The organism is Micromonospora sp. MP36 (assembly GCF_008119785.1).
Lineage (GTDB): Bacteria > Actinomycetota > Actinomycetes > Mycobacteriales > Micromonosporaceae > Micromonospora.
Genome location: NZ_VSFA01000005.1, coordinates 114,117 through 207,003 on the forward strand (window position 1 = coordinate 114,117; position 92,887 = coordinate 207,003).

General features: G+C 74.1%; 85 protein-coding genes and 1 riboswitch (1 of these 86 running past the window's edge). Of the genes, 61 read left to right on the forward strand and 24 right to left on the reverse strand.

Annotated elements, in window-relative coordinates; all coding sequences use genetic code 11:
• A protein-coding gene (locus FXF52_RS08115; protein WP_148795001.1) for a DUF5753 domain-containing protein crosses the window boundary here: on the reverse strand, nucleotides 1–363 show its 5' portion. The gene continues 405 nt to the left of window position 1, outside the view; only the first 363 of its 768 coding nucleotides appear in the window; the start codon lies at nucleotides 361–363; the stop codon falls past the left edge of the window.
• Between the two features lie 191 nt (nucleotides 364–554).
• Here FXF52_RS08115 and FXF52_RS08120 point away from each other — a divergent pair, with 191 nt between their 5' ends.
• The 8 genes from FXF52_RS08120 (at nucleotide 555) to FXF52_RS08155 (ending at nucleotide 9,562) form a co-directional block, all read left to right on the forward strand.
• Complete coding sequence (locus FXF52_RS08120) at nucleotides 555–737, forward strand: hypothetical protein (RefSeq protein WP_148795003.1); 183 nt, start codon at nucleotides 555–557, stop codon at nucleotides 735–737.
• Nucleotides 734–1,027 (forward strand): hypothetical protein, encoded by a 294-nt coding sequence (locus FXF52_RS08125; protein ID WP_255471806.1) that lies wholly within the window; start codon nucleotides 734–736, stop codon nucleotides 1,025–1,027. The genes FXF52_RS08120 and FXF52_RS08125 overlap by 4 nt, the downstream gene beginning before the upstream one ends.
• On the forward strand, nucleotides 1,027–1,275 hold the full coding sequence (locus FXF52_RS08130) for a flavin reductase (RefSeq protein ID WP_148795007.1): 249 nt from the start codon (nucleotides 1,027–1,029) through the stop codon (nucleotides 1,273–1,275). The genes FXF52_RS08125 and FXF52_RS08130 overlap by 1 nt, the downstream gene beginning before the upstream one ends.
• A 102-nt stretch (nucleotides 1,276–1,377) precedes the next feature.
• Complete coding sequence (locus FXF52_RS08135; RefSeq protein ID WP_148795009.1) at nucleotides 1,378–2,742, forward strand: glutamine synthetase family protein; 1,365 nt, start codon at nucleotides 1,378–1,380, stop codon at nucleotides 2,740–2,742.
• Between the two features lie 28 nt (nucleotides 2,743–2,770).
• Nucleotides 2,771–4,126, forward strand: coding sequence for an aldehyde dehydrogenase (locus FXF52_RS08140; RefSeq protein WP_148795011.1), 1,356 nt, complete (start codon nucleotides 2,771–2,773; stop codon nucleotides 4,124–4,126).
• A gap of 4 nt (nucleotides 4,127–4,130) precedes the next feature.
• A complete protein-coding gene (locus tag FXF52_RS08145; RefSeq protein WP_148795013.1) occupies nucleotides 4,131–4,898 on the forward strand; it encodes a 3-oxoacyl-ACP reductase in 768 nt (255 codons plus the stop codon).
• A 106-nt stretch (nucleotides 4,899–5,004) separates the two neighbouring features.
• Nucleotides 5,005–5,709, forward strand: coding sequence for a gamma-glutamyl-gamma-aminobutyrate hydrolase family protein (locus FXF52_RS08150; RefSeq protein WP_148795015.1), 705 nt, complete (start codon nucleotides 5,005–5,007; stop codon nucleotides 5,707–5,709).
• Nucleotides 5,710–5,911: 202 nt separating this feature from the next.
• On the forward strand, nucleotides 5,912–9,562 hold the full coding sequence (locus FXF52_RS08155) for a SpoIIE family protein phosphatase (RefSeq protein WP_148795016.1): 3,651 nt from the start codon (nucleotides 5,912–5,914) through the stop codon (nucleotides 9,560–9,562).
• Nucleotides 9,563–9,577: 15 nt separating this feature from the next.
• On the opposite strand, the gene FXF52_RS08160 is transcribed toward FXF52_RS08155, so the two are convergent.
• Nucleotides 9,578–9,892 carry an STAS domain-containing protein gene (locus tag FXF52_RS08160; protein ID WP_187413382.1) on the reverse strand — a complete coding sequence of 105 codons (315 nt, stop codon included), beginning with the start codon at nucleotides 9,890–9,892 and terminating at the stop codon, nucleotides 9,578–9,580.
• A gap of 96 nt (nucleotides 9,893–9,988) precedes the next feature.
• On the opposite strand from FXF52_RS08160, the gene map reads away from it, so the two are divergent.
• Complete coding sequence (gene map / locus FXF52_RS08165) at nucleotides 9,989–10,846, forward strand: type I methionyl aminopeptidase (RefSeq protein WP_148795018.1); 858 nt, start codon at nucleotides 9,989–9,991, stop codon at nucleotides 10,844–10,846.
• A complete protein-coding gene (locus tag FXF52_RS08170; RefSeq protein WP_148795020.1) occupies nucleotides 10,843–11,559 on the forward strand; it encodes a VIT1/CCC1 transporter family protein in 717 nt (238 codons plus the stop codon). The genes map and FXF52_RS08170 overlap by 4 nt, the downstream gene beginning before the upstream one ends.
• Nucleotides 11,560–11,610: 51 nt before the next feature.
• On the opposite strand, the gene FXF52_RS08175 is transcribed toward FXF52_RS08170, so the two are convergent.
• From FXF52_RS08175 to FXF52_RS08205, 7 genes are all read right to left on the reverse strand, one after another.
• Entirely contained in the window at nucleotides 11,611–12,348 is a 738-nt protein-coding gene (locus FXF52_RS08175) for a nucleotidyltransferase domain-containing protein (RefSeq protein WP_148795022.1), read from the reverse strand.
• 139 nt (nucleotides 12,349–12,487) lie between these two features.
• On the reverse strand, nucleotides 12,488–12,973 hold the full coding sequence (locus FXF52_RS08180; RefSeq protein ID WP_148795024.1) for a nitroreductase family deazaflavin-dependent oxidoreductase: 486 nt from the start codon (nucleotides 12,971–12,973) through the stop codon (nucleotides 12,488–12,490).
• 54 nt (nucleotides 12,974–13,027) lie between these two features.
• On the reverse strand, nucleotides 13,028–15,724 hold the full coding sequence (locus tag FXF52_RS08185; RefSeq protein WP_148795025.1) for an FtsX-like permease family protein: 2,697 nt from the start codon (nucleotides 15,722–15,724) through the stop codon (nucleotides 13,028–13,030).
• The gene (locus FXF52_RS08190) at nucleotides 15,721–16,443 is read right to left on the reverse strand and encodes an ABC transporter ATP-binding protein (protein WP_148795027.1); all 723 of its coding nucleotides are present in this window, start codon (nucleotides 16,441–16,443) and stop codon (nucleotides 15,721–15,723) included. Before FXF52_RS08190 ends, FXF52_RS08185 begins: the two co-directional genes overlap by 4 nt.
• Before the next feature lie 138 nt (nucleotides 16,444–16,581).
• Nucleotides 16,582–17,163, reverse strand: coding sequence for a PadR family transcriptional regulator (locus FXF52_RS08195; RefSeq protein WP_148795029.1), 582 nt, complete (start codon nucleotides 17,161–17,163; stop codon nucleotides 16,582–16,584).
• Between the two features lie 70 nt (nucleotides 17,164–17,233).
• On the reverse strand, nucleotides 17,234–17,683 hold the full coding sequence (locus FXF52_RS08200; protein ID WP_148795030.1) for a ferritin-like domain-containing protein: 450 nt from the start codon (nucleotides 17,681–17,683) through the stop codon (nucleotides 17,234–17,236).
• On the reverse strand, nucleotides 17,680–18,132 hold the full coding sequence (locus FXF52_RS08205) for a hypothetical protein (protein WP_187413391.1): 453 nt from the start codon (nucleotides 18,130–18,132) through the stop codon (nucleotides 17,680–17,682). The genes FXF52_RS08200 and FXF52_RS08205 overlap by 4 nt, the downstream gene beginning before the upstream one ends.
• Nucleotides 18,133–18,395: 263 nt before the next feature.
• Here FXF52_RS08205 and rimP point away from each other — a divergent pair, with 263 nt between their 5' ends.
• The 12 genes from rimP (at nucleotide 18,396) to FXF52_RS08265 (ending at nucleotide 30,116) form a co-directional block, all read left to right on the forward strand.
• Nucleotides 18,396–19,076: a ribosome maturation factor RimP gene (rimP, locus tag FXF52_RS08210; protein ID WP_148795033.1), complete on the forward strand. Its 681-nt coding sequence runs from the start codon at nucleotides 18,396–18,398 to the stop codon at nucleotides 19,074–19,076.
• Entirely contained in the window at nucleotides 19,073–20,116 is a 1,044-nt protein-coding gene (gene nusA / locus FXF52_RS08215; protein WP_148795034.1) for a transcription termination factor NusA, read from the forward strand. The genes rimP and nusA overlap by 4 nt, the downstream gene beginning before the upstream one ends.
• Nucleotides 20,117–20,132: 16 nt before the next feature.
• On the forward strand, nucleotides 20,133–20,468 hold the full coding sequence (locus FXF52_RS08220) for a YlxR family protein (RefSeq protein WP_148795036.1): 336 nt from the start codon (nucleotides 20,133–20,135) through the stop codon (nucleotides 20,466–20,468).
• Between the two features lie 93 nt (nucleotides 20,469–20,561).
• Nucleotides 20,562–23,543, forward strand: a complete 2,982-nt coding sequence (infB, locus tag FXF52_RS08225; protein WP_148795038.1) for a translation initiation factor IF-2 — start codon at nucleotides 20,562–20,564, stop codon at nucleotides 23,541–23,543.
• Nucleotides 23,544–23,623: 80 nt separating this feature from the next.
• Nucleotides 23,624–24,691, forward strand: coding sequence for a TRM11 family methyltransferase (locus FXF52_RS08230; protein ID WP_148795161.1), 1,068 nt, complete (start codon nucleotides 23,624–23,626; stop codon nucleotides 24,689–24,691).
• Nucleotides 24,692–24,817: 126 nt separating this feature from the next.
• The gene (locus FXF52_RS08235) at nucleotides 24,818–25,111 is read left to right on the forward strand and encodes a DUF503 domain-containing protein (RefSeq protein ID WP_148795040.1); all 294 of its coding nucleotides are present in this window, start codon (nucleotides 24,818–24,820) and stop codon (nucleotides 25,109–25,111) included.
• A 243-nt stretch (nucleotides 25,112–25,354) separates the two neighbouring features.
• Entirely contained in the window at nucleotides 25,355–25,840 is a 486-nt protein-coding gene (gene rbfA / locus FXF52_RS08240) for a 30S ribosome-binding factor RbfA (protein WP_148795042.1), read from the forward strand.
• Complete coding sequence (locus tag FXF52_RS08245; protein WP_148795044.1) at nucleotides 25,837–26,883, forward strand: bifunctional oligoribonuclease/PAP phosphatase NrnA; 1,047 nt, start codon at nucleotides 25,837–25,839, stop codon at nucleotides 26,881–26,883. Before rbfA ends, FXF52_RS08245 begins: the two co-directional genes overlap by 4 nt.
• A 65-nt stretch (nucleotides 26,884–26,948) precedes the next feature.
• Nucleotides 26,949–27,356 carry a hypothetical protein gene (locus FXF52_RS08250; RefSeq protein ID WP_148795046.1) on the forward strand — a complete coding sequence of 136 codons (408 nt, stop codon included), beginning with the start codon at nucleotides 26,949–26,951 and terminating at the stop codon, nucleotides 27,354–27,356.
• A complete protein-coding gene (locus tag FXF52_RS08255) occupies nucleotides 27,356–27,565 on the forward strand; it encodes a DUF6186 family protein (protein ID WP_187413392.1) in 210 nt (69 codons plus the stop codon). The genes FXF52_RS08250 and FXF52_RS08255 overlap by 1 nt, the downstream gene beginning before the upstream one ends.
• A gap of 570 nt (nucleotides 27,566–28,135) precedes the next feature.
• On the forward strand, nucleotides 28,136–28,654 hold the full coding sequence (locus tag FXF52_RS08260) for an AAA family ATPase (RefSeq protein WP_255471807.1): 519 nt from the start codon (nucleotides 28,136–28,138) through the stop codon (nucleotides 28,652–28,654).
• A 130-nt stretch (nucleotides 28,655–28,784) separates the two neighbouring features.
• On the forward strand, nucleotides 28,785–30,116 hold the full coding sequence (locus tag FXF52_RS08265) for an MATE family efflux transporter (RefSeq protein ID WP_148795048.1): 1,332 nt from the start codon (nucleotides 28,785–28,787) through the stop codon (nucleotides 30,114–30,116).
• A 13-nt stretch (nucleotides 30,117–30,129) separates the two neighbouring features.
• On the opposite strand, the gene FXF52_RS08270 is transcribed toward FXF52_RS08265, so the two are convergent.
• Together FXF52_RS08270 and FXF52_RS08275 are read right to left on the reverse strand one after the other, a co-directional pair.
• Nucleotides 30,130–31,137 (reverse strand): hypothetical protein, encoded by a 1,008-nt coding sequence (locus FXF52_RS08270; protein WP_148795050.1) that lies wholly within the window; start codon nucleotides 31,135–31,137, stop codon nucleotides 30,130–30,132.
• An 85-nt stretch (nucleotides 31,138–31,222) separates the two neighbouring features.
• The gene (locus tag FXF52_RS08275; protein ID WP_148795052.1) at nucleotides 31,223–31,522 is read right to left on the reverse strand and encodes a hypothetical protein; all 300 of its coding nucleotides are present in this window, start codon (nucleotides 31,520–31,522) and stop codon (nucleotides 31,223–31,225) included.
• A gap of 108 nt (nucleotides 31,523–31,630) precedes the next feature.
• On the opposite strand from FXF52_RS08275, the gene truB reads away from it, so the two are divergent.
• The 7 genes from truB to FXF52_RS08310 all read left to right on the forward strand — a co-directional run bounded on the left by truB (nucleotide 31,631) and on the right by FXF52_RS08310 (nucleotide 39,530).
• The gene (gene truB / locus FXF52_RS08280; protein ID WP_148795055.1) at nucleotides 31,631–32,515 is read left to right on the forward strand and encodes a tRNA pseudouridine(55) synthase TruB; all 885 of its coding nucleotides are present in this window, start codon (nucleotides 31,631–31,633) and stop codon (nucleotides 32,513–32,515) included.
• 44 nt (nucleotides 32,516–32,559) lie between these two features.
• On the forward strand, nucleotides 32,560–33,486 hold the full coding sequence (locus tag FXF52_RS08285) for a bifunctional riboflavin kinase/FAD synthetase (RefSeq protein ID WP_148795057.1): 927 nt from the start codon (nucleotides 32,560–32,562) through the stop codon (nucleotides 33,484–33,486).
• A 205-nt stretch (nucleotides 33,487–33,691) separates the two neighbouring features.
• A complete protein-coding gene (rpsO, locus tag FXF52_RS08290; RefSeq protein WP_089008806.1) occupies nucleotides 33,692–33,961 on the forward strand; it encodes a 30S ribosomal protein S15 in 270 nt (89 codons plus the stop codon).
• A gap of 221 nt (nucleotides 33,962–34,182) precedes the next feature.
• Complete coding sequence (locus FXF52_RS08295; protein ID WP_148795059.1) at nucleotides 34,183–36,540, forward strand: polyribonucleotide nucleotidyltransferase; 2,358 nt, start codon at nucleotides 34,183–34,185, stop codon at nucleotides 36,538–36,540.
• A 234-nt stretch (nucleotides 36,541–36,774) separates the two neighbouring features.
• Nucleotides 36,775–38,148, forward strand: a complete 1,374-nt coding sequence (locus tag FXF52_RS08300; RefSeq protein ID WP_187413383.1) for a pitrilysin family protein — start codon at nucleotides 36,775–36,777, stop codon at nucleotides 38,146–38,148.
• Nucleotides 38,149–38,227: 79 nt separating this feature from the next.
• A complete protein-coding gene (dapB, locus tag FXF52_RS08305; protein WP_148795063.1) occupies nucleotides 38,228–39,001 on the forward strand; it encodes a 4-hydroxy-tetrahydrodipicolinate reductase in 774 nt (257 codons plus the stop codon).
• 61 nt (nucleotides 39,002–39,062) lie between these two features.
• Nucleotides 39,063–39,530: a GNAT family N-acetyltransferase gene (locus tag FXF52_RS08310; protein ID WP_148795065.1), complete on the forward strand. Its 468-nt coding sequence runs from the start codon at nucleotides 39,063–39,065 to the stop codon at nucleotides 39,528–39,530.
• Between the two features lie 121 nt (nucleotides 39,531–39,651).
• On the opposite strand, the gene FXF52_RS08315 is transcribed toward FXF52_RS08310, so the two are convergent.
• Nucleotides 39,652–41,769 (reverse strand): glycogen debranching N-terminal domain-containing protein, encoded by a 2,118-nt coding sequence (locus FXF52_RS08315; RefSeq protein ID WP_148795067.1) that lies wholly within the window; start codon nucleotides 41,767–41,769, stop codon nucleotides 39,652–39,654.
• A gap of 148 nt (nucleotides 41,770–41,917) precedes the next feature.
• Here FXF52_RS08315 and FXF52_RS08320 point away from each other — a divergent pair, with 148 nt between their 5' ends.
• The 4 genes from FXF52_RS08320 to FXF52_RS08335 all read left to right on the forward strand — a co-directional run bounded on the left by FXF52_RS08320 (nucleotide 41,918) and on the right by FXF52_RS08335 (nucleotide 46,259).
• Nucleotides 41,918–42,910, forward strand: coding sequence for a LacI family DNA-binding transcriptional regulator (locus FXF52_RS08320; protein ID WP_148795070.1), 993 nt, complete (start codon nucleotides 41,918–41,920; stop codon nucleotides 42,908–42,910).
• Nucleotides 42,911–42,936: 26 nt separating this feature from the next.
• Nucleotides 42,937–44,184, forward strand: coding sequence for an extracellular solute-binding protein (locus FXF52_RS08325; RefSeq protein WP_148795072.1), 1,248 nt, complete (start codon nucleotides 42,937–42,939; stop codon nucleotides 44,182–44,184).
• A 67-nt stretch (nucleotides 44,185–44,251) separates the two neighbouring features.
• On the forward strand, nucleotides 44,252–45,370 hold the full coding sequence (locus FXF52_RS08330; protein ID WP_148795073.1) for a carbohydrate ABC transporter permease: 1,119 nt from the start codon (nucleotides 44,252–44,254) through the stop codon (nucleotides 45,368–45,370).
• Between the two features lies 1 nt (nucleotide 45,371).
• On the forward strand, nucleotides 45,372–46,259 hold the full coding sequence (locus tag FXF52_RS08335; protein WP_148795075.1) for a carbohydrate ABC transporter permease: 888 nt from the start codon (nucleotides 45,372–45,374) through the stop codon (nucleotides 46,257–46,259).
• Nucleotides 46,260–46,308: 49 nt separating this feature from the next.
• Here the strand turns inward: FXF52_RS08335 and FXF52_RS08340 are convergent, their stop codons facing one another.
• Entirely contained in the window at nucleotides 46,309–46,881 is a 573-nt protein-coding gene (locus FXF52_RS08340; RefSeq protein WP_148795077.1) for a GNAT family N-acetyltransferase, read from the reverse strand.
• A 35-nt stretch (nucleotides 46,882–46,916) separates the two neighbouring features.
• Between FXF52_RS08340 and FXF52_RS08345 the strand changes: the two genes are divergently transcribed.
• Nucleotides 46,917–48,227, forward strand: a complete 1,311-nt coding sequence (locus FXF52_RS08345; RefSeq protein ID WP_148795079.1) for a glycosyltransferase family 87 protein — start codon at nucleotides 46,917–46,919, stop codon at nucleotides 48,225–48,227.
• Here FXF52_RS08345 and FXF52_RS08350 read toward each other — a convergent pair.
• The gene (locus tag FXF52_RS08350; protein WP_148795080.1) at nucleotides 48,126–48,677 is read right to left on the reverse strand and encodes a GNAT family N-acetyltransferase; all 552 of its coding nucleotides are present in this window, start codon (nucleotides 48,675–48,677) and stop codon (nucleotides 48,126–48,128) included. The genes FXF52_RS08345 and FXF52_RS08350 overlap by 102 nt on opposite strands.
• A 137-nt stretch (nucleotides 48,678–48,814) precedes the next feature.
• On the opposite strand from FXF52_RS08350, the gene FXF52_RS08355 reads away from it, so the two are divergent.
• The 5 genes from FXF52_RS08355 (at nucleotide 48,815) to FXF52_RS08375 (ending at nucleotide 54,144) form a co-directional block, all read left to right on the forward strand.
• Nucleotides 48,815–50,044, forward strand: coding sequence for a winged helix-turn-helix domain-containing protein (locus tag FXF52_RS08355; protein WP_148795082.1), 1,230 nt, complete (start codon nucleotides 48,815–48,817; stop codon nucleotides 50,042–50,044).
• Nucleotides 50,034–50,597: a DUF2752 domain-containing protein gene (locus FXF52_RS08360; RefSeq protein ID WP_148795084.1), complete on the forward strand. Its 564-nt coding sequence runs from the start codon at nucleotides 50,034–50,036 to the stop codon at nucleotides 50,595–50,597. Before FXF52_RS08355 ends, FXF52_RS08360 begins: the two co-directional genes overlap by 11 nt.
• Before the next feature lie 88 nt (nucleotides 50,598–50,685).
• Nucleotides 50,686–51,423, forward strand: coding sequence for an FAD-dependent thymidylate synthase (gene thyX / locus FXF52_RS08365; protein ID WP_148795165.1), 738 nt, complete (start codon nucleotides 50,686–50,688; stop codon nucleotides 51,421–51,423).
• Nucleotides 51,424–51,476: 53 nt separating this feature from the next.
• Nucleotides 51,477–52,403 (forward strand): 4-hydroxy-tetrahydrodipicolinate synthase, encoded by a 927-nt coding sequence (dapA, locus tag FXF52_RS08370; RefSeq protein ID WP_148795086.1) that lies wholly within the window; start codon nucleotides 51,477–51,479, stop codon nucleotides 52,401–52,403.
• Nucleotides 52,404–52,455: 52 nt separating this feature from the next.
• Nucleotides 52,456–54,144 carry a ribonuclease J gene (locus FXF52_RS08375; RefSeq protein WP_148795088.1) on the forward strand — a complete coding sequence of 563 codons (1,689 nt, stop codon included), beginning with the start codon at nucleotides 52,456–52,458 and terminating at the stop codon, nucleotides 54,142–54,144.
• A gap of 126 nt (nucleotides 54,145–54,270) precedes the next feature.
• On the opposite strand, the gene FXF52_RS08380 is transcribed toward FXF52_RS08375, so the two are convergent.
• The gene (locus tag FXF52_RS08380) at nucleotides 54,271–55,929 is read right to left on the reverse strand and encodes a YbjN domain-containing protein (protein WP_148795090.1); all 1,659 of its coding nucleotides are present in this window, start codon (nucleotides 55,927–55,929) and stop codon (nucleotides 54,271–54,273) included.
• Nucleotides 55,926–56,405: a YbjN domain-containing protein gene (locus FXF52_RS08385; RefSeq protein ID WP_148795092.1), complete on the reverse strand. Its 480-nt coding sequence runs from the start codon at nucleotides 56,403–56,405 to the stop codon at nucleotides 55,926–55,928. The genes FXF52_RS08380 and FXF52_RS08385 overlap by 4 nt, the downstream gene beginning before the upstream one ends.
• Nucleotides 56,406–56,519: 114 nt before the next feature.
• Here FXF52_RS08385 and FXF52_RS08390 point away from each other — a divergent pair, with 114 nt between their 5' ends.
• The gene (locus FXF52_RS08390; protein WP_148795094.1) at nucleotides 56,520–58,976 is read left to right on the forward strand and encodes a DNA translocase FtsK 4TM domain-containing protein; all 2,457 of its coding nucleotides are present in this window, start codon (nucleotides 56,520–56,522) and stop codon (nucleotides 58,974–58,976) included.
• Nucleotides 58,969–59,346 carry a glyoxalase/bleomycin resistance/extradiol dioxygenase family protein gene (locus tag FXF52_RS08395; RefSeq protein ID WP_148795096.1) on the forward strand — a complete coding sequence of 126 codons (378 nt, stop codon included), beginning with the start codon at nucleotides 58,969–58,971 and terminating at the stop codon, nucleotides 59,344–59,346. Before FXF52_RS08390 ends, FXF52_RS08395 begins: the two co-directional genes overlap by 8 nt.
• A 160-nt stretch (nucleotides 59,347–59,506) precedes the next feature.
• Here FXF52_RS08395 and FXF52_RS08400 read toward each other — a convergent pair whose 3' ends face one another.
• A complete protein-coding gene (locus FXF52_RS08400; protein WP_148795098.1) occupies nucleotides 59,507–59,752 on the reverse strand; it encodes a hypothetical protein in 246 nt (81 codons plus the stop codon).
• A gap of 95 nt (nucleotides 59,753–59,847) precedes the next feature.
• Complete coding sequence (locus tag FXF52_RS08405) at nucleotides 59,848–60,162, reverse strand: multidrug efflux SMR transporter (protein ID WP_148795100.1); 315 nt, start codon at nucleotides 60,160–60,162, stop codon at nucleotides 59,848–59,850.
• A 51-nt stretch (nucleotides 60,163–60,213) separates the two neighbouring features.
• Nucleotides 60,214–60,278: riboswitch (guanidine-III (ykkC-III) riboswitch) on the reverse strand.
• A gap of 91 nt (nucleotides 60,279–60,369) precedes the next feature.
• Between FXF52_RS08405 and FXF52_RS08410 the strand changes: the two genes are divergently transcribed.
• From FXF52_RS08410 to FXF52_RS08440, 7 genes are all read left to right on the forward strand, one after another.
• Nucleotides 60,370–61,293 (forward strand): ornithine cyclodeaminase family protein, encoded by a 924-nt coding sequence (locus tag FXF52_RS08410; protein WP_187413385.1) that lies wholly within the window; start codon nucleotides 60,370–60,372, stop codon nucleotides 61,291–61,293.
• Between the two features lie 85 nt (nucleotides 61,294–61,378).
• Entirely contained in the window at nucleotides 61,379–62,911 is a 1,533-nt protein-coding gene (gene rimO, locus FXF52_RS08415; protein WP_370517897.1) for a 30S ribosomal protein S12 methylthiotransferase RimO, read from the forward strand.
• 77 nt (nucleotides 62,912–62,988) lie between these two features.
• Nucleotides 62,989–63,579: a CDP-diacylglycerol--glycerol-3-phosphate 3-phosphatidyltransferase gene (gene pgsA / locus FXF52_RS08420; protein ID WP_148795170.1), complete on the forward strand. Its 591-nt coding sequence runs from the start codon at nucleotides 62,989–62,991 to the stop codon at nucleotides 63,577–63,579.
• A gap of 30 nt (nucleotides 63,580–63,609) precedes the next feature.
• Complete coding sequence (locus tag FXF52_RS08425) at nucleotides 63,610–64,185, forward strand: CinA family protein (RefSeq protein ID WP_148795104.1); 576 nt, start codon at nucleotides 63,610–63,612, stop codon at nucleotides 64,183–64,185.
• A 199-nt stretch (nucleotides 64,186–64,384) separates the two neighbouring features.
• Nucleotides 64,385–64,834, forward strand: a complete 450-nt coding sequence (locus FXF52_RS08430) for a helix-turn-helix domain-containing protein (protein WP_148795106.1) — start codon at nucleotides 64,385–64,387, stop codon at nucleotides 64,832–64,834.
• A 175-nt stretch (nucleotides 64,835–65,009) separates the two neighbouring features.
• The gene (locus FXF52_RS08435; RefSeq protein WP_148795108.1) at nucleotides 65,010–65,876 is read left to right on the forward strand and encodes a PspA/IM30 family protein; all 867 of its coding nucleotides are present in this window, start codon (nucleotides 65,010–65,012) and stop codon (nucleotides 65,874–65,876) included.
• Between the two features lie 16 nt (nucleotides 65,877–65,892).
• Nucleotides 65,893–66,672, forward strand: coding sequence for a hypothetical protein (locus tag FXF52_RS08440; RefSeq protein ID WP_148795110.1), 780 nt, complete (start codon nucleotides 65,893–65,895; stop codon nucleotides 66,670–66,672).
• Nucleotides 66,673–66,743: 71 nt separating this feature from the next.
• Here FXF52_RS08440 and FXF52_RS08445 read toward each other — a convergent pair whose 3' ends face one another.
• The 3 genes from FXF52_RS08445 to FXF52_RS08455 form a co-directional block, all read right to left on the reverse strand.
• Nucleotides 66,744–70,538 (reverse strand): hypothetical protein, encoded by a 3,795-nt coding sequence (locus FXF52_RS08445; protein WP_148795112.1) that lies wholly within the window; start codon nucleotides 70,536–70,538, stop codon nucleotides 66,744–66,746.
• Between the two features lie 242 nt (nucleotides 70,539–70,780).
• Nucleotides 70,781–71,584 (reverse strand): DNA-formamidopyrimidine glycosylase family protein, encoded by an 804-nt coding sequence (locus tag FXF52_RS08450; protein WP_148795115.1) that lies wholly within the window; start codon nucleotides 71,582–71,584, stop codon nucleotides 70,781–70,783.
• Nucleotides 71,585–71,626: 42 nt separating this feature from the next.
• The gene (locus FXF52_RS08455; RefSeq protein ID WP_148795117.1) at nucleotides 71,627–72,463 is read right to left on the reverse strand and encodes an S-adenosyl-l-methionine hydroxide adenosyltransferase family protein; all 837 of its coding nucleotides are present in this window, start codon (nucleotides 72,461–72,463) and stop codon (nucleotides 71,627–71,629) included.
• A gap of 159 nt (nucleotides 72,464–72,622) precedes the next feature.
• Here FXF52_RS08455 and FXF52_RS42430 point away from each other — a divergent pair, with 159 nt between their 5' ends.
• Complete coding sequence (locus tag FXF52_RS42430; RefSeq protein ID WP_222870447.1) at nucleotides 72,623–73,699, forward strand: hypothetical protein; 1,077 nt, start codon at nucleotides 72,623–72,625, stop codon at nucleotides 73,697–73,699.
• Complete coding sequence (locus FXF52_RS42435) at nucleotides 73,656–74,594, forward strand: zinc ribbon domain-containing protein (RefSeq protein WP_222870448.1); 939 nt, start codon at nucleotides 73,656–73,658, stop codon at nucleotides 74,592–74,594. The genes FXF52_RS42430 and FXF52_RS42435 overlap by 44 nt, the downstream gene beginning before the upstream one ends.
• A gap of 9 nt (nucleotides 74,595–74,603) precedes the next feature.
• Here the strand turns inward: FXF52_RS42435 and FXF52_RS08465 are convergent, their stop codons facing one another.
• Nucleotides 74,604–75,128, reverse strand: a complete 525-nt coding sequence (locus FXF52_RS08465) for a GNAT family N-acetyltransferase (RefSeq protein ID WP_187413386.1) — start codon at nucleotides 75,126–75,128, stop codon at nucleotides 74,604–74,606.
• Between the two features lie 216 nt (nucleotides 75,129–75,344).
• Nucleotides 75,345–80,027 carry a DEAD/DEAH box helicase gene (locus tag FXF52_RS08470; RefSeq protein WP_264998376.1) on the reverse strand — a complete coding sequence of 1,561 codons (4,683 nt, stop codon included), beginning with the start codon at nucleotides 80,025–80,027 and terminating at the stop codon, nucleotides 75,345–75,347.
• A 167-nt stretch (nucleotides 80,028–80,194) separates the two neighbouring features.
• Between FXF52_RS08470 and FXF52_RS08475 the strand changes: the two genes are divergently transcribed.
• The gene (locus FXF52_RS08475) at nucleotides 80,195–80,581 is read left to right on the forward strand and encodes a hypothetical protein (protein WP_148795121.1); all 387 of its coding nucleotides are present in this window, start codon (nucleotides 80,195–80,197) and stop codon (nucleotides 80,579–80,581) included.
• 92 nt (nucleotides 80,582–80,673) lie between these two features.
• Here FXF52_RS08475 and FXF52_RS08480 read toward each other — a convergent pair whose 3' ends face one another.
• Nucleotides 80,674–81,942: an MFS transporter gene (locus FXF52_RS08480; RefSeq protein WP_148795123.1), complete on the reverse strand. Its 1,269-nt coding sequence runs from the start codon at nucleotides 81,940–81,942 to the stop codon at nucleotides 80,674–80,676.
• Nucleotides 81,943–82,051: 109 nt separating this feature from the next.
• Between FXF52_RS08480 and FXF52_RS08485 the strand changes: the two genes are divergently transcribed.
• The 10 genes from FXF52_RS08485 to FXF52_RS08530 form a co-directional block, all read left to right on the forward strand.
• A complete protein-coding gene (locus FXF52_RS08485) occupies nucleotides 82,052–82,642 on the forward strand; it encodes a CGNR zinc finger domain-containing protein (RefSeq protein WP_255471808.1) in 591 nt (196 codons plus the stop codon).
• 217 nt (nucleotides 82,643–82,859) lie between these two features.
• Nucleotides 82,860–85,694, forward strand: coding sequence for a Na+/H+ antiporter subunit A (locus FXF52_RS08490; RefSeq protein WP_148795127.1), 2,835 nt, complete (start codon nucleotides 82,860–82,862; stop codon nucleotides 85,692–85,694).
• Nucleotides 85,691–86,173 (forward strand): Na(+)/H(+) antiporter subunit C, encoded by a 483-nt coding sequence (locus tag FXF52_RS08495; RefSeq protein ID WP_148795129.1) that lies wholly within the window; start codon nucleotides 85,691–85,693, stop codon nucleotides 86,171–86,173. The genes FXF52_RS08490 and FXF52_RS08495 overlap by 4 nt, the downstream gene beginning before the upstream one ends.
• Nucleotides 86,170–87,678: a Na+/H+ antiporter subunit D gene (locus FXF52_RS08500; protein ID WP_148795131.1), complete on the forward strand. Its 1,509-nt coding sequence runs from the start codon at nucleotides 86,170–86,172 to the stop codon at nucleotides 87,676–87,678. Before FXF52_RS08495 ends, FXF52_RS08500 begins: the two co-directional genes overlap by 4 nt.
• Entirely contained in the window at nucleotides 87,675–88,325 is a 651-nt protein-coding gene (locus FXF52_RS08505; protein ID WP_148795133.1) for a Na+/H+ antiporter subunit E, read from the forward strand. Before FXF52_RS08500 ends, FXF52_RS08505 begins: the two co-directional genes overlap by 4 nt.
• The gene (locus FXF52_RS08510) at nucleotides 88,322–88,585 is read left to right on the forward strand and encodes a monovalent cation/H+ antiporter complex subunit F (protein WP_148795135.1); all 264 of its coding nucleotides are present in this window, start codon (nucleotides 88,322–88,324) and stop codon (nucleotides 88,583–88,585) included. The genes FXF52_RS08505 and FXF52_RS08510 overlap by 4 nt, the downstream gene beginning before the upstream one ends.
• Nucleotides 88,585–88,914 (forward strand): monovalent cation/H(+) antiporter subunit G, encoded by a 330-nt coding sequence (mnhG, locus tag FXF52_RS08515; RefSeq protein WP_148795137.1) that lies wholly within the window; start codon nucleotides 88,585–88,587, stop codon nucleotides 88,912–88,914. The genes FXF52_RS08510 and mnhG overlap by 1 nt, the downstream gene beginning before the upstream one ends.
• Nucleotides 88,915–89,106: 192 nt before the next feature.
• Nucleotides 89,107–90,462: a hemolysin family protein gene (locus FXF52_RS08520; RefSeq protein WP_148795139.1), complete on the forward strand. Its 1,356-nt coding sequence runs from the start codon at nucleotides 89,107–89,109 to the stop codon at nucleotides 90,460–90,462.
• 67 nt (nucleotides 90,463–90,529) lie between these two features.
• Nucleotides 90,530–91,594 carry a hemolysin family protein gene (locus FXF52_RS08525; protein ID WP_148795141.1) on the forward strand — a complete coding sequence of 355 codons (1,065 nt, stop codon included), beginning with the start codon at nucleotides 90,530–90,532 and terminating at the stop codon, nucleotides 91,592–91,594.
• A gap of 307 nt (nucleotides 91,595–91,901) precedes the next feature.
• Nucleotides 91,902–92,887 (forward strand): sporulation protein (locus tag FXF52_RS08530; RefSeq protein ID WP_148795143.1); only part of this gene is annotated, 986 nt, incomplete at its 3' end.

Here is a 92,887-nt window from a genome sequence, read left to right on the forward strand (position 1 = left end):
GACGAGCTCGTCAACCTCGCTCGGCGTCAGGGCCTCGCCCGAGAGCGTCGCCCGTGCGTATTCCTCGGTCTGGAGGAGGCCGGGTATCCACGTGTGCTCGAACCAGCGCAGCGCGACCGCCTCGCGTTCCCAGTCGACCCACTCGCGAAGCCAATGCGGCTCGCGTCGTTTCAGGACATCCGGCCAAAGGTCCCCAACGTCCCGGCCAAGGAGCGCGGCCACCTGAGCACGTCGACGAGGTTGTGGAACCCGTCCCGGCGAGATCCAACGTGCTGCCGTCTTCGGATCTACGCCCGTTTGAGCTGCCAGGCTCTCGGCTGTCTCGCCAGCTTCGGCCATGGCTGCTTGTAGTGAGTGGTTCATCCCGTCCCCAAGGAGGATGTCCTGAACGTCCTCTGAGAATAAATGAACGTCGTGTACTGGTCCCGTTGCGCTGGGCAGTGTGTCACTCACGCGGGTCCGCTCGGCCGCAGGCGAGCAGTTGGGCGGGCTCCTGCCGGGGTCGCCCCGCACCCGATCGTGGGGCGGCCCCCTCCAATCACGAGGAGGTCGATGTGCGTACCCGTTGGTTCCGGTGCCGGACCAAAGAGCTGCCGACGCTGCCGAAGCGCGAGCCGGGCACTAACCTGCCGGCGTGGATGCGGGAGCCGACCCGGGTGTTCCCCACGCTCCAGCCCGGTCGCCCGGGCCGGTTGACGCCGGGGCAGGAGTGGCGGGCGAACGGGGGCCGCTGGTGACCCGCCCCGGTGGCGTGCTCACCGCCACCGCCCATGTCGGCCGCCAGCCGACATGGGACTGCGAACGCTGCGGTGATCCCCGGCCCTGCCCGACCCTCCGGCGGATCCCCCGGGAACAGCTCGACCCGGCGGCGTGGACCCCGGCCGTGTCGGTGATCCTCCAGAGCGCGATCCGGGACCTGCGCGGACGCCCCGAGGGGCCGGAGCCGCCCGAGATCGTGCTGCGGTTCCTCTGGTTCCTGCCGCTGGTCGACGAGGAAGCCCGCGCCATCGCGCGGCGGATGCGGTGATGGGTCGCCGCGTCATCCCGCACGTTCCGACGCGCCCGCTCTGGCGGTGCCGGAACTGTGGCGCGGAGTGGCCCTGCCAGCCGGCCCGGTTGTCGCTGCTGGTCGAGTACCGGGGGAATCGCACCGGACTGCTGCTCTACCTCGGTGGGCTGATGGCCGAGGCCCGGGAACAGCTCGCCCAGCTCAACCCGGACCACGTCCCGGACCTGCACCACCGCTTCATCGCCTGGGCGCGGGTCCGCGACTGACGGCGTGACACCCCGAAGCGGCGGGACCGGTCGATCACGTCCGGAGGGAGCATTGACGGTGATCCGGTTCTGCGCGTAGACCTTTCCCATGGAGGCGCACCCATGAGGAAAGCCCCGCTCACGCTGGAACAGCTGCGCGTCGCGGTCGCCGACGGCGAGCTCGACACGGTGGTGCTGGCCCTGACCGACATGCAGGGCCGGCTCCAGGGCAAACGGTTCCACGCCCCGTACTTCCTCGACCAGGTGGTCGCGCACGGCAGCGAGGGCTGCAACTATCTGCTCGCCGTCGACGTCGACATGAACACCGTCGACGGGTACGCGATGTCCAGCTGGGAACGCGGCTACGGCGACTTCGCGCTCAAGCCCGACCTGGGCACGCTGCGCCGGATGCCGTGGCAGCCGGGCAGCGCCCTGCTCCTGGCCGACCTCGAGTGGCTGGATGGCTCCGGTCCGGTGATCGCCTCACCCCGGCAGATCCTGCGCCGGCAGCTCGACCGGCTGGCCGGGCACGGGCTGACCGCGTACGCCGGGACCGAGCTGGAGTTCGTGCTGTTCCGCGACTCGTACGAGGAGGCGTGGCGGCGCGGCTACCGCGATCTGACGCCGGCCAACCAGTACAACGTGGACTACTCGCTGCTCGGCACCGCCCGGGTGGAGCCGCTGCTGCGCCGGATCCGCACCGAGATGGCCGGGGCGGGACTGACCCCGGAGAGCGCCAAGGGCGAGTGCAACCTCGGCCAGCACGAGATCGCCTTCCGCTACGACGAGGCGCTGGCCTGCGCCGACCACCACGTCATCTACAAGAACGGGGCGAAGGAGATCGCCGCCCAGGAGGGCATGTCGATCACCTTCATGGCCAAGCCGAACGCGCGGGAGGGCAGCTCCTGCCACATCCACTTCTCGCTGCGCGACGCCGCCGGCCGCTCCGCCCTGCTCGGGGACGGGCCGGCGCACCTCAGCGAGACCGGGCGGCGGGTGCTGGCCGGCCTGCTCGCCACCATGCGCGAGTTCAGCCTCTTCTTCGCCCCGAACGTCAACTCCTACAAGCGCTACCAGCCGGGCTCCTTCGCCCCGACCGCGCTGCGCTGGGGCACCGACAACCGCACCTGCGCGCTGCGCCTGGTCGGGCACGGCCAGGGCATGCGGGTGGAGAACCGGGTGCCCGGCGCGGACGTCAACCCCTACCTGGCGATCGCCGCGCTGGTGGCCGGCGCGGTGTACGGCATCGAGCGGGAGCTGGAGCTGGGCGAGGAGTGCACCGGCAACGCGTACGACGACGGGGCCGCGGCGCGGGTGCCGGGCACCCTGCGCGACGCGCTCGCTCTCTGGGAGTCCTCCGAGGTGGCCCGGGACGCCTTCGGCACCGAGGTGGTCGCCCACTACGCCAACCAGGCCCGGGTCGAGCTGACCGCCTTCGACGCCGCCGTGACCGACTGGGAACTGGTCCGTGGCTTCGAACGTCTCTGATCCGCCGCGACGTGCAGGAGGAGGGCATGTGACCGAGGTGCGGAACCCGGCGACGGGGGAGGTGCTGCGCGAGGTGCCGGCCACCTCGGCGAACGAGACCGACGCGGCGATCGCCCGGGCGGCCCGGGCGTACGAGTCGTGGCGGGCGGTGGCGCCGGGGGACCGGGCGCGCCTGCTGCGACGGTTCGCCGCCGTGGTGGACGCGCACCTTGGGGAACTGGCCCTGCTGGAGGTCCGCAACGCGGGCCACACCATCGGCAACGCCCGCTGGGAGGCGGGCAACGTCCGGGACGTCCTCGACTACTACGCCGGCGCGCCGGAGCGGCTCACCGGGCGGCAGATCCCGGTGCCCGGCGGGCTGGACGTCACCTTCCACGAACCGCTCGGCGTGGTCGGCGTGATCGTGCCGTGGAACTTCCCGATGCCCATCGCCGGCTGGGGCTTCGCGCCCGCCCTCGCCGCCGGCAACACGGTGGTGCTCAAGCCGGCCGAGCTGACCCCGCTCACCGCGCTGCGCCTGGCCGACCTCGCGCTGGAGGCCGGGCTCCCGGAGGGCGTGTTCACCGTCCTGCCCGGGCAGGGGAGTGTGGTCGGGGAACGGTTCGTCACCCACCCGGCGGTCCGCAAGGTCTGCTTCACCGGCTCCACCGAGGTCGGCACCCGGATCATGGCCGGCTGCGCGGCCCAGGTGAAGCGGGTGACGCTGGAGCTGGGCGGGAAGTCAGCCAACCTGGTCTTCGCCGACGCCGACGTGGCGAAGGCGGCGGCCACCGCGCCGTACGCGGTCTTCGACAACGCCGGCCAGGACTGCTGCGCCCGCTCCCGGATCCTGGTCCAGCGCCCGGTGTACGACCGCTTCCTGGAACTGCTCGAACCGGCCGTGCGCGGCCTCCGGGTCGAGGACCCGGCCGCCGAGACGGCCGAGATGGGACCGCTGATCTCCGCCGGGCACCGGGAGCGAGTCGCCGGGTACGTCGACGGGGCGAAGGTGGCCTTCACCGGCTCCCGCCCCGACGGCCCCGGCTGGTGGTACGCCCCGACCGTGCTGCTCGCCGACTCGCCGGCCGACCGGCACTGGCGCGAGGAGGTGTTCGGCCCGGTGGTCTCGGTGCTCCCCTTCGACGACGAGGCGGACGCGATCCGGCTGGCCAACGACACCGAGTACGGCCTGTCCGGCTCGATCTGGACCCGGGACGTGGGCCGGGCGGTCCGGGTGGCCCGGGCCGTGGAGTCCGGCAACCTGAGCGTGAACTCGCACTCCTCGGTGCGCTACTGGACCCCGTTCGGCGGGATGAAGCGCTCCGGGCTCGGCCGGGAGCTGGGTCCGGACGCGCTGCACGCCTTCACCGACGTCAAGAACGTGTTCATCTCGACAGAGGAGTGACGCAGTGCAGGGACGGCTGGAGGACCGGGTCGCGGTGGTGACCGGAGCGGGCAGCGGCATCGGGCTGGCCACCGTACGGCGGTTCGCCGCCGAGGGGGCCCGGGTGGTCTGCGTCGACATCGACACCGAGGCGGGCAAGCGGGCCGCCGACGAGGTGGGCGGCGAGTTCGTCGCCTGCGACGTGGCCGACGAGAGCTCAGTCCGGGACCTGTTCGACGGGGTGGCCGAGCGGCACGGCCGGGTCGACGTGGCGTTCAACAACGCCGGCATCTCGCCGCCGGACGACGACTCCATCCTGGACACCGGGCTGGACGCCTGGGAGCGGGTGCTGCGGGTCAACACCACCAGCGTCTACCTGTGCTGCAAGTACGTCATCCCGCACATGCGCCGCCAGGGCAAGGGATCGATCATCAACACCGCCTCGTTCGTCGCGCTGATGGGCGCGGCGACCTCGCAGATCGCGTACACGGCGAGCAAGGGCGGGGTGCTCGCGATGACCCGGGAGCTGGGCGTGCAGTTCGCCCGGGAGGGGATCCGGGTCAACGCGCTCTGCCCCGGCCCGGTGGCCACGCCGCTGCTGCTGGAGCTGTTCGCCAAGGACCCGGAGCGGGCGGCCCGCCGCCTCGTCCACGTGCCGATGGGCCGGTTCGGCAACCCGGCGGAGATCGCCGCCGCGGTGGCCTTCCTGGCCAGCGACGACGCGTCGTTCATGACCGCCGCCCAGTTCGTGGTGGACGGCGGGATCACCGGCGCCTACGTGACACCCCTGTGAGCGCGAGGATGCGCATTCCGGGGCGGCTCGCGTGGGACGCGGCCGAGCCGGAATGCGCGCTTGAGCCGGGTTTGCGAGCCCCGCAGTCGCGAACGGTGCCGGCCCGGTGAGCCGGCCGCTGATCGGGATCACCGCGTACGTCGAGCCGGCCGGCTGGGCGGTGTGGCGGGACGTCCCGGCGGCGCTGGTGCCGCAGGCGTACGTCCGGGCGGTGACCGCCGCCGGCGGCCGGGCCGTGGTGCTGCCCCCAGACGACGGGGACGCGGACGTGCTGCGGGTCCTCGACGGGCTGCTGCTGGCCGGCGGCGCGGACGTCGGCCCGGAGCGGTACGGGCAGCCACCCGACCCGCGCACCGAGAGCCGGCCGGACCGGGACGCGGGTGAGCTGGCTCTGCTGACCGCCGCGCTCGCCGCCGACCTGCCGGTGCTCGGGGTGTGCCGGGGCATGCAGCTGCTCGCGGTCGCCCACGGTGGCGCGCTGCACCAGCACCTGCCGGACGTGGTCGGCCACGACGGGCACCGGCCGGCCCCCGGGACGTACGGCGGCCACCCGGTCCGGTTCGCCCCCGGCAGCCTGGCCGGAGCGGTGATGGCCGGGGTGGACCGCGTCAACTCGTACCACCACCAGGGGGTGGCCGACCCGGGCGGCCTGACCGCCACCGGCTGGGCCGACGACGGGGTGGTGGAGGCCGTCGAGGACCCGGGGCGACGCTTCCTGCTCGGGGTGCAGTGGCATCCGGAGAACGACCCCGATCCCCGGCCGGTGGCCGCCCTGGTCCGCGCAGCCAGCGGCGAGCGGGTGACGGAGTGACCCGGATCACCGGCCCGCGCCGGGGTGCCGCGGCGACGTGCCGCCCGGGTCGCGGTCGGTTCGCGGTTACGCCAGGATGAGGCGGAGGTGACAGCGTCCCGCGTCGGGCGTGCGTTAGGTTGCTCCGCCGCCTGGGTACAAGGCGGGGACGGCCGGCGGAGTTGCGTCGGCCGTCGTGGACATGGCCGGAGCGGGAGGCTGCATGGGCTCGGCCCAGGGGGGCGAGGACGGAGGACACTCCTCCTCGGGGACCGTCGCGGCGCAGCTTCCACCGCTGCTGACCGCGGCGTTCGCCGCCGGCGGTGAGATGGGTGCGCGGCTGGGCGCCTTCGACTGGTCCGGCACCCCGCTCGGCGCCCCCGAGACCTGGTCGCCCGCGCTCTGCCACGCGGTTAGCACCATGCTCTCGTCCCGGGCCCAGCTCGTGCTGTTCTGGGGCGAGGACCACCGCGCGTTCTACAACGACGCCTACCGGCCGACCATCGGCGACAAGCACCCGGCGGCGATCGGGCAACCCGCCCGCGAGCACTGGGGGGAGACCTGGGACGTCCTCGGGCCGCTGCTGGAGGGGGTCCGCCGCACCGGCGAGCCGTATCGCGGTGAGAACCACCCCTTCGTCCTCAACCGGCACGGCTTCCTGGAGGACGTCTACTTCGACGTCTCGTACGACCCCATCCGGGACGCCGACGGCACCGTCAACGGCGTCTTCTGCTTCGTCAACGAGACCACCGGCCGGGTGCTTGGCGAGCGCCGGCTGCGCGCCCTGGCCGAGCTGGGCAGCCGGCTGGTCGACGTGCCGGACACGGCGGAGCTGGGGCGCGCCGCCGCTCGCGTGCTCGACGCGTACCGGTCGGACCTGCCGCTCAGCGCGATCTGGCTGACCGACTCCGACGGCGTCCCGGCGCTGGCCGGCTGCGCCGGGGTCGACCCGGGCCGCCTCGCCGGCGGGCCGCCGGCACCGGGCGATGGCGCGGCCCGCTGGGTCTCCGTCGCGGACCTGCTCGGCGAGGTGCCGCCGGACGCCGCCGACCGGGCCCTGGTGCTGCCGCTCACCGCCACCAACGAGCCGGCCGGCGTGCTGCTGGTCGGGGTGGCCCGCCGGCTGCCGTTCACCGACGACTACCGCGACTTCGTCGACCTGGTCGCCGCCCAGATCTCCCGCGCGCTCGGCAACCAGCGCGCCCACGAGCAGCAGCGCGCCCGGGCCGCCGAGCTGGCCGCCCTGGACCGGGCCAAGACCAACTTCTTCGCCAATGTCAGCCACGAGTTCCGTACCCCGCTCACCCTGGTCCTCGGCCCGTTGGAGGACCTGCTCGCCGACCCGATGCTGCCCGAGGCGTACACCGAGCGGCTGAATGTCGTGCACCGCAACGGCTTGCGGCTGCTCAAGCTGGTCAACACCGTGCTCGACTTCTCCCAGCTGGAGTCCGGCCGGCTGGCCGCCCACTACCAGCCCACCGACCTCGCCGACTACACCGCCCGGCTGGCCAGCACCTTCCGCTCGGCCACCGAACGAGCCGGTCTGCGGCTGGTGGTGGACTGCCCACCGCTGCCCGCGCCGGTCTACCTCGACCGCGACATGTGGGAGAAGATTGTCCTCAACCTGGTCTCGAACGCGGTCAAGTTCACCTTCGACGGCGAGATCCGAGTCCGGTTACGCCCCGGCGACGGCGTGGCCGTGCTGACGGTGACCGACACCGGAGTCGGCATCACGCCGGAGGAACTGCCGCAGGTCTTCGAGCGGTTCCACCGGGTGCCCGGCGTGCGCGCCCGCACCCACGAGGGCACCGGGATCGGCCTCGCCCTGGTCCGCGAGCTGGCGGAGATGCACGGCGGGACGGTGTGGGCGGACAGCGTTGTGGACCAGGGCACCACGTTCACCGTGACCGTCCCGTTCGGGTACGCCCACCTGCCCGCCGACCGAGTGGCCGCGGGCGCGCCCGTGCCGCTGAGCGAGCCCGCGCAGGCCCGGCTGCACGTCGCCGAGACCGCGATCTGGACCGCCGAGCCGGCCGCGCCCGGCGCCCGGCCGGAACCGGCCCGGGTGCCCGGCGGGCCGGGGCGGATCCTGGTCGCCGACGACAACGCCGACCTGCGCGAGCACGTCAGCCGGCTGCTCTCCCCCGCGTACGAGGTGGTCGCCGTCCCGGACGGCGCGGCGGCGCTGCGGCTGGCCGTCGAGTCCCCGTTCGACCTGGTGCTGGCCGACGTGATGATGCCCCGCCTGGACGGCTTCGGGTTGGTCACCGCGCTGCGGGCCGACCCGGTGACCCGGCACGTGCCGATCGTGCTGCTCTCCGCCCGCGCCGGCTCGGCCGAGGAGGTCGCCGGGCTCTCGGTCGGCGCTGACGACTACCTGACCAAGCCGTTCTCCAGCCAGGAGTTGATCGCCCGGATCCGGGCCAACGTCGAGCTGGGCCAGCTGCGCGGGCAGATCATCCGTGGGCTGCGGGCCCTCGCCGACGCGGCCGTGGCGGTCAACACCGCCCGATCCACCGCCGAGGTGGTGCAGGTCGCCGCCCGTCACGCGCTCAGCCTCGCCGAGGCCGCCCGGGTGGTGGTCACCGCCACCGGCGGCCGGTACGAGGTCGACGGCGGCGGCGAGACGAGCGGCGAACCGTCGGTCGTCCTGCCGCTGACCGGCACCAGCGGGGTGCAGCTCGGCGAGCTGCGGGTCTGGCGCCGGGAGGGCGGCGGCACCGAGCAGGCCGCGCTTGTGGAGCTGGCCCGGCTGATCGGCGTACGGCTGGAGAACGCCCAGCTCTACGAGGCCGAGCACCGGATCGCCACCACGCTCCAGCACAGCCTGCTGCCGCGTACGCTGCCGCAACTGCCTGGCGCGGTGGTGGCCAGCCGCTACCTGCCCGGCAGCGCCGACGTCGAGGTCGGCGGGGACTGGTACGACGTGATCGGCACGCCGGACGACGAGCCGGTGCTGGTGATCGGTGACGTGGTGGGCAAGGGGGTCCGCGCCGCCGCCGCGATGGGTCAACTACGCAACGCGCTGCGGGCATACGTGCTGGAGGGCTACGACCCGGGGGAGGCGCTGACCCGGCTGAACCGCCTGGTCGGCTCCACCGAGGGCGGTTCCTTCGCCACCCTGGTCTGCCTCCGGTTCGCCCCGCGCACCGGCCGGCTGTGGTACGCGAGCGCCGGTCACCCGGCACCCCTGGTGATCCGCGGCGACGAGGTGTCGTACCTGCACGACCAGGCCCTCGGGCCGCCGGTCGGGGCGATCCCGCAGGCCGAGTACCGGACCGTCGAGGGCGAGCTGGCCCCCGGCGGCCGGCTGCTGCTCTACACCGACGGGCTGATCGAGGACCGGCGGCTCGGCATCGACGCCGGGCTCGACCGGCTCCGACTGGACGCCACCACCCGGGGGGAGCACGTGGCCGACCTGGTCGATGCGGTGGTCGAGCGGGTCGCCGAGCGTACCCGGCACGACGACGTGGCCGTGCTCGCACTGGAGGCGACCGAGCTGAACCGTTTCGTGCTGCGGCTGGCGGCGGAGCCGACCCGACTTAGCGTGCTGCGCAAGCGGCTGGAGGACTTCCTGGTCGCCCATGAGGTCGGCGAGACCGACCTCTTCGACCTCACCGTGGCGATCTCCGAGGCCGCCGCGAACGCCATCGAGCACCCGGTGTCACCCACCGAGCCGGTGATCGGCGTCGAGGTGGTCATCGAGGATCGGGTGGTGACCGCCACGGTCCGGGACAGCGGCCGGTGGCGGGAGTCCACCGGGTCGAGTTTCCGCGGCCGGGGGCTGGCGTTGATCCAGGCGCTCGGTGAACTGACCCTGACCCGGACCGAGCAGGGCACCGAGGTGACGCTGCGCCGCCCGCTGGCGGACTGAGGGGTGTGGCGCGGTTCAGGCGGGGGCCAGCCAGCCCTGGTCGCCCAGGCCGGATATCTCCAGCACCCGGCGTACCTGGCGGGACGGCAGCACGGTCAGTGTGCCGGCGAACCGCTGGGCCAGCCGGACCAGCGCGTGGATCGCGGCCGAGTCGAAGAAGGTGACGGCGCGCAGGTCGAGGGTGAGGTGGGCGACGGGCTCCCGGAGCGCGGTCCGGTACATGGTGTCGGCGGTCGCCATGTCGACCTCGCCGGTCACCACCACCCGGACGCGGTCGCCGTCGACCTCCGTGGTCGCGGAGAAAACGGGAGGTGCGCCCCCTTGATCCACGCAGCCACAATGGCACAGCCCGACCGGGCGCGGCAACAAGGCCGGGCCGGTGGCCTGTGGCCGGGGTCACCGCGGTGCCGGCGATAGGCTGTGGTCATGACCGTCCGTGCGCCGCTGACCCCAGGCACGCTCTCCCCGTGGCGAGCGGTGCCCGCCCACATCCCGCGCCCCGAGTACGTGGGCAAGAAGCGTCCCCAGGAATACCGCGGCTCGCACGTGCAGACGCCGGAGACCATCGAGAAGATGCGGGTCGCCGGCCGGCTCGCCGCCCAGGCCACCCAGCTCGCCGGCGAGCACTGCAAGCCGGGGGTGACCACCGACGAGATCGACAAGGTGGTCCACGAGTTCCTCTGCGACCACGGCGCCTACCCGTCGACGCTGGGCTACAAGGGCTTCCCGAAGTCCTGCTGCACCAGCCTCAACGAGGTTGTCTGCCACGGCATCCCGGACTCGACCGTGCTGGAGGACGGCGACATCATCAACGTCGACGTCACCGCGTTCATCGGTGGCGTGCACGGCGACACCGACGCGACGTTCTGCGTGGGCGAGGTGAGCGAGGAGGCCCGCCTGCTGGTCGAGCGGACCCACACGGCGATGATGCGCGGCATCAAGGCGGTCGCTCCGGGCCGCCAGATCAACGTGATCGGCCGGGTCATCGAGTCGTACGCCAAGCGGTTCGGCTACGGCGTGGTCCGCGACTTCACCGGCCACGGCATCGGCGAGTCCTTCCACAGCGGCCTCTACGTGCCGCACTACGACAGCCCGCGGCCCACGGACGTGATGGAGCCCGGCATGACGTTCACCATCGAGCCGATGATCACCCTCGGCACCTACCAGTACGACATGTGGGACGACGGGTGGACGGTGGTCACCCGGGACCGCAAGTGGACGGCGCAGTTCGAGCACACCATCGTCGTGACCGACGACGGCTACGAGATCCTCACCCTGCCGTGACCGACACCCCGGCGGCGCTGCGGGAGGCGCACCACGCGGACGTGTCCGGCGGCTGGCTGCGCCCGGCCGTGTTCGGCGCGATGGACGGCCTGGTCACCAACATCGCCCTGATCGCCGGTGTGGGCGGCGGTGGGGTCTCGCCGCGCAGCATCGTCCTCACCGGCGCCGCCGGCCTGGTCGCCGGCGCCATCTCGATGGGCCTGGGGGAATACACCAGCGTCCGGTCGGCCAACGAGCAGGTGGCCGCCGAGGTGGCGAAGGAACGGCGCGAGCTGGAACGACACCCGGAGGCGGAGGCCCGCGAGCTGGCCGACGCGTGGGTCGCCCGGGGGCTGCCCCGGGACCTGGCCATGCAGGTCGCCAACGCGGTCCGGCGCAACCCGGAGGAGGCGCTGCGGGTGCACGTCCGGGAGGAGCTGGGCGTCGACCCCGACGAGCAGCCGAGCCCGTGGGCGGCGGCGGTCTCGTCGTTCCTCTGCTTCTCGGTGGGCGCGCTGGTGCCGCTGCTGACCTACCTGCTCGGCTTCACCAGCCTGGGGCTGGCGCTCGCCGTCGGCGGGCTGGGGCTGTTCGTGGCCGGTGCCGTGGTCGCCCGGTTCACCCGCCGCCCCTGGTGGTCCAGCGGGCTGCGGCAGCTCCTGCTGGGCGCGCTGGCGGCCGGCGCGACGTACCTGGTCGGCGCCCTGATCGGCGTCCAGGGCGGCCTCGGCTGACCGAACGATCACAGTTACCCCCGGCGACCTGCCGGCGGCGTGCGCGGCGGGTCAGGCGGTGAGGAGGTCGTCGACGCTGCCGTCGACCGGGCGGCCCCGGGCGGCCAGTTCCTCGGCCTGGCGGGTCAGCACCGCGCCCACCTCGGTCATGTCCGCGCCGGCCAGGCCGGTACGCCGTACCGCGTCGCCGGGGTCGCGGAAGTAGGTGCGGCTGAGCAGCCCGTGCACGGTGGCCGCGGCCAGCCGCGCCTCGCCGAGCATGAGCAGCGCCTGGTCGGTCTCGTACCACTCGGCGAGCCGGAGCGCCCGGGAGTGCGCCGCGCTGCCCCGGTACCACGCCTGCCGTGCGGAGGCGCTGAACTCAGCCGGGCGGGCCCGGGCCAGCCGGGCCAGGTGCTCGTCGCGCAGCGTACGCAGCCAGCCGGTCGGGTCGTGCAGCGCGCGGGTGGTGACGTAGCGGTCGGCGGTGAGCGGCCAGAGTGGGCCGATGGTCCGGGCCTGCCCCAGGTAGTCGTCCGCCCCGGCGACGGTGAGCTCGACCAGCACTCCGTCCACCCGCCGGGTGGCCGGCGACGGCCCGCTGCCCGGCCGGTACGTGGCCACCAGCAGCCCCACCTCGCCGTCCCCGCCACCGTCCTCGTCGCCGTGCGCGAGCGGGCCGTGCACCGCGACGGCGAGGATGTCGGCCGCGAACCGCCGCAGGGCCGTCTCGCTCACCCGCTCGGCGACCCGCCACCGGGGATCGTCGAGGTATCGGTCGGCCTCCAGTTCGGCCCCGCTGGCGTCCACGGCCCACCTCCGTTCCGCGCGGCCGCCCGCCGAGGGGGCCCGCGCAGGTCGACCGCCCACCAGCGTAGCCAGGCGAGGTGGCGCCGCCTGGTCGCCACGCCTGGGGCCGGTGCGGCCGGGTGGACCTGCGACGGGCCGGTCAGGTGGCGGGAGCAGGCGGGCTGACGGGGACCAGCCGGAAGACGCGGATCTCCCGGCCGCCGGCCCGCTCCACGTACGTCCGGTACGCCGGCCACTCGGCGACCAGCCGCGCGAACAGCAACTCCCGCTCGTCGCCGTTGATCAGCTCGGCGCGAACCGGGATCCGGCGACCCTCGACGTCGACCTCGGCGGCCGGTTGGGCGAGCAGGTTCAGCGACCAGGCGGGCTGGTGCTGCTGCCCCCAGTTCGACCCGATCACCACATAGGCGTCGCCGTCCGGCACGTACAGCAGGGGATTGCTGCGCAGCCTGCCGGAGCGGCGACCGGTGGTGGTGAGGACCAGGGACGGCACCAGGCCGAGCGCGACCACCCGCCCCTTCGTCAGCCGGCCGAGCAGCCGGTCGGCGGGGACGAGCAGGCGCAGCACGGCGGCGAACCACTTCTGGTGACCGAGGCGGCGGGCGAGAGCACGCAGGGCGGACACCCGCCCAAGTCTGCCCGCCGGCCGTCCCGGACGACAGTCCACGCGCGACCCCGGTCAGTCCAGCCGGCGCTCCACCGGCAGCCGGGACCGGGTGAACAGCGCCGCCCCCAGCATGGCCACCAGCGGCACCACCACCAGCACGCCGAGGGTCAGCCCGGGCACCACCAGCGGATACGGCTGCGGGACCGGCCACGTCTGCGCGTACCGCTGGTTCAGGGAGAGCAGGATGATGGCCGCCGAGCCGAGGCCGGCGACGAGGCCGAGCACCGAGCCGAGCACCGCGATCACCCCGGCCTGGCAGAGCGACAGCACCCGGCGTACCCGGGGATCGGCCCCGACCGCGGCGAGAGTGGACAGGTCCCGGCGGGCCTCGGCGGCGGCGAGGCCGGTGGCCACCCCGGCCGCGCCCAGGGTGATCACGCCGGAGCCGATCGCCAGCAGGAGCAGCAGCGGCCGTTGGTCGGACCTGAGTTGCTCATCGGTCTGCACCGACAGCGCACCGAGCCGGGACAGCTCGGCGGAGAGCCGGTCCCGCTGCCCGGGGGTGGGTGGTGCGGTCGCGTCGACCGCGTAGCCGAACGGCTCCGCCACCAGGCCGACCGCGGCCGCCGCCGGCGGTGAGAGGACGAGCCGGTCCACCGGGATACCGCCGCGCAGCACGTACCCGGGCAGGCTGGCGCTGGCCGACGCCGCGTCGCCGGCGCCGTGGGTGACGGCGACGGTCACCCGGCCGTCCACCAGTTGCCCGGGATCGGTGACCACCACGCCACCCGCGGCGAGGGTCCGGGTGGCGGCGGCGACCTGGTCCGCCGGGGCGCCGGTGAGCGCGGGCAGCGCGCGGCCGTCGTCGACGAGCACGGGGAGTTGGATGCCGGTCGACTCGCGGATCGCCCGGACGCAGCGCGGGTCGGCCAGGGCGCGGCCGGCGGTGACGGTGGGGTCCCCCGGCTCATACGGGCAGCGCCGCTCGGGCGGCAGCACCGCCGTCGCGACGCAGTAGTCCTCGGTGCCGGCGGGTCTGGCGCAGGTCGGGGTGGCGATCGGGACGACCGTGGCGGTGGGCAGCGCGGCCCGGACCGGCTCGGCGACCGCCGCGGCCGGCGGCAGCGCGGACGCCGTGGCCCCGCCGGACGGCACCAGCAGCACGTGACCGGGCGGGATGCCGGGCTGCCACTCCGCCCGGCTCCGGGCCTCGTCGCTGGCCACGTACGCGCCGAGGGCGACGCTGCCGGCGACCGCCGCCATCACCGCGGAGATGGCCGGCGCGGCCGAGGACCGGTTGCGGCTGGCGTCGCGCAGCGCCAGCCGGGGCGCCAGTGGCAGCAGCCGTCCCGCCCGGGCGAGCAGCCCGATCAGGGCCGGGGTGCTGAAGACCAGCCCCAGCTCGCCGAGGATCAGTCCGGTCAGCACCACGGTCGGGCTGCTGCGGGTGGCGCCCAGCCCGGCGAGGGCGGCGCCGGCCGCGGTGAGCAGCACCCCGAGCACGAGCCAGCGACGCCGGTGCCGGGGCGGGTTGCGCCGTCCGGCGAGACCCGCCACCACGTCCTGTCGGGCCGCGGTCCACGCCGGGGCCAGCGCGGCCAGCAGCCCGGCCAGCACCGCCACCGCGGCGATCGCGGCCAGGGCCGCCGGGAAGACCCGGTACCCGCCGAAGCGGGCGCCCACGACGTACTGCTCGACCAGCGGCCGGCCGGCCAACGCGGCGGCCACCCCGAGCACCAGCCCGAGCGCCGCCCCGCCCGCGCCGAGCACCACCCCGTCGGCGAGCACGATGCGGCGCAGGTGCCCGGCGTCCCCGCCGGCCACCGCCACCAGGGCGAGGTCCCGGCGTCGCCGGCGTACGCCGACCGCGAAGGCCGGGCCGACCAGCAGCACCACCTCCAGCAGGCCGAGCCCGCCGATCAGTACCGCGTTCCCCGCCTGTTCCGGGTCGGGCAGCCCCGGGCCGGTGAACGCCGCCTCCCGGCCGGGCAGCGGGGTCCGGGCGGCCACCTGGATCCCGCGTTCGTTCAGCCGGTCCGCCAAGGCCCGGTCCACCGGCCCGGGCAGGTCCACCAGCCAGCTCTCGTCCGGCGGGCTGACCGGGCCGGGCGGCGTCTCCGGCCGCAGCGCGACCACCTCCCGCAGGTTGTCCGCGAACTCCGCCACCCCGACCACCGTGTAGGTCGTCGTCCCGTCAGTCGCGTGCACCGGGTCGCCGAGCCGTACGCCCAGCGCGCGCAGCGCGGCCGGGCTGACCGCGATCTCGTCCGGGTCCGCCGGTGGCCGGCCGGCGCGCAGCCTGGCCAGCGGGCGGGTGAGCGGGTCGGTGAGGTCGACCGCCCGCGCGTCGAACGCCTTCGGGCGGCCGGCGACGCGTACCACGAAGGGGACCCAGCGGCGGACCCGGCTGACCCGGCTGCCGGCGGGCAGCAGCGCGCGGATCTCCTCGGCCGTCACCGGCCGGGTCCGGGGCGCCAGGTCACCCTCGACCGGCCAGGAGTTCTGGCCCCAGGCGTCCTGGGCCAGCGGGTTCACCGCCGTCCAGCGCAGCTCGGCGTCGGCCGCGCCGAGCCGGCGGTCCAGCTCCTCGGCGGAACTCAGCTCCGCCATGTCGTAGCTGGCGGCGGCGAAGCTCAACGCCAGCACGGGCAGCGCGATCATCGCCAGCACCAGCGCCGTACGCCCCCGGGCCCGGCGGGCCTCGCGCCGGGCGATGCGCAGCGCGGTCCGCCACGACCCGAGCGTGGCGGCGATCCGGTCCCGGTTCACCGTCCGCTGCCGGCGAGCAGCTGCTCGACCCCGGCCAGCGGGGCGGTGGAGTCGACCAGCACCCCGTCCCGCAGGAACACCACCCGGTCGGCCCAGCCGGCGTGCCGCGCCTCGTGGGTGACCAGCACCCCGGCCGCGCCAGCGTCCACCCGGCGGCGCAGCAGGTGCAGCACCGCCTCCCCGGCCTGCGAGTCGAGCGCCCCGGTGGGCTCGTCGGCGAGGACCAGCCGGCGCTCGCCGACCAGCGCCCGGGCGATCGCCACCCGCTGCTGCTGGCCGCCGGACATCTGGTCCGGGAACCGGTCGGCCAGCCCCGCCACCTCCACCTCGGCCAGCGCGGCCAGGGCGAGCTTGCGGGCCCGCCGGACGCCGGCGCCGTCGAGTTCCAGCGGGAGCGCCACGTTCTCCACCGCGGTGAGGCTGCCGAGCAGGTTCAGGTCCTGGAAGACGTACCCGATCCGGCGGCGGCGCAGCCGGGCCAGGTCGCGGGCGCCCAACCCGCCGAGCGGTTCGCCCTCGACCAGCACCTCGCCGCCGGTGGGCCGGTCCAGCCCGCCGGCCAGCGCCAGCAGGGTCGACTTGCCGGAGCCCGACGGGCCCATCACCGCCACCAGCTCACCGGACCGGACGGTCAGGCTGACCCCGCGCAGCGCGTGCACGGCGGCCGGGCCGGCGCCGTGGGTCCGGTGCACGTCCCGCAGCTCCAGCACCTCGCTCACGGTGCCACCCCCGGTTCGCGACTGCGGGGCTCGCAGAATCGGCTCGCTCCCCGCGCTCACGGCGCCACCTCGGTTCGCGACTGCGGGGCTCGCAGAACCGGCTCGCTCCTCGCGCTCACCCTCGTCCCTCCCGCCGGCTCACCGGCGGGCCTCCTCGCCGGTCCGGTCCACCGCCTCCGGTCGGCCGGTCGGCCGGCTCGGGGCGGGGCGATGACGGACCAGGCTGGTCTCGCAATGGTCGAGCCAGCGGATCTCCGCCTCGGCCTGGAAGATCATCGCGTCCAGCACCAGCCGCCAGGCCAGGTCCTCCGGCTTGTCGCTGGCGTACTTCAACCGGGTCAACTCCTGCAACGCCCGCATGGTCGCGCTGCGCTGGGTCTGCACCACCGCGCGGACGTCCACGCCGGGGGTGGTGAGGGCCAGGGCCAGCTTGATCGACAGCTCGTCGCGGGGCCGGTCGGCGGGGCTGATCGGGGTGGCGAACCAGAGCGCCAGGTCCGCCCGTCCGGCGTCGGTGATCTCGTACGGCCGCTGCCCGCTCTCGCTCTCCGGCAGCGGGCGGACCAGACCGTCGCGCTCCAGCCGGGCGAGCGTCGTGTAGACCTGCCCGATGTTCAGCGGCCAGGTCGAGCCGGTCGACTCCTCGAACGCGGCGCGCAACTGGTAGCCGTACATCTGGCCGCGTTCCAGCAGCGCCAGCAGGCCGTGACGGATGGACATGGCGAGGAGTATGCATACCTGGTATGCGACCCCGCAACCGGAGCGACCCGGTCCGTGACCGTCGCCCCGCTCAGGCCGGGCGGCCGGGGAACGGGACGGTGACCGGGGTCACGCCGGCGCTGCGCCGCCAGCGGGTGGCCCGCACCGCGCAGTCGCTCAGCGCCGCCAGGGCCCGGTTCCGGTCGGCCCCGCTGGTGTGCGGCAGGGTCGCCCGCCAGTGGCCGGCCGTCCGCTCCTCGATCGCCACCGCCAGCTTGAGCGCGCTCGCCTTGTCGGTGACCGGGTACGGCAGCGCGTATCCGGCCTGGTCGGCGGGGACCTGACCGCCCCCTTCGCTCAACTGGAGGATGAGGGCGTCCCGGCGGGACCGGTGGGCCGCCTCGGCGGCCCGGGCGGCGCTGCGGGCGGCGTCGGCGAGGTGCACGCCGATCACCCCGTACGCCCAGATGGCGGCGTACTCGGCGGTGAGCGCGTCGGCGAGGGCCTGGGCCGGGCCGGTCGGTGCGGTGCGCGGGATCACTTCAACGCCTCCACGTGTGTCGCGCGGGCGGCCGCGATCGAGCCGAGCAGCGCGGCCCGCTCGGCGGGCGCGGCGGCACACGCCTTCGCCGCGTTCTCCCGCCCCTGCTGCTCCGCCTGCCGCAGCTCGGCCAGCAGTTCGTCGGGCTCCGTGGCCGCCGCAGTCGGGGTGGCGGCGGGGGAGCCGGACGGGGCCGGACGGCCGATCACCCGGCGCAGCTCCTCGGCGTGCGCCCGGTGGGCGTCCGCGATCGCGGTGAGCCGGTCGGCCAGCGCCGGGGCGGCGGCGATGGCGGCCCGGTGCCGGCCCTCCAGGGCCGCCGACTCCGCCGCCAGCGGTTCTAGGGCGTCCGGGGGCGGCGGACCGTCGTCGCCGCGGTCGAAAAGATCACACCCGGTCAGCGGTACGGCGGCGCCGCCGAGCGCCACCAGCGCCCCGGCGCGCAGCAGGCTGCGCCGGGAATGTCCCGGTGCTCCGTCGCGCTGTGTCGTTCTGCCCGTCGCCACCGGACAAGTCAACACCATCTCGGCGGTGTCGTGGGCCACGACCGTCGGTGCGCCGCCCGGTCCGCCGACCCGCCCGCGCGTTACGCTCTGCGCAGCCACCGGACGCGAATGCCCCGGTGGCGTGCCGGCATGGCGGGCCGAGTGGTCCGTCTCACAGCAGACATGACGGGCCTGGCGGCCCGTGGAGCAGCAGAGAGGTGCGCCAGATGACGCAGCGTGGCCGTGCCACCAGGCCGACGGGGCCCTCCGGGCGACCCCGCCGGGCCGACGGCCCCCGTGCCGGGGGTCGGGGCGGCGCGCCCCGCGGCGACCTGAGTGCCCGGCGGGCCCGCCTCCGCGAGGTGATCGAGCCGGTGGTCAACGCCGCCGGGTACGACCTGGAGGACCTCTCCGTCTCCCGGGCCGGCCGACGGCACGTGGTACGGGTGATCGTGGACGCCGACGGCGGGATCAACCTGGACGCCGTCGCGGATGTCTCCCGGGCGGTCTCCGCCGCGCTGGACGCCGCGGAGGAGGCCGGTGGCGACATCGTGGCCGGCGAATACCAGCTCGAGGTCAGCTCGCCCGGCGTGGACCGGCCGCTGACCCTGCCCCGGCACTGGCGGCGCAACGTCGGCCGGCTGGTCAAGGTGACCGTGCGCGGCGCGGCCGGGGTGCCCGAGCAGCGGACCGCCGGGGACCGGCAGCTCACCGGCCGGGTGGTCGAGGCGGACGACGAGCGCGTGGTGCTGGAGACGGACACCGGGCGCGTGGCGCACCCCTACGCCGAGCTCGGGCCCGGCCGGGTCCAGGTGGAGTTCAGCCGCCTCGACGAGGCGGACGAGTTCGACGAGGCTGACGAAACCGACATCGACGACGAAGATGATGTGGAGGACGAGGAGAGGTGAACATCGACCTCGCGGCGCTGCGCGCACTGGAGCGCGAGCGGGAGATCCCGTTCGACACGATCCTCGCGGCGATCGAGACCGCGTTGCTGACCGCCTACCGGCACACCGACGGCGCCGAGCCGCACGCCCGGGTGGAGATCGACCGGAAGACCGGGGCTGCCTCGGTGTACGCCCAGGAGTTGGACGCCGACGGCGGCGTGGTGCGGGAGTGGGACGACACCCCGCACGACTTCGGCCGGATCGCGGCCATGACGGCGAAGCAGGTGATCCTCCAGCGGCTGCGGGAGGCCACCGACGAGGTGCACCTCGGCGAGTACGTCGGCCGGGAGGGTGACCTGGTCACTGGCGTGGTGCAGGCGCACGAGGCGCGCGCCGAGAAGGGCATCGTCACCGTCGACCTGGGCAAGCTGGAGGGCGTCCTGCCGCAGTCCGAGCAGGTCCCGGGCGAGCGGTACGCGCACGGCGAGCGGATCCGCTGCGTCGTGGTGCACGTGGCCAAGGGAATGCGCGGCCCGCAGATCACGTTGTCCCGTTCGCACCCCGCTCTGGTGAAGAAGCTCTTCGCCCTGGAGGTGCCGGAGATCGCCGACGGCACCGTGGAGATCAGCGCGATCGCCCGTGAGGCAGGTCACCGTACGAAGATCGCGGTGCGGTCGACTGCACCCGGGGTCAACGCCAAGGGCGCCTGCATCGGCCCGATGGGCCAGCGGGTCCGCGCGGTGATGAGCGAGCTGCACGGCGAGAAGATCGACATCATCGACTGGTCGGACGACCCGGCCACCTTCGTCGGGAACGCGCTCTCCCCGGCCAAGGCCCTGCGGGTGGAGGTGGTCGACGCGGTCACCCGGACCGCCCGGGTCACCGTGCCGGACTTCCAGCTCTCCCTCGCGATCGGGCGCGAAGGGCAGAATGCCCGGCTTGCGGCCCGGTTGACCGGTTGGCGGATCGACATCCGGTCCGACGCGGAGCAGACCGGCAGCCCCGGCCGGAGCGGAGCTGATCACGTACCCGAGCCGGGCGGCGCGATCTCGAGCAGCTAGGGGTAGACTTCCTCCAGTGGCACGACGAGCGCTGCCGGAGCGCACCTGTGTGGGCTGCCGGAAGCGAGCGCCGGCCAGCGAGTTGCTGCGGATCGTCGCGGTCGGTGACGAGGCTGGTCATTACAGCCTCCGGCCCGATCCGGCCCGCAGACTGCCGGGTCGGGGAGCGAGCATGCACCCGGATCCGGCCTGCTTCGCGCAAGCGGTGCGGCGCCGCGCCTTCGGGCGGGCACTGCGCATCACCGGGGTCATCGACCACGGTGCGCTAGCGGAGCACGTTGACGCGCCATCCCCGACGACCGGTCAACCCGACCGGTCGCGGGTCGCTAGCAGGGTAGGACGACCGACATGAGCACACGATGAAGTCGCAGAAATGACCAGGCTTCAAGTGCACGAGTGAGGTCGCTGCGGGTGCTGCCCGCACGACCTCGGAGTGAGGAGTGCAGTGGCAGGAAAGGCCCGCGTACACGAGCTCGCCAAGGAGCTCGGGGTCGAAAGCAAGACCGTTCTCGCCAAGCTCAAGGAGATGGGCGAGTTCGTGAAGTCCGCGTCGAGCACCGTCGAGGCGCCCGTCGCCCGACGGCTGCGTAGCTCGTTCGTGGCCTCCGCCGGTTCCTCGGCGCCGGCCGCCCCGCCGGCGGCCGCGCCCACCCCGGCGCCGACCCCGACCCCGTCCCCGACCCCGGGCGCCCCCCGGGTGTCGGCCAAGCCGATGCCGCCGCGGCGGCCGACCCCGACCCCTGGGCCGAAGCCCAAGGGTCCCGTTCCGGGTCCGCCGCAGCCGGTGGCCAAGCCGGCGAGCGCGCACGACATCGAGGTGGCGGCCGCCGAGGCGCGCGCCGCCGCGCTGAAGGCTGAGCAGGAGGCCGCGGTCAAGGCCGCTCAGGCCGCCCGCCAGCAGCAGCGCGAGAACGTCCGCCGGGAGCCGCCGACCGAGGGTGGCCCCCGTCCCGGCCCGCGTCCGGGTCCGGGCGCCGTGCCGCCCCGTCCGGGTGCCCCGGCCGCCGGTCGTCCCGGCGCGCCGACCCCGGGTCCGGGCGCGCGGCCCGGCGGGCGTCCGCCGGCGCGCGGCGCCGGCAACAACCCGTTCGGCATCCAGGGCGGTCAGCAGCAGCGGCCCCCGGCCGCCGGTGCGGGCGGTCCGCGGCCGAGCCCGGCCTCGATGCCGCCCCGGCCCAGCCCGGCCTCGATGCCCCCGCGGCCCAGCCCGGCCTCCATGCCGAGCCAGCGCCCCGGTCGCCCCGGCGGTCCCGGTGGCGGTCGTGGCGGACCCGGTGGCGGCGCCGGTCGCCCCGGTGGTGGCGGCGGCTTCCGCGGCGGTCCCGGTGGCGGCGGCGGTGGCGGCGGCTACCGTGGCGGTCCCGGTGGCGGCGGCGGTGGCGGTGGCTACCGTGGCGGTCCCGGTGGTGGCGGCGGTGCTCCCGGCGGTGGTTTCCGTCCGGGCGCCCCGGCCGGTGGCGCTGGTCGTCCGGGTGGTGGCGGTCGTGGCCGTGGCGGTGGCGCCGCGGGTGCCTTCGGGCGTCCGGGTGGCCGGCCGACCCGCGGTCGCAAGTCCAAGAAGCAGCGCAGACAGGAGTTCGACAACCTGTCGGCCCCGACCATGTCCTCGGGTGCCCCCCGGGGTCAGGGTCAGGTCGTCCGGTTGTCCCGTGGCGCCTCGCTGTCGGACTTCGCCGACAAGATCAACGCCAACCCGGGTTCGCTGGTCCAGGAGATGTTCAACCTGGGCGAGATGGTGACCGCGACCCAGTCGTGCTCCGACGACACCCTGCTGCTGCTGGGTGAGCACCTCGGCTTCGATGTGCAGATCGTCAGCCCGGAGGACGAGGACCGCGAGCTGCTCGCGCAGTTCAACATCGACCTCGACGCGGTGGTCGCGGAGGACCGCCTGGTCAGCCGGCCGCCGGTGGTGACCGTCATGGGTCACGTCGACCACGGTAAGACCAAGCTGCTCGACGCGATCCGCAAGGCGAACGTGGTGGCCGGCGAGGCGGGTGGCATCACCCAGCACATCGGCGCCTACCAGGTCCACGTCCCGCACGAGGGCGAGGACCGGGCGATCACCTTCATCGACACCCCGGGTCACGAGGCGTTCACCGCCATGCGTGCCCGTGGTGCCCAGGTCACGGACATCGTGATCCTGGTGGTCGCGGCCGACGACGGCGTTATGCCGCAGACCATCGAGGCGCTCAACCACGCCAAGGCGGCGGACGTGCCGATCGTGGTCGCGGTCAACAAGGTCGACAAGCCGGAGGCGAACCCGGACAAGGTCCGCCAGCAGCTGACCGAGTACGGCCTGGTCGCCGAGGAGTACGGCGGCGACACCATGTTCGTCAACGTCGCGGCCAAGCCCGGCATCGGCATCGAGGAGCTTCTCGAGGCCGTGCTGCTGACCGCCGACGCGTCGCTGGAGCTGACCGCTCCGATCGACGGGCCGGCGCAGGGTGTCGCGATCGAGGCGCACCTGGACAAGGGCCGTGGTGCGGTGGCGACCGTGCTGGTGCAGAAGGGCACCCTGCGGGCCGGCGACTCGATCGTCGCCGGTGGGGCGCACGGCCGGGTCCGGGCCATGCTGGACGAGAACGGCAAGCCGGTCGACGAGGCCGGTCCGGCGCGTCCGGTCATGGTGCTGGGTCTGACCACGGTGCCGGGAGCGGGTGACACCTTCCTGGCCGCCGAGGACGACCGGACCGTGCGGCAGATCGCCGAGCAGCGGCAGGCGCGACGGCGGGCGGCGGCATTCGCCAACTCCCGTGGCCGGGCCACCCTCGAGACGCTCATGGAGCAGCTCAAGGAGGGCGAGAAGACCTCGCTCAACCTGGTGCTCAAGGGCGACGTCTCCGGTTCCGTGGAGGCCCTCGAGGACGCGCTGTTCAACCTCGACATCCCGGAGGAGGTCCAGCTGCGGATCATCCACCGGGGCGTGGGTGCGATCACCGAGAGCGACGTCATGCTCGCGAGCGCCTCGTCCGAGGCGGTCACGATCATCGGCTTCAACGTGCGGGCCGCCAACAAGGTCCGCGAGATCGCCGACCGCGAGGGCGTGGAGATCCGGTACTACACCGTCATCTACCAGGCCATCGAGGAGATCGACGCCGCGCTCAAGGGGCTGCTCAAGCCGGAGTACGAGGAGGTCGAGCTGGGGACCGCGGAGATCCGCGACGTCTTCCGCTCGTCCAAGATCGGCAACATCTCCGGTTGCATCGTCCGGTCCGGCCTCATCCGCCGCAACGCCAAGGCGCGGCTGCTGCGGGACGGGGCAGTCGTGGCGGACAACCTCACGATCAGCTCCCTCAAGCGGTTCAAGGACGACGCGACGGAGGTCCGCGAGGGCTTCGAGTGTGGTCTGACGCTGGGCGGTTTCAACAACGTCCAGGTCGGCGACATCATCGAGACCTTCGAGATGCGGGAGAAGCCGCGCGCCTGAGCGGCGTGAACGACCGACGGCCGGGGCCCACGGGGCCCCGGCCGTCGCCGTCTCCACGGACTGCGACAATCTCCGGCGTGCTGACCAGGTACGCGCTGCTCCTCGCCCCCTCCGCCAACCGCGTCTACGCCGACGCGGCCGGCCGGCTCGCCCGCGCCGAACTGGAGATCTTCGCCGGGTCGGGGGTGCTCGACGCGGTGCCGGTCGACGCCGCGGTGGAGCGGATCGGCGGGGTGGAGTACCTGACCTTCGCCGCGCCGGGACCGGGCCTGGGCGGGCGCGACCTGGCGCACCTGGCTAACCTGTCGGCCGCGTACGCGCTGTTCGAGCGGGTGGGTGACGACCTGCTCCGCCCGGTGCCGCTGGAGCCACTGGCCCGCTACGACTCGGACCTGATCACCATCCCGAAGTACGCCGGCAAGACCAACGAGCAGTTCACCCGGCTGCTGCTCAACGTCACCGTGCTCGCCTCCGCCTCGGCCGGCGGCATGCTGGACCGGCAGCTGGTGGTGCTCGACCCGCTCTGCGGCCGAGGCACCACGCTCAACCAGGCGCTGATGTACGGCTACGACGGGATCGGCGTCGAGCACGACGGCAAGGACGTGGACGCGTACGGGGCGTTCCTGCGTACCTGGCTGCGCCGCAAGCGGCTCAAGCACACCGCCGAGACGGTTCCGGTGCGCCGGGACCGCAAGCTGATCGCCCGGCGCTTCGAGGCGGTGCTCGCCCCGTCGCGGGACGAGCACCGGGCCGGGGCGACCCAGCGGGTCACCGTGCTGCACAGCGACACCACCCGGGCCCGGGAGGTGCTGCGCCCGCGCTGCGCCGACGTGATCGTGACCGACGCACCGTACGGGGTGGCCCACGGCAGCCGCACCGAGCAGGGGCTGTCGCGCAGCCCGCTGGACCTGCTCGGCGCGGCCGTACCGGTCTGGCGGGAGCTGCTGCGTCCCGGCGGGGCACTCGGGCTGTCCTGGAACACGCAGGTGGCACCCCGGGCGGCGGCCGAGGCGGTGCTGGCCGGGGCCGGCCTGCGGGTGGTCGACGGGCCCGGCTGGCGGGACCTGGCGCACCGGGTCGACCAGGCGATCGACCGGGACGTGCTGGTGGCGGTCGCGCCTACGACGCCTCCAGCTCGGCGCGTCTGACGCCGCGCGGCTACGACGGCTTCAGTTCGGCGCGTCTGACGCCGCGCGGCTACCTGAAGCCGTCGCTGGAGCCGTCGGCGGAAAACGGGTGACCCGGCCGAGAGCACTGCCGTACCGTTGCTCGCCGTGTATACCGGAACCGCGCACTTCGACCTGTTGCTGCCGGGGGACTCCCGGTCCCTGAAGACCAAGCGGTCGTACGTCCGGCCGATCGTCGCCGCGCTGCGCCGGTTCGAGGTGTCGGCCGCCGAGGTCGGGTCGCTCGACCTGCACGGCCGCGCCGAGATCGGGGTGGCCGTGGTGGCCGCCGAGGCGTCGCACGTCCGCCAGGTGCTCGACTCGTGCGAGCGCCTCGTCGCGGCCCGTCCGGAGGCCGAACTGCTGTCGGTCCGCCGCCGGCTCTACGGCGAGGAGGACTGAGCGGCCGGGCGGCAAGAAGGGGCTCCTGGTCTAACGGGCACCAGGCGTTGACAGGGCCCCTTCCTCGCACCGGCGGCCCCGCGCGCCGGCCACGATCGCGCGGGTAGTGTTCGAGTTGTTGGGGGTCGGACCCGGCGGCGTCCGCGCCGTCGTTTTCGGCCGACGGCTCCAGGTCGCGGCGCGGCGTCAAACGCGCCGAGCTGGAGTCGTCGTTGGGAGCGGGAAGCCCTGGAGGTGGGGGACATGACGGATCCGGCCAAGGTACGCCGGCACGCGGAGCGCATCCGTGAACTGGTCGCGTCGGTGGTGCGGAGCCAGATCAAGGACCCCCGGCTCGGGATGATCACCATCACCGACGCCCGGATCACCGCCGACCTGCGCGACGCCACCGTCTTCTACACGGTGCTCGGCGACGCGGCGGCGCAGGCCAGCACCGCTGCCGCGCTGGAGAGCGCCAAGGGCATGCTGCGCAGCACCGTCGGCAAGGCGCTCGGGCTGCGGCACTCGCCGACCCTCACCTTCGTCCTAGACGACGTGCAGGACCAGGTCAAGCACATCGACGACCTGCTCGCGGCGGCCCGCACCGCCGACGCCGAGGTGCAGCGGCTGGCGGCCCACGCCCAGTACGCGGGCGAGGCGCAGCCGTACCGGCTGGCCGAGGAGGAGGACTCCGACGTCGAGGACGCCGAGACCGAGGACGACGAGCCGCGCGGCGGCGGCCCCCGGTGACCTCTCCCGCCGAGGGCGGCACGCCGGCCGGTGCCGGCCCGACCGACACCGACTGGGCGGCCGCCCTCGCGGCGGTGCGCGGGCTCCCCGCCGACGCGCGGGTGCTGCTGATCTGCCACGTCAACCCCGACGGCGACGCGCTGGGCAGCATGCTCGGCTTCGGGCTGGGCCTGCGCCGCTGGGGCGTACGGCACCTCCAGGCGACCTTCCCCGGTCCGCCGGAGGTGCCCGAGCCGTTCCGCTGGCTGCCCGGGCTCGACCTGCTGGTGCCGCAGGACGACGCGTACCCGGACCCGGACCTGGTGATCTGCTTCGACGTGGCGAGCGAGTCCCGGCTGGGTGACCTGGTCGACCGGCTGGACAAGGCCGGGACGGCGCTGGTGCTGGACCACCACGCGTCGAACACCCGGTTCGGCGGCATCCATCTGGTGGATCCGCACGCGGCGGCCACCTCGGTGGTCGCCGAGGGGCTGCTCGACCGGCTCGGGGTGCCGCTGGACGCCGAGATCGCCACCTGCCTCTACGTGGCGCTGAGCACGGACACCGGCTCCTTCCGCTTCGAGGCCACCACTCCGGACGTGCACCGGATGGCGGCCCGGCTGCTGGCCACCGGCATCCGGCCCGGGGACATCTCCCGCCGGATCTTCGACACCCGCCCGTTCGGGGCCGTCCGGCTCTTCGGCGAGGTGCTGGGCCGGGCCCGGCTGGAACCGGCGGCCGCCGCCGGGCGCGGGCTGGTCTGGACCTACGCCACCCAGGACGACCTGGCCCGCTACGGCCAGCCGGCGTACGTGCTGGAGGCGCTGATCGATTCGGTTCGGTGCACCGCGGAGGCGGACGTGAGCTGCGTGGTCAAGCAGGTCGCCGCCACCGAGTGGGCGGTCTCGCTGCGCAGCAAGGGGGCGGTGGACGTGAGCCGGGTGGCGGTGGCGCTGGGCGGCGGCGGGCATCGGTTCGCCGCCGGCTTCACCGGGCGGGGCACGGTCGACGAGGTGGTGGACCGGATCCGCGCCGAACTGGACGGGGCGCTGCTCACGGCCTGATATCAGGGTCGACTCCGGGACGTGTCGGTCTTCCGGCGCTCCGTGACGGTGGGGACAATCGGGTGATGGATCACCCCCGAGAGCTCACCGTCGAGGCGCCCCGAGCCTGGGACCGTCCGGTCGTCTCCGTACCGGTGCTGATCTGCCTTTCCCTGGTCGGCGGCCAGTTGCCGTCCTTCTCCACCCAGGCCAACCTCTACACCCTGGGCACCGGCGGCGCGCTGATCTGGATCGGCCTGAGCAACCGGGTGCCTCGCCGACCCGCGCCACACCGGTTGCCGGCCGGGGCGGCCTGGTGGCTGCTTCCGGTCACCGTCTTCGGGGTGTTCGAGGGAACGACCTTCGTGCTGTCGATGGGGGACGACTTCCCCACCTTCTCCCTGCTGGCCGATCCGCTGCTGGAGGACCACCTGGTCCGCTCCGCGGCCTGGTTCGCCTGGCTGGCCGCCTTCTGGGGACTGGTACGCCGATGATGCGGGCCCTGGCGATCGGCGGTTTCCTGACCGCGCTGGTGCTCTTCGCGGCCGTCGAGTGGGCCGCCCGGCGGGAGGGTTCCCGGATCCCGTCGCTCGCCGACGTCTGCGCCTTCGTGATGCGCTACGAGGTCGGGCCGGTGCCGGTGGGGCGGATCGGGTTCCTCGGCTTCTGGTGGTGGCTCGGCTGGCACTTCCTGGCCCGCTGACCAGCCGGATCCACCCATGGTGTCCGTATCCCGGGAACAGTGGGTGGCCTGGGGAAAGTGAACGTTAATTTAGGAGACGGGCCGGCGCTTCGGCGCTGGTCACGGGCGGTGGGGCCACATCCGGCGCCGCCTCCCTCCAGGGTCAGACCGACCCGGGCTCACGCTGCCAGGTGAGCCGCTCCGGTGATCCCGGACCGCTGCCCGGCGCTCAGCACCGACGGCTCCAGGTCGTGCCACGGCAGCAGACGCGCCGGGCTGGAGGTTGTCGGACGACGGCTCCAGGTCGCGGCGCGGCGTCAGACGCGCCGAGCTGGAGTTGTCGGACGCCCCAGGGCCACCGGGCGTCGGTGGTCCGCACCCTGGAAGGGAACTCCGATGGCGACGAAGCACAAGCCGCAGACCGAGACCACCACCGACGAGGCGCGCGAGCAGATGCGCCGCGCGCTGCAGACGTCGATGGACACCCGTCAGTGACGGCCGGCCGCCCGGCGGTGGCGCGGTAGTCACCGCGCCGCCGCCGCTCCGGTCGCCCGGTTCCGCCTACGACCCGTCCGGCGCTACCGTCGCCCGGTGCGCCGCATCCTCATCGTGGGCAGCGCGGGCGCGGGCAAGACCACGCTCGCCCGCGAGGTCGCCCGCCGGCTCGACCTCCCGCTGATCCACCTTGACCGGCACTACTGGCGGCCCGGCTGGGTCGCCGCTGCCGACGCCGACTTCCGCGCGGAGGTCGCCGCGCTGGCCGCCCGCCCCGCCTGGGTGATGGAGGGCAACTACCGCAGTACCCTCGACCTCCGCCTGCCCCGCGCCGACCTGCTGGTCCTCTGCGACCCGTCCCGGCTGCGCTGCCTCGCCCGGGTGCTGCGCCGCCGCTGGGCCTACCGGGCCACGTCCCGACCCGACCTGCCGGACGGCTGCCCCGAGCAGCTCGACCTTGAGTTCCTCTACTACATCTGGCGATACCCCCGCCGCTCTCGTCCCCTGGTCTACGCGGCCGTCGCCGCCCACGCCCCCGAGCTGCCGGTGATCCGCCTGCGCACCCGCGCCGACACCCGCCGCTGGCTGGCCACTCTCCCGGCCCCGTCACGGTGATCATGAGGTTGGCGGCGGTTTCGGAGATCGACAGTGCCGCCAACCTCATGATCGACCCATCCTGGGCGAGGGTTGGTAAGTGATGGGTCCGGTTGCGTTCCTTACCGGCCGCGTGTCAGGATCGGCGGCGATGAGTCAGACCGCCGCCCCCGCCACCGGCTCCTCCACCGCGTCGCCCCGCCGGATCGCCGCGCTCGCCCTGCCGGCACTCGTGGTGCTGGCCGCCGAGCCGCTCTACGTCCTGGTCGACACCGCGGTGGTCGGGCACCTGGGCCGCGTCCCGCTCGCCGCGCTCGCCGTCGGCGGCACGGTGCTGACGCTGACCGCGTGGCTCGGCACCGTCGTCGCGTACGGGACCACCGGGCGGTCGGCCCGGCGGTTCGGCTCAGGGGACCGGGCCGCGGCGGTGGCCGAGGGGGTGCAGGCGTCCTGGCTGGCCCTGACCGTCGGCGTGCTGGTGGCGCTCGCCATGCAGGTCGGCGGCGGGTGGCTGGCGCGTACCCTCGTCGGCGGCCCGGGCGAGGTGGCCGATGCCGCCGCCAGCTGGCTGCGGATCGCCGCGCTCGGCGCGCCCGGCCTGCTGCTGGCCGCTGCCGGCAACGGCTGGCTACGCGGCATCCAGGACACCCGGCGACCGCTGCTCTTCGTGCTCGCCCCCAACCTGCTCTCCGCGCTGCTCTGCCCGCTGCTGGTCTACCCGGCCGGGCTCGGGCTGGCCGGCTCGGCGGTGGCGAACGCCATCGCGCAGACCATCTCCGGCGCCCTCTTCGCGGCCGCGCTGGTCCGCGAGCGGGTCTCCCTCCGCCCCCGGCCCCGGCTGATCCGGCAGCAGCTCGTGCTCAGCCGCGACCTGCTGATCCGGGGCGTCGCGTTCCAGGCCAGCTTCCTGTCCGCCACCGCCGTCGCGGCCCGCTTCGGCGCCGCCGCGGTCGGCGCCCACCAGATCGCCGTACAGCTGTGGTTCTTCACCGCCCTGGTGCTGGACGCCCTGGCGATCGCCGCCCAGGCGTTGATCGGCGCGGCGCTCGGCGCCGGCGACGCGGCCGGCGCCCGCGCCCTCGCCCGCCGGATCGCCCTGCTCGGCGGCGCGTGCGGCGTGGCGTTCGCGGTGCTCATCGCCGCCGGCGCCGGCCTGGTGCCGTCCTGGTTCAGCTCCGACCCGCAGGTACGCGAGCAGGCGATGGTCGCCTGGCCGTGGTTCGTCGCGCTGCAGCCGATCGGTGGGGTGGTGTTCGCCCTCGACGGCGTGCTGATCGGCGCGGGTGACGTCCGCTACCTGCGCAACCTCACCATCGTGGCGGCGCTGGCCGGCTTCCTGCCGGCGATCTGGCTGGCCTACGGGCTCGACCTCGGGCTGGGCGGGATCTGGGCCGGGCTGACGCTGTTCGTGGTGCTCCGGCTGGTCGCGCTGCTGCTGCGGCTGCGTTCCGGCGGCTGGGCGGTGGTCGGCGCGGTCCGCTGACCAGCGCTGCGGTTCAGCAGGACTCGCCGTCGCCCGCCCGCCAGCCCGGGTCGTAGATGTCGCCGGTCGCCCCCGGCCTGGGCAGCACCACGTTGGCGGGGTCGTACTCCAGCGCGAGGTAGCCCTTCTCCATCGCCGCGCAGGTCGAGTTCGACACCGTCACCTGGGCCGAGCCGATCCAGAGCCCGCGGGACGAGGCCCGGACGTCGTCCGGGTGGGGCACGTGCCAGACCACCTCGTCGCGCACGGTTACCAGCTCGGCCCCCGGCGGGTATTTCTGCGCCTGGAACAGGTCGAACGAGTAGACCCAGATGAACCGGGTGGTGACCGCCAGCACCCGGATCCCGTCGTCGGTGGTGGTGGCGGTGTACTCGATGGTGCCGCGGGCGCGGATGTCCGGTACGAAGCCGGGGTTGGCGTCGCGCAGGATCCGGGTGGCGTAGCCGAGGTTGTTGCCGGCGGCCAGGTCGTCGGTGACCGTCGACCGGGCGTCGGGAGCGAGCCGGGCGAGGAACGCCTCCGGATCGCCGTACAGCATGTCCTTGCCCAGCCGGCCCTCGACCAGCGCCGTTCGGACGCCGGACAGCGCATCGGCGACCTGCTTCGCGGAGAACGGGCCGGCCGCCCGGGCGGCCGGCAGGACGATCGCCTGCTCACCCTCGGCGAAGTGCTCGGCCGGGGTGTCGAGGTAGACGCCCAGGGTGTTGCCGTCGGCGTCGACCTGCCGGGGCGGTGCGGTCGGGCGGGACCGCAGCGCCACCTCGCCGTGGTTGACCTTGTCCGCGAAACGCCAGCCGGTGGTGCCGAGGAAACCGAGGAACCCGACGACCAGCAGCAGACCGACGGCGCCGAGCAGCTTCCCGCTGTGCCGCTCCCAGCCGAGGCGTAGCCGCTCCCGCCCGGTCAGCTCGTGCTCCGGCACCGGATGGCGCATCCAGTCGGGCACCTTGACCGACTCGTCCGAGGTGAACATGTCGTCGAAGCGGCGCGACGCCTCGGGCTGCTGCTGGTCGTCGGTCATTCCTGGGTCCTGTGGAGGCGAGTGGGAGGGGCGGATGATCTTCGCACGCGGGGGAGCCGTTCCGCCGCCCCGCGGCCCAGATCGATCAGAGCTCGCGGTGGCTGATCTTGTAGAACAGGTACAGCGTGCCCACCACCAGGCAGGTGGCCACCACCGCGACGACGACGAAGGACACGATCGCGGAGACCACCGGGTGCCGTTCGCTGAACCGGCTGCGGTCCCGCCACGCCCAGAGCCGGTGCCGGGCCGCCCGCAGCGCCGGCACCCCGTCGACGAATTCCGAGAGGCGGCGGCCGAGGGTACGGCGCGGCGGCTCGGGGTTGCGCATCCAGTCGGGCAGGTCGACCCGGGGCCGGTGCTGGTGCGAGGGCGGCGGGTTGGTCATCGGGCTCCTACCGGTGCTGCGACGAGGGCGCATGATCTTGGCACTCCGGTCGATCAGGGCGGTATCCCCCGCACGTGCGATCACCGGGGTCTGGCAGGCTTGGCCGTCGTGAGCACAGACGGTCTGATCGTGGTCGACAAGCCGGGCGGCATGACGTCCCACGACGTGGTGGCGCGGATCCGGCGGCTGGCGCGCACCCGGCGGGTGGGGCACGGCGGCACGCTCGACCCGATGGCGACCGGGGTGCTGGTGATCGGGGTGGGACGCGCCACCCGGCTGCTCACCTACGTGATCGGCGCCGGCAAGAGCTACACCGCGACCATCCGGCTCGGCCAGACGACCATCACCGACGACGCCGAGGGTGACGTGGTGGCCACCAACCCGGTCGGCGGGGTCACCGACGACGCGATCCGCGCCGCGCTCGCCGCCCAGACCGGCGAGATCGACCAGGTGCCCAGCGCGGTCAGCGCCATCAAGATCAACGGTCAGCGGGCGTACAAGCGGGTCCGCGCGGGGGAGACGGTCGAGCTGCCCGCCCGGCGGGTCACCATCTCCCGGCTGGACGTCCTGGCGGTCCGCCGGGACCTCCCGGACGTGGTGGACGTGGACGTCGACGTCACCTGCTCGTCCGGGACGTACATCCGGGCCATCGCGCGGGACGCGGGCGCCGCGCTCGGGGTCGGCGGCCACCTGACCGCGCTGCGCCGGACCGCGGTCGGCGGCTTCACCCTGGCCGAGGCGGCCACCCTCGACGCGCTGGAGCAGTGCGCGCCCGACGTGGTCAACCTGCCCCTGGACGCGGCCGCCGACCGGTTCTTCCCGCGTCGGGACGCCACCGGCGACGAGGCGCGCACGCTCGCCCACGGCGGGCCGCTCGACGCGGCCGGCATCGCCGGACCGTACGCGGTCTTCGGCCCCGACGGCGGGCTGATCGCTATCGTCAGCGAGCGGGGCGGCCGGGCCCGCGCGGAGGTCGTGCTGGCGCCGGCCTGACGACGGCCGGGCCGAATCGCGTGGGCGAGCAGGGGAGGAGAGGCATGCAGCGGTGGCGGGGGTATGAGGCGGTGCCCGGAGGCTGGGGACGCGCGGTGGTCACCATCGGCGTCTTCGACGGCGTGCACAAGGGGCACCAGGCCACCATCGGCCACGCCGTGGCCCGGGCCCGCGAGATGGGCGTACGGTCGGTGGTGCTGACCTTCGACCCGCACCCGGCGGAGGTGGTCCGCCCCGGCTCGCACCCGGCGGTGCTCACCGAGCCGGCCCGCAAGGCGGAGCTGATCGAGGCGCTCGGGGCCGACGTGCTCTGCGTGGTGCCGTTCACCCCGGAGTTCTCCCGGTTGCCGGCCGAGGCGTTCGTGCACGACATCCTCGTCGAGCACCTGCACGCCGCGCTGGTGGTGGTCGGCGACAACTTCCGCTTCGGGCACCGGGCCGCCGGCGACGTGGCACTGCTGGAGCGGCTGGGCCGCACCTTCGGCTTCGGGGTGGAGAGCGGCCCGCTGGTCGCCGAGGCGGGGACGGTCTTCTCCTCCACGTACATCCGCTCCTGCATCGACGCGGGTGATGTGGCCGCGGCGGCCGCCGCGCTCGGCCGCCCGCACCGGGTCGAGGGCGTGGTGGTCCGCGGCGACCAGCGCGGACGCGAGCTGGGCTTCCCCACCGCCAACCTGCTGACCCACCGGTACGCGGCGGTCCCCGCCGACGGGGTGTACGCCGCTCGGCTGGTGCGTCGGGGCGGGGAGCCCCTGGCGGCGGCCGTCTCGATCGGCACCAACCCGACCTTCTCCGGGCGGGAGCGCCGGGTGGAGGCGTACGTGCTGGACTTCACCGGTGACCTGTACGGCGAGCGGCTGGCCTTGGACTTCGTGGCGCACCTGCGTGAGCAACGGACGTACGACGCGATCGAGCCGTTGATCGCCCAGATCGGCGAGGACGTCGAGCGGACCCGCCGGGCGCTCGGCTGACCTGGGGTGCGGCCGCCGGGAACGCCTCACGCGGCCCTTGACCGGGTGGTTCCCGACCGGGCTGGTAGTCTGGCAGGGACGTCGGCCGACCGACGCGGAGCCTCGCCTGCCTGCACGACGCCGCGGGTGCGAGGCACCGGTCCGTCCCCCGGTCATCGAGACCGCTCCGACGGACCTCACCGAACGACCCACGAACAGGGAGAACATGGCGCTCGACCAGGAAGCCAAGGCCAAGATCCGCTCCGAGTACGCGACCAAGGAGGGCGACACCGGCTCGCCCGAGGTGCAGGTCGCGGTCCTCACCAAGCGGATCGCCGAGCTCACCGAGCACCTGAAGGTGCACAAGCACGACCACCACAGCCGCCGTGGGCTGCTGCTGCTGGTCGGCCGGCGCCGTCGGCTGCTCAACTACGTCCAGAAGAAGGACATCAACCGCTACCGGTCGCTCATCGAGCGGCTCGGCCTGCGTCGGTGACCTGACGGGGGAGTGGCCTGCGGCCGCTCCCCCGTTCCGGTACCACTGAGAGAACCGGGCCACGCGACCACCTGAGAGGGAGCCGGTCGGCGTACCGGTCTCCGGTAGTGGCCCCCGGGCACCCCGGCATCCGCCGGTCACCCGGGCGCTTCGATCGAAGACCGGCCGTCTGAGCAGCTCCCGCGTCGTGGGCCCCCGATGCGAAGGAGCATTGCCGCACCATGACCGAGAATCGACTCGGCACCGAATCCCGCACCGCCACGATCGACAACGGGTCCTTCGGCACCCGTGAGGTCACCTTCTCCACCGGTCGGCTGGCCCGCCAGGCCGCCGGCTCCGTCATCGCCCAGCTCGGCGAGACCGTCGTGCTCTCCGCCACCACGGCCAGCAAGCAGCCGCGGGAGCAGTTCGACTTCTTCCCGCTGACGGTGGACGTCGAGGAGCGGATGTACGCCGCGGGCCGCATCCCCGGCTCGTTCTTCCGCCGCGAGGGCCGGCCCAGCGAGGACGCCATCCTCACCTGCCGGCTGATCGACCGGCCGCTGCGCCCGTCCTTCGTCAAGGGCCTGCGCAACGAGGTCCAGGTCGTCGAGACCGTGCTGGCGCTCGACCCGCAGCACCCGTACGACGTCGTGGCGATCAACGCCGCCTCGATGTCCACCAAGCTCTCCGGCCTGCCGTTCTCCGGCCCGATCGGGGCCACCCGGATGGGCCACATCGACGGCCAGTGGGTCGCCTTCCCGACCTACGAGGAGCTGGAGCGGGCCACCTTCGACATGGTGGTGGCCGGCCGGGTCCTGCCGGACGGCGACGTCGCGATCATGATGGTCGAGGCGGAGGCCACCGAGCACACCGTGAAGCTGGTCGCCGGCGGGGCCACCGCCCCGACCGAGGAGGTCGTCGCCAGCGGCCTGGAGGCCGCCAAGCCGGCCATCCGCGAGCTGTGCCGGGCGCAGAGCGAGCTGGCTGACGTGGCCGCCAAGCCGGTCGCCGAGTTCCCGGTCTTCCTCGACTACTCCGACGACGCGTACGACGCGGTGGCCGAGCTGGCCCGCGCCGACGTCGCCGAGGCCCTGAAGATCGCCGGCAAGCACGACCGCGAGGAGGCCCTGGACCGGGTCAAGGCCCGGGTCGCCGAGGAGCTCGGCCCGCGCTTCGAGGGCCGCGAGAAGGAGCTCTCCGCCGCCTTCCGGTCGCTGACCAAGGCCGAGGTCCGCAGCCGGGTGCTGCGCGAGCAGGTCCGCATCGACGGCCGGGGCACGCGCGACATCCGCCCGCTGACCGCCGAGGTCGGCGTGCTGCCGCGGGTGCACGGCTCGGCGCTGTTCGAGCGCGGCGAGACCCAGATCTTGGGCGTCACCACGCTGAACATGCTGCGGATGGAGCAGTCGCTGGACACCCTCTCCCCGGAGAAGTCCAAGCGCTACATGCACAACTACAACTTCCCGCCGTACTCCACCGGTGAGACCGGCCGGGTCGGCTCGCCGAAGCGGCGCGAGATCGGCCACGGCGCGCTGGCCGAGCGGGCGCTGATCCCGGTGCTGCCGTCGCGCGAGGAGTTCCCGTACGCCATCCGGCAGGTCTCCGAGGCGCTCGGCTCCAACGGCTCCACCTCGATGGGTTCGGTCTGCGCCTCGACGCTGGGCCTGCTGTCGGCCGGTGTGCCGCTGAAGGCCCCGGTCGCCGGCATCGCCATGGGCCTCATCTCCGACGAGGTCGAGGGCAAGACCCAGTACGTGACGCTGACCGACATCCTCGGCGCTGAGGACGCGTTCGGCGACATGGACTTCAAGGTCGCCGGCACCCGGGAGTTCGTCACCGCTCTCCAGCTCGACACCAAGCTCGACGGCATCCCGTCGGACGTGCTGGCCGCCGCGCTTCAGCAGGCGCACGAGGCCCGGCAGACCATCCTCGACGTGATGCAGCGGGCCATCGAGGCCCCGGCCGAGATGTCGGACTACGCCCCGCGGGTCACCACCGTGAAGATCCCGGTCGACAAGATCGGCATGGTGATCGGCCCGAAGGGCCAGACCATCAACGCCATCCAGGACGAGACCGGCGCCGAGATCTCCATCGAGGACGACGGCACCATCTACGTCGGCGCGACCAACGGCCCGTCGGCCCAGGCCGCGGTCGAGCGGATCAACGCGATCGCCAACCCGACCCTGCCGAAGGTCGGCGACCGGTTCCTCGGCACCGTGGTGAAGACCGCCCCGTTCGGCGCCTTCATCTCGCTGCTGCCCGGCCGCGACGGCCTGCTGCACATCTCCAAGGTGGGTGACGGCAAGCGGGTCGAGAAGGTTGAGGACTACCTCAACGTCGGCGACAAGGTCGAGGTGGAGATCGCCGACATCGACCAGCGCGGCAAGATCTACCTGGACAAGGTCCGCCCGGAGGGCGCCGAGGCGCCGGCCGCCGAGGAGGCCGCCGGTGGCGAGCGTCCCGCCGGCCGGGACCGGGGCGACCGGGGTCCGCGCGACCGCGGCGACCGCGAGCGCGGCGGCCGGGGCCCGGACCGTGGCGAGGGCGGCGAGGGCGGCGGCGAGTCCCGCCCGCGTCGCCGGACCCGGCACAGCTGATCCTCGATCGGCCGGGTGACGTCGACCGCGTCACCCGGCCGGCGGCGACTCCAGCCCGGCGCGTCCGATGACGCGCCGCGCCCTGGAGCCGTCACCCGGCGACTTCAGCCCGGCGCGTCTGACGCCGTGCCGCGGCCTGGAGCCGTCACCCGCACCACCCACCCCTCGTCGAACTGGAAGCAGGTTTTCGTGAGCCGGACCCGGCGTTCGTCTTTTCCTGCGGATCGACGGGGGGTGGCGCCGTCCGGTGCCGTCCGGCACGTGACCGGGGCCACCCGGTCCGCCGGCGGGCCGACCCGGGCGGTCACCCGCACGCTCAGCGACGACCCGCTCGGCGGCACCGTGCGCCGTACCGTGCTGCCCAGCGGGTTGCGCGTGCTCACCGAGGCGATCCCGGCGATGCGCAGCGTCTCGTTCGGCATCTGGGTCGCCATCGGCTCCCGGGACGAGACCGGGCCGCAGGCCGGCGCCGCGCACTTCCTGGAGCACCTGCTCTTCAAGGGCACGCACAAGCGCGGCGCGCTGGAGATCTCCTCGCAGATCGAGGCGGTGGGCGGCGAGACGAACGCCTTCACCACCAAGGAATACACCTGCTACTACGCCCGCGTGCTGGACGAGGACCTGCCCCTGGCCATCGACGTCATGTGCGACCTGGTCGCCGACTCGGTGCTGAACCCGGCCGATGTGGAGACCGAGCGCGGCGTCATCCTCGAAGAGATCGCCATGCACGACGACGAGCCCGGCGACGAGGTGCACGACCTGTTCGCCCGCGCCGTCTACGGCGACCACCCCCTCGGCCGACTGATCTCCGGCACCGAGGAGACGGTCACCCCGATGACCCGCCGGCAGATCCAGAACTTCTACCGCCGCACGTACACCGCGCCGCAGATCGTCATCGCCGCCGCCGGCAACCTCGACCACGCCGCCGTGGTCAAGCTGGTCCGCCAGGCCCTGCGCGGCACCCCGCTGGACACCGACCCGGCGGCACCGGCGCCGCACCGGCCGACCGCCCCGGCGGTACGCACGAAGCCGGCCACCACCCTGGTCGAGCCGAAGGAGACCGAGCAGGCGCACCTGATCCTCGGCTGCCCGGGCATCGACCGCATGGACGAGCGGCGCTTCGCTCTCGGGGTGCTCAACAACGTCCTCGGCGGCGGCATGTCCAGCCGGCTGTTCCAGGAGATCCGCGAGCAGCGCGGCCTGGCCTACTCGGTCTACTCGTACGCCAGCCAGTACGCCGACAGCGGCCTGTTCGCCGTCTACGCCGGCTGCGCCCCGGGCAAGTTGGACGAGGTGCTGCAGCTGACCCGCGCCGAGCTGGCCAAGGTGGCCGCCGAGGGGATCACCGAGGCCGAGCTGGCCCGGGGCAAGGGGATGAGCAAGGGCTCCTTCGTCCTCGGGCTGGAGGACACCGGGTCCCGGATGAGCCGGCTGGCCAAGGGTGAGCTGCTCTACGGCGACCTGATGCCGGTGGACGAGCTGCTCGCCCGGGTCGACGCGGTGACCCTGGACGACGTGAACGGCCTGGCCGCCGACCTGCTCAGCCGCCCGATGTCCCTGGCGGTGGTCGGCCCGTTCGACGAGTCCGCCTTCGCGGCGTCCCGCTGAGCGCTCCCGTCGGGGTGACCGCGTCCCGCTGACCGGTCCCGTGGGGTGACCGCGTCCTGATTGGGATAGGTTGTGCCCCGTGACTGACGAGCAGGAGAAGAACCTGGCCGGGCCGGTCCGGGTCGGCGTGCTGGGTGCCCGTGGCCGGATGGGCATGGAGGTCTGCAAGGCGGTCGACGGGGCCCCCGACATGGACCTGGTGGCGATGGTCGACCAGGGCGACGGGCTGTTCGCCGCCTCCGACGCCGGCGCCGAGGTGGTCGTCGACTTCACCACCCCGGACGTCGTCATGGACAACCTGCACTGGTGCATCGACCAGGGCATCAACGTGGTGGTCGGCACCACGGGCTTCACCGAGCAGCGCCTGGAGCGGGTGCGCGGCTGGCTGGCGCGCAAGCCGGGCGTGGGCGTGGTGATCGCCCCGAACTTCGGCATCGGGGCGGTGCTGATGATGCAGTTCGCCGCCCGCGCCGCCCGGCACTTCGAGTCGGTCGAGATCATCGAGCAGCACCACCCGCGCAAGCTGGACGCCCCCAGCGGCACCGCCACGCACACGGCGCGGCTGATCGCCCAGGCCCGCGCCGAGGCCGGCCTCGGTCCCGTGCCGGACGCCACCCGGGACGAGGTGCCGGGCGCGCGCGGCGCCGAGATCGACGGGGTACGCGTGCACGCCGTCCGCGCCACCGGTCTGGTCGCCCACCAGGAGGTGCTCTTCGGCACCACCGGCGAGACGCTGACCATCCGCCACGACTCGTACGACCGGGCCTCGTTCATGCCCGGCGTGCTGCTCGCCGTGCGGGAGGTGCGCAACCGGCCGGGCCTCACGGTCGGCCTGGACGCCCTGCTCGACTGAGCGCCCCCGTCCCGCCAGAATCCGGTCGTCACGCAGCCAGGCCGCGCCTAGGGTCGCGTACATGATCGATTCTGCGCTCCGCGACCGCGCCGGCCGGCAGGTGACCCTGCGTCCCGTCGACGACGACAACTGGCGGGCGGTGGCGGACGTGGCGCCTCGCGACGACCAGCGCGCCTGGGTGCCCGCCCTGGCCGCCCGCTACCTGGTGCTGACCATGCGCTCGGACGTCTGGACCTCGCTGGCCGTGTACGCGGACGAGACGGTGGTCGGGCACGTCATGTGGGGCGTGGACGACGACGGCTCCCGGTGGATCGGCGGCATGGTGATCGACGCCGCCGAGCAGGGCCGGGGTGTCGGCCGGGCCGCCGTGCGCACCCTCGCCGACTGGCTAGCCACGCAGGGCCACCCGATCCGCCTCAGCTACCACCCGGACAACACCCAGGCCGCCACCCTCTACCAATCCCTCGGCTTCCACCCGACGGGCGCCATGGAGGACGACGAACTGATCGCCGAACTAACCCCCGCCTGACCCACCCCACCCCACCCCACCCACCCGCCTGCGGTGATCATGAAGTTGTTGCGGCCGGCACCGGCGTGTCGGGACAACAACTTCATGATCAACCGCCGCGGGCGGGCGGGGCGACACCGCGTCAGCGCGGGGCGGGGGTGTCCGTGGTGGGGCGCTGGGTGGGGATGTGAGGGGTGGTGGTCACCGTTAGGGTCGTGGGGAGGCCGGTGACGGTGGGGTGGCCGGCCTGGTCGACCTGGACGGTGACCGGGGCGCCGGCGACGCGGAGGCCGTCGACCGCGAGCGCGCCCAGCTCCGGGCCGGCCAGCGGGCTCAGCCGCACCCGACCGGCCGGCACGTCGGGGTAGATGCCCACGCCGGCCTGGAGCAGCAGCACGGCGGCCGCCGCCGACCAGGCCTGCGGCCGGCACGCGGCCGGGTACGGGACCGGTCGGCCGAGCACCGCCCGGTCGTCGCCGGCGTGCAGCTCGGGGAGGCGGTAGTCGAACGCCTCGGCGGCGGCAAGCAGCCCGTCGGCGAGCCGGAGCGCGGCGTCGGCGAAGCCGGCCCGGGCCAGCCCGCCGACCACGATGGCGGTGTCGTGCGTCCAGATCGACCCGCAGTGGTAGGACAGCGGGCTGAACCCGGCGTCGTCGGTGGACATGGTGCGCAGCCCGAATCCGCCGGCCAGCGCCTCGGTGGACAGCAGCGCCGCCACCTGCGCCGACTCGGCGTCCGAGAGCAGCCCGGTGCCGAGCAGGTGACCGATGTTGCTGGTCAGCGAGTCGACCGGGCGCTTGTCCCGGTCCAGCGCCAGCGCGGGCTGCGGGCCGTACCGGCCGTCCACCCAGAACGCATCGCGGAACCGCCGGGCCAGCCGGTCGGCGTACTCCCGCCAGCGGTCGCCGCCCGGGCGGCCGAAGGCGTCGAGCAGGTCGGCGCCGTGCACCGCCGCCTGGTACGCGTACCCCTGCACCTCGGACAGCACGATGGGCGACTGCGCCTGCCGGCCGTCGCGGAACCGGATCGAGTCGCCCGAGTCCTTCCAGCCCTGGTTGGCCAGGCCGCTGCCGCTGGTGTCGACGTACTCGACGAAGCCGTCGCCGTCGGCGTCGGCGTGCTCGCCGAGCCAGCCGAGCGCCGCCTCCAAATGCGGGAGCAGCGGCTCGACCTGGTCGGCGGCGAGACCCCAGCGCCAGGCGTCGTGCAGCAGGCCGACCCAGAGCATGGTGGCGTCGACCGTGCCGTAGTAGGCCGGCGGCAGCCGCAGCTCGTGGGCGGGCAGGCTGAACTCGTGCCGGCGCAACTCGTGCAGGATCTTGCCGGGCGCCTCGCCGGTGGCCGGGTCGACCCTGGTGCCCTGCCGGCGCGCGAGGACGCGCAGCGTCCCGGCGGCCAGTTCGGTGCCGAGCGGCAGCATCATCCGGGCGGCCCAGAGGCTGTCCCGGCCGAAGAGGGTGAGGAACCAGGGCACGCCGGCGCCGAGGAACACGTCCCCGGGGTGGGCCGGGTCGGCCAGCCGCAGCCCGCGCAGGTCGGCCAGGGAGCGGTCGAGCAGCCGGACCAGGCGGCGGTCGTCGGCACGTACCTGCGGGACGGACCACTCGGGGCCGGCCGGCGGGGCGACCACCACGGCCTTCGGGTCGGTGACGGTGAGCCGCCAGCGCAGCGTCACGGCGTCGCCGGGGGCGAGGTCGACCGGCCAGCTCAGCCGGGGCGCGAGGGCCCGGTCGCCGGTGGCGTCGACGGTCGCCGCCTCGCCGGTGACCGTGACGGTGACGCCCTCGGCGGCCCACTGGACCCGGCCGGGCTCGCCGGACTTCGCCTCCAGCGGCGCCCCGTTCCCGCCGGACTTGACCAGCTCGATCGGGGCGAGGTCGCAGCCCAGGTCGACGCTGACCGTGGCGCGGACGGGGGCCGCGGCGGTGGAGGTGACCCGGATCTCCTCGCTGACGCCGTGCGGGCCGGCCTCCCGGATGCGGTCGATCCGGACGGTCGGGTCGGGGCCGGGGTCGCCGAGCCAGCGGGCCAGGGTGACGAAGCGGACCCCGTGGGGTCCGGCCGCCCCGTGGGCCACCGCCTCCGGTTCCCGGTCGTCAACGCGCAGCTCGGCGCGGGAGAGTACGCGGGCGTCGGCGTGGAACACGCCCTGGACGCCGCTCGGCCGGATCTGACCCGCCGCGTCGCCCAGCGCGCTGGTGGGGGCGTGGACCGCCCCGACCAGCTCGTGCAGCAGGGGTTGCAGGTGGCGTTCGGACACGGGGAACTCCTGGTGCTGATCGGGTGGCCGGAGCGTGTCTTGACAACTGACTCCGGCCCGGTGCAGAGTGCGAAACATTCCAGAAACTTTGAACGATCTAATCCTGCCGTATCCACGTTGGAACGTTCAAGGCGGCGAGAGGGACTCAATGGCTGAAAAGGTGACCATCTCGACGGTGGCCCGGCATGCCCAGGTGAGCCGGCAGACGGTCTCCAACGTCCTCAACGCGCCGCACATCGTCCGGGACGAGACCCGGCGCCGGGTGGAGGAGGCGATCGCCGCGCTGGGCTACCGGGCCAACCAGGCCGCCCGGCAGATGCGGACCGGTCGCTCCCGGCTCGTCGCGGTCCGGATCGAGCCCACCCGGGACGGGATCAACGGCTCGGTGCTCGACCGGTTCCTGCACGGCCTCACCGAGACCGCCGACGCCGCCGGCTATCGGGTTCTGCTCTACACCGCCCGCGACGACGGACACGAGATCGACACCTACGACGACCTGCTCGGCGCGTACGACCTGGACGGTTTCGTGCTCACCGGCACCGACCACGGTGACCCGCGGACCGCCTGGCTGGCCGAGCGGAACGTGCCGTTCGTGACCTTCGGCCGACCCTGGGACGCCGCCGAGGCCCATCCCTGGGTCGACGTCGACGGCGCGGCCGGCACCGCGCAGGCCACCCAGCGGCTGCTCGACACCGGCCACCGCCGGATCGGCTTCATCGGCTGGCCGGCGGGTTCCGGCGTCGGCGACGACCGGCGTTCCGGCTGGCGTACCGTCATGGCCGCCGCCGGCCTGGACGGCGCCGCCGCACCCCAGCGCGAGACCGAGGACGGCATCGCCCACGGCGAGCGGGAGATGCGGGCGCTGCTCGCCGCCGACGAACCGCCCACCGCGGTGGTCTGCGTCAGCGACTCGCTCGCCCTCGGCGCCCTCCAGGCGGTACGCGCGGTGGCCGCCTCCGTCGCCGTCGTCGGCTTCGACGACACCCCGGTGGCCGCCGTGGTCGGGCTGACCAGCGTCAGCCAGCCGCTCGCGGCTGCCGCCGCCCGCTGCTTCGAGCTGCTCACCGGCCTGCTCGACGGTCAGCCCACCGACCCACACGTGCTACTCAGCCCCACGCTCGTGCTCCGGCACACCGCGTGATCCCCCATCCCCACCAGGAGAATGAGATGACACCTCGCACCCTCACCCGGGCGGCGCTGGCCGGCCTCACGGCCGCCGCGCTGTTCGGCACCGCCGCCTGCGGCAGCGGGTTCGACGACTCCGCGAAGGACACCAAGCAGTCCAGCGGTCCGGCCAACCTGCAGATCATGATCGGCTCCTCCGGCGACGCCGAGACCAAGGCGGTGCAGGACGCCGCCGCGAAGTGGGCCTCCTCCTCCGGCAACACCGCCACGGTGACTCCGGCCCAGGACCTGACCCAGCAGCTCGGCCAGGCCCTCGCCGGCGGCACCCCGCCGGACGTCTTCTACGTCGACGCGTCCCGGTTCGCCGACTACGCCAGCGTCGGCGCGCTGGAGCCGTACGGCGACAAGGTCAGCAACAAGGACGACTTCTACGAGAGCTTGCGGAACACCTTCACCTATGACGGCAAGCTCTACTGCGCGCCGAAGGACTTCTCCACCCTGGCGCTCGAGATCAACACCGACCTGTGGGCCAAGGCCGGCCTGACCGACGCCGACGTGCCGACCACCTGGGACCAGCTCACCGCCGCCAGCCAGAAGATCAAGGCGAAGGGCATGGTGGCGCTCGCCCTCGGCGACACCCGGGACCGGATCGGCGCGTTCATGGTGCAGAACGGCGGCTGGCTGATGAGCAAGGACGGCAAGCAGCCGACCGCCGACACCCCGGAGAACCTCCAGGCCCTCGAGTACGTCAAGGGCCTGCTCACGAACGGCTACGCGAAGTTCCCGAAGCAGCTCGACGCCGGCTGGTCCGGTGAGGCGTTCGGCAAGGGCAAGGCCGTGATGACCATCGAGGGCAACTGGATCAAGGGTGCCCTGAAGAACGACTTCCCGAACGTGAAGTACAAGGTCGTCCCGCTGCCGGCCGGCCCGAAGGGCCAGGGCACCCTCTCCTTCACCCAGTGCTGGGGCATCGCCGCGAAGTCGAAGTTCAAGGACCAGGCGATCAAGTTCGTCGAGGCGATGACCGCCGGCGACCAGCAGATCGCCTTCGCCAACGCGTTCGGCGTGATGCCGTCCCGGCAGTCCGTCCGCGACCAGTACACCAGCGCCTTCCCGGCGGACAAGCCGTTCATCGACGGCGCCGCGTACGCCCAGGGCCCGGTGAACGCACCGAAGATGGACAGCGTGCTGCGCGACCTCGAGGCCGGCCTGCAGGGCCTGGCCAACGGTGACCCGAAGAGCATCCTGGCGAACTTCGACAAGAACGCCAAGGCGGCGCTCGGCGGCTGAGCGTGACCGGAGGGGCCCGCGTCGCGGGCCCCTCCGTGTCGGCTCCCACTCGAAGGAGGGAGGGGAGATGGCTACGGAGGCGCTTACCGCCCCGGCCACCACACCGGCCGGCCCGTCGCGCCGCCGCCGCAGGGGCATCCGCGGCAACGAGAACATCGCCGGCTGGCTCTTCGTCGCGCCGGTGATCGTGATCCTCGGGCTGTTCCTGCTGCTGCCGATCCTGATGGCGCTCTGGGTGAGCCTCACCGACTGGAACGGCCAGGGCAGCCCGTTCACCGCGGACGTGCCGTTCGTCGGCGGAAAGAACTACACCCGGCTGTTCACCGAGGACGGGCTCGACCGCCGGGACTTCATGACCAGCATCCGCAACAACATGTACTACGTGGGGATTGTGGTGCCGGCGCAGACCGTGCTCGCCCTCGGCCTCGCACTGATCGTGAACAACCGGATGCTCAAGGGAAAGGGCTTCTTCCGCAGCGCCTTCTACTTCCCCTCGGTCACCAGCTCGGTGGCGATCAGCGTGGTGTTCCTGTTCCTGTTCGCCAACTCCGGCGCGGTCAACAAGCTGCTCGGCTTCCTCGGCCTCGACGGGCCGGAGTGGTTCGCCGACTCCCGCGGCGTGCTGCACCTGCTGCTCGGCGTCGTCGGGGTGGACTCCCCGCCCGCCGCGCTCACTTCCGGCGGCCCGTTGGGGCTGACCTGGTGGGACTGGCTCTCCGGGCCGAGCGTCGCGATGATGTCGATCATCTGCTTGGTGATCTGGACCACCTCGGGCACCTTCATGCTGCTGTACCTGGCCGCGTTGCAGAACGTGCCAGTGGCGCTCGACGAGGCCAGCACGCTCGACGGGGCGACCCGCTGGCAGCGGTTCCGCTACGTCACCCTGCCACTGATCAAGCCGACCACCTTCCTGGTGGTCACCCTCGGCCTGATCGGCTGCTGGCAGGTCTTCGACCAGGTGTACGTGATGAGCCAGGGCGACCCGGCCAAGACCACCCTCACCCCGGCGTACCTGTCGTACCGCACCGCGTTCCGGGACTTCGACTACGGCTCGGGGGCGGCGATCTCGTTCGTGCTGTTCCTGATCATCATCCTGTTTACCCTGCTCCAGCGCCGGGTGATGGCCGACCGGGACGGATCCCGGCGCGGCCGGTGGTGGCGGCGACGCGTACCGGAAGGGTCCTGACATGGCCGTGCTGACCGACCGGCCGGCGGCGCCCGTCGCGCCGCGCGCCGACCGCGGGCCGCGTGCCCGGGTCAACCGCATCCTGGGGTACGCGGTCCTGATCTTCTTCGGGCTGGTCTTCCTCTACCCGTTTGTGATCCAGCTCGGCAACTCGTTCAAGACCGAGCCGGACGCGGCGGCGAACCCGCTCTCGCCGGTGCCCGACCCGGTGACGCTGGCCGGCTTCGAGCGGATCTTCGCGGGCACCAACTTCCCACTCTGGCTGGGTAACTCGCTGCTGGTCACCGTGCTGGTCACGCTCGGCCGGGTCTTCTTCGACTCGCTCGCCGGGTACGCCCTGGCCCGGCTGCGCTTCCGGGGCCGGGCCGGGCTCTTCGCCGCGGTCATCGCGGTGATGGCGGTGCCCGGCGTGGTGCTGCTGATCCCGAAGTTCCTGGTGCTCAAGCAGCTCGGCCTCTACGACAGCTACGCGGGCCTGGTGGTGCCGCTGCTGGCGGACGCGGCCGGGGTGTTCATCATGAAGCAGTTCTTCGAGTCGATCCCGGTCAGCGTGGAGGAGGCGGCCCGGATCGACGGCGCCGGAGTGTTCCGCACCTTCTGGTCCGTGGTGCTGCCGATGGCGCGGCCCGCGTTGATCACGCTGACCATCCTGTCGTTCCAGGGCTCCTGGAACGAGTTCCCGCACAGCCTGGTCTCGGTCCAGGACCCGCACCTGTTCACCCTGCCCCGCGGGCTGGCCGACCTGGTCAGCGGCTCGCTCGGCAAGGGCACGCAGTACCCGCTCAAGCTGGGTGCGGCGTTGCTGGCCACGATCCCGGTGGCGGTGCTGTTCGTGATCTTCCAGCGCTACTTCGTGCGGGGCGCCAACGAGGGCGCCGACAAGGGCTGACCGGCGCGCGGCCGGTCCCGACCCGGGGCCGGCCGCGGGCGGCGGCCGGTCAGGACGGCTCGGTGGGCACGCCGACGTGCAGCCGGAGCTGCGGGACGAGCATGTCGTCCACGTCCAGCGCACGGGCCGCGCCGTCCGGCTCCCAACCGGTCGAGGTGAGGAACTTCCGGGTCGCCGCGTCCCCGTCGAACGCCCAGGCCACCGCCCGGGTGAAGCCGTCGGACCGCCACCCGTCGACGGCGGCGGCGAGCAGCCGGCTGCCGTGCCCGCGCCGGCCCCAGCGCGGCTCGACCAGCAGGTCGGTCACCGCCGCCACGCCGTCGCCGAGCGCGTCGGTCGGCTCGCCCGGGGCGAGCGCCTCGGCATCGGCCGGACCGGAAGCGGCGAACCCCACCAGATACGATTGCTCGGCCTGTTCGACGGCGACGAGCACGCGGTGCGCGCCCGAGGGCGGCTCCTGCACCGCCACGCTCCACCGCCGGGCGAGGTACGCCTCGTCCAGGTTGTCGAGCACGTGCCGGGGCAGGATCCGGCGGTACGCGACCCGCCAGGTCGCGAGCTGGATGCGTGCGATCTCGCCGGCGTCTTCCGGACGCGCGGGGCGGACGTACCCGAGAGCCATGGCACGTGAGCCTACGCAGGGCGAGGGAGGCGACGGTGGCGCAGGGTGCCAGGCGGACGATCGCGCAGGTCGTCGCCGTGGTGGTGCTCGCCGTCGCGGTGGCCGCCTTCCTGTCGGAGGCGGCCGTGCGGCACGGCTTCTTCGACCTCAACGTCTACCGGGGCGCGCTGAACTACTGGGTGCACGACGGCGGGGAGATCTACGACTTCCTCCGCGCCAGGACCCAGTACGGGTTCACCTACCCGCCGTTCGCCGCCCTGGTGATGCTGCCGATGGCGTACCTGTCGTGGCACGCGGCGATCACGGTGAGCGTGGCCGCCACCGTGGTGGTCAGCACCGTGGTCATCTGGTGGCTGGTCGACCCGATCGCCCGCCGCGCCGGGTGGACCCGCTGGTTCGCCCTGGCGGTGGCGGTCTGCCTGGCCGCCGCGTTCGAGCCGATGCGCGAGACGGTCAACTTCGGCCAGGTCAACATGCTGCTGCTCTTCCTGGTGGCGGTGGACCTGCTGCGGCTGCTGCCGGCCGGCAGCCGGTGGGCCGGGGTGGGGGTCGGCCTGGCCACCGCGATCAAGCTGACCCCCGGCATCTTCATCGTCTACCTGCTGGTCACCGGGCGCTGGCGGGCCGCGTTCACCGCGATGGGCGCGGCGGCCGGGGCCACCCTGCTGGCCGGCGCGCTCTTCCCCGACGCCTCCCGCGAATTCTGGACCGAGGCGCTGTGGAACACCGACCGGGTGGGCGAACTCGCCTTCGTCTCGAACCAGTCGCTGCGCGGGGTGGTGGCTCGGCTGAACCCGGAGCACCCGAGCACCCTCGCCTGGCTGGTGCTGGTGCTCGCCACGCTGGCGGTCTGGGGCTGGCGCTCGCGCGCCGCGGTGACCGCCGGTGACGAGGCGACCGGGCTGGCCCTGACCGGCGCGGTGATGTGCCTGGTCAGCCCGGTGACCTGGGTGCACCACCTGGTCTGGCTGCTGCCGGGGCTGATCCTGCTGGTCGACAACGGCATGGCGGCGCCCGCGCGCAGCCGCCGGCGCCGTCTCCTGCTGGCCGCCGCGCTCGTCGGGTACGCCTTCCTGATCAGCCGGATCGTCTGGCGGTTCGAGCGCGACTTCAGCGGCGTGACCGGCTTCCTCGGCAGCAACACCTACGTCTGGATCAGCCTGGCGCTGCTGCTCGGCCTGCCGATCCGGCACTGGGCCGCGTCGGCCGACGGCGGGGCCGCCGACCGGGGTGGCCCGTCCGGGTCAGGTGTCGAGGCGGGCGGTGTAGCGCACCTCCCGCAGCAGAGCGGGGTCTTGCCCGCCGGAGAGCGGCAGCCGGTAGACGGACTCGGTGCCGTCCGGTGACAGCCCGGCCCGCTCGTAGAAGCGCCGGGCCCGGGCGTTGTCGCTGAGCACCCAGAGTCGATACTCCGTCCAGCCCCGCTCGGCCAGGCCGGCCCGGGCCGCCGCCAGCAGCGCCCGGCCGGTCCCGGCGCCCCAATGGGTGGGCTCGACGTACATCGCCAGGATCTCCCCGTACGCCGGGTCGAGGTCGCCCCGGTCCTGGTTGTTCCGGTACGGCCCGAAGGTGGCGAACCCGGCGACCGCCCCGTCGACCTCGGCGAGCAGGGTGGTGAACGGGTGCGCCGGGTCGGCCGTGCCCAGGTCCCGGCGGCGCTGCGCCCAGGCGGCCGGGTTCAGCCGGCGCAGCACCTCGTCCGGCATGATCCCGGCGTACCCGGCCTGCCAGCCGCGCACGTGCACCTCGGCGATCGCCGCCGCGTCGTCCGGCTCCTCCCGGCGGATGGTCAGCATGGGTCCGTTCTATGCCTCGACCGGCGGTCGGTCCAGCGCCCGCCGCCGCGTGGCGGCCATAATTCGGCCTCCGCGCCGCTAGGCGGCGCGCTGTCCGAACGAAGGCTGTCGTACGCGTGGACTAGGGTCGGCGGACGATGGCCGCACCGGAATCGCTCTCGCTCGCCCAGGCCCGCCGCGTGGCCCTCGCCGCCCAGGGCTTCGCCGACCCGCCGCCCACCGGGGTGCCGACCCGCCGGCACCTGCGCCGGGTGTTGGACCGGGTCGGGCTGATCCAGATGGACTCGGTCAACGTCCTGCAACGCGCCCACTACCTGCCGCTCTACAGCCGGCTCGGGCCCTACCCGACCACCCTGCTCGACGCCGCCGCCTACCGGCGCCCCCGGGAGCTGTTCGAATACTGGGGGCACGAGGCGTCGCTGATCCCGGTCGGCCTGCACCCGGCGCTGCGCTGGCGGATGGCCAAGGCCCGCGACGAGGCCTGGGGCGGGATGCGCCGGATCGCCCAGGAGCAGCCCGAGCTGGTCGCCTGGGTGCGCGACGAGGTGGCCGCCCGGGGGCCGCTCACCGCCGCCGAGATCGAGCACGACGCGCCCAGGGAGACCGGCAACTGGGGCTGGAACTGGTCGGCGGTCAAGCGGGCGCTGGAGTTCCTGTTCTGGTCCGGCGAGGTGACCGCCGCCGAGCGCACCAGCTCCTTCGCCCGCCGCTACGACCTGCCCGAGCGGGTGCTGCCGGCCGCGGCGCTCGACGCGCCCACCCTGAGCGACGCCGACGCCCACCGCACGCTGGTGGCGATCGCCGCCCGGTCGCTGGGCGTGGCGGCCGAGCCGGAGCTGCGCGACTACTTCCGGCTGCCGGTGGCCGGGGCGCGGCGGGCGATCGCCGAGCTGGTCGACGCGGGCGAGCTGACCCCGGTCACGGTGCCGGGCTGGCGGCAGACCGCCTACCTGCACGGCTCGGCCCGGCTGCCCCGCTGGGTCCGGGGCAACACCCTGGTCAGCCCGTTCGACCCGCTGGTCTGGGAGCGGGCCCGCACCGAGCGGCTGTTCGGCTTCTCCTACCGGATCGAGATCTACGTGCCCGCCCCGCAGCGGGTCCACGGCTACTACGTGCTGCCCTTCCTGCAGGGCGAGCGGTTCACCGCCCGGGTCGACCTCAAGGCCGACCGCCGGGCGGGGGTGCTGCTGGTGCCGGCCGCGTGGGTCGAGCCGGGGGCGGACCCGGGGGAGACCGCGGTGGCCCTCGCCGCCGAGCTGTACCGGCTCGCCGGTTGGCTCGGCCTGGACGCGGTCGCCCCGCCGGCGGCCGGCGACCTGGCGGCCCCGCTGGCCGCCGCGCTGGTGGGCGTGGCGGGTGTACGGTGAGCGCGTGACGAGCGTTGACCGGCCGGCCTCGCCGCCCGACCCGCAGACGGTCCCCGTTCCGGAGTCGCCGCACTGGCCCGCCGGAGCGGCGTACGCTCCCGTCGAGCCGGACCGGATCACCCGCCTCGTGCTCCGGCTGCACGCCCGCGCCCCGCGCTGGGCGGTGCCCCTCGCCGCGGTCGGCTGCGTCGGGCTCGGCATGGCGTACGCCCTGCTCAGTGACCCCACCCACAGCGATCCGGACGCCCGGCCCACCTGCCTGCTCAAGCTCACCACCGGGCTGGACTGCCCGGGCTGCGGCGGCACCCGGGCCCTCTGGTACGTGCTGCACGGCGACCTGCCGGCCGCGGCCCGGCACCACTTCCTCTTCGTCTTCTCGCTGCCCTTCCTGGCCTACCTCTTCGTCACCTGGGCCGGAAACCGGGCGTTCGGCTGGCGGCTGCCGGAGCTGCGGCTCAGCCCGAAGGTGCTCGGCGGCTTCCTGGCCTTCTGGCTGGCCTTCTCGGTGCTGCGCAACCTCCCCTGGGCACCGTTCACCGCCCTCTACGTCTGATCCGCGCTCCGGCGTGCGCCGGTTCACGTCCGCGCGCCCAAGTTTCCCCACGGGCCCACCGGCCACTACAGTCGCAGGAATGCCGGACATGGTGCAGCCCCAGGTCAAGCTCATCGCGTGGACCCAGTTCCAGGCCCCCGACGACGTGCCGTGGTCGACCGACGCCGAGGGGGGCCAGGCCCTCGCCGAATTCGCCGGTCGGGCCTGCTACCAGAGCTGGAAGAAGCCGAACCCGGCCACCGCCACCAACGCCGGCTACCTGGCGCATATCCTCGAGGTCGGGCACCTGTCCGTGCTGGAGCACGGCTCGGTGAGCTTCTACTTCAGCGGGGTGTCCCGGTCCTTCACCCACGAGCTGATCCGGCACCGGCACTTCTCCTACTCCCAGCTCTCCCAGCGCTACGTCCCGGAGCGGGACGCCGCGATGGTCGAGCCGAGGGTGATCGCCGAGGACCCGGAGCTGCACAAGAAGTTCGTCGAGGCGGCCGAGGCGAGCGTGCGGGCGTACAACGAGCTGCTGGAGGGCCTGGAGGCGCGCTTCGCCGACGAGCCCAACCCGACGCTGCGCCGCAAGCAGGCCCGGCAGGCGGCCCGCGCGGTGCTGCCCAACGCCACCGAGACCCGAATCGTGGTCACCGGCAACTACCGGGCCTGGCGGCACTTCATCAAGATGCGCGCGACCGAGCAGGCCGACGTGGAGATCCGCGAGCTGGCCGTGGAGTGCCTGCGGCAGCTCCAGGGCGTCGCGCCGAACGTCTTCGCCGATTTCGTGATCACCACCCTGCCCGACGGCACCGAGGTGGCGGCCAGCCCGCTCGCCGAGTGACTCCTGCGCCCTTCCCCACCGGGGCTCCGGTGCTCGTCCGCTAGGTTGTGAACATGACGCACGACCACCCTGCCGCCCCGGCCCGGGGCGCGTCGCGCCCGTTCGGGCGACTGCTCACGGCCATGGTGACGCCGTTCACCGCCGACGGGTCGCTCGACCTGGACGGCGCGGTACGGCTCGCCCAGCACCTCGTAGACGAGCAGGGCAACGACGCGCTGGTGCTCAACGGCACCACGGGCGAGTCGCCGACCACCACCGACGCGGAGAAGGAGAGCCTGATCCGCGCCGTCGTGGAGGCGGTCGGCGACCGGGCCCGGATCGTCGCCGGGGTCGGCACCAACGACACCCGGCACACCATCGAACTGGCGGTGCAGGCGGAGAAGGCCGGCGCGCACGGCCTGCTGGTGGTCACGCCGTACTACAACAAGCCGCCGCAGAGCGGCCTGCTGCGGCACTTCACCGCGGTCGCCGACGCCACCGGGCTGCCGATCATGCTGTACGACATCCCGCACCGGGCCGGCACCGCGATCGCCACCGACACGCTGCTGAAGCTGGCCGAGCACGGCCGGATCGTCGCGGTCAAGGACGCCAAGGGCGACCTCAGCGCCACCTCGGAGGTGCTCAGTCGCAGCGATCTCGCCTTCTACTGCGGCGAGGACTCGCTGACCCTGCCCGCCCTCGCGGTCGGCGCGGTCGGCGTGGTGGGCACCTCGACGCACTTCACCGGGGTGCCGACCAAGCAGATGATCGAGGCGTACGAGGCGGGAGACGTCAACACCGCCCTGGCGCTGCACCGCCGGCTGCTGCCCCTGTTCACCGGCGTCTTCCGTACCCAGGGCGTGATCCTGGTGAAGGCCGGACTGGCGGCCAAGGGCCTGCCGGCCGGCCCGGTACGCCCGCCGCTGGTGGACGCCACCGCGGCCGAACTGGCCCAGCTGCGCGCCGACTGCGCGGCGGCCGGCCTGCCCCTTCCCGAATGATCGAACGACACGACGGACGCCGGCTGACGGCGTCGCAGAATGAGGTGGACGCGTGACCGAGGCGCACATCGAGGGCGAACTGCCCCCGCCACTGCCGGAAGGCGGCCTGCGGATCATCCCGCTCGGCGGACTCGGCGCCATCGGCCGGAACATGACGGTCTTCGAGTACGACGGCAAGCTGCTGATCGTCGACTGCGGGGTGCTCTTCCCCGACGTCGAGCAGCCGGGCGTGGATCTCATCCTGCCCGACTTCGGCCCGATCCTGGACCGGCTCGACGACATCCAGGCGATCGTGCTCACCCACGGCCACGAGGACCACATCGGCGCGGTGCCGTACCTGCTCGCCCACAAGGCGGACATCCCGCTGGTGGGCTCGCAGTTCACCCTGGCCCTGGTCGAGGCGAAGCTGGCCGAGCGGCGGATCCAGCCCTACACGCTGACCGTGCGGGAGGGGCAGCGGGAGCGCCTCGGCCCGTTCGAGTGCGAGTTCTTCGCGGTCAACCACTCGATCCCGGACGCGCTCGCGGTGGCCATCCGGACCGGGGCCGGCCTGGTGCTGCACACCGGCGACTTCAAGATGGACCAGCTCCCGCTGGACGGCCGGATCACCGACCTGGCCGGCTTCGCCCGGCTCGGCGCCGAGGGCGTGGACCTGCTGCTGTCGGACTCCACCAACGCGGAGATCCCCGGCTTCGTCACCCCCGAGCGGGAGATCGGCCCGGTCCTGGACTCGATCTTCCAGAAGGCGCGCGGCCGGATCATCGTCGCCTCGTTCGCCTCGCACGTGCACCGGGTGCAGCAGGTCTTCGACTCGGCGATCGAGCACGGCCGCAAGGTGGCCCTGATCGGCCGCTCGATGGTCCGCAACATGGGCATCGCCCGTGACCTCGGCCTGCTCAACATCCCGCCGGGGCTGGTGGTCGGCCTGGAGGAGGCCACCGCCCTGCCGCCGGAGCAGATCGTGCTGATGTCCACCGGCTCGCAGGGCGAGCCGATGAGCGCGCTGGGCCGGATGGCCAGCGGCGACCACCGGCACATCACCATCGCCCCGGGCGACACCGTGGTGCTCGCCTCGTCGCTGGTGCCCGGCAACGAGACGTCGGTCTACCGGGTGATCAACCGGCTGGCCCGGGCCGGCGCGGTGGTGGTGCACAAGGACGTGGCCAAGGTGCACGTCTCCGGCCACGCCCCGGCCGGCGAACTGCTCTACCTGCTCAACGTCACCCGCCCCAGCAACCTGATGCCGGTGCACGGCGAGTGGCGGCACCTGCGGGCGCACGCCCGGCTCGGCATCGAGTCCGGCGTCGCGCCGGACCGGGTGGTGCTCTGCGAGGACGGCGACGTGGTCGACCTGGTCGACGGGCGGGCCAGCCTGGTCGGCCACGTGAAGAGCCGCTACGTCTACGTCGACGGCCTCGCCGTCGGCGACGTCAGCGAGTCGCTGCTCACCGAGCGCCGGATCCTCGGCGACGGCGGCTTCATCGCCGCCACCGTGGTGGTCGACTCGGTCACCGGCAAGGTGGTCGGCGGGCCGACCGTCTCGGCGAAGGGTTTCTCCGAGGACCCGGAGGCGTTCAGCCCGGTGGTCCCGCTGGTCACCGAGGCGCTGAACCGGGCCGCCGCGGACGGCATCACCGACCCGCACCAGCTCCAGCAGATCGTCCGGCGCACCGTCGGGCGCTGGGTCAATGACGCGTACCGGCGCCGGCCGATGATCGTCCCGACGGTCGTCGAGGTCTGACCCCACCGGCTTCCGGCGCCGGTCCACCGTCCGCGGTGGACCGGCGCTGCCGTTTCCGGGTACGCCGGGCGACTACGGGGACCGGGTCGCGGCCGCCACCGCCCAGGCCGCCGCGCCACGTTTCGGTCAGGGCAGCGCGGCGACCGCCTCGGCGTACGCGGCCCCGGTGCTGACGGCGGCGGCGACCAGCACCACGAGCTGCGCCGGGGCCACCCCGTGCGTCAGGTCGGTGGTGACGTCGGCGGCCAGCGCCACGGTCCCGTCGCCCGGGTCGTGCACGTACGCCGCCGGCAGCAGCCGGTCGTGGTTCCACGCGTTGCAGAACGCGTACGCCTCGGCGCGCCGCGCGGCCGGCAGCCGCCGGGTCGCCACCACCCGCGCGTGCAGGATCTCCCCGCGCCGCCCGAGCCGGCGGAACTCGATGACCGCCTCGCCCCAACGCCCCACCACCGTGCCGTCCGGCTCCACCGCGTACCCGTCCCCGCGTACGTCGAGGGCGGCGGTGAGCAGCGCCAGGCTCAGCGGGGCCGGCTCCTCCTCGCCCGGTGGGCCGGGTTCGGCCGGGTCGTCGTCCGGCCACTCGGCAGCGTCGTCCTCGGTGGGCAGCGGCACCGGCTCGGCGAGCGGGCGCTCGGCCAACCAGGCGGCGATCCGCCCGGACTGGTGGCCGGTGCCGTTACGGGCGTCGAAGCTGCCGGCCAGCGTGGTGGCGAGCGTCTGGAGCTGCCCGCCGAGCGTGGTCAGGTCCACCTCGGCGGCCGGCCGTGGCCCGTGCCCGGGGCGGTGCAGCCGCCGCCCGCCGAGGCCGGCCTCGACCGCCAGCCCGCAGAGCAGCGCGCCGGCCGCCGCGAACTCCATCGCGGCCAGGTCGTCGGCGGTCCGGTCCAGCCGGGGCAGCTGCTCGGCGAGGATGTCCAGCCCATGGGCGAGGTGCCCGCCCAGCGCGCAGAACCGCAGGTGCGCGGCGAGCAGCGGGAACGCGCCCCGCTCCCGGCGGTGCCGGCGGTACGCCCGCACGTGCGCGCGGGCGGCGCGGGCCGCGTCGCCGGTGTGCAGCCACGGCAGCAGCGCCACCGCCAGCGCCCGTTCCGGCTGGTCGGTGCAGCCCACCTCGCCGTCGAGCACCGGACGCAGCGCCGCCAGGGCCGCCACCGGCTCGCCCCAGCCGGCCAGCAGTTCGGCTCGCCGAGCCGGGGCGCATCCGGGGCAACCGGCGACCGGGTCGGCTGCCGCCGACCATTCCGGGTCGCGGCGCGGCGTCGGACTCGTCGAGCCGGAATGGTCGTACGCCCGCTCCGGCTCGCGGTCGTCGTGCCAGCGGGCGTACTCCCGCCGGGCGGTCGGCTCGTCGCCGAGGTGGTCGGCGAGCCGGCAGCGCAGCTCGGCCACCGGCTCGGCGTCCGGGCCCAGCCGGTCGGCGAGATCGTCCAACAGGGACCGGGCCTGGTCGAGGCCGATCCGGGGGGTGGCGAACAGCGCCTCCACCGCCTGCCGCTGGTGCCGGTGCAGCCGTTCGGCGTCGCCGGGGCGGCCCGCCAGCAGCCCGGGCGTCCGGTCGAGCGCGGCGAGGCAGCGGCGCACCGGCTCCACCAACCGCCACCGCTCCCCGAGCTGCAGGTACGCCTCCATCAGCGCGAACCGCGCCGCCAGCGCGGTCCGCGGATCGCCGATCGCGTCGGCCCGCGCGGCGATCCGGTCCAGCTCGGCGCAGCGGGCCTCGCCGTCGGGCAGGTCCCGGGCGTCGGCGAGGGCGTCGGCCAGGCCCCGGTCGCGGAAGGTGGTCACCGCAGCGACCCGCCGGGCAGGCGGCCGACTTCGGCGGCGAGTTGGCAGCCGGTGGCGATGCCGCAGTCGATGAGCTGGTCGAGCTGGTGCGGGGTGACCCCGCGTTCCAGGTCGGTGGTCACCTCACCGCAGACCTGGGCCAGCCCGTCGTCGGCCACGTGCACGAACGCCTTGGGCCAGAGCCGGTCGTGGTTCCAGGAGTTGCAGAACGCGTAGAGGTCGGGGACGTGCTCGATGCCGAAGCGGTGGCCGGCGACGGTGCGTACCTGGAGCACCTCCCCGGCGGCGCCGCGCCGGTAGAACCAGATGAGGCTCTCGTCCCAGCGCCCCACCAGGTCGCCGTCGGCGTCCTCGGCCACCGCGTACCCCCGGTTGGCCAGCACGGCGGCGATCAGCTCGCGGGTCAGCGGCCGCAGCGCCTGCGGGTGTCCGGCCAGGGGGCCGTCCGGACCGTCCTCGATCTCCGGCGACGCCATGAGGGCATCCCTTCTGAGGCGAATAACACAACGGACGGCGCGGCCCGTGCTGCGACGCGCGGACACGACCCGGAAAAGCGGCGATCTGCCGGGTCCCGCCGTTACCGTGACTGTATGGCGGGCCGTACCTCTCAGGCGAGCCGGCGGCGCGGCGCGTCGCCGCGCGGTACCACGAACAGCCGTGCCCGTCAGCCCGCGAAGAAGGCGACCCGGGCCACCCCGCGGCGGCGACCGGCGGCGCGGCCGAGCCCGGCCGCCTACCTGGGCCGCGCGATCGGTGCGATGTGGATGGGCGTGGCGCACGGTTTGGGCTGGGCCGTCCGCGCCGCCGGCCGGCAGGCCGCCTCCGCCCGCGACCTCGACCCGGAGCACCGCCGCGACGGTGCCGGGCTGCTCCTGTTCGGCCTGGCCATCCTCAGCGCGGTGGCCATCTGGTTCGGCGGCGCCGGGCCGGTCGGCGCGCGCCTGGCCGACACCGTCCGGCTCTTCCTCGGCGCGATCGCGATCGTCGTGCCGGTGCTGCTGATGATCGGCGCCTGGCGGCTGTTGCGCACGCCAGGGGACCCGGCCCACCGCGGGCGCGGCCTGGTCGGCTGGGGTTCCATGCTGCTCGCCACCGCGGCGATGCTGCACATCGGACAGGATCCGGTCGACGCGGTGCAGCGCGACTACGCGGGCGGGCTGATCGGCGCCGGCCTCGGCGACCTGCTGGCGGCCGCGATCACCCCCTGGGTGGCGGTGCCGCTGCTCATCCTGTTGCTGGTCTTCGGCCTGCTGGTGGTCACCGCGACCCCGATCAACAAGATCCCGGAGCGGCTCGGGCTGCTCGCCGGCTCCCTGGTCGCGCCGCCGGAGGCGGCGGACGCCGAGACCGAGGCGTCGGCCAAGCCGGCCCGCAAGCGACCAGCGAAGCGCCTCCCGCCGCCGCTGGACCCGGCGGACCCGGACGACGACCTCGACGGGGTCGACCTGCAGGACACGCTGGTGCTGCCGCGCAAGCCGCCGGCGAAGGTGCCCGCGAGCCGCAAGCCGGTGGAGCCGCCGGAGCACTCGCCGCTGCCCACCCGGGCCGAGCAGCTCGCCCTCACCGGGTTGGCCGGCGACTACACCCTGCCGCCGGCCAACATCCTGGGCAGCGGCGCCGCGCCGAAGAGCCGGAGCAAGGCCAACGACGAGGTGATCGCCGCGCTGACCGGCGTCTTCGAACAGTTCGACGTGGACGCTGCGGTCACCGGTTTCACCCGCGGCCCGACGGTCACCCGCTACGAGGTGGAGCTGGGCCCGGGCGTCAAGGTGGAGCGGATCACCCAGCTCTCCCGCAACATCGCGTACGCGGTTAAGTCGCCGGACGTGCGGATCCTCAGCCCGATCCCGGGCAAGAGCGCGGTCGGCGTGGAGATCCCGAACACCGACCCGGAGAACGTCGCGCTGGGCGACGTGCTCCGCTCGCGCGCCGCGAAGAGCGACCACCATCCGATGGTGGTCGCGCTCGGTAAGGACATCGAGGGCGGCTACGTGGTGGCCAACCTCGCGAAGATGCCGCACATCCTCATCGCGGGGGCCACCGGCGCCGGCAAGTCGAGTTGCCTGAACACCCTGCTTGTGTCCATTTTGACCCGGGCCACCCCGGACGAGGTGCGTCTGCTGCTCATCGACCCGAAGCGGGTCGAGCTGACCGGCTACGAGGGCATCCCGCACCTGGTCACGCCGATCGTGACCAACCCGAAGAAGGCGGCCGACTCGCTGGAGTGGGTCGTCCGCGAGATGGACATGCGCTACGACGACCTCGCCGCCAACGGGGTCCGGCACATCGACGACTTCAACCGCAAGGTCCGCAACGGCGAGATCAAGGCCCCGCCGGGCAGCGAGCGGGAGCTGCGGCCGTACCCGTACCTGCTGGTGATCGTGGACGAGCTGGCCGACCTGATGATGGTCGCGCCGCGCGACGTGGAGGACTCGATCGTCCGGATCACCCAGCTCGCCCGGGCCGCCGGCATCCACCTGGTGCTCGCCACCCAGCGTCCCTCGGTCGACGTGGTCACCGGCCTGATCAAGGCGAACGTGCCGTCCCGGCTGGCCTTCGCCACCTCCTCGCTGGCCGACTCGCGGGTCATCCTCGACCAGCCCGGCGCGGAGAAGCTGCTGGGTCGCGGTGACGGGCTCTTCCTGCCGATGGGCGCCTCGAAGCCGGTCCGCATCCAGGGCGCCTGGGTAACCGAGCGCGAGATCCACGACGTGGTGAAGTTCTGCAAGAACCAGCGCGAGCCGGAGTTCCGCGCGGACGTGCTGACCGCCGCGCAGGACAGCAAGAAGAAGATCGACGAGGACATCGGCGACGACCTGGACCTGCTGGTGCAGGCGGTGGAGCTGGTGGTCACCTCGCAGTTCGGGTCCACCTCGATGCTCCAGCGCAAGCTGCGGGTCGGTTTCGCCAAGGCGGGCCGGCTGATGGACCTGATGGAGACCCGGGGTGTGGTCGGGCCGTCCGAGGGCTCCAAGGCCCGCGACGTGCTGGTCAAGCCGGACGAGTTGGAGGAGGTCCTGGCCGGCCTGCGCGGCGGCGATGGCTGAGCCGCCCGGCGCCCAGGAACTCTTCCCGATCCTGGTCACCGCCGATCTGCCGGCCGCCCTACGCTTCTACCGGGACCTGCTCGGCGGCGTGGAGACCTACCGCTATCCGGCGTCCGGCGAGGTGGAGTTCGTCGCCCTCCGGCTGGGCGCGAGCTCCCTCGGCCTCGGCGTGTCGGACGAGCCGGAGGCGCTCACCAACAACCGGGTCCGGCTGTGGGCGTACGTGCCGGACTGCGACGCCGCCCACGAGCGACTGCGCGACGCCGGGGTGACGGTCCTCGCCGCGCCGGTGGACCAGCCGTGGGGGGAGCGCATGGCGGTGGTCCTCGATCCGGACGGCAATCAGGTCATGCTCGCCGAGCGCGGCTGACCTCCCATGGCTTCACCTCGTTCCGAGCGGGCGCTGATCAGGTCGCAACTGGACCGTCCGCCCCGGTTCCGAGGCCCGCGCCGCCATCGCTCGGCGAGTGGCGCCCGGCATGCCCGCGGGCCCGCCGGCCGAGCGGCGGGCCCGCGGAGCGGACGCGTGCTCAGGAGTTCAACAGCGCTGCGGCGATCACCATGCCGAGCACGGCGCCGACGACGCTGGCGGCGGCGGCGTACCAGCCGAGCGGCTTGTCGCCCAGCACCGCGCCGACGATGCCGAGGATCAGCCCGACCAGGCCGAACAGCGGCGGCAGGAAGAAGATCGCGATGACCGCGAAGACGAACGCGAGGATGGTGCAGACGCGCGCCGCACTGCTGCGCGGGCGGGCGGTGGCAGGCATGTCGGCCATGGTGTCCTCCGTCAGATAGGCCCTCGGGCGAGGTGAGGGAGCACTACCCGCTATCCACCGGCCGCCAAACCGGACGCCGGCGCCGTTTCCGGGCCTCAGTGGAAGAACTTGAGGCCCACCACGCCGGCGACGACCAGCAGCAGGCAGCCGATCCGGGGCAGGGTGGCCGGCTCGTGCAGCGCGAGCATGCCGACCAGGGCGGTCCCCACCGCCCCGATTCCCACCCAGACCGCGTAGCCGGTGCCGACGGGGATGTCGCGCATGGCGTACGCCAGGCCGGCCATGCTCGCCACCAGCGAGACGCCGAAGACGAGCGAGGGGAGGGGGCGGCTGAAGCCGGCGCTGCGGTCGAGGGCGATCGCCCACACGGTCTCCAGCAGTCCGGAGAGCACCAGCACGATCCAGGCCATGAGATCACCTCTGACGAGTGCCCGGCCACCGGGGCCGGGACGGGGCGGTCACACGGGGCGTCTTGGCCTGACCGGGTACGCCACCACTCGTCCGGGGCGGCACGGGGCCGCCGCGGCCGACGGTAGCACCGGGGTGCGGTCACTGGGCGGTGAGAAAGCCCACCAACGGTGGATCTCAAGTTAACTTCAGGTTGCACCATGGGCCGCATGACCCTGCTCTTCTCCGACGAGGACGTCGCCGCCGCGGTGGACGCGCCGCTCACCGTCGCCGCCATGCGGGACGCCCTGCTGGCCGCGTACGAGGGCCGGCTGATCGCCCCGCCCCGGGCGTCCGCCCCGCTGGGCGGCGGCCGGATGGTGCTCACCGCCGGTCACCTCACCGGCGAGTGGTACGGCTTCCGCTCGTACGACACCTTCGGGCACCCGGAGAGCGGGCAGTTGGTCGTGCTGCACGACGCGCGGACCGGGGCGGTGCGGGCGATCGCGGTCGGTGACGAGCTGGGCTCCCGGCGTACCGGCGGGCTGGGCGGGGTGGCCGTCGACGCCCTCGCCCGCCCGGACGCCGCCAGGGTCGGAGTGATCGGCTCCGGCCGCCAGGCGTGGACCCAGGTCTGGGCCGCCGCCGCGGTCCGGCCGCTGCGCGAGGTGACCGTGCACAGCCGCTCGGCGGCCCGGCGGGAGGCGTTCGCCGCCCGGGTCCGGGCCGAGTTGGGCGTGCCGGCCCGCGCGGTCGCCTCCGCCGCCGAGGCGGTCCGTGACCGGGACGTGGTGCTGCTCGCCACCACCAGCACCACGCCGGTGCTCGACGCCCGCGACCTCGCCCCGGGCACCCACGTCAACACCGTTGGCTTCAAGCAGGTCAACCGGCACGAGTTCGGCACCGACCTGCTGGACGCCGCCGACCTGCTGGTCACCGACTCGCCGGCGCAGGCCGCCGCGTACGTCCCGCCGATGCTCACCGCTGTCGAGCCGTACGCCGGCCGGCTGCGCGACCTGGGTGCGGTGCTGGCGGGGGCGGTCCCGGGTCGGACCGGCGCGGACCAGATCTCGGTCTTCTGCTCCACCGGCCTGGCGGGCACCGAGGTCTTCCTGCTGGACCGGCTGGCCCGGGTCGGCGCCCCGGCCCGCTGACGGCCGGGCGGTCGGGCGCACTGTGAGCCGGCCGATGCGGGCGGCCCGCCGTCGTGGGGTTCCCAGCGTGGCCCGGTACCCTCGGGTGGTGTCTGCCACCTCCCCTTCCGACGCGCCGCGCCGCGACCTGGAGCTGTCGTCCGCCCCCGACGGCCGTCGCGTCGCCCTGCTGACCCTGGGCTGCGCCCGTAACGAGGTCGACTCGGAGGAGTTGGCCGCGCGACTGCACGCCGACGGCTGGCAGGTGACCACCGACGGCGAGGGCGCCGACGTGGTGGTCGTGAACACGTGCGGCTTCGTGGAGAAGGCCAAGCAGGACTCGATCCAGACGCTGCTCGCCGCGGCCGACACCGGAGCCAAGGTGGTCGCCGCCGGCTGCATGGCCGAGCGGTACGGCCGCGAGCTGGCCGACAGCCTGCCCGAGGCGCAGGCCGTGCTCAGCTTCGACGACTACCCGGACATCTCCGCCCGGCTGAACGCGGTCGTCGCGGGCGAGGCGCTGGACGCGCACACCCCGCGGGACCGGCGCGAGCTGCTGCCGCTCACCCCGGTGAAGCGGCGCGACGCGGCGGTCTCGCTGCCCGGCCACGGGACCCCGACCCGGGCCCTCGCGGAGACCGACGAGCACACGCCGGCCCATTTGCGGCAGGTGCTGCGGCACCGGCTCGACACCGGGCCGGTCGCCTCGCTCAAGCTGGCCAGCGGCTGCGACCGCCGCTGCGCGTTCTGCGCCATCCCGGCGTTCCGTGGCGCGTTCGTCTCGCGTACCCCGGACGAGCTGCTCGCCGAGGCGGAGTGGCTGGCCAAGACCGGCGTCCGCGAGCTGGTGCTGGTCAGCGAGAACTCCACCTCGTACGGCAAGGACCTGGGCGACCCCCGGGCGTTGGAGAAGCTGCTGCCGCAGCTCGCCGCGATCGACGGGATCGTCCGGGTGCGGGCCAGCTACCTCCAGCCCGCCGAGACCCGGCCCGGCCTGGTCGAGGTGATCGCCACCACGCCCGGCGTGGCGCCCTACTTCGACCTGTCGTTCCAGCACTCCAGCGAGCCGGTGCTGCGCCGGATGCGCCGTTTCGGCTCCACCGACCGCTTCCTGGAGCTGCTGGCCTCCGCCCGCGCCCTCGCCCCCGAGGCGGGCGCCCGGAGCAACTTCATCGTCGGTTTCCCCGGCGAGACCCGGCAGGACGTGGCCGAGCTGGTCCGGTTCCTGACCGAGGCGCGCCTCGACGCGATCGGCGTGTTCGACTACAGCGACGAGGACGGCACCGAGGCCGCCGGCCTGCCGGGCAAGGTCTCCGCCGCCACCGTGAAGCGGCGCTACGACAAGCTCAGCGCGCTCGCCGACGAGCTCTGCTCGCAGCGGGCCGAGGAGCGGCTCGGCTCGACGGTCGAGGTGCTGGTCGACTCGGTCGCCGACGGCATGGTCGAGGGGCGGGCGGCGCACCAGGCACCCGAGGTGGACGGCTCGACCACCCTGGTCGCGCCGGCGGGCGGCGGGGTCGACCTGGCCGCGCTGCGCCCCGGCGACCTGGTCCGGGCCACGGTGACCGCGACCGAGGGTGTCGACCTGGTCGCCGTACCGGATGAGATGATCTCGGCGGCGCCCGGCGCGGCACGGTGACGACGGGCCCGAACGGAGCGGGGGAGCCACGTGTTGCGGTGCCAGGTACGCCACGGCGGCCGGAGCGGGGCACGGCGATGACCGGGGCGGACTCGACCGTGGGCCCGGTACCTCTGCTCAACGCGGCGAACGTGCTCACCGGGGTGCGGCTGGTGCTGGTGCCGGTCTTCGCCGCCTCGGTGGTCGCCTCCGACATGATCGACGCGGGCTGGCGGATGGCCGCCTGCCTGATCTTCGTGGTCGCCTCGGCGACCGATCTCGTGGACGGCTGGATCGCGCGTCGGTTCGCACTGGTGACCTCGCTCGGCAAGGTCGCCGACCCGATCGCCGACAAGGCGCTCACCGGCGCCGCCCTGGTGCTGCTCTCCTGGTACGACCGGCTGCCCTGGTGGGTCACCATGGTGATCCTGGTCCGGGAGCTGGGCATCACGGCGCTGCGCTTCTGGGTGATCCGGCACGGGGTGATCGCGGCCAGCCGGGGCGGCAAGATCAAGACGGCGCTGCAGATCCTCGCCATCACCTGGTACCTCTGGCCGATGCCGGACCCGCTGGCCGTCGTGGGGCCGTGGATCATGGGCGCCGCGGTCGTCGTCACCGTGCTGACCGGTTTCGACTACATCGCCCAGGCTCTCCGCCTCCGCCGCCCCGCCGAGCGGGAGGATGGATAGGCCGAGGCGGGAAGGGGAAGGTTCTGGGGCATGGATGATCGGGACGCGCAGGGGGAACGGCCCGTCGGCAGTCCGGCGGCCGGGGTGGTGCACAGCCTGTCGGAGCGGCACGAGACGTTGGCCACCGTCGAGTCCCTCACCGGTGGGCTGCTCTCCGCCTCGATCGTGGAGATCGCCGGGGTGAGCGGGACGTACCGGGGCGGGCTGGTGGTCTACGCCACTGAGCTGAAGGCGCAGCTGGCCGGCGTACCCGAGGACCTGCTGGCGGAGCGCGGACCGGTCGACCCGGACGTGGCCGCGGCCCTCGCCGAGGGCGGGCGGCGTCGCTGCGGCGCCGACTGGGGGCTGGCCACCACCGGGGTGGCCGGCCCGGAACCGCAGGACGGCAAGCCGGTCGGCCTGGTGTACGTCGCCGTCGCCGGCCCCGACGGCACCCAGGTACGCCAGCTCGACCTCGACGGCGGCCGCGCACACATCCGGTCCGCCGCGGTGATCGAGGCGCTGCGGTTGCTCGCCGACCGTTTGCACGCCGCCAACGAGCGGGACGCCGGCGCCGCCGCCGGTGGGACGGACGACGCCGACCGGGCCGGGGCGGGCCACCGGTGAGCCGTCGGGTCGCGGGGCGGCCGACCGACCCTCCCGGCCGGCTCCGCGCGATTCAAGGGGCGGGGCGGGATGTCGGCGAGGCGGCCAACGGGTACGGTTGCGGGAAGGCTCCGACGGACGACGTCGGCGCCGGGGCGGTCCGCCGCGCCCGGCGTGGCACGACCGGCCGGAGATGGTGGTCCCGTCAGGGGGAGGTGCGATGGTCCTGCTACGCCGGGTGATCGGTGACGCTCTGCGGGCGCGCCGGCAGGGGCAACACCGCACCCTCCGCGAAGTCTCCTCCGCCGCCAACGTGAGCCTCGGTTACCTCTCCGAGATCGAGCGCGGCCAGAAGGAGCCCTCCAGCGAGCTGCTGGCCGCGATCTGTGACGCGCTCGGCGCCCGCCTCTCCGAGCTGCTCCGCGAGGTCAGCGACACGGTCGCCCTGGCCGAGCAGATGCCCGGGGTGCTGGTCCCGGTGGCCGACCAGCCGGTCGAGTCGACTCCGGTCGCCCCGCCCGCCGTCCGCAAGGCGACCAACCGGAGCGTCCGTCAGGTTTCCTCCGACGGGTCGGTGGCCGTCCAGGTCCGCCAGGACTCGCCGCTCAAGGCGACGCTGCGCAGCACCCGGGTCCGTTCCGCGGACCGGGACGTCGTCTGCGCCGCCTGATCCGCCGCGCCGCGCCATGGCCGCCGGTGGCGACCGCCGCGTACTGTTGATCAGAGTTGTCCGGGTGCCATGCTGGCGTCGGGCTGGGACGATGGAGGCACACCGTCCGGCCTGCCGGCCGACCCCGCCCGGCCTGGTCAAAGCGGCGCGACGCTACTGAGGGGACAACGCGGAGATGGCGAACCCGTTCGTCAAGGGTTGGAAATACCTGATGGCGCTCTTCGGCTCGAAGATCGACGAGCACGCCGACCCGAAGGTGCAGATCCAGCAGGCCATCGAGGAGGCCCAGCGGCAGCACCAGGCGCTGGTCCAGCAGGCGGCCGCGGTGATCGGTAACCAGCGCCAGCTCGAGATGAAGCTGTCCCGGCAGATGTCCGAGGTCGAGCAGCTCCAGGCCAACGCCCGGCAGGCCCTGGTCCTGGCCGACCAGGCCCGGACCCGGGGCGACGAGACCGAGGCGGGGCGGTACGAGCAGTCCGCGCAGCTGCTCGCCACCCAGCTGGTCTCCGCCGAGCAGGCCGCCGAGGACCTCAAGACGTTGCACGACCAGGCGCTCGGCGCGGCCGCGCAGGCCCGCAAGGCGGTCGAGAACAACTCGATGATCCTCCAGCAGAAGCTGGCCGAGCGGACCAAGCTGCTCAGCCAGCTCGAGCAGGCCAAGATGCAGGAGAGCGTGGCCCGCTCGCTGGAGTCCATGTCCGCGCTGACCGCGCCCGGCACCACCCCCTCCCTGGACGAGGTCCGGGACCGGATCGAGCGCCGGTACGCCACCGCGATGGGCCGGGCCGAGCTGGCCGGCAACTCCGTCGAGGGCCGGATGCTGGAGATCCAGAAGGCCACGCTCGACTCGGCCGGGACGGCGAGACTGGAGCAGATCCGGTCGAGCATGGCCGGCGAGCGGCTCACCGGCCGGCAGGAGTCCCCGGCGGTGGGGGAGGCGCAGCCCGCACCCGCCGCCAACCCGGCCGCCGCCGCCCGGCTGGACCAGATCCGGGCCAGCATGAGCCGGGAGCGCGGCACCGGGGAGAGCACCACGAGCTGAGGGGCGGGGGAGACTGATGGTGGATGAGCGGACGCGACACTTCCGCCGGCTGCGCCGGTTGCGGCGGTCCGCCCGGCGGTGGAGCGTCCTGGCCGGCGGGCTCGGCGGGGCGGCGGCGGTGCTGACCCCGTACGCCGGGCTCGGCCTGCCGGACGCCGCCTGGGCCGGTGCCGCCGGCAGCGCCATCGCCGTCGCCGCCTGGCGCTGGGCGGACCTCCGCGCGCTGGCCGCCGTGCCGGCGCCGCCGGCCCTCGATCCGGCCGAGGCCGCCGCCCGCTCCCGCGCCCGGCTGGTCGCCGCCGTGGAGCGGCTGCCCGTCGGCCCCGGCGTCCTGTCCGAGGTACGCCGGGTCCGCTCCCGCCTGGCGCTGCGCGGCACCTCGGCGGCCAACGCATGGGTCCGGCTGGACCGGGCGGCGCTGACGCTGGCCGGGATGACCGGGCGGCTGACCGGGCTGGCCGAGCCGGCGGTCCAGGAGGCCGCCGAGGCCGACCGCTCCCTGCGCGACCTGGCCCACCGGGTGGCCAGCGTGGAGCGGGCCCTCAAACTCGCCCCGGGCGAGGCCCAGGGGCCGCTCGCCGAGGCCCACGGCACCCTGGCCGCCCAGTTGGAGAGCGGGGTTTCCGCGTACGAGCAGCTGGTGGTGGCCGCCGCCGGCTACGTCGCCGAGGACGCCCGGCCCAGCACCGAGCACCCGGCCGCCGGCCGCCTCACCGAGGCGACCGACCTGCTGCACGGCGTCGCGTCGGCCCTGGCCGAACTGCGCACCGCCAACCCCCCGCTCCGCACCCCCTGACCGGCCTGCGTTGACCAAGACGTTTGCGGGCGAATTCCTGACGTGACCCTCTTGATCGACGCCGCGGGTGGTCAGTCGGGGGTGGTGATGGGGATGGGGCCGGTCCAGGCGGACGTGCCGACGACGTTGAACGACCGGATCCGGTAGTGGTAGGTGACGCCCCGGGCCAGCCCGGTGTTGGTGAAGCCACGGCCGGTGACGCCGAAGGCGGCCAACTCGCGGGTGAACCCGGGGTCGAGGGCGCGCTGCACCACGAACCCGGACCCGGGTCCGGTGGGCGTGCTGGCGGACCAACTCAGGATCACCGTGGCGGTGTCCGGGGCGGGTGCGGTCGTGGTGGCGCACACCCCGGTCGGCACCCCGGGCCGGGGCGGGGTGGTCACCGTCGCCACCGTCGACCAGGGTGAGGCGGCGCCCAGGTACGTGGTGCGTACCCGGTAGTAGTACGTGGTGTTCGGGGCGACCGCCGCGTCGAGGTGCGCGTCGTCGACCGCGATGGCGGTGGTCCCCGGCCCGCTGGTGAACGTCGGGTTGGTGGCCCGCTGCACGTCCACGCCGGTGGCGAACGAGCGGTTGGCCCAACGCAGCGCGACCCGCAGCGGTGCGGCCGGTGGCACCGCCGCGGTCAGCTTCGCCGGGGAGGTGAGCTGCACCGACGCCGGGACGCTGTTCGACCAGGTCGAGCAGCTCACCGCGTTCTCCGCCCGGATCCGGTAGTGGTACGTGACCCCCGGCGTCACCGTCGCGTCGGTGTACCGGGTGGCGGTGGCCGCCACGGTGATCTCGGTGAGCCCGGCGATAAAGGTGGCGTCGGTGGCCCGCTGCAGCAGGTGACTGGTCGCCGGCGGGCGGCTGCCGTTGCCCGTCCAGGCCAGCGCGATGGCCGGTAGTGCGGTGGCCGACCCGGGTGCCGGGGTGGCGGTCAGCCCGGTCGGCGCCTTGGGTGCGACCCGCAGCACCAGGGGCCGGCTCATGCCCTGGTCGCGCAGCCCCGCCGACCGCGTCTGCCAGCGGTACTCCCAGCCAAGGTTGACCAGCTGGTTGACCACCGTGGCGGGCCGCCCGTCGACCGGACTCACCGGGCTGGCGTCGAGGCGGACGCCGGCCGGCCGCGTGGGGTCGAGCAGCCGTACGCTGTCGCCGATCTTGAACGGCAGGCTGGGCGGGACCGGGCGCAGCGCCACGATCACATCCTCCCGCGGGTTGACCCGCACGGTCTCCTTCCAACCCAGCTCGTTCGGGTCAGGCGGGCGGAGCGTGCCGTCCCAGCCGACCCGGTTGACCAGTTGCAGGTCGCAGCCCTCGACGTGCACCGGCTGAGTGGCCGGCGCGTCCCCGACGATCCGCCAGAGCTGGGTGCCGTCGGCCGGGGTGCCGACCGGCACGGTGGGGTCGGTCGCGTACAGCACCTCGGTGGCCGGGTCGACCGGCCCGAGCGGCAGGGTGGCCGGGGCCAGCGGCCCGGCGTGCGGGTGGCCGACGCCGAGCCGGCCCACCGCCCGGCCGTGCCGGGGCTCGAAGACCTGCCCGACCGACTTCACCGCCAACGGCAGCGTCACCGGGGCGATCGCGCCGACCGGGGTGAAGGTCACCGAGGTGGTGCGCGCGGGAACCAGCGTCTCCCGGGGCGTCCGGGTGCCGAAGGCGGCGTCGTACACCGGTTGCGGCACGATCGGCGGCCGCTGGCTCGCCGCGTACGCGCCGGGCAGGCGGGCGGCCAGCCTGGCCAGGTCGTACGGCGGCGCCGGGGTGCCCGCCACGCGGAACTGGAGCAGCGTCCGGGTGTTCGGGCCGTAGCCGGGCAGGGCGGCGGGGAGGCCGCCCGTCGCGGTGCGGTCCGGGGCGTCGGTGTAGTGGTCGTAGCGGGGGTCGAACCGGGGCAGCGGGGCCGGGCAGTCGTTGTAGAGGATCAGCGTGCTGCCCGGGGGGACGGCGGAGAAGTCCACCACCACGTCGGCCCGCTCGCCGGGCGCGAGCAGCAGCGTGTGCCCGTCCACGTTGAGCACGGTCGGGTCCTGGCGGTCGTACCGGTAGCCGATCGGCCGGTTCACCAGCACCGCCGGGGCGGGCAGCAGGCCGCACTCGTTGCCGATCTGGATCAGGTCCGGGCCGGCCGCGCGGTGATCCGGCACCCCGCCCTCGCGCCCGTCGGTGGGCCAGTACGCCGGCCGCCCGGGCGCGCGGACCGCGTCGACCATCGGCACCTCGCCGGCCTCCAGCTCGCCCGGATCGCCGTCGTCGGTCCACATCGGCTCGTCCGAGCACGCCCGGTAGAGCTGAAGGTGGAGGCTGCGGTCCGCGCAGGCGTTGAGGATCCGGAACCGGTACGCCCGCGGCGCCACCTCCAGGTACGGGTAGGCCACCCCGTTCACCAGCGGGGTGTCCCCGTACGCCTCGGGAACGGCTGACGGGTGCGGCACCCCCGGCGCCAGCGGCGGCTCCTCCGGTTCGGCGACCGGGTCGTGGTGCGGGTTCGGCACCGGCGCCACCCACGGGCTGCCGCCGCCGTCCGGGTCGTGCGTCCACGGCCCGTAGTCCCAACGGCCGGTGGGGTTGCTGCCGGTGCTCCGGTAGGGGTTCTGCCGTGGCTGGTAGATGTGCGGGTGCCAGAGGCTGCCCTTGGCGCCCCAGCGGTCCCGGTCCCAGGTCGGGTCCTGGGCGGCGAGCTGCGCGTCGTCCGGCACGAAGGTCTTGTCCTGGATCACCAGCGGCAGCTCGTCGGCGGGGAGCACCCCCTCGTCAACCAGCCGCTCCTCGGCGGGATCGGTGAGCAGGTAGAGGGCGAGCTGCCCGGAGTAGACGGTGAGCCGGGCCAGGCCGAGGGTGTTGTCGTGCAGCCACATCAGCCGCCCGCTCTGGTCGTTCGGGAAGTAGAGCGTGGTGGCGCCGGCGCCCGGCGGCGGCATGTCCGGCACCGGCACGACCCCCACCCCGACGGGGTACGGGGTGATCTCGCCCGCGGGCGTGACCCACTGCCACGGGTTGCCCGCGCTGATCCAGGCCGTCTGCGCGCCGGCCAGGTGCGGCACCGCCCGGTTCTGCGGGTACGGCGCCGGGCCGTCCCGCGGCCCGGTCCCGGCCCCGTCGACGGTCTCGTCCACCGGCAGGAAGAGCTCACCGGCCCGCCCGGTCGGAAGCTGGTTGATGAACTTGATCCGCACCGGCCGGCCGCGGCGCGCCCGGATCAGCGGCCCGACGTGCCAGGGCCGGTCCGGCGGGCTGACCGTGTTGTGCCCGGACGGGTCGGTGCCCAGGTTGAGCTGGCGGTAACCGCGCAGCCGGGTGGCGGGCAGGTCCCGGTGCAGGCGCTGCGCGTACTCCTGGAGCCCGATCTCGTAATAGTCGCAGCCGGGCCAGGTGATGGTGTCGGGCACCGCCACCGGCAGCCGGGCGCCCAGCCCGGCGGTGGCCGGCGACGGCTCCAGCGACGGCTTCAGGTCGCTGCGCGGCGCCAGACCGGCCTTCATTCGGTCCGGAGCGCCGCCTGCCGGCGTAGAGGCCGAATTGTGTGGCCGCCCGGCCTTCATTCGGTCCGGAGTGCCGCCTGGCGGCGCGGAGGCCGAATTATGGCCGCCAGCCGAGCTGGAGTTGTCGAATCCGTCCGGCACTGGCAGCGCGTCGACGAACTTGCGGATGCCCGTTCCGGGCACCGGCCGGCCGGTCCGGTCGAGGATCGGCAGCGGACTGCCGGCGAAGTTCGGCACCGGGCCGAAGCAGCGGGGTACGGCGGCCGGGTCGAGGCTGGCCGGCGCCGGCCCGGTCTCCTCCTCGGGGACCCGGGCGGCGGGCACCGTGGGCGTGTCGTCCTCGGCGGCCCGGACGGCACGGTCCGCCCAGCCCGGCCGGAATCTGCGGAACAGGGCCATGGCTCTCCCCGGGATCGGGGCGGGTACGCGCCACGCCGACGTGGCGGGCGTACCCGCTGCTGACGATCGGTGAGCAGTCAACCGCAGCATGCGACTCGGAAGCCCGAGGAGGGAAGTACCCAATCGTCCCTATCTCGGGCGATCTTGGCGATTCATGGAAGTTCCACGAACCCACCGCCGGGGTCAGCGGTCGAAGTGGATCTCCGCAGGGAGCTGGTCGGCGACTCCGACCAGCCGGGAGGTCAGGAGCGGTCCGGCTGGCAGGCGGGGCACCAGTAGGTGACCCGCTCGCCCAGTTCCGCCTGCTGGACGGCGGTGCCGCAGCGCCGGCAGGGCTGGGCCCGGCGGCCGTACACGTAGCTGGTCTGCCCCCGCCGCAGTGAGCCGGTGGTGCTCTGCGTCCAGCGGCCCCGGTTCGCGGCGAGCAACCGCTGCGCGAGCACGACCGTGCCGGCCAGGTCGGGCACCGCGCCGACCCGCGTCCACGGCGAGATGCCGCGCAGGAAGAGCACCTCGCACTTGTACAAGTTGCCCACCCCGGCCAGGTTGCGCTGGTCCAGCAGCGCCTCGCCGATGGTCTCGTCCGGGCGGGCGGCCAGCCGGCGGACCGCCTCGTCCGGGTCCCAGTCCGGCCCGAGCAGATCCGGCCCGAGATGGCCGACCAGCGACTCCTCCGCCGCGGTCGGGATCAGGGCCAGCTCGTGCAGGTGGTAGCCGACCGCGACCGCGCCGGGGGAGCGGAACACCACCCGGATCAGGTGCGCCGGCCGGGCCGCCCACCGCTCGCCCGGGGCGTACGCGCGCCAGGCGCCGTCCATCCGCAGATGCGAGTGCAGCGTCCAGTCCCGCCCGCCGGTGTGCCCCTCGGGTGCGGTGAGCCGGAGCAGCAGGTGCTTGCCCCGGCTGGCCGATTCGCGGACGGTCCAGCCGGCCAGGTCGGTCGCGGCGAGCTGCGGCACCCGGAAGTCGGAACCGGTGAGCCGGGCACCGGCCAGGGCGCGCTGGAGGACGCGGGCGGTGTTCCAGACGGTGTCACCTTCGGGCACCCCTCCATCCTCCCTCGCCCCGCCCGGCCCGCACCCGGTGGCTCAGCCGTGAGTCACCGTCAGCACGTCCCCCGGGCGTACCCCGAGCCGGTCCACCGCCCGGCCAGTGTTCACGGCGACGGCGACCAGGCCGGCGGAATCCGGGTACACCACCAGCTCACCGAGCGGGGCGTCGCCGAAGGTGCGCCCGCGCACCGCGAGGACGCCAGCGGCGGCCTCGGGTCGCGGCGCGGCGTCGGGCGCGCCGAGGCCCTCGCTGGCCACCCGGACCCGTGCTGGCAGCCCGTCGAGGAGGTCCCCGGGGGCGGCGAGCTGGACGTTGCCGAAGTGGTCCAGGGTGAGGACCTCGGCGGCGAACCCGTCGGCGGTGCGGCGGACCACCGGCGCGGGCAGCCGGACCAGCGCCCCCGGGTCCAGCGCCGGGCCGGCGTCGGCGAGCGGCGCGCCGAGCGCGAGCCGGGCGGCGACCGGCGCGAAGACGTCCCGGCCGTGGAAGGTGCGGGAGACCGCGGGCGCCAGCCAGTCCGGGTTGGCCAGCTCGACCGCGGCGGTGATCCCGCCGAGCGCCGCGGCGGCGTCGAGGAGCAGACCGTTGTCCGGCCCGACGAGCAGCCCGCCCGGGGTGGCCAGGCCGATCCCGCGGCGGGCGGTGCCCACGCCCGGGTCGACCACCGCCACGTGCACCCCTTCGGGCAGGTGCGGCACGGTCTGCGCGAGCACCGCGGCACCCCGCCGGACGTCCGCCGGTGGCACGAGGTGGGTCACGTCGATCACCCGGGCGGCCGGGGCGAGCCGGGCGAGGACTCCGTGACACGCCGCGACGAACCCGTCGGCGAGGCCGTAGTCGGTGGTCAGCGAGATCCAGGCGGTCGGGGCCATGCGGGAAGGCTAACCAACTTGATTAGGAATCGTCGGTGATCATAAATTAACCGTGTGGACCGCGGCGCTTCGCTTTTGGGCTGGTTCGGGGGAGATTCCGGTGATGTGGGCCGGTCGTGATCGCGGGTTCTCCTGGATCGATGGCGGGGCGATGAGCCGGTGAGCGGGAAGCTGCCGCTGGCCGGGGGTGAGGTCTCCCGTACCGCTTGCGCCCGCGTTTTGCTGCGATCGGGGGTGGACGAGGAGAGCGGTGAGGTTCTGTCGCAGGCGGTGCTGGCGCAACGTGTTGGCTGGTGTGCCGATCTGGTGGCGGGGATGGTGTCCGGCCTGTTGGCGGAGCGGTGGAACTGCGCGGATGTGGAGGTGTTGGCCTCCGGACACGACGCGGGTGGCCGGAAACTTCCGTCAAACGCGTGGATGGCGCTGCGGCGTCTGGGTTGGACGGTTACCGCGCCGGTGGGTGTGAGGGTCAATGACCGGGTCGTGCGGATGGCGCAGGAGCAGGCGGGGCGTGTTCTGCGGTCGGCGTCGTGGCGTGCGGGCCTGACTGGCGGAGTGCTGGCGACGTGGCCGGCCGATCCACGCAAGCGCACCGCACGGGAGTGGGAGCAGGTTCGGGCGTCGATCCCTGGCGGGCAGCATCTGCCGTCGGGGGTCATCAAGTCCCGCACCCGGCAGGCCGCCAGGTTCCTTGCCGCCAATGGCCGGCTGCCGGTGGACGTGTTCGAACTCGAAGGCGCCCCGAAGGTCGCGCGGATGCTGCTGCTGGCCGCGTGTGACCGGCAGCAGGCCACCATCGAACGCAGCGACACCGACCCCAGCAGGGTGTTGCTGCGGTTGCAGCTGCCCACCCGCCCAGATCCGCGATCGTATCGGGACTGGACGTGGGTGGCCTGTCGCATCAGCCTGCCGCCCACGGTCCCCGCAGGCGCGGTGGTGCACCTGCCCACCCTCCGCATCACCGGCAGACAGGTGCGCGCCGACATGGCATACACGCACGCCGTGCCGAAGGCCCGGCGCACCGGTCACACGGTGGCGGTCGGCGTGGACTGGGGGTCTCAACACTCTCCTCAGCGCGGGAGCCCTGCGGCTGCACGAGGGCGGGCGGATCACCGCGTTGGGGGCCGGTGGTCAGTTCCGGGCCGCCGGCATCCTCGCGAAACAGCACCGCCTCCGACGGCTGTCAGAGCGGTTGCATGCCAAAGCCGACCACTACCAACGGCTCGCCGGCCGTGACGAGCGGCATCACCTCGTCGGCAAACTGGCGGTGCTGCGCGACGAGATCCGCCACGTCTCCGCCCGCCGGACGAACCTGAACGCCGCCCTCTCGTGGGCTGCCGCCAGATGGGCCGTGGACCAGGCGATCGCCGCCGCGGCGAGCGTGATCTATGTGGAAGACCTGCGGTCGTTGGAAGCCAAGGGCATGGGCGCCACCCTCAACACCCGCCTGTCCCAGCAGGTCCGCGGGCAGATCGTCGACCGGATGCGGCACCTCGCCGCCGAGACCGGTATCGCCGTGGTCACCGTGCCTGCCCGCAACACCTCAAAGCACTGCCCGCAATGCTTGACCCCGCTACGGCACTGTAAGGCCCCCGACCGCCCCACCACCCCAGGCTGGAAGTGGGCGATCTGCCCCCACCAGTCCTGCCGCTGGCAGGGCGACCGTGACCAGGGTGCCTGGCGGCGGATCGCCGCCCGCGGCCTGACCCATCAGGCCAAGACCGCCGTCGACAAGACCAGCGGGCACATGGTCATCCGCGCCGTGGTCGACAAACTCGAAGCCGCAGCCGTCGTCACCCCGACCACGAAGACCTGCCGGGGGGACCGGTCGAAGACCGGCCCCACCCGGCGCAAGCCACCACGCCCCGCGCCCAGGCGACGCAGGGCACCCTCCCCCACCCGGCCTCACAGCCGGGCGGGTAAGCGTCCGGAGGGACACGCACCAACGGACCGGAGGCTGCCCCGCGCAGCCCACCGACACCAGGGCGTGAACACGATCAGCACACCCACCCCCGGCCACCAGCCACGAGGAGCCGCCCTGGGCGCGGGATTCCACTTCCACGCCCACGCGACCCCACCACGGTGGGAAACGATCCCGGAAACTAAATCCGACTCAGGATCGCTAAGCTGATCAGGGACGCTATCCGGGCAGTCCGGACCGGCGCGGTCCTGCTGTCGTCTCCAGCCGGCGTTCCAGGAGCAGTTCGTCGTGCAGTGGGATGTCGTCCTCGCCGACGTACGGGATGGTCGGCTTCAGCCGCCGGGCCCGGTCCACCGCGCCCGCGTCGACCGCCACGATCCGCAGCCCGCGTCGCTGGTAGAAGCGCAGCGCCGACAGGTTGTCGTTGGTGGTGACCAGCCAGAGCCGGTCCGCCCCGGCGGCCAGCGCGACTGCCTCGGCGGCGGCGAGGAGGGCGCTGCCGGCCCCGATCCCCGGACTGGTCGCGGCCAGGCTGACCACCTCCAGCCCGTCGTCGGCGAGCCGGTGCACCAGCGCCCCGGCGAACTCGCCCGCGCCGTCCACCGCCACGAGCGTCGGCAGCTCCCGCAGGTCGTAGCGGGTGTCGTGGACCACCACGTACGGGCCACCCCACTCGCGGTGGTGCAGGATCGCCACGTCGGCGTGGTCGCGCGGTTCCGCGGGTCGTACCTGGATCGAGGTCACCGGACCGTTCCCTCCGTCGCTGCCGAGCCGGGGACACCCTACCGATCGCGCACCCCGTGGCCCGCGCGGTTTCTGCCGTGCGTCCCGCCGGCAGGATCGTGCTCGATCCAGGAAGTAGTGGCCTCGCCCACGCTCTGGGGCCACTCGTGCCAGGATCGAGCACGATCTTCGCCGCCGGCCGCGGCCCGCACAGCGACGGGCGCGGTGCGGTGCGGATCAGCCGCGCAGGCGCAGGCCGCGCGGGGTGGCCCGGAAACCGGCGGCGGTCAGCGCGTCGCGCAGCGGCGAGGAGTGCACGGCCTCGCCGTCGGCGCGTTCCACCGAGATGGCCCCGAGGGCGCCGGAGTGCACCGCGTCGGCCAGCGCCTTGCCGGCGGCGGCGAGCCGGTCCGCGTCGTCGGTGAACGACAGGAGGGTCCGTCCGCCCCGCTCCACGTAGAGCACCAGGTCCCCGCCGACCAGCACGACCAGCGCGCCGGCCTTGCGGCCGGCCCGGTGCCCGGTGGCCGGGGTGGTGCCGTCGCCGGAGTCGACCACCCGGTCCGGCCAGGGCAGCGCCGCGCCGTAGGGGTTGGCCGGGTCGGTGGCGGCGAGCACCACGGTCGGCCCGCCCGGGCCACGGGCGTCGTCGGTCGGGTCGGCTAGGGCGCGGATCCGGTCTACCGCCCCGGGCACGGCGAACTGGGCCGCGCCCAGCCCTTCGACGAAGTAGCCGCGGCGGGCGGCGCCGCGCTCCTCGAGCGCGGACAGCACCGGGTAGACCGCGGCGAAGCCGCCGGTGACCTGCTCGGCCATGACCGCGCCCCGGGTGACCACGCCGTGTCGTTCCAGCAGCAGGTCGGCGAGGGCGGCGGCCCGGCGGGTCGGGTCCAGGTCGCGATCGGGCAGCCGGGACCAGCGCCCGGCGACGGTGGGCGGGCCGCCGCGGCTGGGCAGGGCGACCCGGCCGGGCCGGCGGTAGCGGGTGCGCGGCGCGGACGGCCGGGACCGGTGCGCTCCGCCCCCGCCGAGCACCGTCCGCAGCGGGGCGAGCGTGTCGTTGGTGAGGTGACCGGCCCAGACCAGATCCCAGATCGCCGCTGTCAGTGCGGCGTCGTCGGTCGAGCCGACCCGGTCGGACAGGGAACGGAAGAAGAGTGCCTGCCCGTTGGCGAGCGCGTCCAGCACTGCCTCGTGCAGCGGGGTGCGGGTCAGCGCCTCGTCCGGCGGCGGGAGCAGCAGCGGCGCGGCGTCCGCGTACGCCAGGGTGACCCAGCCGTCGCCGCCGGAGATCGCCCCGGCCCCGGCCCAGACCACCTCCCCGCTCGCGCAGAGCTCGTCGAGCTGGGCGGGGGAGTAGTCGGCGACCCGGGCGGGCAGCACTAGGCGTTCCAGCGCGGACGCCGGCACGGCGACCCCCTGCAACTGCTCGACGGTGGCGGCGACCGCCTCCACGCCCCGGGCCGATGAGCCGACCTGCTGCCAGCGCGGCAGGAACGCGGCGAGGGCCCGCGGCGGCACCGGCTCGATCTCCCGGCGCAGCGCGGCGAGCGAACGCCGGCGCAGCAGCCGCAGCACCTCGGCGTCGCACCACTGGGTGCCGACGCTGTCCGGGGCGAACTCGCCGGAGACCACCCGCCCGGTGGCGCCGAGTCGGCGCAGCGCCTGCTCGACGACGAACGCGCCGAGCCCGAACCGGGCGGCGCAGGTGGCCGCCGCGAACGGGCCGTGGGTCTTCGCGTACCGGGCGACCAGGTCGCCGAGCGGATCGGCCACCGGTGCCAGGTAGGCCTCGGCCACCCCGACCGGCAGCGCGACGCCGAGGGCGTCCCGCAGCCGGGCCGCGTCCTCCACGCCCACCCAGCGTTCCTCGCCGGCGATCCGGACCCGCAGCACCCGGCGGGCCGCCGCCAGCTCGGTCAGCCATCCGGCCGGTACGCCCCGCTCGGCCAGCTCGGCGTCGCTCAGGTCGCCGACCACCCGGAGCAGCTCGACCACGTCCTCGGCGTCGCGGGGGCGGCGCTGCTCGGTGAGCCAGCGCAGCTGCCGCTCGGTTTCGGCGAGCACCGTCGGGTCGAGCAGTTCGCGCAGGTCGACCCGGCCGAGCAGCTCGCCGAGGAGCCCGGAGTCGAGGGCCAGCGCGGCGGCCCGGCGCTCCGCGAGGGGGGCGTCGCCCTCGTAGAGGAACGCGCCGACGTATCCGAAGAGCAGCGAGCGGGCGAACGGGGACGGGCGTTCGGACTCCACCTCGACCAGGCGCACCTTGCGGGCGGCCAGGTCGCGCATCAGTTCGGCCAGCGCCGGCTGGTCGAAGACGTCCTGCAGGCATTCCCGGGCGGCTTCGAGGGTGACCGGGAAGTCGGCGTACTCCCGGGCGACGTCGAGGAGCTGGGCGGCCCGTTGGCGCTGCTGCCACAGCGGCTGCCGGCGGCGCGGGTCGCGGCGGGGCAGCAGCAGCGACCGGGCCGCGCACTCGCGGAACCGGGACGCGAAGAGCGCCGAGGTGCCGACGGTCTCCTCCACGAGCTGGGCGATCTCGTCGGGCTCGAAGACCACCACGTCGGCGCCGGGTGGCTCGTCGGCGGTGTCCGGCAGCCGTACCACGATGCCGTCGTCGGCGGGCATCACCTGGGCGTCCACCCCGTAGCGTTCGGCGAGGCGGCGACCGATGGCGAGCGCCCAGGGCCCGTTGACCCGGGCGCCGAGCACCGAGTGCACGGCCAGCCGCCAGTCGCCCAGCTCGTCGCGGAACCGCTCGACCACCACCGTCCGGTCGTCGGGCAGCGCCCGGGTGGCCTCCTTCTGCTCCCGCAGGTAGGCCATGAGGTTGCCGGCGGCCCAGTCGTCCAGCCCGCCGGCGCGCAGCGCGGCGACGGCGTCGGAGTCGCTCTGCCGCAGCAGCGCCCGCACCCGGGCGCCGATCGCCCGGCCCAGCTCGACCGGGCGGCCGAGCTGGTCGCCCTTCCAGAACGGCATCCGGGCGGCCTGCCCGGGGGCGGGGGAGACCAGCACCCGGTCGGGGGTGATCTCCTCGATCCGCCAGGACGACGAGCCGAGCAGGAACACGTCGCCGACCCGGGACTCGTAGACCATCTCCTCGTCCAGCTCGCCGACCCGGGCGGCCCGTTCGGCGCCGGCCAGGAAGACCCCGAACAGCCCCCGGTCGGGGATGGTGCCGCCGCTGGTCACGGCGAGTCGCTGGGCGCCGGGGCGGCCGGTCAGCACGTCGGTGGCCCGGTCCCAGACCAGCCGGGGCCGCAGCTCGGCGAAGGCGGTCGAGGGGTAGCGCCCGGAGAGCATGTCGAGCACGGCGTGCAGCGCCGAGTCGGGCAGCTCGGCGAAGGGGGCCGCCCGGCGGACCAGCACGGCCAGGTCGCCGAGCCGCCACGGCTCCAGGGCCACCATCGCCACGATCTGCTGGGCCAGCACGTCCAGCGGGTTGCGCGGGTAGTGCAGCTCCTCGATCGCGCCCTCGCCCATCCGTTCGGCGACCACGGTGCAGGAGAGCAGGTCGCCGCGGTGCTTCGGGAAGACCACGCCCCGGGACACCGCGCCCACCTGGTGCCCGGCGCGGCCGACCCGTTGCAGGCCGGCGGCGACGCTCGGCGGGGCCTCGATCTGCACCACGAGGTCGACCGCGCCCATGTCGATGCCGAGCTCCAGGCTGGAGGTGGCCACCACGGCGGGCAGCTGCCCGGACTTGAGCGCCTCCTCGATGTGCTTGCGCTCCTCCCGGGAGACGCTGCCGTGGTGCGCCCGGGCGATCACTGGTGGCGCGCCGGCTGCCGCCCCGGACTGCGCCATCACCTCGGCCGGCTGCCGGGGCGCGCGCAGCGGGCCGCGTCGCGGGCCACCGTCGGCGGCCGCCGGGCCGTCGTCCCACCCGGGCGGATCGGATACGCCCGCCGGCCCGCCGCCCTGCGCCACGTGACCGCCGTCCGGGGCGACCGACGCGGCCAGCTCCTCGGCGGCGAGTTCGTTGAGTCGGGCGCAGAGCCGTTCGGCGCTGCGCCGGGAGTTGGTGAAGACGATGGTGGACCGGTGCGACCGGACCAGCGCGAAGACCCGTTCCTCGACGGCCGGCCAGATCGACGCCCGGCGCGGACCGGGGCCGCCGAGATCGTCCTCCGGCGGCTCCTGCTCGTCGAGGCGTGTCATGTCCTCCACCGGCACCTGCACGCTGACCTCGATGGTCTTGCTGCTGGCCGGCTGCACCACGTCGACCGGACGGGCCCCGCCGAGGAAGCGGGCGCAGCCGTCGACCGGCCGGACGGTGGCGGACAGACCGATCCGCTGCGCCGGCGTCTCCAGCAGCGCGTCGAGCCGCTCCAGGGATAGCGCCAGGTGGGCGCCGCGTTTGGTGCCGGCGACCGCGTGCACCTCGTCGACGATGACCGTCTTGACGCCGCGCAGCGAGTCCCGGGCGGCGGAGGTGAGCAGCAGGAACAGCGACTCCGGCGTGGTGATGAGGATGTCCGGCGGGGTACGCGCGAAGGCCCGGCGCTCGTCGGCCGGGGTGTCGCCGGTGCGCATGCCGACGGTGATCTCCGGCGGGACGAGACCGAGCCGGGTGGCGGCCTGCCGGATGCCGGCCAGCGGGGCGCGCAGGTTGCGCTCCACGTCGACGGCGAGCGCCTTGAGCGGGCTGACGTAGAGCACCCGGCAGCGCTGCCGCGGCTCGGCGGGCGGCGGCTCCTTGGCCAGCCGGTCCAGCGACCAGAGGAACGCGGCCAGGGTCTTGCCGGAGCCGGTCGGGGCCACGACCAGGGCGTTGCGCCCGGCCGCGACCGACCGCCAGGCGCCGGCCTGGGCGGCGGTGGGTTGCGCGAAGGCGGCGGTGAACCACTCGCGGGTCGCCGCGCCGAAATCCGCCAGCATCGTCGCGTCCCCGCCGGTCACCTCGTCCGCCACGCCTTCCATCCTGCCTCGCCGATGTGACATTCGGCCCGCGCGGGACGCTGTTCTGTCCGGGTCAGACGCTTACGTGTCGGATGCGACTTTGCATCCGTTAAGTCTTACTTAACTGCTTGCTTGTGGGGTGCAACGTAAAGTAACTTCACTCGCAACGCAGCGTGGGGAGGGCTGGGATGACCGTCGAGGAGCGAGGCTCCGGGCCCGGGACCGACGTGCTGATCCGCAAGGTCGACAGCCATCTCGCCGCGCTCCGCGCCGGGCTGCACGGCCCCGAGCTGGAGCTCGCCGAGGAGCTCGCCCGGTGCCTGCGCGAGTTGGTCGTCGCCACCGCCCACTCCAGCGCCGCCGACCGGGGTCTGGTCCGCGCTGCGGTGCACTACTTCGTGCTGCGCCGGGAGAGCCGCGGCAAGCTGCTGCCGGTGCGCTCCCTGGCCGCCGCGCAGCGGGTGGTCAACAAGGCCGTCCGCCAGCTCGGCCGCCCTGACCTGCTGGTGGAGACCCGCCGGGACCGCCCCGCCCGCGAGCCGGCCGTTCCCGCCGGCGACCCCGCCCTCCGCTGACCGCCCCGTCCGCCTGACCCGGCGCTCGACGCCCGGCACCGTTGATCAAGTTTGCGTCGCCCTGGGCCCGGATCCTGACGCAAGCCTCCTGATCAACCAGGGGTACTGATCCTCGGCGTGATTTCTGCCGGGCGGGTTGTTTCGGCGTCGTGGAGGGCTTGGGTGGTGACCCGGGAGGCGAGCAGGAGCGCGGCGAGCACGAGCCCGACGGCTGCGGCGATGAAGGGGGCGCGGATCCCCAGGCTGCGTCCGAGCAAGCCGCCGGCGAGGGCTCCCAGGGGGATGACACCCAGGACGACCAGGCGGTAGGCGGCGGTGACGCGGCCGAGGAGTTCGTCGGGGACGGCTGCCTGGCGCAGGGTGCTGACGACGATCTGGTTCAGCGAGGCGGCAACGGCAGCGCAGAACATGCCGGCAAGGGCGAGGGGTGTGTGGTGACCCAGGCCGAGGATGGCGTAGCTGGCGGCCGGGGCGAGGGCGGCGAGCCAGGTGGTGGGGCCACCGCCGATGCGGGGCACGATGTGTTCGGCGAGCAGTGAGCCGGCGATCGCACCGGCGGCGGGAACGGCGACGAACAGGCCGTAGCGCGACATGGGCAGTTGGTACGGACCGGTGATCAGCAGAACGAGCAACCCGCCGGTGACCGAGCCGAAGAAGTTGATTGCCGCCGAGATGAACGCGACTCGGCGCAGCAGGTCGTGCCGCCAGAAGTGGGCCCATCCGGAGCGGATGTCCTGAGTGATGGTGGTCGGGGTCGAGCGGCCCCGCTCCTGTTCCTCGCTGGTGGGGCGCAGCGCGGGCAGCAGCAGAGCGGCCAGGCCGGCGAGGGCGAACGCGGCCGCGCCGGTGTAGAAGGCCGCTGACGCTGCCAGCGCGAACAACGCCGCACCGGCCGGCGGACCGATGAAGGTGTTGATGACGGACTGGGTCGCGAACAACCGGCCGTTGGCGCGCTCGAGCTGCTCGCGTGGCAGGAGGCGGGGCGGGATGGCCAGGGCGGCGTTGTCGACCATCGTCTCGGCGCAACCGGCCAGGAACACTGCGGCGTAGAGCAGTGCGACGTGGCGCCATTCGTTCGCCAGGGCCACGGCGAGCAGCGTGAACCCGGCCGCGCGCAGCCAGTTGCCAGCGGTGAGTATCCGACGTCGGTCCACCCGGTCGGCCAACGCGCCGGCGGGGAGGGTCGCGATCAGCCAGGGCAGGAACTGCACCACCGTCATGCCCGCCACCACGAGCGGGTCACGGGTCAGCGTGGCGACGAGCAGCGGCGCCGCGGCCTGCAGCAGCCCGTCGGCGAGGTTTGAGGACGCTTGGGACGCCCACAGTGCCGTGAACGATCTGCGTGGGGCGGCGACAGGCACGATCCGTCTCCTGGTGGTGTTCTCATGGGTGATTGGCTGATTTGGGGTGAGCATGCCAGTGGGGCCGTCTCACATGCAACAATGCTTTTAACCATGAGAGGAGCTGCTGGTGAGGTTCGGCCACATCGCGGGCGACCGCATGCTCGACCTGGTGAACACCGTTGCCTGGCGCCTCGGCGGGGGCGAACGCACGGAGAAGCTGAAGACCTTCTCCGACGTCGTCGACTGGTGCAGCGAGTCCGACCTGATCAGCGAAGACGAGGCCGTGGCCCTGCGCGACCTCGCCGGCCAGGACGACGCCCGGGCCGAGCGGGAACGGCAACAGGTCATCGAAGCGCGCGAGAGGGTCTACGCAGCTCTGTTCGAGGATGACCCCGAAGCCGCCGCAGACCTCGCGGGCATGTACCGGGCGGCGATCGCCGCAGCCGACCTGGTCCGCACCGGCGACCGCTGGCAGTGGCGAGACCGGGAAACCGACCTCCGCCTGCCCCGCAATCGCATAGTCCGCGGGCTCGTGGCTCTCACCCAGCGCGACGACCTCGACCGCCTCCACCAGTGCGAAGACGCCAAGTGCGGCTGGGTTTATCTCGACACATCACCACGGCGGAACCGCCGCTGGTGCAACACGAAGGACTGTGGCGACCGCAACCGCGCCCGCGCCTACTACGCCCGACAGAAGGCGAAAAGCCACCTGCCCTGATTCATCCACCGCCGGTGATCGTGGCTCACGACGCCGAGACTCAATCAACGTCCCCAGCCAGTACCCAACCGGGCGAGGGTCCGGTCAGGCAGGCCGGGTCAGGTGGCCGGGGTGGGATGGTTTTCCGGAAAACCGCCCGAGTGGGTGCTGCTGTGACGTCTGATCGGTCGTGGCCGCAGCGTGCCGACGCGCGCTGCCACCTCGACCTGGAGTGCGCGTGCTCGTCCTGCTCATCCTGCACCTGCTGGCGGCACTGCTCGCGCCGCTGCTGGTGCGGTGGTGGGGTCCGCGCGCCTGCTATCCCCTCGCCCTCGCCCCGGCCGCCGCCTTCGGCTGGGCCGTCGCGCACACCGGGGCGATCCGCGACGGCGGCGCGGTGGTCGAGACGTACCCATGGATCGCGGAGCTGCAGCTCGACGTGGCGCTGCGGGTCACCACCCTGTCCTGGCTGATGCTGCTGCTGGTCGGCGGCGTCGGCGCGCTGGTGCTGATCTACTCCGCCCGCTACTTCCACGCCGGCTCGGCGGGGCTGGCCCGGTTCGCCGCCGTCATGGTCGCCTTCGCCGGGGCGATGGTCGGCCTGGTCGTCTCCGACGACCTGCTGCTGCTCTACGTCTTCTGGGAACTCACCACGGTCTTCTCCTACCTGCTGATCGGGCACAGCACCGAGCGGCGGTCCAGCCGCTGGGCGGCCGCCCAGGCGCTGATCGTCACCACGCTGGGCGGACTGGCCATGCTGGTCGGCTTCCTGCTGCTCGGCCGGCACGCCGGCGGCTACCGCTGGTCCCTGATCACGTCCGTGCCGCTGCCCGGCGGCGGGTACCTCGTCACGGCCGTGCTGCTCATCCTCGTCGGGGCGCTCGCCAAGTCCGCCGTGTTCCCGTTCAGCTCCTGGCTGCCGGTGGCCATGGCGGCACCCACGCCGGTCAGCGCGTACCTGCACGCGGCGGCGATGGTGAAGGCCGGAGTGTTCCTGATCGCGCTGCTCGGCCCGGCGCTCGCCCCGACCGGCCCGTGGCGGCCGGTCACCGTGGTCGCCGGGCTGGTCACGTTGGTCGCCGGAGGCTGGGCGGCGTTGCGGCAGGACGACCTCAAGCTGCTGCTGGCGTACGGGACGGTCAGCCAGCTCGGCCTGCTCACCGTGGTGCTCGGCGCGGGCACCCCCGAGGCGGCGCTGGCCGGCACGGCGATGCTGCTGGCGCACGCGCTGTTCAAGGCGGGACTGTTCCTCGTCGTGGGCATCCTCGACCACAGCGCGGGCGGCCGGGACCTGCGCGAACTGTCGGGGGTGGGACGCAGCGCGCCGCTGCTCGCCGGGATCGCCGCGCTGGCCGCCGCCTCGATGGCCGGCGTGCCGCCGCTGCTCGGCTTCGTCGCCAAGGAGGCCGTCCTCACCGCGTTCACCGGCCAGCCGCTGGTGCTCGCCGGGCTGGTCGCGGGCAGCGCGCTGACCGCCGCGTACAGCATCCGCTTCCTGTGGGGGGCCTTCGCCGCCCGACCCGGCGTCCCGGACACCGAGCTGGAGCGGCCCCCCGCCGCGATGCTCGTACCGCCGGCCCTGCTCGCCGTGGCCGGGCTCGCCGCCGGGCCGGCGGCCGGCGGGGTCGGCGCGCTGCTCCACCCGTACGCCGCGCGCTTCGGCCCGGCGGAGGAGCACCTGGCGCTCTGGCACGGACCGACCGTCGCGCTGGGCCTCTCCGCCGTCGCCATCGGCGGCGGGGTGGTGCTGCACCTGGTCCGCGGCCGGCTGGCGCCCGCGCTGGCCCGGCTGCGCTTCCCGGTCGGCGGCAACCAGGGGTACGAGTGGATCACCCACCGGTTCGACCGGCTCGCCATCGAGGTCACCAGCGCCACCCAGCGCGGCTCGCTGCCGCAGTACCTCGGCACCGTGCTGCTCGCCCTGGTGCTGGTGCCCGGCACGGCGATGCTGGTCACCCGGCCCTGGCGGAACGACGTCGTCGGCTGGGCCAACCCCGTCCAGCTCGTGGTCTGCGCGGTGATCGCGGTGGCGGCGGTGCTCGCGGTCGGTGCCCGGCGGCGGCTCACCGCCATGCTGCTGGTCGGCGTCACCGGCTACGGCACGGCGATGATGTTCGTCCTCTACGGCGCCCCCGACCTGGCGCTCACCCAGTTCCTGGTGGAGACGGCCACCATCGCGGTGTTCGTGCTGGTGTTGCGGCGGCTGCCGGAACGCTTCTCGGCCCGCCCGCTGCGGCGCAGCCGCTGGGTACGCCGGGGGATCGGGGCGGCCGCCGGGCTGGTGATGGCAGGCCTCGCCCTCGCCGCCGCCGGGGCTCGGCGGGCACCGTCGATCTCGCTGGCCTTCCCGCACCTGGCGGTCACCGAGGGCCACGGCCGCAACGTGGTCAACGTGACCCTGGTGGACATCCGGGCCTGGGACACCATGGGCGAGATCTCGGTGCTGGTGGTGACCGCGACGGGGGTGGCCAGCCTGATCTTCGAGCGGTCCCGCACCGGGCCCCGGCCGCGCCGCCCCCGCCCGTCCGCGCCCCGGCGGGACCGGCGCACCGTCTGGCTGCGCGGCGGGGCCACCCTGCACGAGCGCCGTCGGTCGATCGTCTTCGAGGTGGTCACCCGGCTGATCTTCCACACCGTGGTGCTGTTCTCCCTGTTCCTGCTCTTCTCCGGGCACAACGCCCCCGGCGGCGGCTTCGCGGGCGGGCTGGTCGCCAGCCTCGCGCTGGCCCTCCGCTACCTGGCCGGCGGCCGGTACGAGCTGGCCGAGGCCGCCCCGATCGGGGCCGGCACCGTGCTCGGCGCCGGACTGGCCGTGTCGGTCGGCGGCGGCGTGCTCTCGCTGCTGGTCACCGGCGCCGTGCTGCACAGCGTCAAGGTGAACCTCTGGCTCCCCGTGGTCGGCCACTGCCACCTGGTCACGTCGCTCTTCTTCGACATCGGCGTCTACCTGATCGTGGTCGGCCTGGTGCTGGACATCCTGCGCAGCCTCGGCGCCGAGGTGGACCGGCACATCGAGGCCGCCGGCGAATCCACCCCCGGGCTGGCCGTCCAGCGGGACGGGGAGCGGCCATGAGGGACGCCGGGGCGGGGCCGACCCTGGTGCTGGTGGTCGCCGTCGGAGTGCTCGTCGCGACCGGCGTCACGCTGCTGCTGGAGCGGAGCCTGACCCGGATCCTGCTCGGCGTCATCCTGCTCGGCAACGGGGTGAACCTGCTGATCCTGCTCGGCGGCCGGCCCGGCGGCCCGCCCCTGATCGGCGCCGGGCCGACCGGACGGATGAGCGACGCCCTGCCGCAGGCCATGGTGCTCACCGCCGTGGTGATCACGTTCGGGCTGACCGCGTTCCTGCTTGCCGTCGCCTACCGGAGCTGGTACCTCAGCGGCGACGACGAGGTGCAGGACGACCTAGAGGACCGGCAGATCGTCCGGCTCGCCGAGCGCGACGAGGTGTCCACCGCGGACCTCGGCGGCGAGGGGCCGAACAATGACCCGGAGCAGGTGGACCCGGGGCCGGCGCTGCGCCGGCTGCGCCGCCGCGGGGAAGAGTCGTGACGTCCGCCCTGGTGCCGCTGCCGGTGGTGGTGCCGCTGCTCGGCGCCGCGCTCACCCTGATCCTGGCCAACCGGCCCCGCTGGCAGCGGACCGTCAGCGTGCTCGGCCTCGTCACCACCCTGGCGGTCGCCGTGGTGCTGCTCGTCGCGGCATACCGGCACGGGCCGGTGGTGGTCCGGGTCGGCGACTGGCCCCCGCCGGTCGGCATCGTGCTGGTCGCCGACCAGTTGGCCGCGCTGATGCTGGTGGTCTCCTCGGCGGTGACCCTCTGCGTGCTGCTCTACTCGATCGGCCAGGGGCGCGGGGAGACCACCGAGGCCGCCCCGGTGAACATCTACCACCCCACCTACCTGGTGCTGACCGCCGGCGTGACCAACGCGTTCCTCGCCGGGGACCTGTTCAACCTCTTCGTCGGCTTCGAGATCCTGCTGGCCGCCAGCTTCGTGCTGATCACCCTCGGCAGCACGGAGACGCGCATCCGGACCGGCGCGACGTACGTGGTGGTCAGCATCCTCTCCTCGATGATCTTCCTGGCCGCCGTGGGACTGGTGTACGCGGCCACGGGCACCGTCAACATGGCCCAGCTCGCCGGGCGGCTGGACGCCCTGCCGGCCGGCGTACGCCTGGCGTTGCAGCTGATCCTGCTGCTCGCGTTCGGCATCAAGGCGGCGGTCTTCCCGCTCTCCGCCTGGCTGCCGGACAGCTACCCGACCGCGCCGGCCCCGGTGACCGCGGTCTTCGCCGGCCTGCTCACCAAGGTCGGCGTGTACGCGATCATCCGCACCGAGACCCTGCTCTTCCCCGGCGGTCAGGTCTCCGGCCTGCTCATGGTGGTGGCCGGGCTGACCATGGTGGTCGGCATCCTCGGCGCGGTCGCCCAGTCCGACATGAAGCGGCTCTTCTCCTTCACCCTGCTCAGCCACATCGGCTACATGATCTACGGGGTGGGGCTGACCACCGTCGCCGGACTCACCGGGGCGATCTTCTACGTGGTGCACCACATCACCATCCAGACCACCCTCTTCCTGGTCGCTGGCCTGGTCGAGGAGCGGGCCGGCAGCACCGACCTGCGCCGGCTGGGCGGGCTGGCCCGGGTCGCCCCGCTGCTCGGCGTGCTCTTCTTCGTCCCGGCGATGAACCTGGCCGGCATCCCGCCGTTCTCCGGCTTCCTCGGCAAGCTCGGCCTGCTCCAGGCCGGCGTGGCGGCCGGCGGGGTGCTGCCCGGGGTGCTGGTCGCCGCGGGGACGGTGACCAGCCTGCTCACCCTCTACGCCGCGTCCCGGGTGTGGAACATCGCGTTCTGGCGGGCGCCCCGGCTGGCCCCCTCCACCCCGGCCGTCCGGCTGCCCGCGCTGATGGTCGGCGCCACCGCCGCCCTGGTGGCGCTCGGCGTGGCGCTCACCCTGGCCGCCGGGCCGCTGTTCCGGGTCACCGCGGACGCCGCCGGCGACCTGCGGCAACGCACCCCGTACGTCCGCGCCGTGCTGCCGGCGGGCGCCCCGTGACCGGCGACCCGCCCCCCGGTCCCCGAGACCGCGACGGGCGCCCGGCGGAGCGCCCGCCGCCGGGCGACCAGGGCCCCGCAGCGCCGGCCATCGGGCGCGGCGGGCGGCGCCGCGACCAGGCCGTCGCGCTCGGCTGGCTGGCGGCGATCTGGCTGCTGCTCTGGGGGGATCTCTCCTGGGACAACCTGCTCGGCGGGATCCTCGTCGGCGCGGCCGTGCTGGTGTTCTTCCCGCTCCCGCCGGTCACCTTCGGCGGTCGGCTCCGGCCCGGCGCGCTGCTGGTCCTCGCGATCACCTTCGTCGGCGAGCTGGTCAGCGCCAGCGTGCACGTCGCCGCCATCGCGGTCCGCCCCGGCTACCGGCCGCGCGGCGCGATCATCGCGGTGCCGCTGCGGATCCGCACCGACCTCAACCTGGCGCTCACCGCCGAGCTGATCTCCCTGGTCCCGGGCACCCTGATCCTCGAGGTGGACCGCGACCACGGCGTCCTCTACGTGCACGTCCTCGACGTCCGCGGCCCCGAGGACCTGACCGGCAGCCGGGAGCGCGTCCTCGCCGTCGAGCGGCGCGTCGTCCGCGCGGTCGGCTCCCCCCAGGAAGTACGCCAGCTCACCGTCGAACCCGTCGACAGGAGGACCAGTCCGTGATCACCTTCCTCGCCGTCGCGCTGACCGTGCTGATCTCGGTCACCGCGCTGCTCGCCCTGGCCCGCATCTACCGCGGACCGTCGCTGCTCGACCGGGTCGTCGCCGCCGACCTGCTGCTCTCCACCATGCTGGCCGCGGTGGCCGTGGAGGCGGCGATCAACCGGCACGCCACCACGCTGCCCGTCCTGGTGGTGCTCTCCCTGCTCGGCTTCGTCGGGTCGGTCTCCCTGGTCCGGTTCGCCGTCCGCGAGGTGGCCTGATGGCTGCCGTCGCCGACTGGCTCGGCGCCGCCTTCCTGCTGGCCGGGGCGCTGCTCGGGCTGGCCGCCGGGATCGGCGTGCTGCGCTTCCCCGACGTGCTCGACCGGATGCACGCCGCCACCAAACCGCAGGTCCTCGGCGTGCTGCTGCTGCTCGCCGGGGTGGCGCTGCGCCTGCGTACGCCGGCCGACCTGGGGACGATCGGACTGGTCGCGGTCTTCCAACTGGCCACCGCGCCGGTCGCCGCACAGATGATCGGACGGGCCGCGTACCGGTCGGGCCGGGTCGACCCGGCCCTGCTCGACGCCGACGAGCTGGCCGGCCGGTGAACCGGACGCGACGACCCTGGCCGGCCGGTGAACCGGACGCCGGGGAGCTTCCCGGCACCCTCAGCGGACGTACAGCCAGCGCCGATAAAATGGCCGCATGATCGACTCCTCTGCCCAGGAGGGCAGCAGTAGCCAGCCGGGTCATGCCCGGCAATCCCCAGTCCCGACGGCCCCGGGAGCCCTGAGCGTCCCGTGCTGATCCTCGTCGGACTCGTTCTCATCATCGTGCTCACCGCCGCCACCGGTTACTTCGTGGCCCAGGAGTTCGGCTACGTCGCCGTGGACCGGGGCAAGCTCAAGCAGCTCGCCGACGGCGGCGACCAAGCCGCCGCCCGGGCCCTGGAGGTGACCGGACGGCTGTCGTTCATGCTGTCCGGCGCCCAGCTCGGTATCACCGTGACCGCCCTGCTGGTCGGTTACGCCGCCGAGCCGTACCTGGGCGCCGGGCTGGCCGACCTGCTCGGCGTCGCCGGCCTCTCCACGCCGGTCGCGCTGCCGCTGTCGGTGGCGCTCGCCCTGATCATCGCCACCGTGGTGCAGATGGTCCTCGGTGAGCTCGCCCCGAAGAACCTGGCCATCGCCCGAGCCGAGCCGCTCGCCCGGGCCCTGGCCCGGTCCACCCTGATCTACCTCAAGCTGGCCGGACCGGTCATCACGCTCTTCGACCGGGCCGCCGTACGACTGCTGCGCCGGGTCGGCATCGAGCCGATCGAGGAGCTGCCCAGCGGCGCCACCCCGGAGGACCTGGAGCAGATCATCGCCGAGTCCCGGGAGGAGGGGCACCTCGACGCCGCGATGTCCGACCTGCTCGACCGGGGCCTCGACTTCCGCGAGCTGACCGCCGGGGAGGCCATGGTTCCCCGGGTCGACGTGCACACCGTACGGGCCGACGAGCCGGTCAGCCGGGTCGTCGAGCTGCTGGACACCGGCCACTCCCGGTTCCCGGTCCGGGGCGCCGAGGGCGTCGACGACCTGGTCGGCGTGGTCGGCATCGCCGACGTGCTGGGGGTGCCGCCGGCCGAGCGGGCCACCACCCGGGTCGAGGCGGTGGCCACACCCCCGCTGCTGGTGCCGGAGACGCTGCCGTTGCCGACGGTGCTGGACCGGCTCCGGGTCGGGCACCGGCAGCTCGCCTGCGTGGTCGACGAGTACGGCGGCTTCGCCGGCGTGATCACGCTGGAGGACATCGCCGAGGAGTTGGTCGGGCCGATCCGCGACGAGGACGACCCGCCGGAGCGGGCCCCGGCGCGGCAGGACGACGGCTCCTGGGTGGTGCCCGCCCGCTGGCGGATCGACGAGGTCGCCGACAGCACCGGCATCGCGCTGCCCGAGGCACCCGAGTACGACACGCTCTCCGGGCTGGTCATGCGGGAGCTGGGCCGGGTGCCCGAGGTCGGCGACCGGCTGGAGATCAGCCTCGCCGTCGACGGCGAGCTGCCCGACGTCGAGCCTCGCGCCCTGGTCGAGGTGCTGGCCGTGGACCGGCACGTCGCCGACTCCGTCCGGCTCCGGATGGCCGTCGCCGAGCGCGGGGAGGAGGCGGCATGAGCGAGCGGAGCGAGCGAACCGTGGGGTTCGGTGCTCATGGCGACGCCGAGCGCGGGGAGGTGGCGGCATGACCCCGGGGTTCGCGCTGTTCTTCTCCGTGGTGCTGCTGGCGCTCAACGGCTTCTTCGTGGCCGCCGAGTTCGCCCTGGTCGCGGCCAAGCGCTACCGCTTGGAGCAGATGGCGGCCGGCGGCGGCCGGGCGGCCCGCGCGGCGCTGGACGGCGTCCGCGAGCTGAGCCTGATGCTGGCCGGCGCCCAGCTCGGCATCACCCTGTGCACCCTGGGTCTGGGTGCCCTCGCCGAACCCGCGATCGAGCGCCTGATCAGCCCGCTGTTGCACGCGGTGGGGCTGCCGCTGGCGGCCAGCCACCTGGTGGCGCTGCTCTTCGCGCTCGCCCTGGTGACCTTCCTGCACCTGGTGGTCGGCGAGATGGCCCCGAAGTCGTGGGCGATCACCGACGCGGAGCGCTCGGCCACGCTGCTGGCGCTGCCGTTCCGGGCCTTCGCGCGGGTGGCCCGCCCGGTGCTCTCCGCGCTGAACGCGCTGGCCAACGCGGTCCTGCGGCTGGTCGGCGTACGCCAGCAGGACCAGCTCGCCCAGGTGCACGGCCCGGACGAGCTGCGCATCCTGCTGGAGCAGTCCCGCGAGCACGGGCTGCTCGGCGCCGAGCAGCACCAGATGCTGACCAGCATGCTGGAGCTGCAGGGCACCACGGTGGCGCAGGTGATGGAGCCGTTCGACCGGATCGTCACGGTACGCCGGGAGGACACCGCCGAGCGGATCGAGCACGTCTCCCGGGACAGCGGCCGGTCGCGGCTGGCCGTGGTCGACGCCGGGGGCGAGGTGTGCGGCCTCGTGCACGTCCGCGAGGCGGTCCGGGCGGTCACCACGGGCCGGCCGGCGACCGCCGGTGAGCTGATGACCCCGGCGTTCACGCTGCCTGCCGGGGCGTCGGTCACCGAGGCGGTGGCGGCCATGCGGGGCCGGCAGGCCCAGTTGGCGCTGGTCCGCAACGGTGGCGGCCCGACCCGGCCGCTCGGCTTCGTCGCCTTGGAGGACCTGCTGGAGGAGGTCATCGGCGAGTTCGACGACGAAACCGACCCGGTGCCCCGGGGTCGCCGCCTACGCTGACGGTCCCGTCCCACCCCGTCCGGCCGCCGGGTCCCTCGGACCCGGCGGCCGACCCGTCTCCGGACCCCCGCGGCTCCACATCGCCGAAGTGGCGGTGTCTGGCCGCCCGGACACCCCCACGTCGCCGATCTGGCGAGGGACCCGGACGGGCGGGGGACCCGGCCAGCGAGGCCCGGGCGGCGCGGGCCCGGGCGGGCGGGGGACCCGGCCAGCGAGGCCCGGGCGGCGCGGGCCCGGGCGGCGCGGCCCGGGCTGGCAAGGTTGGTCAGGCAGGAGTGCCCGCCCGGCGAGCGGGAATGCCGGCGGCATGCGGCTGACCGGGGTGTCGTCGGAGTCCGTCTGGACCGGGCTCTCGGTGAGCACCACCGTGACCAACCCCAGCACCCGACCGGGGCTGCGGCTACCCGGCCGGGTGACCCTCACCGCCGGGGGCGAGGACTTGCCGGTCCGGCACGTCCGGCTCGGGCTGGTCGCCCAGCTCGAACCGGAGGACCCGGACGCGCCGCGCCGGTTGGTGCAGTACCACCAGATGCCGGTCGCCGGCCGGTTCGTGGTGCCGGCCGGGCGGCGGCGGGCGGTGGACTTCGCCTTCCCGCTGCCCTGGGAGAGCCCGGTGACCATGTTCGGCGGGGTCCCGCTGATGAGCCTGCGCACCGGGCTGCGTACCGAGGTGTCCGTCGATCCGGACCTGGACCAGGGCGCCATGGTGCCGGTCTTCATCCACCCGCTCCCCGTCCAGCAGGGCGTCCTGTCCGCGCTGGACACCCTCGGGTTCGTGATGCGGCAGGCGGGCCTACAGCACGGCCGGCTGCCCGGCGTGGAGCAGACCCTGCCGTTCTACGAGCGGCTGGGCTACTGGGCGGCGCCGCTGTACGCCGGCCCGATCACCGAGCTGGAAGTGATCTTCGTGACCAACGCGGCGGGGCTGGAGGTGCTGCTCTGGATGGACCGGCGGCTCTCCCTGGCCGGAGTCACCCACCAGAGCATCAGCCGGTTCCGGGTCTGGCACGCCGGGGCCGGGCAACGGGACTGGGTGGCCACCGTGGACGGCTGGCTGCGGCACGCGATCGACCGGCACGCCGCGGCCGCCGCGCACGCCGACTGGTCCGCCATGATCCGGGAGTCCGCGCACGTCAGCCGCCACCCGGACGAGCCGGTCCAGCCGGGCTTCGGCCTGCAGGGCACGGCCGGCGGGGGCGGCGGCATCGGCGGGGGGGGGGGGGGAGGGGGCCCCGCCCCCCCCCCGCCCCGGGCGGGGGCGGCCGGCGGCCGCGCCCAGGAGGCGAGGGGGGG

Coding starts and splice junctions, on each gene's coding strand:
- FXF52_RS08130 (WP_148795007.1), top strand. CDS start 1,027: ATGGGTCGCCGCGTCATCCCGCACGTTCCGACGCGCCCGCTCTGGCGG.
- FXF52_RS08135 (WP_148795009.1), top strand. CDS start 1,378: ATGAGGAAAGCCCCGCTCACGCTGGAACAGCTGCGCGTCGCGGTCGCC.
- FXF52_RS08155 (WP_148795016.1), top strand. CDS start 5,912: ATGGGCTCGGCCCAGGGGGGCGAGGACGGAGGACACTCCTCCTCGGGG.
- map (WP_148795018.1), top strand. CDS start 9,989: ATGACCGTCCGTGCGCCGCTGACCCCAGGCACGCTCTCCCCGTGGCGA.
- FXF52_RS08195 (WP_148795029.1), bottom strand. CDS start 17,163: ATGTCCATCCGTCACGGCCTGCTGGCGCTGCTGGAACGCGGCCAGATG.
- rimP (WP_148795033.1), top strand. CDS start 18,396: ATGACGCAGCGTGGCCGTGCCACCAGGCCGACGGGGCCCTCCGGGCGA.
- rbfA (WP_148795042.1), top strand. CDS start 25,355: ATGACGGATCCGGCCAAGGTACGCCGGCACGCGGAGCGCATCCGTGAA.
- FXF52_RS08250 (WP_148795046.1), top strand. CDS start 26,949: ATGGATCACCCCCGAGAGCTCACCGTCGAGGCGCCCCGAGCCTGGGAC.
- FXF52_RS08255 (WP_187413392.1), top strand. CDS start 27,356: ATGCGGGCCCTGGCGATCGGCGGTTTCCTGACCGCGCTGGTGCTCTTC.
- FXF52_RS08265 (WP_148795048.1), top strand. CDS start 28,785: ATGAGTCAGACCGCCGCCCCCGCCACCGGCTCCTCCACCGCGTCGCCC.
- FXF52_RS08270 (WP_148795050.1), bottom strand. CDS start 31,137: ATGACCGACGACCAGCAGCAGCCCGAGGCGTCGCGCCGCTTCGACGAC.
- FXF52_RS08275 (WP_148795052.1), bottom strand. CDS start 31,522: ATGACCAACCCGCCGCCCTCGCACCAGCACCGGCCCCGGGTCGACCTG.
- FXF52_RS08285 (WP_148795057.1), top strand. CDS start 32,560: ATGCAGCGGTGGCGGGGGTATGAGGCGGTGCCCGGAGGCTGGGGACGC.
- rpsO (WP_089008806.1), top strand. CDS start 33,692: ATGGCGCTCGACCAGGAAGCCAAGGCCAAGATCCGCTCCGAGTACGCG.
- FXF52_RS08295 (WP_148795059.1), top strand. CDS start 34,183: ATGACCGAGAATCGACTCGGCACCGAATCCCGCACCGCCACGATCGAC.
- FXF52_RS08310 (WP_148795065.1), top strand. CDS start 39,063: ATGATCGATTCTGCGCTCCGCGACCGCGCCGGCCGGCAGGTGACCCTG.
- FXF52_RS08320 (WP_148795070.1), top strand. CDS start 41,918: ATGGCTGAAAAGGTGACCATCTCGACGGTGGCCCGGCATGCCCAGGTG.
- FXF52_RS08325 (WP_148795072.1), top strand. CDS start 42,937: ATGACACCTCGCACCCTCACCCGGGCGGCGCTGGCCGGCCTCACGGCC.
- FXF52_RS08330 (WP_148795073.1), top strand. CDS start 44,252: ATGGCTACGGAGGCGCTTACCGCCCCGGCCACCACACCGGCCGGCCCG.
- FXF52_RS08335 (WP_148795075.1), top strand. CDS start 45,372: ATGGCCGTGCTGACCGACCGGCCGGCGGCGCCCGTCGCGCCGCGCGCC.
- FXF52_RS08340 (WP_148795077.1), bottom strand. CDS start 46,881: ATGGCTCTCGGGTACGTCCGCCCCGCGCGTCCGGAAGACGCCGGCGAG.
- FXF52_RS08350 (WP_148795080.1), bottom strand. CDS start 48,677: ATGCTGACCATCCGCCGGGAGGAGCCGGACGACGCGGCGGCGATCGCC.
- FXF52_RS08355 (WP_148795082.1), top strand. CDS start 48,815: ATGGCCGCACCGGAATCGCTCTCGCTCGCCCAGGCCCGCCGCGTGGCC.
- thyX (WP_148795165.1), top strand. CDS start 50,686: ATGGTGCAGCCCCAGGTCAAGCTCATCGCGTGGACCCAGTTCCAGGCC.
- dapA (WP_148795086.1), top strand. CDS start 51,477: ATGACGCACGACCACCCTGCCGCCCCGGCCCGGGGCGCGTCGCGCCCG.
- FXF52_RS08385 (WP_148795092.1), bottom strand. CDS start 56,405: ATGGCGTCGCCGGAGATCGAGGACGGTCCGGACGGCCCCCTGGCCGGA.
- FXF52_RS08390 (WP_148795094.1), top strand. CDS start 56,520: ATGGCGGGCCGTACCTCTCAGGCGAGCCGGCGGCGCGGCGCGTCGCCG.
- FXF52_RS08395 (WP_148795096.1), top strand. CDS start 58,969: ATGGCTGAGCCGCCCGGCGCCCAGGAACTCTTCCCGATCCTGGTCACC.
- FXF52_RS08400 (WP_148795098.1), bottom strand. CDS start 59,752: ATGGCCGACATGCCTGCCACCGCCCGCCCGCGCAGCAGTGCGGCGCGC.
- FXF52_RS08405 (WP_148795100.1), bottom strand. CDS start 60,162: ATGGCCTGGATCGTGCTGGTGCTCTCCGGACTGCTGGAGACCGTGTGG.
- FXF52_RS08410 (WP_187413385.1), top strand. CDS start 60,370: ATGACCCTGCTCTTCTCCGACGAGGACGTCGCCGCCGCGGTGGACGCG.
- pgsA (WP_148795170.1), top strand. CDS start 62,989: ATGACCGGGGCGGACTCGACCGTGGGCCCGGTACCTCTGCTCAACGCG.
- FXF52_RS08425 (WP_148795104.1), top strand. CDS start 63,610: ATGGATGATCGGGACGCGCAGGGGGAACGGCCCGTCGGCAGTCCGGCG.
- FXF52_RS08430 (WP_148795106.1), top strand. CDS start 64,385: ATGGTCCTGCTACGCCGGGTGATCGGTGACGCTCTGCGGGCGCGCCGG.
- FXF52_RS08435 (WP_148795108.1), top strand. CDS start 65,010: ATGGCGAACCCGTTCGTCAAGGGTTGGAAATACCTGATGGCGCTCTTC.
- FXF52_RS08440 (WP_148795110.1), top strand. CDS start 65,893: ATGGTGGATGAGCGGACGCGACACTTCCGCCGGCTGCGCCGGTTGCGG.
- FXF52_RS08445 (WP_148795112.1), bottom strand. CDS start 70,538: ATGGCCCTGTTCCGCAGATTCCGGCCGGGCTGGGCGGACCGTGCCGTC.
- FXF52_RS08455 (WP_148795117.1), bottom strand. CDS start 72,463: ATGGCCCCGACCGCCTGGATCTCGCTGACCACCGACTACGGCCTCGCC.
- FXF52_RS08470 (WP_264998376.1), bottom strand. CDS start 80,027: ATGGAAGGCGTGGCGGACGAGGTGACCGGCGGGGACGCGACGATGCTG.
- FXF52_RS08475 (WP_148795121.1), top strand. CDS start 80,195: ATGACCGTCGAGGAGCGAGGCTCCGGGCCCGGGACCGACGTGCTGATC.
- FXF52_RS08495 (WP_148795129.1), top strand. CDS start 85,691: ATGAGGGACGCCGGGGCGGGGCCGACCCTGGTGCTGGTGGTCGCCGTC.
- mnhG (WP_148795137.1), top strand. CDS start 88,585: ATGGCTGCCGTCGCCGACTGGCTCGGCGCCGCCTTCCTGCTGGCCGGG.
- FXF52_RS08525 (WP_148795141.1), top strand. CDS start 90,530: ATGACCCCGGGGTTCGCGCTGTTCTTCTCCGTGGTGCTGCTGGCGCTC.